This window comes from Psychroflexus halocasei, assembly GCF_900107595.1.
Lineage (GTDB): Bacteria > Bacteroidota > Bacteroidia > Flavobacteriales > Flavobacteriaceae > Psychroflexus > Psychroflexus halocasei.
The window spans coordinates 1-115,343 of sequence record NZ_FNQF01000002.1 but is presented as its reverse complement, the minus strand read 5'-3'; the positions used below and the strand labels follow the sequence as shown (position 1 = coordinate 115,343).

General features: G+C 32.7%; 113 protein-coding genes, 1 other RNA gene and 1 pseudogene (1 of these 115 running past the window's edge). 48 read left to right on the top strand and 67 right to left on the bottom strand.

The genetic code is table 11. The annotated features are described in order from the left end of the window. From BLV84_RS02610 to BLV84_RS02575, 8 genes are all read left to right on the top strand, one after another. Nucleotides 1-3,200, top strand: partial view of an SdrD B-like domain-containing protein gene (locus BLV84_RS02610; protein ID WP_143521312.1) — the 3' portion only. It extends 1,300 nt beyond the left edge of the window; 3,200 of the gene's 4,500 nt are visible here — the last part of the coding sequence; its start codon lies beyond the left edge, outside the window; its stop codon occupies nucleotides 3,198-3,200. Between the two features lie 7 nt (nucleotides 3,201-3,207). Beyond that, the gene (locus BLV84_RS02605) at nucleotides 3,208-4,164 is read left to right on the top strand and encodes a PorP/SprF family type IX secretion system membrane protein (RefSeq protein ID WP_234953078.1); all 957 of its coding nucleotides are present in this window, start codon (nucleotides 3,208-3,210) and stop codon (nucleotides 4,162-4,164) included. A 2-nt stretch (nucleotides 4,165-4,166) separates the two neighbouring features. Then, complete coding sequence (locus BLV84_RS02600) at nucleotides 4,167-6,473, top strand: OmpA family protein (RefSeq protein WP_093239112.1); 2,307 nt, start codon at nucleotides 4,167-4,169, stop codon at nucleotides 6,471-6,473. A gap of 77 nt (nucleotides 6,474-6,550) precedes the next feature. Next, the gene (idi, locus tag BLV84_RS02595; RefSeq protein ID WP_093239109.1) at nucleotides 6,551-7,087 is read left to right on the top strand and encodes an isopentenyl-diphosphate Delta-isomerase; all 537 of its coding nucleotides are present in this window, start codon (nucleotides 6,551-6,553) and stop codon (nucleotides 7,085-7,087) included. Then, a complete protein-coding gene (locus BLV84_RS02590; RefSeq protein ID WP_093239107.1) occupies nucleotides 7,088-7,498 on the top strand; it encodes a 6-pyruvoyl trahydropterin synthase family protein in 411 nt (136 codons plus the stop codon). A gap of 3 nt (nucleotides 7,499-7,501) precedes the next feature. Continuing rightward, nucleotides 7,502-7,954 (top strand): peroxiredoxin, encoded by a 453-nt coding sequence (locus BLV84_RS02585; RefSeq protein ID WP_093239104.1) that lies wholly within the window; start codon nucleotides 7,502-7,504, stop codon nucleotides 7,952-7,954. Further along, nucleotides 7,955-8,935 carry a type I phosphomannose isomerase catalytic subunit gene (locus BLV84_RS02580; RefSeq protein WP_093239101.1) on the top strand — a complete coding sequence of 327 codons (981 nt, stop codon included), beginning with the start codon at nucleotides 7,955-7,957 and terminating at the stop codon, nucleotides 8,933-8,935. A gap of 36 nt (nucleotides 8,936-8,971) precedes the next feature. Then, entirely contained in the window at nucleotides 8,972-9,238 is a 267-nt protein-coding gene (locus BLV84_RS02575) for a hypothetical protein (protein WP_093239098.1), read from the top strand. A gap of 90 nt (nucleotides 9,239-9,328) precedes the next feature. Here BLV84_RS02575 and BLV84_RS02570 read toward each other — a convergent pair whose 3' ends face one another. The 4 genes from BLV84_RS02570 to fahA form a co-directional block, all read right to left on the bottom strand. Further along, on the bottom strand, nucleotides 9,329-10,054 hold the full coding sequence (locus BLV84_RS02570; RefSeq protein ID WP_093239095.1) for a hypothetical protein: 726 nt from the start codon (nucleotides 10,052-10,054) through the stop codon (nucleotides 9,329-9,331). A 136-nt stretch (nucleotides 10,055-10,190) separates the two neighbouring features. Next, the gene (locus BLV84_RS02565; protein ID WP_234953089.1) at nucleotides 10,191-10,547 is read right to left on the bottom strand and encodes a hotdog fold thioesterase; all 357 of its coding nucleotides are present in this window, start codon (nucleotides 10,545-10,547) and stop codon (nucleotides 10,191-10,193) included. Between the two features lie 86 nt (nucleotides 10,548-10,633). Further along, a complete protein-coding gene (gene pheT, locus BLV84_RS02560; RefSeq protein ID WP_093239092.1) occupies nucleotides 10,634-13,054 on the bottom strand; it encodes a phenylalanine--tRNA ligase subunit beta in 2,421 nt (806 codons plus the stop codon). A 128-nt stretch (nucleotides 13,055-13,182) separates the two neighbouring features. Then, nucleotides 13,183-14,463 (bottom strand): fumarylacetoacetase, encoded by a 1,281-nt coding sequence (gene fahA, locus BLV84_RS02555; protein ID WP_093239089.1) that lies wholly within the window; start codon nucleotides 14,461-14,463, stop codon nucleotides 13,183-13,185. A gap of 113 nt (nucleotides 14,464-14,576) precedes the next feature. Between fahA and glyA the strand changes: the two genes are divergently transcribed. After that, on the top strand, nucleotides 14,577-15,848 hold the full coding sequence (gene glyA, locus BLV84_RS02550) for a serine hydroxymethyltransferase (RefSeq protein ID WP_093239086.1): 1,272 nt from the start codon (nucleotides 14,577-14,579) through the stop codon (nucleotides 15,846-15,848). A 7-nt stretch (nucleotides 15,849-15,855) separates the two neighbouring features. Further along, the gene (locus tag BLV84_RS02545) at nucleotides 15,856-16,260 is read left to right on the top strand and encodes a DUF2059 domain-containing protein (RefSeq protein ID WP_093239083.1); all 405 of its coding nucleotides are present in this window, start codon (nucleotides 15,856-15,858) and stop codon (nucleotides 16,258-16,260) included. A 60-nt stretch (nucleotides 16,261-16,320) separates the two neighbouring features. On the opposite strand, the gene BLV84_RS02540 is transcribed toward BLV84_RS02545, so the two are convergent. Then, nucleotides 16,321-17,052, bottom strand: coding sequence for a biotin--[acetyl-CoA-carboxylase] ligase (locus BLV84_RS02540; protein WP_093239080.1), 732 nt, complete (start codon nucleotides 17,050-17,052; stop codon nucleotides 16,321-16,323). A 96-nt stretch (nucleotides 17,053-17,148) separates the two neighbouring features. Here BLV84_RS02540 and rsfS point away from each other — a divergent pair, with 96 nt between their 5' ends. From rsfS to BLV84_RS02510, 6 genes are all read left to right on the top strand, one after another. Continuing rightward, on the top strand, nucleotides 17,149-17,514 hold the full coding sequence (gene rsfS, locus BLV84_RS02535; protein WP_093239077.1) for a ribosome silencing factor: 366 nt from the start codon (nucleotides 17,149-17,151) through the stop codon (nucleotides 17,512-17,514). A 21-nt stretch (nucleotides 17,515-17,535) separates the two neighbouring features. Beyond that, nucleotides 17,536-19,617, top strand: a complete 2,082-nt coding sequence (gene ftsH / locus BLV84_RS02530) for an ATP-dependent zinc metalloprotease FtsH (protein WP_093239074.1) — start codon at nucleotides 17,536-17,538, stop codon at nucleotides 19,615-19,617. A 116-nt stretch (nucleotides 19,618-19,733) separates the two neighbouring features. Further along, complete coding sequence (locus tag BLV84_RS02525) at nucleotides 19,734-20,333, top strand: LUD domain-containing protein (protein ID WP_093239071.1); 600 nt, start codon at nucleotides 19,734-19,736, stop codon at nucleotides 20,331-20,333. Between the two features lie 3 nt (nucleotides 20,334-20,336). After that, a complete protein-coding gene (locus BLV84_RS02520) occupies nucleotides 20,337-21,140 on the top strand; it encodes a phosphatidate cytidylyltransferase (protein WP_093239068.1) in 804 nt (267 codons plus the stop codon). Beyond that, nucleotides 21,130-21,780, top strand: coding sequence for a phosphatidylserine decarboxylase family protein (locus BLV84_RS02515; protein WP_093239065.1), 651 nt, complete (start codon nucleotides 21,130-21,132; stop codon nucleotides 21,778-21,780). Before BLV84_RS02520 ends, BLV84_RS02515 begins: the two co-directional genes overlap by 11 nt. A gap of 10 nt (nucleotides 21,781-21,790) precedes the next feature. Next, nucleotides 21,791-22,093: an acyl-CoA-binding protein gene (locus BLV84_RS02510; RefSeq protein WP_093239062.1), complete on the top strand. Its 303-nt coding sequence runs from the start codon at nucleotides 21,791-21,793 to the stop codon at nucleotides 22,091-22,093. A 3-nt stretch (nucleotides 22,094-22,096) separates the two neighbouring features. Here BLV84_RS02510 and BLV84_RS02505 read toward each other — a convergent pair whose 3' ends face one another. Further along, nucleotides 22,097-24,727 carry a valine--tRNA ligase gene (locus BLV84_RS02505; RefSeq protein ID WP_093239059.1) on the bottom strand — a complete coding sequence of 877 codons (2,631 nt, stop codon included), beginning with the start codon at nucleotides 24,725-24,727 and terminating at the stop codon, nucleotides 22,097-22,099. Nucleotides 24,728-24,853: 126 nt separating this feature from the next. On the opposite strand from BLV84_RS02505, the gene BLV84_RS02500 reads away from it, so the two are divergent. Next, complete coding sequence (locus BLV84_RS02500) at nucleotides 24,854-25,234, top strand: DUF1573 domain-containing protein (RefSeq protein ID WP_159429382.1); 381 nt, start codon at nucleotides 24,854-24,856, stop codon at nucleotides 25,232-25,234. A 127-nt stretch (nucleotides 25,235-25,361) separates the two neighbouring features. After that, the gene (locus tag BLV84_RS02495; protein WP_093239053.1) at nucleotides 25,362-25,910 is read left to right on the top strand and encodes a type 1 glutamine amidotransferase domain-containing protein; all 549 of its coding nucleotides are present in this window, start codon (nucleotides 25,362-25,364) and stop codon (nucleotides 25,908-25,910) included. 62 nt (nucleotides 25,911-25,972) lie between these two features. Here BLV84_RS02495 and BLV84_RS02490 read toward each other — a convergent pair whose 3' ends face one another. Genes BLV84_RS02490 through BLV84_RS02480 form a run of 3 tightly spaced genes read right to left on the bottom strand, consistent with a single transcriptional unit; the run spans nucleotide 25,973 to nucleotide 28,797 of the window. Beyond that, nucleotides 25,973-26,821, bottom strand: a complete 849-nt coding sequence (locus tag BLV84_RS02490) for a GIN domain-containing protein (RefSeq protein ID WP_093239050.1) — start codon at nucleotides 26,819-26,821, stop codon at nucleotides 25,973-25,975. A 25-nt stretch (nucleotides 26,822-26,846) separates the two neighbouring features. Further along, the gene (locus BLV84_RS02485) at nucleotides 26,847-28,460 is read right to left on the bottom strand and encodes a PspC domain-containing protein (RefSeq protein WP_159429381.1); all 1,614 of its coding nucleotides are present in this window, start codon (nucleotides 28,458-28,460) and stop codon (nucleotides 26,847-26,849) included. After that, the gene (locus BLV84_RS02480; RefSeq protein WP_093239043.1) at nucleotides 28,453-28,797 is read right to left on the bottom strand and encodes a PadR family transcriptional regulator; all 345 of its coding nucleotides are present in this window, start codon (nucleotides 28,795-28,797) and stop codon (nucleotides 28,453-28,455) included. The genes BLV84_RS02485 and BLV84_RS02480 overlap by 8 nt, the downstream gene beginning before the upstream one ends. A 154-nt stretch (nucleotides 28,798-28,951) precedes the next feature. On the opposite strand from BLV84_RS02480, the gene BLV84_RS02475 reads away from it, so the two are divergent. From BLV84_RS02475 to BLV84_RS02465, 3 genes are all read left to right on the top strand, one after another. Continuing rightward, a complete protein-coding gene (locus tag BLV84_RS02475; RefSeq protein ID WP_093239040.1) occupies nucleotides 28,952-29,407 on the top strand; it encodes a DUF4442 domain-containing protein in 456 nt (151 codons plus the stop codon). A 114-nt stretch (nucleotides 29,408-29,521) separates the two neighbouring features. Beyond that, nucleotides 29,522-29,716, top strand: coding sequence for a hypothetical protein (locus BLV84_RS02470; protein ID WP_093239037.1), 195 nt, complete (start codon nucleotides 29,522-29,524; stop codon nucleotides 29,714-29,716). 61 nt (nucleotides 29,717-29,777) lie between these two features. Next, nucleotides 29,778-31,070 (top strand): anthranilate synthase component I family protein, encoded by a 1,293-nt coding sequence (locus BLV84_RS02465; RefSeq protein ID WP_093239031.1) that lies wholly within the window; start codon nucleotides 29,778-29,780, stop codon nucleotides 31,068-31,070. A 17-nt stretch (nucleotides 31,071-31,087) separates the two neighbouring features. On the opposite strand, the gene BLV84_RS02460 is transcribed toward BLV84_RS02465, so the two are convergent. Then, nucleotides 31,088-31,480, bottom strand: a complete 393-nt coding sequence (locus BLV84_RS02460) for an orotate phosphoribosyltransferase (protein WP_093239028.1) — start codon at nucleotides 31,478-31,480, stop codon at nucleotides 31,088-31,090. Nucleotides 31,481-31,488: 8 nt separating this feature from the next. Then, entirely contained in the window at nucleotides 31,489-32,133 is a 645-nt protein-coding gene (gene pyrE / locus BLV84_RS02455; protein WP_093239025.1) for an orotate phosphoribosyltransferase, read from the bottom strand. A gap of 8 nt (nucleotides 32,134-32,141) precedes the next feature. Between pyrE and BLV84_RS02450 the strand changes: the two genes are divergently transcribed. Beyond that, on the top strand, nucleotides 32,142-32,756 hold the full coding sequence (locus BLV84_RS02450; protein ID WP_093239022.1) for an NUDIX hydrolase: 615 nt from the start codon (nucleotides 32,142-32,144) through the stop codon (nucleotides 32,754-32,756). Here the strand turns inward: BLV84_RS02450 and BLV84_RS02445 are convergent. The 5 genes from BLV84_RS02445 to BLV84_RS02425 all read right to left on the bottom strand — a co-directional run bounded on the left by BLV84_RS02445 (nucleotide 32,746) and on the right by BLV84_RS02425 (nucleotide 38,516). Continuing rightward, a complete protein-coding gene (locus tag BLV84_RS02445) occupies nucleotides 32,746-34,491 on the bottom strand; it encodes a M14 family metallopeptidase (protein WP_234953077.1) in 1,746 nt (581 codons plus the stop codon). The genes BLV84_RS02450 and BLV84_RS02445 overlap by 11 nt on opposite strands. Nucleotides 34,492-34,550: 59 nt before the next feature. Further along, complete coding sequence (gene coaD / locus BLV84_RS02440; RefSeq protein ID WP_093239019.1) at nucleotides 34,551-35,012, bottom strand: pantetheine-phosphate adenylyltransferase; 462 nt, start codon at nucleotides 35,010-35,012, stop codon at nucleotides 34,551-34,553. 40 nt (nucleotides 35,013-35,052) lie between these two features. Then, nucleotides 35,053-36,033, bottom strand: a complete 981-nt coding sequence (locus tag BLV84_RS02435) for a D-alanine--D-alanine ligase (RefSeq protein ID WP_093239016.1) — start codon at nucleotides 36,031-36,033, stop codon at nucleotides 35,053-35,055. 57 nt (nucleotides 36,034-36,090) lie between these two features. Beyond that, complete coding sequence (locus BLV84_RS02430; RefSeq protein WP_093239013.1) at nucleotides 36,091-36,780, bottom strand: RluA family pseudouridine synthase; 690 nt, start codon at nucleotides 36,778-36,780, stop codon at nucleotides 36,091-36,093. 107 nt (nucleotides 36,781-36,887) lie between these two features. Beyond that, nucleotides 36,888-38,516 carry an acyl-CoA carboxylase subunit beta gene (locus BLV84_RS02425; RefSeq protein WP_093239010.1) on the bottom strand — a complete coding sequence of 543 codons (1,629 nt, stop codon included), beginning with the start codon at nucleotides 38,514-38,516 and terminating at the stop codon, nucleotides 36,888-36,890. A gap of 148 nt (nucleotides 38,517-38,664) precedes the next feature. Between BLV84_RS02425 and BLV84_RS12550 the strand changes: the two genes are divergently transcribed. Continuing rightward, nucleotides 38,665-38,841, top strand: a complete 177-nt coding sequence (locus tag BLV84_RS12550) for a CAL67264 family membrane protein (RefSeq protein ID WP_093239007.1) — start codon at nucleotides 38,665-38,667, stop codon at nucleotides 38,839-38,841. Between the two features lie 11 nt (nucleotides 38,842-38,852). Continuing rightward, nucleotides 38,853-40,541, top strand: a complete 1,689-nt coding sequence (ettA, locus tag BLV84_RS02415) for an energy-dependent translational throttle protein EttA (RefSeq protein WP_093239005.1) — start codon at nucleotides 38,853-38,855, stop codon at nucleotides 40,539-40,541. Between the two features lie 58 nt (nucleotides 40,542-40,599). On the opposite strand, the gene BLV84_RS02410 is transcribed toward ettA, so the two are convergent. Continuing rightward, on the bottom strand, nucleotides 40,600-41,481 hold the full coding sequence (locus BLV84_RS02410) for a lysophospholipid acyltransferase family protein (RefSeq protein ID WP_093239002.1): 882 nt from the start codon (nucleotides 41,479-41,481) through the stop codon (nucleotides 40,600-40,602). 50 nt (nucleotides 41,482-41,531) lie between these two features. Here BLV84_RS02410 and BLV84_RS02405 point away from each other — a divergent pair, with 50 nt between their 5' ends. The 4 genes from BLV84_RS02405 to BLV84_RS02390 all read left to right on the top strand — a co-directional run bounded on the left by BLV84_RS02405 (nucleotide 41,532) and on the right by BLV84_RS02390 (nucleotide 45,201). Then, entirely contained in the window at nucleotides 41,532-42,179 is a 648-nt protein-coding gene (locus BLV84_RS02405) for a rhomboid family intramembrane serine protease (protein ID WP_093238999.1), read from the top strand. A 190-nt stretch (nucleotides 42,180-42,369) separates the two neighbouring features. Beyond that, complete coding sequence (locus tag BLV84_RS02400) at nucleotides 42,370-43,566, top strand: di-heme oxidoredictase family protein (RefSeq protein ID WP_093238996.1); 1,197 nt, start codon at nucleotides 42,370-42,372, stop codon at nucleotides 43,564-43,566. After that, entirely contained in the window at nucleotides 43,566-44,000 is a 435-nt protein-coding gene (locus tag BLV84_RS02395) for a QcrA and Rieske domain-containing protein (protein WP_093238993.1), read from the top strand. Before BLV84_RS02400 ends, BLV84_RS02395 begins: the two co-directional genes overlap by 1 nt. Further along, nucleotides 43,969-45,201, top strand: a complete 1,233-nt coding sequence (locus BLV84_RS02390) for a hypothetical protein (protein ID WP_234953075.1) — start codon at nucleotides 43,969-43,971, stop codon at nucleotides 45,199-45,201. The genes BLV84_RS02395 and BLV84_RS02390 overlap by 32 nt, the downstream gene beginning before the upstream one ends. 116 nt (nucleotides 45,202-45,317) lie before the next feature. Here BLV84_RS02390 and BLV84_RS02385 read toward each other — a convergent pair whose 3' ends face one another. The 8 genes from BLV84_RS02385 to BLV84_RS02350 all read right to left on the bottom strand — a co-directional run bounded on the left by BLV84_RS02385 (nucleotide 45,318) and on the right by BLV84_RS02350 (nucleotide 53,095). Further along, nucleotides 45,318-48,338: an AAA family ATPase gene (locus BLV84_RS02385; RefSeq protein WP_093238990.1), complete on the bottom strand. Its 3,021-nt coding sequence runs from the start codon at nucleotides 48,336-48,338 to the stop codon at nucleotides 45,318-45,320. A gap of 12 nt (nucleotides 48,339-48,350) precedes the next feature. Next, nucleotides 48,351-49,559 (bottom strand): exonuclease SbcCD subunit D C-terminal domain-containing protein, encoded by a 1,209-nt coding sequence (gene sbcD / locus BLV84_RS02380; protein WP_093238986.1) that lies wholly within the window; start codon nucleotides 49,557-49,559, stop codon nucleotides 48,351-48,353. A gap of 92 nt (nucleotides 49,560-49,651) precedes the next feature. After that, nucleotides 49,652-50,167 (bottom strand): NADPH-dependent FMN reductase, encoded by a 516-nt coding sequence (locus tag BLV84_RS02375; protein WP_093238980.1) that lies wholly within the window; start codon nucleotides 50,165-50,167, stop codon nucleotides 49,652-49,654. 12 nt (nucleotides 50,168-50,179) lie between these two features. After that, nucleotides 50,180-50,656, bottom strand: coding sequence for a nucleoside deaminase (locus tag BLV84_RS02370; RefSeq protein ID WP_093238977.1), 477 nt, complete (start codon nucleotides 50,654-50,656; stop codon nucleotides 50,180-50,182). An 11-nt stretch (nucleotides 50,657-50,667) separates the two neighbouring features. Continuing rightward, nucleotides 50,668-51,036, bottom strand: coding sequence for a methylglyoxal synthase (locus BLV84_RS02365; protein ID WP_093238974.1), 369 nt, complete (start codon nucleotides 51,034-51,036; stop codon nucleotides 50,668-50,670). 88 nt (nucleotides 51,037-51,124) lie between these two features. Further along, the gene (locus BLV84_RS02360; RefSeq protein ID WP_093238971.1) at nucleotides 51,125-51,655 is read right to left on the bottom strand and encodes a sigma-70 family RNA polymerase sigma factor; all 531 of its coding nucleotides are present in this window, start codon (nucleotides 51,653-51,655) and stop codon (nucleotides 51,125-51,127) included. 225 nt (nucleotides 51,656-51,880) lie between these two features. Next, nucleotides 51,881-52,093: a PLDc N-terminal domain-containing protein gene (locus BLV84_RS12675; protein WP_394330492.1), complete on the bottom strand. Its 213-nt coding sequence runs from the start codon at nucleotides 52,091-52,093 to the stop codon at nucleotides 51,881-51,883. Between the two features lie 72 nt (nucleotides 52,094-52,165). After that, a complete protein-coding gene (locus tag BLV84_RS02350; protein ID WP_200796249.1) occupies nucleotides 52,166-53,095 on the bottom strand; it encodes a DMT family transporter in 930 nt (309 codons plus the stop codon). 175 nt (nucleotides 53,096-53,270) lie between these two features. On the opposite strand from BLV84_RS02350, the gene BLV84_RS02345 reads away from it, so the two are divergent. From BLV84_RS02345 to BLV84_RS02325, 5 genes are read left to right on the top strand one after another with little or no spacing between them, the layout of a single operon-like run. Then, entirely contained in the window at nucleotides 53,271-53,936 is a 666-nt protein-coding gene (locus BLV84_RS02345; protein WP_093238962.1) for a metal-dependent transcriptional regulator, read from the top strand. 45 nt (nucleotides 53,937-53,981) lie between these two features. Beyond that, on the top strand, nucleotides 53,982-54,893 hold the full coding sequence (locus BLV84_RS02340) for a metal ABC transporter solute-binding protein, Zn/Mn family (protein WP_093238959.1): 912 nt from the start codon (nucleotides 53,982-53,984) through the stop codon (nucleotides 54,891-54,893). Between the two features lie 33 nt (nucleotides 54,894-54,926). Further along, a complete protein-coding gene (locus BLV84_RS02335; RefSeq protein WP_093238956.1) occupies nucleotides 54,927-55,667 on the top strand; it encodes a metal ABC transporter ATP-binding protein in 741 nt (246 codons plus the stop codon). A 27-nt stretch (nucleotides 55,668-55,694) separates the two neighbouring features. Then, nucleotides 55,695-56,822, top strand: coding sequence for a metal ABC transporter permease (locus BLV84_RS02330; RefSeq protein ID WP_093238953.1), 1,128 nt, complete (start codon nucleotides 55,695-55,697; stop codon nucleotides 56,820-56,822). After that, nucleotides 56,815-57,975 carry a metal ABC transporter permease gene (locus tag BLV84_RS02325; RefSeq protein WP_093238950.1) on the top strand — a complete coding sequence of 387 codons (1,161 nt, stop codon included), beginning with the start codon at nucleotides 56,815-56,817 and terminating at the stop codon, nucleotides 57,973-57,975. The genes BLV84_RS02330 and BLV84_RS02325 overlap by 8 nt, the downstream gene beginning before the upstream one ends. Nucleotides 57,976-58,000: 25 nt before the next feature. Here the strand turns inward: BLV84_RS02325 and BLV84_RS02320 are convergent, their stop codons facing one another. From BLV84_RS02320 to BLV84_RS02295, 6 genes are all read right to left on the bottom strand, one after another. Next, complete coding sequence (locus BLV84_RS02320; protein ID WP_093238947.1) at nucleotides 58,001-58,297, bottom strand: hypothetical protein; 297 nt, start codon at nucleotides 58,295-58,297, stop codon at nucleotides 58,001-58,003. Between the two features lie 120 nt (nucleotides 58,298-58,417). Further along, complete coding sequence (locus BLV84_RS02315) at nucleotides 58,418-59,863, bottom strand: leucyl aminopeptidase family protein (RefSeq protein ID WP_093238944.1); 1,446 nt, start codon at nucleotides 59,861-59,863, stop codon at nucleotides 58,418-58,420. A 106-nt stretch (nucleotides 59,864-59,969) separates the two neighbouring features. Further along, complete coding sequence (locus BLV84_RS02310; protein ID WP_093238941.1) at nucleotides 59,970-60,416, bottom strand: tetratricopeptide repeat protein; 447 nt, start codon at nucleotides 60,414-60,416, stop codon at nucleotides 59,970-59,972. Next, nucleotides 60,413-61,018 carry a superoxide dismutase gene (locus BLV84_RS02305; protein ID WP_093238938.1) on the bottom strand — a complete coding sequence of 202 codons (606 nt, stop codon included), beginning with the start codon at nucleotides 61,016-61,018 and terminating at the stop codon, nucleotides 60,413-60,415. The genes BLV84_RS02310 and BLV84_RS02305 overlap by 4 nt, the downstream gene beginning before the upstream one ends. Nucleotides 61,019-61,313: 295 nt before the next feature. Continuing rightward, nucleotides 61,314-62,009, bottom strand: coding sequence for a YiaD family glycine zipper/OmpA-like lipoprotein (locus BLV84_RS02300; protein WP_093238935.1), 696 nt, complete (start codon nucleotides 62,007-62,009; stop codon nucleotides 61,314-61,316). Nucleotides 62,010-62,021: 12 nt separating this feature from the next. After that, entirely contained in the window at nucleotides 62,022-62,498 is a 477-nt protein-coding gene (locus tag BLV84_RS02295; protein ID WP_159429380.1) for a lipocalin family protein, read from the bottom strand. 448 nt (nucleotides 62,499-62,946) lie between these two features. Between BLV84_RS02295 and BLV84_RS02290 the strand changes: the two genes are divergently transcribed. Both BLV84_RS02290 and BLV84_RS02285 read left to right on the top strand, forming a co-directional pair. Beyond that, nucleotides 62,947-63,567 carry a hypothetical protein gene (locus BLV84_RS02290; protein ID WP_093238929.1) on the top strand — a complete coding sequence of 207 codons (621 nt, stop codon included), beginning with the start codon at nucleotides 62,947-62,949 and terminating at the stop codon, nucleotides 63,565-63,567. Between the two features lie 124 nt (nucleotides 63,568-63,691). Continuing rightward, complete coding sequence (locus tag BLV84_RS02285; RefSeq protein ID WP_093238927.1) at nucleotides 63,692-65,746, top strand: dipeptidyl-peptidase 3 family protein; 2,055 nt, start codon at nucleotides 63,692-63,694, stop codon at nucleotides 65,744-65,746. A gap of 69 nt (nucleotides 65,747-65,815) precedes the next feature. Here BLV84_RS02285 and BLV84_RS02280 read toward each other — a convergent pair whose 3' ends face one another. From BLV84_RS02280 to BLV84_RS02240, 9 genes and pseudogenes are all read right to left on the bottom strand, one after another. Further along, the gene (locus BLV84_RS02280; protein WP_234953073.1) at nucleotides 65,816-66,589 is read right to left on the bottom strand and encodes a TIGR03915 family putative DNA repair protein; all 774 of its coding nucleotides are present in this window, start codon (nucleotides 66,587-66,589) and stop codon (nucleotides 65,816-65,818) included. Beyond that, entirely contained in the window at nucleotides 66,586-67,845 is a 1,260-nt protein-coding gene (locus tag BLV84_RS02275; protein ID WP_093238923.1) for a putative DNA modification/repair radical SAM protein, read from the bottom strand. Before BLV84_RS02275 ends, BLV84_RS02280 begins: the two co-directional genes overlap by 4 nt. A gap of 122 nt (nucleotides 67,846-67,967) precedes the next feature. Beyond that, on the bottom strand, nucleotides 67,968-68,975 hold the full coding sequence (gene asnA, locus BLV84_RS02270; protein ID WP_093238921.1) for an aspartate--ammonia ligase: 1,008 nt from the start codon (nucleotides 68,973-68,975) through the stop codon (nucleotides 67,968-67,970). A gap of 321 nt (nucleotides 68,976-69,296) precedes the next feature. Next, nucleotides 69,297-69,806: a tetratricopeptide repeat protein gene (locus BLV84_RS02265; RefSeq protein WP_093238918.1), complete on the bottom strand. Its 510-nt coding sequence runs from the start codon at nucleotides 69,804-69,806 to the stop codon at nucleotides 69,297-69,299. A gap of 549 nt (nucleotides 69,807-70,355) precedes the next feature. Next, a pseudogene (locus tag BLV84_RS02260) lies at nucleotides 70,356-70,486 on the bottom strand (DUF2256 domain-containing protein). 38 nt (nucleotides 70,487-70,524) lie between these two features. Further along, on the bottom strand, nucleotides 70,525-71,079 hold the full coding sequence (locus BLV84_RS02255) for a flavin reductase family protein (protein ID WP_234953072.1): 555 nt from the start codon (nucleotides 71,077-71,079) through the stop codon (nucleotides 70,525-70,527). A gap of 148 nt (nucleotides 71,080-71,227) precedes the next feature. After that, nucleotides 71,228-71,743 (bottom strand): GNAT family N-acetyltransferase, encoded by a 516-nt coding sequence (locus BLV84_RS02250; RefSeq protein WP_093238916.1) that lies wholly within the window; start codon nucleotides 71,741-71,743, stop codon nucleotides 71,228-71,230. A gap of 19 nt (nucleotides 71,744-71,762) precedes the next feature. Further along, nucleotides 71,763-73,136 carry an alanine/glycine:cation symporter family protein gene (locus BLV84_RS02245; RefSeq protein WP_093238914.1) on the bottom strand — a complete coding sequence of 458 codons (1,374 nt, stop codon included), beginning with the start codon at nucleotides 73,134-73,136 and terminating at the stop codon, nucleotides 71,763-71,765. Nucleotides 73,137-73,236: 100 nt separating this feature from the next. Next, nucleotides 73,237-73,716 carry a 3D domain-containing protein gene (locus tag BLV84_RS02240; protein ID WP_234953071.1) on the bottom strand — a complete coding sequence of 160 codons (480 nt, stop codon included), beginning with the start codon at nucleotides 73,714-73,716 and terminating at the stop codon, nucleotides 73,237-73,239. 185 nt (nucleotides 73,717-73,901) lie between these two features. Between BLV84_RS02240 and BLV84_RS12485 the strand changes: the two genes are divergently transcribed. Next, a complete protein-coding gene (locus BLV84_RS12485) occupies nucleotides 73,902-74,069 on the top strand; it encodes a hypothetical protein (RefSeq protein ID WP_159429379.1) in 168 nt (55 codons plus the stop codon). 158 nt (nucleotides 74,070-74,227) lie between these two features. On the opposite strand, the gene ssrA is transcribed toward BLV84_RS12485, so the two are convergent. From ssrA to dnaA, 14 genes are all read right to left on the bottom strand, one after another. After that, nucleotides 74,228-74,627, bottom strand: a transfer-messenger RNA (tmRNA) gene (gene ssrA, locus BLV84_RS02235). Nucleotides 74,628-74,709: 82 nt separating this feature from the next. Further along, complete coding sequence (gene trpA, locus BLV84_RS02230; protein ID WP_093238910.1) at nucleotides 74,710-75,477, bottom strand: tryptophan synthase subunit alpha; 768 nt, start codon at nucleotides 75,475-75,477, stop codon at nucleotides 74,710-74,712. Between the two features lie 2 nt (nucleotides 75,478-75,479). Further along, entirely contained in the window at nucleotides 75,480-76,673 is a 1,194-nt protein-coding gene (gene trpB / locus BLV84_RS02225; RefSeq protein WP_093238908.1) for a tryptophan synthase subunit beta, read from the bottom strand. After that, nucleotides 76,654-77,316 carry a phosphoribosylanthranilate isomerase gene (locus BLV84_RS02220; RefSeq protein WP_143521311.1) on the bottom strand — a complete coding sequence of 221 codons (663 nt, stop codon included), beginning with the start codon at nucleotides 77,314-77,316 and terminating at the stop codon, nucleotides 76,654-76,656. Before BLV84_RS02220 ends, trpB begins: the two co-directional genes overlap by 20 nt. Then, the gene (gene trpC / locus BLV84_RS02215) at nucleotides 77,316-78,107 is read right to left on the bottom strand and encodes an indole-3-glycerol phosphate synthase TrpC (RefSeq protein WP_093238903.1); all 792 of its coding nucleotides are present in this window, start codon (nucleotides 78,105-78,107) and stop codon (nucleotides 77,316-77,318) included. Before trpC ends, BLV84_RS02220 begins: the two co-directional genes overlap by 1 nt. Further along, on the bottom strand, nucleotides 78,094-79,095 hold the full coding sequence (trpD, locus tag BLV84_RS02210; RefSeq protein WP_093238901.1) for an anthranilate phosphoribosyltransferase: 1,002 nt from the start codon (nucleotides 79,093-79,095) through the stop codon (nucleotides 78,094-78,096). Before trpD ends, trpC begins: the two co-directional genes overlap by 14 nt. Nucleotides 79,096-79,104: 9 nt before the next feature. Then, nucleotides 79,105-79,674 (bottom strand): anthranilate synthase component II, encoded by a 570-nt coding sequence (locus BLV84_RS02205; RefSeq protein ID WP_093238899.1) that lies wholly within the window; start codon nucleotides 79,672-79,674, stop codon nucleotides 79,105-79,107. Nucleotides 79,675-79,676: 2 nt separating this feature from the next. Next, on the bottom strand, nucleotides 79,677-81,068 hold the full coding sequence (locus BLV84_RS02200) for an anthranilate synthase component I family protein (protein ID WP_093238896.1): 1,392 nt from the start codon (nucleotides 81,066-81,068) through the stop codon (nucleotides 79,677-79,679). A 186-nt stretch (nucleotides 81,069-81,254) separates the two neighbouring features. After that, the gene (locus tag BLV84_RS02195) at nucleotides 81,255-81,830 is read right to left on the bottom strand and encodes a YceI family protein (protein ID WP_234953069.1); all 576 of its coding nucleotides are present in this window, start codon (nucleotides 81,828-81,830) and stop codon (nucleotides 81,255-81,257) included. A gap of 23 nt (nucleotides 81,831-81,853) precedes the next feature. Then, nucleotides 81,854-82,492, bottom strand: coding sequence for an NAD(P)H-dependent oxidoreductase (locus BLV84_RS02190; protein ID WP_093238894.1), 639 nt, complete (start codon nucleotides 82,490-82,492; stop codon nucleotides 81,854-81,856). Beyond that, complete coding sequence (locus tag BLV84_RS02185) at nucleotides 82,485-82,943, bottom strand: MarR family winged helix-turn-helix transcriptional regulator (protein ID WP_093238892.1); 459 nt, start codon at nucleotides 82,941-82,943, stop codon at nucleotides 82,485-82,487. The genes BLV84_RS02190 and BLV84_RS02185 overlap by 8 nt, the downstream gene beginning before the upstream one ends. Before the next feature lie 82 nt (nucleotides 82,944-83,025). Beyond that, nucleotides 83,026-83,748 carry an SAM-dependent methyltransferase gene (locus tag BLV84_RS02180; protein WP_093238890.1) on the bottom strand — a complete coding sequence of 241 codons (723 nt, stop codon included), beginning with the start codon at nucleotides 83,746-83,748 and terminating at the stop codon, nucleotides 83,026-83,028. 3 nt (nucleotides 83,749-83,751) lie between these two features. After that, the gene (locus tag BLV84_RS02175; protein ID WP_093238888.1) at nucleotides 83,752-84,210 is read right to left on the bottom strand and encodes a low molecular weight protein-tyrosine-phosphatase; all 459 of its coding nucleotides are present in this window, start codon (nucleotides 84,208-84,210) and stop codon (nucleotides 83,752-83,754) included. 2 nt (nucleotides 84,211-84,212) lie between these two features. Beyond that, entirely contained in the window at nucleotides 84,213-85,643 is a 1,431-nt protein-coding gene (dnaA, locus tag BLV84_RS02170; RefSeq protein ID WP_093238885.1) for a chromosomal replication initiator protein DnaA, read from the bottom strand. Nucleotides 85,644-85,825: 182 nt separating this feature from the next. Between dnaA and BLV84_RS02165 the strand changes: the two genes are divergently transcribed. After that, nucleotides 85,826-86,227 (top strand): acyl-CoA thioesterase, encoded by a 402-nt coding sequence (locus BLV84_RS02165; RefSeq protein ID WP_093238883.1) that lies wholly within the window; start codon nucleotides 85,826-85,828, stop codon nucleotides 86,225-86,227. Here BLV84_RS02165 and BLV84_RS02160 read toward each other — a convergent pair. The 4 genes from BLV84_RS02160 to ribD are packed head-to-tail and all read right to left on the bottom strand — an operon-like array spanning nucleotide 86,224 to nucleotide 89,362. Further along, nucleotides 86,224-86,841 (bottom strand): IMPACT family protein, encoded by a 618-nt coding sequence (locus tag BLV84_RS02160; protein ID WP_093238881.1) that lies wholly within the window; start codon nucleotides 86,839-86,841, stop codon nucleotides 86,224-86,226. The genes BLV84_RS02165 and BLV84_RS02160 overlap by 4 nt on opposite strands. A 10-nt stretch (nucleotides 86,842-86,851) precedes the next feature. Beyond that, nucleotides 86,852-87,727, bottom strand: coding sequence for an EamA family transporter (locus BLV84_RS02155; protein ID WP_093238879.1), 876 nt, complete (start codon nucleotides 87,725-87,727; stop codon nucleotides 86,852-86,854). Next, nucleotides 87,724-88,332, bottom strand: a complete 609-nt coding sequence (locus BLV84_RS02150; protein WP_093238877.1) for an HAD family hydrolase — start codon at nucleotides 88,330-88,332, stop codon at nucleotides 87,724-87,726. Before BLV84_RS02150 ends, BLV84_RS02155 begins: the two co-directional genes overlap by 4 nt. Continuing rightward, nucleotides 88,325-89,362, bottom strand: coding sequence for a bifunctional diaminohydroxyphosphoribosylaminopyrimidine deaminase/5-amino-6-(5-phosphoribosylamino)uracil reductase RibD (ribD, locus tag BLV84_RS02145; protein WP_093238875.1), 1,038 nt, complete (start codon nucleotides 89,360-89,362; stop codon nucleotides 88,325-88,327). Before ribD ends, BLV84_RS02150 begins: the two co-directional genes overlap by 8 nt. Nucleotides 89,363-89,387: 25 nt before the next feature. On the opposite strand from ribD, the gene BLV84_RS02140 reads away from it, so the two are divergent. From BLV84_RS02140 to ligA, 3 genes are read left to right on the top strand one after another with little or no spacing between them, the layout of a single operon-like run. After that, entirely contained in the window at nucleotides 89,388-89,873 is a 486-nt protein-coding gene (locus tag BLV84_RS02140; RefSeq protein WP_093238873.1) for a GNAT family N-acetyltransferase, read from the top strand. Nucleotide 89,874: 1 nt separating this feature from the next. Further along, nucleotides 89,875-90,726 carry a peptide chain release factor N(5)-glutamine methyltransferase gene (prmC, locus tag BLV84_RS02135; protein WP_234953068.1) on the top strand — a complete coding sequence of 284 codons (852 nt, stop codon included), beginning with the start codon at nucleotides 89,875-89,877 and terminating at the stop codon, nucleotides 90,724-90,726. A 53-nt stretch (nucleotides 90,727-90,779) separates the two neighbouring features. Beyond that, nucleotides 90,780-92,777, top strand: coding sequence for an NAD-dependent DNA ligase LigA (ligA, locus tag BLV84_RS02130; RefSeq protein ID WP_093238870.1), 1,998 nt, complete (start codon nucleotides 90,780-90,782; stop codon nucleotides 92,775-92,777). Nucleotides 92,778-92,991: 214 nt separating this feature from the next. Here ligA and BLV84_RS02125 read toward each other — a convergent pair whose 3' ends face one another. After that, nucleotides 92,992-96,585, bottom strand: coding sequence for a ShlB/FhaC/HecB family hemolysin secretion/activation protein (locus BLV84_RS02125; RefSeq protein ID WP_093238864.1), 3,594 nt, complete (start codon nucleotides 96,583-96,585; stop codon nucleotides 92,992-92,994). Between the two features lie 216 nt (nucleotides 96,586-96,801). Beyond that, a complete protein-coding gene (locus tag BLV84_RS02120; protein WP_093238861.1) occupies nucleotides 96,802-98,688 on the bottom strand; it encodes a S9 family peptidase in 1,887 nt (628 codons plus the stop codon). A gap of 178 nt (nucleotides 98,689-98,866) precedes the next feature. On the opposite strand from BLV84_RS02120, the gene BLV84_RS02115 reads away from it, so the two are divergent. The 3 genes from BLV84_RS02115 (at nucleotide 98,867) to BLV84_RS02105 (ending at nucleotide 104,243) form a co-directional block, all read left to right on the top strand. Next, nucleotides 98,867-99,589 carry an SDR family NAD(P)-dependent oxidoreductase gene (locus BLV84_RS02115; RefSeq protein WP_093238858.1) on the top strand — a complete coding sequence of 241 codons (723 nt, stop codon included), beginning with the start codon at nucleotides 98,867-98,869 and terminating at the stop codon, nucleotides 99,587-99,589. Nucleotides 99,590-100,045: 456 nt separating this feature from the next. Beyond that, nucleotides 100,046-101,296 carry a hypothetical protein gene (locus BLV84_RS02110; protein WP_093238855.1) on the top strand — a complete coding sequence of 417 codons (1,251 nt, stop codon included), beginning with the start codon at nucleotides 100,046-100,048 and terminating at the stop codon, nucleotides 101,294-101,296. Between the two features lie 82 nt (nucleotides 101,297-101,378). Beyond that, nucleotides 101,379-104,243, top strand: a complete 2,865-nt coding sequence (locus tag BLV84_RS02105; RefSeq protein ID WP_093238852.1) for a TonB-dependent receptor — start codon at nucleotides 101,379-101,381, stop codon at nucleotides 104,241-104,243. 134 nt (nucleotides 104,244-104,377) lie between these two features. On the opposite strand, the gene BLV84_RS02100 is transcribed toward BLV84_RS02105, so the two are convergent. The 3 genes from BLV84_RS02100 to BLV84_RS02090 form a co-directional block, all read right to left on the bottom strand. Then, nucleotides 104,378-104,860: a hypothetical protein gene (locus BLV84_RS02100; protein ID WP_093238850.1), complete on the bottom strand. Its 483-nt coding sequence runs from the start codon at nucleotides 104,858-104,860 to the stop codon at nucleotides 104,378-104,380. Between the two features lie 81 nt (nucleotides 104,861-104,941). After that, nucleotides 104,942-105,313, bottom strand: a complete 372-nt coding sequence (locus BLV84_RS02095; protein WP_093238847.1) for a hypothetical protein — start codon at nucleotides 105,311-105,313, stop codon at nucleotides 104,942-104,944. 122 nt (nucleotides 105,314-105,435) lie between these two features. Next, on the bottom strand, nucleotides 105,436-106,131 hold the full coding sequence (locus BLV84_RS02090) for a uracil-DNA glycosylase family protein (protein ID WP_093238844.1): 696 nt from the start codon (nucleotides 106,129-106,131) through the stop codon (nucleotides 105,436-105,438). 297 nt (nucleotides 106,132-106,428) lie between these two features. Here BLV84_RS02090 and BLV84_RS02085 point away from each other — a divergent pair, with 297 nt between their 5' ends. The 4 genes from BLV84_RS02085 (at nucleotide 106,429) to BLV84_RS02070 (ending at nucleotide 111,645) form a co-directional block, all read left to right on the top strand. Next, nucleotides 106,429-107,688 (top strand): alginate export family protein, encoded by a 1,260-nt coding sequence (locus BLV84_RS02085; protein ID WP_093238841.1) that lies wholly within the window; start codon nucleotides 106,429-106,431, stop codon nucleotides 107,686-107,688. A 219-nt stretch (nucleotides 107,689-107,907) separates the two neighbouring features. After that, nucleotides 107,908-109,305 (top strand): glycosyltransferase family 2 protein, encoded by a 1,398-nt coding sequence (locus BLV84_RS02080; RefSeq protein WP_093239942.1) that lies wholly within the window; start codon nucleotides 107,908-107,910, stop codon nucleotides 109,303-109,305. A 283-nt stretch (nucleotides 109,306-109,588) separates the two neighbouring features. Then, nucleotides 109,589-110,335 carry an SDR family NAD(P)-dependent oxidoreductase gene (locus BLV84_RS02075; RefSeq protein WP_093238838.1) on the top strand — a complete coding sequence of 249 codons (747 nt, stop codon included), beginning with the start codon at nucleotides 109,589-109,591 and terminating at the stop codon, nucleotides 110,333-110,335. Nucleotides 110,336-110,346: 11 nt separating this feature from the next. After that, entirely contained in the window at nucleotides 110,347-111,645 is a 1,299-nt protein-coding gene (locus BLV84_RS02070) for an NAD(P)/FAD-dependent oxidoreductase (RefSeq protein WP_093238835.1), read from the top strand. A gap of 55 nt (nucleotides 111,646-111,700) precedes the next feature. On the opposite strand, the gene BLV84_RS02065 is transcribed toward BLV84_RS02070, so the two are convergent. From BLV84_RS02065 to BLV84_RS02050, 4 genes are all read right to left on the bottom strand, one after another. Further along, the gene (locus tag BLV84_RS02065) at nucleotides 111,701-112,144 is read right to left on the bottom strand and encodes a PepSY-like domain-containing protein (protein WP_093238832.1); all 444 of its coding nucleotides are present in this window, start codon (nucleotides 112,142-112,144) and stop codon (nucleotides 111,701-111,703) included. A 17-nt stretch (nucleotides 112,145-112,161) separates the two neighbouring features. Beyond that, the gene (locus tag BLV84_RS02060) at nucleotides 112,162-112,587 is read right to left on the bottom strand and encodes a PepSY-like domain-containing protein (RefSeq protein WP_093238829.1); all 426 of its coding nucleotides are present in this window, start codon (nucleotides 112,585-112,587) and stop codon (nucleotides 112,162-112,164) included. A 61-nt stretch (nucleotides 112,588-112,648) separates the two neighbouring features. Beyond that, nucleotides 112,649-113,935 (bottom strand): sensor histidine kinase, encoded by a 1,287-nt coding sequence (locus BLV84_RS02055; protein WP_093238826.1) that lies wholly within the window; start codon nucleotides 113,933-113,935, stop codon nucleotides 112,649-112,651. Beyond that, complete coding sequence (locus BLV84_RS02050; RefSeq protein ID WP_093238823.1) at nucleotides 113,932-114,609, bottom strand: response regulator transcription factor; 678 nt, start codon at nucleotides 114,607-114,609, stop codon at nucleotides 113,932-113,934. The genes BLV84_RS02055 and BLV84_RS02050 overlap by 4 nt, the downstream gene beginning before the upstream one ends. Nucleotides 114,610-114,723: 114 nt before the next feature. Here BLV84_RS02050 and BLV84_RS02045 point away from each other — a divergent pair, with 114 nt between their 5' ends. Beyond that, nucleotides 114,724-115,218 carry a YqiA/YcfP family alpha/beta fold hydrolase gene (locus BLV84_RS02045; RefSeq protein WP_093238820.1) on the top strand — a complete coding sequence of 165 codons (495 nt, stop codon included), beginning with the start codon at nucleotides 114,724-114,726 and terminating at the stop codon, nucleotides 115,216-115,218. Nucleotides 115,219-115,343: the final 125 nt, after the last annotated feature.

The following is a 115,343-nucleotide window of genomic DNA, read 5'->3' as shown; positions in this document are numbered from 1 at the left end:
ATCAAACAATTCAAGAGGTCGATGGTTTTTATGAATCAGGATTGATCGAAGGAATTTTATATAATGATTTAAATGGAAACGGTACACAAGATACAGGTGAGCCAGGAATTCCAGGAGTAGAGATTCAAGTTTTGACATCATTGGGTTATCAAGATAATAGAATTACGGGATTAAATGGACAATATGATATTCGAGTTCCAGAAGGGACAACGGTTGTAGAAGTTAACGAAGCTGATAATGACTTCCCAACAGGCGCTGTTCAAACAGAGGGAACAAACCCAACAACGATTCAAGTTGTTAATGGTGAAACTTATGAAGAGATTGATGGCTTTATACTTCAAGGAGAACTGAAAGGTCACGTGTATTATGACACAAACGGCAATGGGATTCAAGACGTTTTAGAAGCTGATATGCCAAATGTTGAAGTTGAAATAATTGATGCTTTAGGAATAACGCATTCAGTTGAGACTGATATAAATGGAAATTGGGTAGTTACTTTACCAATTGGACAAGCAACATCAACAATTAACGAGAATGATCCAGATTTTCCAATAGGTGCTTTTCAAACAGAAGGCACAAATCCAACAATATCAACGATTGAAGCGAATCAGACAATTCAAGAAAATGATGGTTTTTACGAATCAGGGATTATTGAAGGCATACTTTATAATGATGCAAATGGAAACGGCACTCAAGATTCAGGAGAAATAGGAATTGCTGGCGTTGAGATCCAGCTAACAACATCGCTAGGTGCTCAAGAAACTAGGATTACGGATTCTAATGGCGAATATAATATTCGAGTTCCAGAAGGCTCAACAAGCGTTGAGGTTAATGAGAATGATAATAATTTTCCTACTGGTGCAATACAAACTGAAGGCACAAATCCTACAACTATTCAGGTTGTGAATAGTCAAATATACAGTGAAATTGACGGATATTATTTGCTAACTGGTGATGAAACAGGTATTTTAACTGGACATTTATATAATGATGAAAATGGAAATGGAACGCAGGATTCTGGTGAACCAAATCTTCCAGATATTGATGTTGAAATCACAGATTTTGATGGTGTTGTTAGTATTGAGACAACAGATACAAATGGAAATTGGACGATAGAATTACCAATTGGAGGTGCGATTTCTGATATTGATCAAACGGATCCAGATTTTCCAGCATTAGCAATACAAACAGAAGGAACAGATCCAACAACAACGGAGGTACTATTTAATCAAACGACTTTATCAGATAATGATGGCTTCTTTGTTCCATATACTTCAAATTTAGCAGAAGTAGAAGGACGAATTTATCATGATGTTGATGGTAATGGGACTCAAGATGCAGGAGAACCAGGCCTAGGAAATATTGACGTGGTTTTGACTGACGATTTCGGTACGCAAACAATTGTTTCTACAGATGTCAATGGAGATTGGTTAGGAGAGGTTGTCGCAGGAAATATTGAATCTCAAATAGACCTAACGGATTCCGATTTCCCTACAGGCTATATTCAAACAGAAGGAACAAATCCAACATTGACATTTGCGCTGCCAAACCAAATGACATTTACGGAAAATAATGGATTTACAGATCCGAATTCTTCAACACAAACAGGTATTTTAACTGGACATTTATACAATGATGAAAATGGGAATGGAACGCAGGATTCTGGTGAACCAAATCTTCCAGATATTGATGTTGAAATCACAGATTTTGATGGTGTTGTTAGTATTGTGACAACAGATACAAATGGAAATTGGACGATAGAATTACCAATTGGAGCTGCGATTTCTGATATAGATGAAGCTGATCCTGATTTCCCAACATTAGCAATACAAACAGAAGGAACAGATCCGACAACGACAAATGTCTTACCAAATCAAACAGTATTATCTGATCTTGATGGTTTTTATATACCGGATCCATCCAAGCTAGCAGAAGTAGAAGGACGAATTTATCATGATGTTGATGGTAATGGGACTCAAGATGCAGGAGAACCAGGCCTAGGAAATATTGATGTGATTTTGACTGACGACTTCGGTACGCAAACAATCGTATCTACAGATGTCAATGGAGATTGGTTAGGAGAGGTTGTCGCAGGAAATATTGAATCTCAAATAGACCAAACGGATTCCGATTTCCCTACAGGCTATGTTCAAACAGAAGGGACAAATCCAACATTGACATTTGCGCCACCAAACCAAATGACATTTACAGAAAATGATGGATTTACTGATCCGAACTCCTCAACACAAACAGGCATATTGATAGGACATTTATACAATGATGAAAATGGGAATGGAACGCAGGATTCTGGCGAACCAAATCTTTCAGATATTGATGTTGAAATCACAGATTTTGATGGTGTTGTTAGTATTGTGACAACAGATTCAAATGGAAATTGGTCAATAGAATTACCAATTGGAGCTGCAATTTCTGATATTGATCAAACGGATCCTGATTTCCCAACATTAGCTATACAAACAGAAGGAACAGATCCAACAACAACAAATGTCTTACCAAATCAAACAGTGCTATCTGATCTTGATGGCTTTTATATACCAGATCCTTCCAAGCTAGCAGAAGTAGAAGGACGAATTTATCATGATGTTGATGGTAATGGGACTCAAGATGCAGGAGAACCAGGCCTAGAAAATATTAATGTGATTTTGACTGACGACTTCGGTACGCAAACAATTGTATCTACAGATGTCAATGGAGATTGGTTAGGAGAGGTTGTTGCAGGAAATATTGAATCACAAGTAGATCAAACGGATTCCGATTTCCCTACAGGCTATATTCAGACAGAAGGGACAAATCCAACATTGACATTTGCGCCACCAAACCAAATAACATTTACGGAAAATGATGGATTTACAGATCCAGAGACACCATCTGAAGATGAATTAATTATTTACAATGCAGTTTCGCCTGATGGTAATGGAAAAAATGATTTCTTTAAAATTAAAGGTATTGAAAATTTCCCTGATAATAGTGTTCGGATTTTTAACCGTCAAGGTGTTTTGATTTATAAAGCTCAATCTTATAACAATACATCAATCCGATTTGAGGGAATAAGTGAAGGGAATATGACAATTCAAAAATCAAAAGAACTTCCATCTGGAAATTATTTTTACATTCTTGAATATATAGATTCTGATGGTAAAGGACATAAATTAACGGGATATTTTTATTTGGCAAACTGATCAAACTATGACACATAAAAGACGACATATAAATTGCTTTTACCTTAGCCTTGTTTTTTTTATGGGATTATTGTTTAATCACGGCAACATCGCTTTTGCACAACAAGATCCCAATTTTACTCAATATATGTACAATACGATGAGTATTAATCCAGCTTATGCTGGATCTAGAGATGTATTGAGTGCTACAATTTTACATAGATCTCAATGGTTAGGTTTTGATGATGGACCCCAAACTCAAACTTTAACAGCGCATTCTCCATTAAAAAAGGAGAATATGGGACTAGGACTATCTGTAGTTCATGATAAAATTGGAATTGCTTCAGATACATACATCAATGGTGTGTATAGTTATTCGATTGATGTTTCTCGTTTTTCCAAAATTACTTTTGGTTTAAATGCTGGTATCAATATGCTTAATGTAGATTTTAATAAATTGAACATTGAAGATAACACAGATCCTATTTTTCAAAACAATATTGACAATAAACTCTCACCACAATTCGGCTTAGGTATTTTATTAAATAATGATCAGTATTATGTAGGAATTAGCTCTCCAGCTCTACTTGCAACTGATCATTTTGAAGGTTCTTCAGATTCAAAAGCAGAAATTAGAGATAGAGTTCATTATTACTTAACCTCGGGTGTTGTATTAGATTTATCAAATACGGTAAGATTTAAACCTTCAATTTTAATCAGACATGTCAGTGGTTCTCCTTTAATGGCTGAATTATCAACCAATTTTTTATTTAATAATAAATTTACAGTTGGTGCAGCTTATCGCTATGACAGTGCATTTAGTGGTTTATTTGCATTTCAAGCCTCAGATTCTATATTATTAGGTTTATCTTACGATTCTGATATTACCGAATTTTCAGCGCATAATAATGGATCTTTAGAAGTTTTCTTGCGCTTTGAATTGTTTAAACGTTATAAGAAAATGTACACGCCTAGATTCTTTTAGTTATGAAAAAAATATTTTTTTTACTTATTATAATTTCATTAGGAAGTTTCAACTCCTTTGCTCAAAAAGATAAATTAGATGAGGCTAATAAGATGTTTGAGCGTTATGCATTTATCGACGCCCAAAAAATATATCTTGAAGTTGCAAATGCTGGCTTTAAGTCGGAAAATTTATTTAAAAAATTAGGTGATTCCTATTATTTCAATAGTGACTTGCAGTCTTCTGAAAAATGGTATTCCGAGCTTTTTAAACTGAATTCAAATCAAGAAAAAGAATATATCTTTAGATATGCACAAGCCTTAAAATCTAAGAAGGAATATGATAAAGCAGATGAATTGATGCTTAAATATGATGATTTAGATGGTTCAGATTCAAGAGTCAAAAAGCTCAAAAAAGAGCCAAATTATCTACAATTAATTGAAATGCAATCAGGCAAATTCACAATAGATTCAATGCCTGTTAATTCCAGCCTTTCTGATTTTGCACCCAAGGTTATCAATGATTCACTCTTGGTTTTCGCATCAAACCGGAAGCAATCATCTTCTGTTCAAAGAATTCATGAATGGAATAATCAACCATATCTAGACTTATATCAAGTTGAAGTCGATGATTCATTAAATATTATTGGTGAAATCAAAGTTTTACCTGAAGTGATCAATTCTAAATTTCATGAATCTTCTGCAACATTTACACGCGATGGGCAAACAATTTATTTTACGAGGAATAATTATACCGATAAGAAATTTGGAAAAAGTTCTGGAGGAATTAATTTTTTAAAAATTTATAAAGCCGATAAAAAAGATGATGGGACGTGGTCAAAACCTAAAGAACTTCCATTTAATAATGATGAGTACTCTGTGGCTCACCCTTCATTAAACAAAGAGGAAGACCGTTTATATTTCGCTTCTGATATGCCAGGAACACATGGTATGTCTGACATATTTTACGTTGATATCAATTCAGACGGAACATATTCTCAACCTGTCAATCTCGGTGATAAAATTAATACAGAGGGAAAAGAAAGTTTCCCATATATAGATGATAACAACCTACTGTATTTTTCTTCAAACGGACATGTCGGTCTTGGAGGCCTAGATATTTTTGTTGTTGTACAGAAAAAAGATGGCACATTTGGAGATGTTTTTAATGTTGGTAGACCGATTAATAGTTCAAAAGATGATTTTAGCCTTTATATGAATACTGAAACTGGTCGTGGATTATTTTCCTCAAATCGCGATGGTGGCTTAGGCGAAGATGATATTTATTCTTTCAAACAACTAGATCAATTAATTACAGGTTGTGAGCAAACGCTTGCAGGTTATATCACAAAAGTTGATAGCGAAAAAGGACTTTCAGACATTAAAGTTGAACTTTTTGATGAAAATTTAAATTTACTCGATTCTGCACAAACAGATGCCAATGGTAATTATAAATTTGATGTTGAATGTGATAAACGTTATGTCGTTCGTGTTTCTAAAGATGGATTCGCAACCATTGAGGATTTGGTCAAAACAGGTCAAGATTACGAAGGTGAACTCAATAAAAACTTCGAAATTCAAGAAGGAAGTGAACTTGGTGTTACCAAAGCTGGAAAAGGTGATGACCTTAGAAATTTACTACAACTTGATCCTATTTACTTTGATTTAGACGACGCAACTATTAGAACTGATGCAGAAGTTGAATTGCAGAAAGTCATCGCTGTTTTAAAGCAATATCCTCAAATGAAAATCGATATTCGTTCGCATACGGATAGTCGTGCTGGAGATGCTTATAACAAAATTTTGTCAAACAAGAGAGCAAAAGCTACAATGAAGTATGTGACGGATAGAGGTGAAGTTGATCAGTCTAGAATTAGCGGAAAGGGCTACGGAGAAACGCAACTCGTTAACAGATGTTCTAATGGTGTTGATTGTACTGAAGCTGAACACGCGCTTAATCGTCGATCAGAATTTATTATTCTGAATGAAAACGAAACACCAGAATCAATCCGTGATGAAATGTATAGTAAGGTTTCTGAAGATATAGAATCAAATAAAAAAATAAATATAAATCAAAACGATTTATATGACTTTGAAGATACATCAAAAGAAGTTTATACAGTACAAATAGGAGCTTTCAGACCTGGATCAACACCAAAATTCAATCAATTCACCAATGTATTTTCACATATTTATCCAGATAATTATGAACGCTATTTTTCTGGTGTATTTGAGACAAGAGTAGAAGCTGATCGTTATAAATTAAAAGTAAGAAAGATGGGAGTTAAAGGCGCTTTTACAGTAGGCCTTAAAGGTGAATCACGTTTTTAAATTAAAATATTAAATAATTCATAATTGAGCGTCTTTATCACAAAGACGCTCTTTCTTTGTAGGAAAGCTTATAATAAATGCAAACTGACTTAGATTATTCAAAATACGTTATCTTGGTTGATGAAAATGACCAAGAATTAGGTTTGATGGAGAAAATAGAAGCGCATGAAAAAGCGCTGCTTCATCGTGCTTTTTCTGTTTTTATTTATAATGATAATGGTGAACTGATGCTTCAGCAACGCGCTTTAGGTAAATATCATACACCAGGTTTATGGACTAATACATGTTGTAGTCATCAAATAAAAGGTGAAACAAACATTGAAGCAGGAAAGCGTCGTTTGCAAGAAGAAATGGGCTTTACAACAAACCTAGAAGAAACGAGTTCTTTTATCTATAAAGCACCATTTGATAATGGTTTAACTGAGCATGAATACGATTACATGATGGTTGGTTATTATAATAACACGCCTGATGTTAACCCAGAAGAAGTCAATGATTGGAAATGGATTTCATTGGATGATTTGAAATTAGATATTGAAAAAAATCCGAATAATTATACAGCTTGGTTCAGAATTATTTTCGAAAAACATTATCAACACATGAATCTTAAATAAATGCCAAAAGTAACTGTACATCGTAAAGCACATTTTAATGCTGCGCATCGCTTGCATCGCGATGATTGGGATGATGCTAAAAATAAAGAAATTTTTGGAAAATGTAATAATCCAAATTTCCATGGTCATAACTACAAGTTAATTGTTTCTGTCACAGGAGAAATTGATCCTGAAACAGGCTACGTGATTGATTTAAAGATTTTAAAAGACATTATTAAGTCTAAAGTTGAAGATGATTTTGACCATAAAAATCTTAACATAGAAGTTGAAGATTTTAAAAATCTAAATCCAACAGTAGAAAATATATCAGTTGTTATTTATAATAGAATTAAAGCTCACCTTGATCCTAAACTAAAGTTGGAAATAACACTTTACGAAACACCGAGGAACTTTGTAACCTATAAAGCTTAAACTATGGCACTTAAAAGAGGAGATATCATTCCAAACTTTTCATTAAAAGATCAAAATAATGAAGAATTTGATAGTTCTTCTATCATTGGTCAAAAACCAGTTATTATTTATTTTTATCCTAAAAATTTCACTCCTGGTTGTACTAAAGAGGCATGTCAATTTAGAGATACTTATCAAGATTTTCAAGATTATGGAGCAGAAGTGATAGGTATAAGTAATGATAGTCAAAAATCTCATCAAAAATTTGCCCAAAAGCATGAGTTACCTTTCATACTTCTTTCTGATTCTCAAAATAAAGTTAGGAAGAAGTTTGGTGTCAAAAAATCACTTTTAGGAATGGTTCCTGGTCGTGAAACTTTTGTCGTTGATAAAAATGGTCAACTTATTTATAGGTTTAATAGTCTTGATGCTTCTAAACACATGAAAAAAGCTTTAAAAGTTATTAAAGATCTCTAAATGAATACATCTAAACTTGGTTTCATAAAATTTAAACCCATTTTAAAAGATAAAATTTGGGGCGGTCAAAAACTAATAAATCAACTTGGCAAGAAAAGCAGTTCTGATCAAGTTGGTGAAAGTTGGGAAATTAGCGAAGTCCCTGAAAGCGTTTCTGTCGTTGCAGAAGGAAATTTTAAAAATTCAAGTCTGTCGGAACTCATTAAGCGATTTCCTTTAGGTATGCTTGGTCAAAAATCGGTTGATAAATTCGGGTATCAATTTCCTATTCTTTTTAAGTTCATCGATGCAGCAGAGCGTCTTTCAGTTCAATTACATCCGGACGATGAGATTGCAAATAAAAGACATCAGTCTTTTGGAAAAACCGAAATGTGGTACATTATTGATGCAGATGAAGAGTCTTTTATTATTGCAGATTTCTCAGAAAAACTTACGCCTGAATCTTATCAAAAATATTTAAATGAAGGCACTTTAGTTGATCACCTTCAACATATTAAAGTTAAAAGCGGTGATGTTTTTTATATTAAACCAGGTCTTGTTCATGCAATAGGTGAAGGAGTTCTTTTGGCTGAAATCCAACAAACTTCAGATATTACTTATCGTATTTATGATTGGATGCGTCAAGATAAAAATGGAAATTACCGTGATTTACATACAGATTTAGCTATAGATGCAATTGATTTTAATGTTGATTATAGCTATCGAGTTGACTATCGAAAGGAGCAAAAAGGTGTTCAGGAATTGTTATACACAGATTATTTTAGAACAGATTATATCCACATTTCTAAAAATCAAAACTTACAGATCGAAACTCATCAAAAATTTATGGTCTTGATGTGTGTTGAAGGTCAAGTTGAGTTGAAAACCGATAATGAATCTTGTATTTTAAAAAAAGGAGAAACAATTTTTGTTCCTGCTATACTTGATGAAGTCATACTGACTACTCTTAAAGATTCTCGTTTACTCAAGGTAACGATTTAATCAAAAAAATGCCGTACTTTTGTCAAAAATGAAAATATGGCAAGTGTAAGAAACTTAAAAAAAGACTTGAATAATACTTACGGAGCAATCATTGATGGTGCTCTTATTCATCAGGTCTCAGCTCCAAAAGAAGATCAAAATAAATCAGAAGCTTTAATTGAAGATGTGATTACTGATTTCGATCAAATTATTTTAGAGATTAACAAGAAAGATGTTGAGAACAGATCTAAACATTTAAGATCAGTTAATCATAAAATGGAGGAAAATGCAAATCAATTTATTGAGCGTTTAAACTCTCTATAAAAAGATTAATTTTTTTGATGAAAGCTGTTTGATAAGCGAAATTAACCTGAACTATGTTTAGATGTTTTGTTTCTTAAACAGCTTTTTTAATTAAGCATTGTAATACCTGCTTGTCCAAATTGCCGAATTAAAGTTCTTTCCTTTTGCAAATCCGTAGTAAAGTGCAACGCCAAGAATCCACTTAAACATAAAGATAAAGAGAATAAAAGATTCTAAACCTGCATTTTCTTTATTCATAAAAAAACCTTGAGGTAATAAATATGTTACAAGTAGAGAAATTATAAATGCCGTAAAAATAAAATTTTCTAAATTTATTAATGGCCACATTTTGATTTTGCGAAAAGGACTTAAATCATTTCCCCATTTATGAATCAAGTAATAATAACCATTTCCAATTGGTGCAAATAATAAAGGATCATCAGCATTGGCTAGTTTGAATAATTTCGATGGAGCCATGATTTTAAATCCACTTAAAAGCGTTTCATGCGTTTTTTCTAAATCTTTGATATTTTGGATTGCTTTATAAGGTAAATCAGCCTTGAACAAGTGACTGTCTAAAAATCTTAATCTGTAAGAAACACATATTTTTTTGATGTCATCAATATGATAAATCCGATTTGTTTCTAAAGCATCAATATTAAAATTATTAGATGAATGCTTATTTGATGAAGAAGCAGTTCTTTTTAAAACCTTTTGATCTTGTTCATCAACATTTTTAAAAATCTCATTAATTTCAGATAGTAATTCCTTTTCTGTGACTGATTTGCTTCGCTGCTTATTGAGTACAGTTTCTAAATTTGTTGGCTTAAACTTCATATCTTCAATGCTATAACGAGCATAAATTTATAAAGTATCCTAGATATTATCAACCTGTATTTAGTTTTTAACATAAAATAACTTTAGTTGAACTGATAAATATCATTGTAACTTTCAAAATCAGTTTATCTAAAAATTACTTTTGAGGCTTCATTCTGACAAAATTATAAACAGCTTTTCCTTCAGCTAATAGAGTTTTTTGAGAATCGTTTTCAAGATAAGCCTTCATTTTAGTAACCAAAATACGACTTCCTAATCTCTGAGTTTCATCTTCAACAATGATGGCTTCAGCATGAGCAGGTCGTAAATAATCAACTCTGATGTCTATTGTAGACATTTTGTCTTCCAGAGATGTTAAATGTGTCACGCCAACAATACCGCCAACAGAATCCATAATTGTAGTGATAATTCCGCCGTGCCAACGTTGTGTACGAACATCTCCGACAACCTCTGGTCTAAAAGGAACTTTGACTTTTGCATAGTCTTTCTTGATTTCTAGCAGTTCCAGTCCTAGGAATTTATGAATAGGAATGAGTTTTCAATCATATTCTTGACAAAATCGTCGGTCAGATCTATAGCTTATCTTAAACTTGCATTTAATTGACTTTCAAATTGCTTTTGCAACTTGGTCATTATTTTATCAACTTGTTTGTCCGTCAAAGTTTTATGGTCATCTCTGAATTTAAAACTCACTGCATAACTCTTTTTACCATCTGGTAATTTATCGCCTTTGTAAACATCAAACAAATCAACATTTTTAAGTAATTTCTTATCGGTTTTTAAAGCGATTTTTTCAATTTCATTAAATGAAATATGTTCATCAACTAACAAAGCAAAATCTCTTTGTGTCGAAGGAAATTTTGATATCTTTTGACCTACAAAACTTGTATTTTTTATAAATTCTAGAACTAAATCCCAGTCAATATCTGCGTAAAGAACATTTTGGTCAATGTCAAACTCTGAAAGAATTTGAGAATTTACACGCCCAAATTCAGCGATTTTTTTCTTTTTGAAATTAATTGAGAGTCCTTCTGAAATGGTTTGAGTTTCTTTATCAGTAAACTTAATTTCAGATAAACCCAAACTTGTAAAAAGCGAAACTAAAATTCCTTTTAAATAAAAGAAATCAGCATTTTTTTCTGTGTTTAGCCAAGAATTGCTTGTTCGTTTTCCTGTGATTAAAAGACTTAAATGTTTTTTCTCAACAAAATCTTGGTTGTATTTATGATATGTTTTTCCGAATTCAAAAAACTTTAAATCTTGATTATTTCTGTTGATGTTGTATGCCAAAGATTCTAAACCTGAAAAAAGTAGAGATTGACGCATGACTGCTAAATCATGACTAAGTGGGTTGAGCATTTCTACGTTATTCTTAGCCTCAAGTTGGCTGTCTAATTCTGCATAATCTTTTTTGGTTAAAGAGTTTGCCATTGTTTCATAGAAACCCTGAGAAATCAGTTGATTAGCAATTCTATTTTGAATCTTGTAATCATCAAACTTAGATGATTTAGAAACTGACACATTAAATTTACTATCTATATCAATATTGTTGTAACCATAAACTCTCAATATTTCTTCAATGACATCTACTTCTCTTTGAACATCTACGCGATAAGCAGGAATCACCAAACCTAAACCGCTTTCAGTGACATTCTTGACTTTGATATCAAGAGAGGATAAGATTGATTTGATTTTATCAGTATCAATTTTTTCTCCTATCAATTTATTGATTCTTTCAAAACTTAGAAAAACTTGAAAATCTTCTATTTTTTTAGGATAAAAATCATCGGCATCACTACTTACTTTTCCACCAGATATTTCTTCAATTAAGATAGCAGCTCTTCTTAAGGCATATTTTGTAATATCAGGATCAATACCTCTTTCATATCTAAAAGAGGCATCAGTATTAAGTCCGTGACGTTTCGCTGTTTTTCTTATACTAACAGAATCAAAATATGCACTTTCTAAGAAAATCGATGTTGTGTTATCTTTAATACCAGAATTCAAGCCACCGAAAACACCAGCAATACATAGTGGTTTTTCAGCATCACAAATCATTAAATCTTCTTCATGAAGTTCTCTTTCAACTCCATCAAGTGTGATAAATTTCGTTCCTTTATCGGCAGTTTTGACATTTATCTTCTGGTCTTTTATAAAATCAGCATTAAAAGCATGTAAAGGTTGACCAAGTTCATGCATCACATAATTCGTTGCATCAACGATATTATTCATGGGTTTAATACCAATTGCTTTCAAACGATTTTGAAGCCATTCAGGTGAGCTTTTCACTGTAATATTAGAAATCGTTAGGCTGCAATATCTAGGTGCTAACTCAGGATTTTCAACATTAACACTTATTTTTTTACTTCTGTTTTCAACATGAAAATTACTGACGGATGGCGTAACAATAGCGTTTTTTTTGTCCTGCTGAATCAATCCAGCTCTTAAGTCTCTAGCAACTCCCCAATGGCTCATTGCATCAGCTCTGTTAGGTGTTAGGCCAATCTCGATTATTTTATCATTCTCAACTTCAAAAATATCTGATAGAGGTGTTCCTGCTTTTAAATCTTCGGCAAGAACCATTATTCCGTCACTTGCATCCCCGAGACCGATTTCGCTTTCGGAACAAATCATTCCAAAACTTGCTTCACCTCTAAGCTTTCCTTTTTTGATTTCCCATGCTTCACCATCATTATATAAAGTGGTTCCTACTGTTGCAACAGGCACGTTTTGGCCTTTTGCAATATTGGGAGCGCCACAAACGATCTGGACAACTTCATCACCAATATTGACTTTTGTCAATTTAAGTCTGTCAGCGTTAGGGTGTTGTTCACATGATTCTACATGGCCAACAACAATTCCTTTTAAACCACCTTTTATGGATTCAAAATCTGTAAGGCCTTCAACTTCAAGTCCTAAATCAGTTAAAATGACATTAACTTCTTCAACGTCAAGGTCAGTGTTTATAAATTGCTTAAGCCAATTGTAAGATATTTTCATAGTCTAAAGTCTAAAGAGGCGCAAAGATAAGAAACCCTTCAAGCCTTCGAAATATTAAGTTGAGTTTTATCAAAAAAAAATCGTCCTTATAAAGATAAAGACGATTCAGAAAATAAATGTCTTTTTATTTAGTCTTTAAAAACTGGTAATATTTTAGAAGAAACTTCTCCAAAACCAATTCTGACTTCATGATTTTGACAATGTGCTCGCATGATGACGGTATCATTGTCTTCTATGAATTTACGCTCTTCACCATTATTTAATTTTAGAGGTTTTGTTCCTCCCCAACTTAATTCTAGCATTGAGCCGTAAGAATCTGGCGTTGGACCTGAAATCGTTCCACTAGCCATCATATCTCCGCTGTTAACAGGGCAACCATTGACTGTGTGATGTGCTAATTGTTGACACATATTCCAATACATATATTTGAAATTAGAATTTGAAATAACCGTTTCCTCAGAATTCTCTGGTTTTAAAGCAACTTGAAGATTGATGTCATAACTCTTTTTTCCTGTAGTACGTAAGTATGGTAGAAGCTCTTTTTCAGGTTTAGGACCTTCTGCTTTAAAAGGTTCAAGTGCATCTAAAGTGACAATCCATGGTGAAATAGACGAGCCAAAACTTTTCCCTAAAAATGGACCTAGTGGCACGTATTCCCATTTTTGAATATCTCGAGCACTCCAATCATTAAAAATGACCATTCCGAAAATATATTCTTCAGCTTCCTCAATTTTAATAGGCTCACCCAAATGGTTGGCAGCTGTTGTTATAAAAGCCATTTCTAACTCAAAATCTAAACGTCTTGAAGGGCCAAATATAGGTGTATCAGCTCCTTTTGGGAGTTTTTGACCTTGTGGTCTATGTAAAGGAATTCCACTAGGAACAATTGAGGAGCTTCTTCCGTGGTACCCAACAGGAATGTGCATCCAGTTTGGCAGTAGAGCATTATCAGGATCTCTAAACATTTTCCCAATGTTGGTTGCATGCTCTTTACTTGAGTAAAAATCGGTGTAATCACCAACCTCTACTGGCATTTGCATTTCGATTTCGTCAAGTGTAAAAAGAATTGTCTTTCTATCTTTTTCGTTATTTTTTAATTTGTCATTATTTTTATCAAAAATCTCAGCAATTCTATTTCTGACACTGCGCCATGTTTTTCTTCCGTCAGCAATGAAATCATTTAATGTATCTTGTAAAAAGATATCGTCAGTTAGAGGAATACCTTCAAAATAGCCTAATTGATGTAATGCGCCTAAGTCGATGGCATAATCACCGATTCTTGTTCCTATTGTAATAATATCGTCTCTGGTTAAAAAAACGCCAAATGGAATATTCTGAATTGGAAAATCAGTGTTTTCTGGTATATCTAACCAAGTTTCCCGATTTGGATTATTCGCTTCTAATGACATATTGATATATTTTTAATGATTACTATTCAGTTAAGTTTTTTCAAATATATTCTTTTCTGTTTATTAAGAGAATGATTTTACTATTTTTGGAATAAATTAATGTTTATATAATTATGAAAGATAAAGAAATCTTCAATCTTATAGAGGATGAACGTCTACGTCAGCAAAATGGTCTTGAACTCATTGCAAGTGAAAATTTTGTATCAGATGATGTTTTAGCTGCTGCAGGATCAGTGTTAACAAATAAATATGCCGAAGGCTATCCGAACAAGCGTTATTATGGCGGTTGCGAGGTTGTTGATAAAGTAGAAAATTTAGCGATCGATCGTTTAAAAGAACTTTTCGGTGCTGCTTATGCTAATGTTCAGCCACATTCAGGTTCTCAGGCAAATACTGCTGTTTTTTCAGCATGTTTAAATCCTGGTGATAAAATTTTAGGCTTTGATTTGTCTCACGGTGGACATTTAACGCATGGCTCGCCAGTTAACTTCTCAGGAAAACTTTATAATCCTGTTTTTTATGGTGTTGATAAAGAAACAGGAAGAATCGATTATGATCACGTACGTGAAGTTGCTAAAAGAGAAAAACCAAAATTAATCATTGCAGGTGCTTCAGCGTATTCTAGAGAAATAGATTATAAAATTTTTAGATCTATCGCTGATGAAGTTGATGCGCTTTTAGTGGCTGATATGGCTCATCCAGCTGGTTTAATTGCTAAAGGTTTATTGCAAAGTCCAATTAAACATTGTCATATTGTGACTTCAACGACGCATAAAACCATTAGAGGTCCGAGAGGTGGCATCATATTGATGGGTGAAAATTTCGAGAATCCTTTTGGACAAAAATTCAAAAGTGGTAAGCTTAAGAAAATGTCAACAATTTTAGATAGCAGTGTTTTTCCAGGAAATCAAGGAGGGCCTTTAGAGCATATTATTGCTGCTAAAGCAGTCGCTTTTGGTGAGGCTTTAACTGACGATTTTTTAACCTACCAAAAACAGGTTGTCAAAAATGCTAAGAAAATGGCTAAACTCTTTTTTGCAAAAGATTATGGCGTTATTTCAGGAGGAACAGATAATCATATGATGTTGATCGATTTAAGAAATAAAAATATCACAGGTAAAGATGCTGAAAATGCTTTAAACAAAGCAGGAATAACTGTCAACAAAAACATGGTACCTTTTGATACAGAATCACCTTTTGTGACTTCAGGTATTCGTATTGGTACGCCAGCAATTACGACGCGTGGCTTAAAAGAAGAAGATATGTCGCCAATTGTTGATTTAATAGATGATGTGTTGATGAATTACTCTGATGAAAAACATTTAAAAGCTGTGAAAGAAAAAGTTCACACTATGATGACTAATAAACCATTATTCACTTTATAAATATCTTATGAAAAAAATCACTTTGATTTTATTTTTAATGGTCGCGAGCATTGCTTTTGCTCAAGATCAAAAAACTGAATACGAGAAAGATGCTATCGAACTTGTAAAATTGTCAAACAATTCTGTTGAAGTTGCATTAGAGCCAATCTATAGCACTTTGGAAGAGACAAAACGTGAAGAATTTAAAAAAGAAATTCAACCGGTTTTAGAGAATATGTATCAAAAATTTTCTAAAATGTATATGGAAGAGTTTTCTCATGAAGACATCAAAGGAATTTTGAAGTTTTATGACTCAGAACTCGGTAAGAAATTATTAGATGGTCAAGCTGAAGTTATGAAAAAGTCTATGGCTATAGGTCAAGAATTCTCAATGGAAGTCATGCCAATTTACCAAAAGTACATGCAAAATTAATTGAGCATCATCAAATTGATATGAAAGCTGTGTTGAAAGTCAAATTTTAGCACAGCTTTTTTAATAAACCTGTTTGATTTCTTTTAAATCAAATGATTGAGAAGTATGATCGTTAAATTTTACATTCAGGAAACCGTTATTTTCAATTGATTTAATCATTCCTTTTTTTTGTTGACCATTTTTAAATTCAAAAATTTGTTCTTCTCGATAACCATAAAGGTTCTTGTAATATTCATATAAAGAGCCTTCAAAATCTTTCTGAATAAGTTTTTTATAAAGAACTTCAATTTCGACATTTAAGCGCTGAAAAACTTCATCAATATCAAATTCTTTCTGGCAAATTAATGATAGGGAAGAGGCTTGAGGTAAATTATGAAAAGATTTTTGGTTAAGATTGAGTCCGATACCTATAATGCTACTCGATATTTTTTGAGCTGTGAAAGTATTTTCGATAAGTATGCCAGCGATTTTCTTTTGACATGACAAGATGTCGTTTGGCCATTTGATCTTTAAATCAGGAACTTTTAAATTTTCTAAACATTTTTTGAGAGCTAAAGAAACGAGCATACTCATCTTGAAGTTGTCTTTTGGCTCTAGGTTAATTTGAGGTAGTAAGTAACTGGTGATAAGGTTTTTATTATCCTCAGTTTGCCAAGAAGTTCCCATTTGTCCTCGCCCTTGTGTTTGACACAAAGCTCTAACAGCAATAATGCCTTTATCGTTAGTAGATTTACCAAGCGATTTTAAATACAAATTCGTTGATTCAGTGGCATTGATTTTGATTATTTTCATTGAAATAATTTAAGTTGAATAATCTTTTGTTAACAAGGATTATAAAACATTTAAAAAGGTTATTTTTGCTCACAAAATTAAAAAATATAGCAAGCATTGAATAATAATAACACAGATTTATTAATAACTAACATTATAGCTGGAATTGAAGATTTAAAAGGTCAAGATATCAGTATTATAGATTTAAGAGAGATTGAAAACACTGTTTGTGACTATTTCATCGTCTGTTCTGGAACTTCAAACACTCAGGTTGACGCCATCACAAATTCTATTCAGAAAAAAGTAAGTCGAGCGCTCAAAGACAAACCTTGGCACGTTGAGGGACAGGAAAACTCACAATGGGTTTTGATGGATTACGTTCATGTTGTCGTTCATATCTTTCAGCGTCAAACAAGAGAATATTACGATATTGAGAATCTTTGGGGAGATGCTAAAATCACCCAGATTGAAACAAATTATTAAAAAATATAGTTATTTCTTTATATGAAAAAACAAACTAAAAATACAAATGGCTCTCCAAAGGGAAACCCAAAAAAGCCAAAATTTAATTCGTATTGGATTTACATAGGAATTATACTTATTTTCCTAGGTGTTCAATTTTTTGGAGGCTCAAGTTTTTCAGAAGCAGCAAAAACAAGTCCAGCAGAATTTGAGGAGTTCTTAGCTAATGGAGATGTTGATAAGGTTGTCATTATTAAAAATTCTCGAATTGCAGAAGTTTATTTAACCGACGAGGCGAAAGCGAAAGCGGTTCATGAAAAGTCTGTAGGACAAAATGTTTTTCCAGGGCAAGAAGCGCCCAATTACACATTTGAGTTTGGAGATTTACAAAATTTTGAGAATACAATAGAGAAAGTCAAAAAAGAAAACAACCAGAATACAAAGGTCGTTTTTGATACAAGAACAAACTTCTGGGGTGATATTTTAATCGGATTGTTACCATTTATTTTAATCATAGGGATTTGGATATTCATTATGAAGCGTATGAGTGGCGGCGGCGCTGGCGGAGGCGGCGGCCAATTGTTCAATATCGGTAAATCAAAAGCTAAACTTTTCGATGAGAAAAAAGATATTAAAACATCTTTTAAAGATGTAGCTGGTTTAGAAGGAGCAAAAGAAGAAGTTCAAGAAATTGTTGATTTTCTAAAAAAACCAGAAAAATACACAAGTTTAGGAGGGAAGATTCCTAAGGGAGCTTTACTTGTTGGACCTCCTGGCACTGGTAAAACTTTGTTAGCAAAAGCTGTTGCTGGAGAGGCGAATGTTCCGTTTTTCTCTTTATCAGGATCAGATTTTGTTGAAATGTTTGTCGGTGTAGGTGCTTCAAGAGTTAGAGATCTTTTTAAGCAAGCGAAAGACAAATCGCCTTCAATTATTTTTATTGATGAAATTGATGCGATTGGACGTTCAAGAGGTAAAAATAATATGTCGGGTTCTAATGATGAACGAGAAAATACATTAAACCAACTCTTGACTGAAATGGATGGATTTGGAACAAATACAAATGTCATAGTTTTAGCAGCAACAAACAGAGCTGATGTTTTAGATAAGGCTTTAATGAGAGCGGGGCGTTTTGATAGACAAATCTATGTTGATTTACCTGATTTAAATGAAAGAAAAGAAATTTTCGAAGTCCATTTAAGACCACTTAAAAAGGTTGCAGATGAGTTAGACACAGACTTCTTAGCTAAACAAACACCAGGTTTTTCAGGAGCTGATATTGCTAATGTTTGTAATGAAGCAGCTTTAGTTGCAGCTAGAAAAGGGCACATAGCAGTTGGTCGTCAAGATTTCTTAGATGCTGTTGATAGAATTATCGGCGGTTTAGAAAAGAAAAATAAAATCATGACTCTTGAGGAGAAAAAAGCAATTGCTTATCATGAGGCTGGTCATGCTACAGTGAGCTGGATGTTAGAGCATGCAGCACCATTAGTTAAGGTAACAATTGTGCCTAGAGGTCAATCTTTAGGAGCTGCTTGGTATTTGCCGGAGGAGCGACTCATCGTACGTACAGAGCAAATGCTTGACGAGATGTGCGCAACTATGGGCGGAAGAGCTGCTGAAAAAGTTATTTTTGACAAAATTTCAACAGGTGCTTTAAGTGATTTGGAGAAAGTGACTAAGCAAGCTAGAGCAATGGTAACTATTTATGGCTTAAACGAGAAAGTTGGAAATTTAACCTATTATGATTCTTCAGGTCAAGAGTATAGTTTTACAAAACCATATTCAGAAAAAACGTCTGAAATTATAGATAAAGAAATTTCAAATATTATTGAAACGCAATATCAAAGAGCAATAAAATTACTTGAAGATAATAAAGATAAATTGATTGAATTAGCTGAAAAGCTTCTTGAAACAGAAGTTATCTTTAAAGATGATTTAGAAACGATTTTTGGTAAGCGTCCTTTCGAAAAGCCAGAGATGGCAAAACGTAATTTAAGTCAATCAAAAGATAAGAAAGAATCTGACAAATCAAATCTTGCTAAACCAGATGATGTTGAAAAGGAAGCTCCTTCACCGTCACCTACTTCAGATTCAGATACTGAAAAAAGTTCGAATTCATAATAAAAACTTAAAGTATCATTATTTGTGCTTTTATAGAAAAATCTTGACTGATAATAATTATTAAGTCAAGATTTTTTTTATATTTTCGTAAAAAAGCCCCATTACATGAGTATCCTATGAACTTTATCAAAAAGATTTTTGGTTTAGAAAGAAAAAAAGAATCTGAGGAAGAGGAGAGAGGTAAATTTATGCCTGAACCTGATTATCCTATAGATGAATTATTTGTGCATAATTTTAGAGATAATGGTGGCAAATTTATTTATTGTGAAAATGAAGATGAACTTCAACAGGCTTTTAATGATGTTTTAGGGGAGAATCATTGGGAAGAAAAATTAGCATATTATTATTGCTCTGAAACAGCTAAAAGATTTGAAGCCCATAATATTCGCTTTACGAATCAGCCTCAAGATGCCCAGTTTTTTATTACTAACTGTGAATATCTTATTGCAAACACAGGGGCAATTCTAATCAGTTCAAAGCAAATAGGTGATAAGAGACTTGAAGATATTCCTTACGATTTTATTGTTGTTGCTAAGACAAGTGAACTTTTAGAAACAATTGGTGAAGGTTTACAACAAATGAAATCTAAATATAAAAACAGCATTCCGAGTAATATTACAACCTTAAAAACTTTTGAAAATAAAAATCAATCTGATTTTTTAAGTTACGGAAGTACAACGAAAAACTTATATTTGCTGCTGCTAGAAGATTTGTAGTCAATGAATGAACTAATTAAGCGTTCCATTACAGGAATTTTATATGTCGCTGTTATTGTTTCCACAGCTTTTTTTAACCATTATGCCTTTATTGCTTTTTTTGCTTTAGTAGGTTTAATTTGTTTAAAGGAACTGCAGGAATTACTCGATTTTAAAAATTACCTTTCTTATTTTGTGTTAATTATACTTCTTGTTCTTTTTAACAGTGTTGAATACAATCAAGCAATTATTGTTGCTTTAATGGCTATTACATTAATTGTCAAATTTTTTCTTTTGAGAGACCTCTATAAATCCAATACGATTAACCTTTTTACAAGCAAAAAACATTTAATTACATTGTTTTATCTTGTTCCATCCATCGTTTTTATCACGCTAATTCCAGTGTTTAATGGAGATTACAAACCTCAGATTTTAATAGGAATGTTTATTATGATATGGTGTAATGATTCTTTCGCTTATCTGGTTGGTAAAAACTTCGGAAAGAATAAATTATTTGAAAGTATATCACCTAAGAAAACAATCGAAGGCTTCATTGGAGGTTTAGTTTTTTCCGTTGTTTCAGCTTTTTTTCTGGAGCATTATTTTGGAATTTTAGATATTTATACTTGGATTGTCATGTCTATTATTGTCTCAATTTTTGGAACGCTTGGTGACCTTGTTCAGTCAAAATTTAAACGTCGTGCAGATGTGAAAGATAGTGGGACAATTATGCCAGGTCACGGCGGAATTTTTGATCGAATGGATAGTATGCTTTTTTCGAGTACCTTTGTTTATTTATTTTTAATAATTGTTGATTATGTTTCATAAAGAAGGGCAAAAAATCCTTTTAGGTTCATTGATTGGTTTTATACTTATCATTTTATTAGCAAACAATTTTGTTACAAATGAAATTGTGCGTTACAGTATTTTCGGAGCTTGTTTAATTTTATTTATCCTAGTTGCACAATTTTTTAGAAATCCTAAAAGAGGTGGCAAGCATGACGAACACGCCATTGTTTCTCCTGTTGATGGTAAAGTTGTTGCAATTGAAGAAGTTTTTGAACCTGAGTTTTTTAATGATAAAAGATTGTTGATCTCTGTCTTTATGTCACCAATTAACGTGCATGTGACGCGATATCCTGTGAGTGGCGAAATCGTTTATAGTAAATATCATCCTGGTAAATATCTTGTCGCTTGGCATCCTAAATCTAGTGAGCTTAACGAAAGAACAACTGTCGTTGTAAAAACTCAGAAGTTTGGTGATATTATGTTTAGACAAATTGCAGGAGCTCTTGCGAGAAGAATTGTGAACTATGCTGAAAAAGGCCATGAGGCTAAGCAAGGGCGTGATAGTGGATTTATTAAATTTGGATCACGTGTTGATGTTTACCTACCTTTGCAAACCGATGTTAAAGTAAAAATAGGTGACAAGGTGAAAGGAGCTGAGAGCCTTATTGCAGAATTATAAATCGTTTTTTATGTCTTTAGACTTAGATTCCTTAAACGATAAATCTCTTGAAGATTTATTTCAGAAAGCTTATAAAATGGTAAGTGAAACCACTTATGTTTTTAAGCAAGACACGTTGTTATTATTTTACTCTTATTATAAGCAAGCGACACTTGAAAATCATACGATTCGTATTACAAATGTACCAGTTAGTGGAGATGAATTAGTTAATGCTTTTAAGGCAAACGCCTTATTTCAAGTCAGACATTTAAATAGAAAAGAAGCCAAAAAGCATTACATCCTTTTGGCTTCTGAATATCTAGATTTCGTTTAAAGTTTATAAACTTTCCAAACTTTTATTAATCGTCAAAATTTTAGCTTCTGCGTCAGCTTTCTTTTGTTTCTCAATATTGATAACTTTCTCTGGTGCATTTTCTACAAACCTTGTGTTAGAAAGTTTTTTATCAACTGATTTTAAGAAACCTTGTAAGTAATTCAGTTCTTCATTCAGTTTCTTCTTTTCAGCTTCAACATCAATTGAGCCCGCAACGGGGATAAAATATTCATTGGCTTTAACTCTAAAGCTTAAACAGCCTTCAACTTGACTTTGAACATAATCTAAATCATTAATATTTCCCATTTTTTTAATGAGAACATCATAGGCTTTACTAGCGTTTTCGTTATTATGGATATGTAAATCAATTGGATTCTTAAAAGCAATATTTTTCTGTTTACGAATGTTTCTGATACCAGAAATAACATCTTGAACGAAAGAAAATTCCTTTATTACCTTTTGATCAATTTGTTGTGATTTAGGCCATTGAGAAACAATCAAGGCCTCGCTTCCTGTTCGATCATCGATTTGGTGCCACAACTCTTCAGTGATAAATGGCATAAAAGGATGTAGAATCTTCAAATTATCTTCAAATAGTTTAATGGCTTGATCTCTTGTTTGTTGATCGACGGGTTTACCATACTCAGGTTTAATCATTTCTAAAAACCAAGAACAGAAATCATCCCATACGAGTTTGTAACTTGTCATTAAAGCATCAGAAATTCTGTACTTTTCAAAATGATCTTCAATATGGTTTAAAGCTTCCTGAAATTTATTTGAATACCATTGAATCGCAATTGAAGAGGAAAGAGGTTGATCAATTTCCTTATCAATCTTCAACGAGTTGATTAACTTGAAAGCATTCCAGATTTTATTACTAAAGCCTTTTCCTTGTTGACAAAGAGATTCATCGAACAGAAGATCATTTCCAGCAGCATTACTTAACAATAATCCAACGCGAACACCATCCGCACTATATTGATCAATTAGATTGAGTGCATCAGGTGAATTGCCCAATGATTTAGACATTTTCTGTCTGTTTTTATCTCTCACTAAACCTGTCAAGTATATGTTATCAAAAGGTTTTTGGCCTGTATATTCATAACCAGCCATTACCATTCTAGCAACCCAGAAAAATAAAATATCTGGACCGGTGACTAAGTCCTTGGTTGGATAGTAATAATTAAATTCTTTATTATCAGGTTTTCTGATGCCATCAAAAACACTCATTGGCCATAACCAAGATGAAAACCAAGTGTCAAGAACATCTTCATCTTGACGAAGGTCGTTTAACTTTAAGTTATTGTTATCGCTTTCTTTTTTAGCTTTTTCAAGTGCTTCTTCTTTTGTTTTTGCAACAACAAACTTGTCTTTTCCTTCTCCATAATAGAAAGCAGGAATACGATGTCCCCACCATAATTGTCTTGAGATATTCCAATCCCTTACATTCTCAAGCCAGTGTTTATAAGTGTTTTCAAATTTAGAAGGATAAAGTTTAATCTCTTTAGTTTCTAAAACTGATTTTAAAGCTGGTTGTGCAAGTTCTTTCATTTTTAAGAACCATTGATCTGATAATCTTGGTTCAATCACAGCTTTAGTTCTTTCAGATAAACCAACTTTATTTGTGTAGTTTTCTGTTTTCTCAAGGAAATTATTTTCTTTAAGAGCTTTCACAAATTGTTTGCGAGCTTCAAAACGGTCAAGCCCTTTGTAGTCTAGCCCATGATGATTAAGCGTAGCATCTTCATTGAAAATATCAATAATCTCCAAATTGTGTTTGTCGCCTAATACTTTATCGTTTTCATCATGAGCAGGTGTGATTTTTAAACAACCCGTCCCAAATTCCATGTCGACATAAGTATCTTCAATAATCGGAATCGTTCTGTTAACGATTGGTACAATGACTTCTTTTCCTTTTAAATGGCTGAAACGCTCATCTTCAGGGTTGATACAAATGGCTGTATCTCCAAAAATTGTTTCTGGACGTGTTGTTGCAATCGTTATTTTTTCATCAGAATCTTTAATGTTGTAGTTGACATAATAAAGTAATCCTTGTTTTTCTTCATAGACTACCTCTTCGTCAGAAAGTGTTGTTTTAGCCTCAGGATCCCAATTGACCATTCTGAAACCTCTATAAATTAGACCTTTTTCATGTAAATCGATAAAAGTGTCAATCACAGATTCATACATGTCATCGTCTAAAGTAAATTTCGTACGATCCCAATCACATGAAGCACCAAGTTTTTGTAGTTGATTTAAAATTCGACCACCATATTCTTCTGTCCAATCCCAAGCATGTTTCAGAAATTCATCTCTGCTTAAATCATTTTTAGATTTACCTTCAGCTTTTAATTTCGCGACAACTTTTGCTTCAGTAGCAATTGAAGCGTGATCTGTCCCTGGCACCCAACAAGCATTGTATCCCTTTAAACGCGCACGACGAATCAAAACATCTTGTATGGTGTTATTCATCATGTGTCCCATATGTAAAATTCCTGTGACATTTGGTGGAGGAATTACAATTGTGTATGATTCTCGCTCATCTGGCTCTGAATGGAAATAACCTTGGCTCAGCCAATATTTATACCATTTTTCTTCTGTTTCTTTGGGATTATATGTCAAACTCATGGAAATTTTATATTCAATTTTATGAAAGCCAAAAATAGAGAATACCTGATTAATCTTAAAGCCTTTTAGCAGTAAGATTATTTGATTTTTGTTTAGAACGGAATTTTTGTATTTTTATATAAATTTCCAATGATGAAAAAACAATTACTCTACGCATTTATTTTATTGAGTTCTTCGGCATTTATACAAGCACAAGATCTTGGTGAGTTAAGTTTTGAAACCAAAAGCATCTCATTAGGAGAAATTCCATTTAATAAAGATACTTTAGCAACTTACCGTTTTGAAAATACAGGGAATCGAGAAGTTGAAATTAAACATATCACAATTACAGGTGATTGCAAAATTGTATATAAGCCTACAAAAGCAATTCAACCTGGCGAAAAGTCAAAGATTGTTGTCAAGTATGACACATCAATTGCTGGACCTATTCGAAAGACAATCAGTATTCACTCTGACGCGTCTCAGCCTAATGTCGCTTTAAAACTTACTGGTAAAGTTCTTCCAAAGAATTGATTAAGAATATCTTAAATTAAGATTTATTAACTTAAGCAACTGACTCTTTATCATTTAATTAAAATAAAATCACTGATATCTTTTTATATTAGAGATAAATCAAATTTTAATTTTAAAAACTTATAAAATGGAAAAGAGAATAGCAATTTTAGCGACAGATGGATTTGAAGAAAGTGAATTGAGTTCACCTAAAAAAGCGATGGAAGATGAAGGTTTTAAAGTTGATATCGTTAGTATAAAATCTGGTGAAATTAAAAGTTGGAGTGACGGAAACTGGTCTACCTCGTACAAAGTTGATAAAACAATTGATAGTGTTAATGCAAAACAATATAATGCACTAATGTTACCTGGTGGTGTTATCAATCCTGATATCTTAAGAATTAATGAAGATGTTTTAATATTTATCAGAGATTTCTTCAAGCAAAGCAAACCAGTTGCGGCTATTTGTCATGGACCATGGACACTCATCAATGCAGATGTGGTAAAAAGAAGAACGATGACATCTTATGCTTCAATTAGAAAGGATTTAGAAAATGCTGGTGCGCTCTGGGTAGATAAAGAGGTTGTTGTTGATGAAGCACTTGTAACAAGCCGAACACCTAAAGATTTAAAAGCCTTTAACGCAAAATTAATTGAAGAAATTAAAGAAGGTAAGCATGATTTACAACATGCTTAAAACAATTTATAAATAAATTTTAAAGCCGATTTAAAAAATTAAATCGGCTTTTTTATGCTTTATTATTGAGATTTTACGCTACCTCCAGAGGACTTTGAAATCTTGATTTGATCAGGTGTGTTCAAATATTTAATAGAGCTTCCACTGCTAGCTTTAGCGTCTAAACTCTTTAAAGGAAAAAGCTTTTGACTCGATCCAGATGAAGCTGAGGCAATTATCTTTTTAACATTCAAGTCAGCTGCATTAATTTCTGATCCGCTTGAAGTTGATGATTTTAATATAGTTGCTGAACCATTTAATTTTATACTTGAACCGCTTGAAGCTTCAGCTGTAATTGATTTTCCATTTATTTTAGCTGTTACTCTTGAACCGCTAGAAGCATCAATTTCCAATTTGTTACTTTGTATTTGTAAGTCAGCTGTAGAACTAGATGAAGTCTCTATACTCAAAGATTTTGTTCTGACTTTAAGTTTGAGTTTTGAAGCGCTAGAAAGATCAATGTCTAATTGATCTAGACTCACTTCATCATCAGCACTTAAATTTGCAGTTGCACTTAAGTCAATGGACTCAAGATGCTGTGTATAGTGAATCTCAATTGTTTTTTGATCAACTTCTCCAATTTGTTCTTGAAAGCTAATCTTAAACATATTTTTATCAGTTGTGATCTCGCTTAAATCAATAATATTCTGATGAGTTTTGATAATAACTTTACTTGTCGAGCTTTTAATCAATTTAACTTCCCAAGAATTGCTGATATCAATTTCTTCGAGCTGATTAATCGCTATTTCTTTTGAAATAACAGGACCTGCACCATCTATTTTTTCGTTACCTGTTATTTTTGAAACAGTTTGACAGCTGAATAAACTGAATGCAAGAACTGCATATAAAGCATATTTTAAAATTTGAATCATAATTGAGCTATTTTAGGTTTAGGGTTTAGTTGATAGAATCTAAAGTTGTACGATTTTGTTTTTCTTCAGATTTTATGATGGGTTTAATAGATTGATAGGGACATGATAAACATTTTAAAGCTGAATTCTCTAATTTTAATAATTCGTTTTTATGGTTGATCTCTAGACTATTAATTGAATTATGATTGTTCAAAAATTCTGTAGTATTTTCATTAATTTTAAGATGAATCCCTTCAGGCAAAATAATGCTAATTTTTAATTTAATGCGCGCTTCTTGATACTTTGACTGAATCGTGTAAAAATTTGCTAAACTTATATCCTTATTTAATGTTTGAAACTGATATTCTAATTCATCATTAATTTTTTTCGCGCTTTCACGATTAATAGATTTGATGTTTGTTTCTAATCGAATTGAAACATGATCTTGTTGGCTATTTTTAAAATCTAATAAAATCATTGATCCCGTTGCAATGTCTTGATCATTTGCGTCATAAGTTAATTTAAGATGACGAGATCTGACCGAATTCTCATTGTATCTGAAATTTTCAATCATTTTAATTGAAATTGTATCCTGAGCAGTGATGTTAGTCTCTTCAATTCTGACAAACTGATATTCTTCAGGTTGATAAAACGATTTTCTGATGCCTAAAAAGATAATTGTAATTAATGAAGCAAACCACAGGGTTAAAATGATAATATGAAAAGCTTTTCCTAAACTTCTCAAATTTTTGATCATTAATTTTAATCCTAAAATTAATAAGTAAAACATTGGAATTGCACTTAAAATAAAAATGACACTCGCAAAAAACCAATGAGGCACGCCCATTTCTGCGTGAGGAAAGTCAAAAATATAAAAGTCTTCAAATAAACTTACAGAAGTATAGCTTAGCAAAGCAACAACTAATCCAAATAATGCTAATCCACCAATTAAAGCAAAGATAAACCCTAGGATTTTGAGAGTAATATTCAGCAGTTGTGATGAGAAATTAATGAAGCCTTGACCAGCTTTTCTTGCACCTTGTTGTGTTTGCTCTTTATATTTCTCATAGTCGATATCTCCAAATTTTTGAGTGAACTTTTCATAGTTTTCCTTCACTTTCTTTTCTATATTAGAAATATTAATTTCTTCACCTTTCATCGCTAGTTTTTCTGCAGTTGTTATAGCCGGCGGGATTAATATCCAGAGAATGATATAAACTAAAACAGTTGTTCCTAAAGTTGTGATACCAAGAATGATAAATAAAATTCGCGACCAGATAGGATTAATACTAAAATAGTGTGCTAAACCTGCACATACACCAGCTAAAGTAGAATTATCAACATCTCTATACAAACTGCGAGTCGATTTCCTTTTTGAATAAGTTTCATAGTCATCCTCAACTTGGTAATCTTCAGGATTACCCATAATCTTGATCATTTCATCAACATGATGCATATTGATCACTTGCGTTGCATCTTCTCTAAAATTGTTAAAAATTTCAGCAATTCGAGATTCAATATCATTGATAATTTCATCTCGACTTTCTTCATTTGCAAGGTATGATTCGATTTCTTTTAAGTAGCGATTCAATTTTTGAAAGGCGAATTCATCAACGTAAAAGTAAATGTTGCCTAAACTGATATTGATTGTTTTATTCATCATTCGAGGTTTTAGAATGGGTGATTTTATTGACTGCAAATTTTAGATCTTCCCAGGTTTGACCTAATTCGTTCAAAAATGAAAGGCCTTTGGGAGTAATTTGATAATATTTTCTAGGTGGACCTCCAGTAGATTCTTCCCAGCGGTAGGCAAGTAGTCCAGCATTTTTTAATCGAGTTAAAAGAGGGTAGATTGTTCCTTCAACAACAATTAGACGTGCATCTTTTAAGTTTTTTAATATTTCTGCAACGTATGCGTCATTTTTGGAGAGCACCGATAAAATGCAATACTCCAAAATTCCTTTTCGCATCTGTGCTTTGGTATTTTCTATTTTCATTTGGCAGAGCTTTCATTGTATTTGACAAATATATAAACTTCACAAGCTACTATGTATTACAAAGTAGTGTTTATTAACTTAATTTTAACTTTTGTAAGTTATTAGAGTGAAGCTAATAATTCATTTAAATCTGTATTTTTATAAAAAATGATAAATGGAACTCAGTCCTTCTAAACTCAATTTATTTCTTTTTTTAAAACTTCCAAACGCATGGTTTTCAGGAGTAAGGTTAAAAGAATTATCAAATAATCATGCTGTGTCTTCTGTTAAGCATCGTTGGATTAATCAAAACCCATTTAAAAGTATGTATTTTGCTGTTCAGGCGATGGCAGCTGAGCTTGTTACAGGGGTTTTGGTAATGCAAGCTATTCAGAAATCTAACCGAAAAATATCGATGTTGGTCGCTCAAAATACTTCTGAATTTACAAAAAAAGCAACAGGCAGAATTCATTTTACATGTCAGCAAGGGCATGAAATTGATGCTATTATAGAAAAGTGTATTTCGACAGGTGAAGGACAAAAAATCTGGTTAAAATCTGTTGGTAAAAATGAAAAAAATGAAGTTGTATCAACTTTCAATTTTGAATGGACTTTAAAAGTCAAAAATTAATAGCATCTGTTTTATTAACATTTCTTTAATAATCATCGAACTTATTAAAGTTATATTTATGACTTAAAACGATTTGCTTATTGATCAAAACTACTTCACCTATTTGTAAAAATTATGCAAACAAGTATGCTAGATTACACAAAAGAAATCTTGAAAAAGGTTAGTTTTGATGCTCAGTTATTTGCAAAAGAATTGGCTAAAGCTGTAAAACTTCTACAACCAGAGGAATTGGATGAATTGAAAAGATTTACACAAGCTTTATGTCAAAGCAAGCCTGAATTAGAAGCTTCATTAATTTATATTGAATAATATTTTATTGAAGCAACTCAATAGATTATTTTAATATCTTCGGAATTTTAAATTTTTTCTTTTGAGGCATCATATTCAACGTGAAATTATCAATCCTTTAGCTTTTAAGGAGAAGCTTTTTCATTGGGCTTCTAAATCTTCTAATTTTACTATTTTAGAAGGTCAACAAATGGGAGCCACTCATCACCAATACGATTGTATTATTGGTGTTGGAGAGCTTTCATCATTGACTTTTCACGACAAGGTTGACTTTGATGGTTTAGACGATTATCATCAAAAAACACAAGATTGGTTGTTGACTTACATTAGTTATGATGTTAAGAACTCCATTGAAAATTTAAAATCTCAAAATTCTGATGATCTCAAATTTCCACTTTTAAAATTTATTCAGCCTAAAAAGTTATTGTGTTTAAAAAATAATCTGCTTTCATTTCATTATTTAAATGATGATTTTCATGAGATTGATAAAGATTTTAAAAACATCAATGAAACTTTGGTTGAAGAATCTTCTCTTCCAAAAGTAGATTTTATCAATCGGATGTCAAAAAAAGAGTATTTTGAAAATGCTTCCCAATTGTTAAAGCACATTCAAAGAGGAGACATTTATGAAGTCAACTTTTGTCAAGAATTTTATGCCAATGATATCTCTTTTAATTGTTTACAAGCTTATAAAAGCTTAAGAGACATATCAAAAGCTCCTTTTTCAGTTTTTTCTAAAGTTGATACGCATTATGTTATTTCAGCAAGTCCAGAAAGATATATTTCGAAATCAGGAAATACATTAATCAGTCAACCAATCAAAGGAACTGCGAGAAGAGATTCAGATTCAAATATTGATCATAAAATTAAAGTTCAGCTCAAAAACGATCCTAAGGAAAGAGCTGAAAACATTATGATTGTTGATCTTGTTAGAAATGATCTATCTAAAATTGCTAAAAGTAAAAGTGTTGAAGTTCAAGAATTATGTAAAATTTATAGTTTTGAGCAAGTGCATCAAATGATTTCAACGATTACATGTCAATTGAAAGATAACGTGAAGTTAAGCGATATTCTGAAAGCAAGTTTTCCTATGGGAAGTATGACGGGAGCACCCAAATATAAAGCCATGGAACTTGCTGAAAAGTATGAAACAAAAAAACGTGGTCTTTACAGTGGCTCCGTGGGTTATATCACGCCAGATTTTGATTTTGACTTCAATGTTGTTATCCGAAGTTTGCTTTATAATGCAGATGCACGATACTTATCTTATATGGTTGGCGGCGCTTTGACGGCAAAATCCATTATCGAAAAGGAATACGAGGAATGTAAGTTAAAGGGGAAAGCGATGAAAAAAATATTTGGGCAATCTTCATGAAAATTACCCAAATAAAATTATAGTTGGCTGATATTCTCACTCAATGTCGTGATGAATTTGTTGATCGGATTTTTGATCATCATTCCCATCATTGCATTAAATTCACCAGCGAAAACAAGTTGAACTTCTGATTCATTTTCTGATATCTCTTCAATTAAACCAGTTAAAGTAAACTTTAATTTATCGCTTGTAGAGCCTAAAACAATCTCATTAAATTCTTTTGTCTCTTGCAATCTTAGTTTAATAACTGGCATTCCTTTGAGTTGAAAAATAAAACTTTCATCTTCTAATGTTTCAAATTTTTCAATGCTTTCTGGCATTATTTTTTCAAAGTTTTCTACGTGTTTTAAAAATTCAAAAACTTCTTTTTGAGATTTTGATACCTTTACTTTTGGGCTTTCTAAATTCATATTTATTTTTAATTATTCCAATTGGCGGGATCTTCGCGCCATGTTCTTAATAGTCTTAATTCTTCTTTATTAAGGTAATTTGTTTTATAGGCTTGCTCAAGCAAAGTGTCATAGCTTCCTAACGTATGAAGATCAAGATGTTCTTTTTCAAAATTTTCTTTAGCAATGTCAAAACCATAACTGAAAATAGCCATCATACCTTTAACATTTGCGTTAGCTTCGGATTTTAAAGCTTTAACTGCATTCAAACTGCTTTTTCCTGTACTGATTAAATCTTCGATGACAACAACATTTTGATGACTATCTAAATGGCCTTCAATTTGATTTTTTCTACCATGTTTTTTGGGTTCTGGTCGAACATATACAAAAGGTAAACCTAAATAATCAGCTACTAATGCGCCAACACCTATGGCTCCAGTTGCTACTCCAGCAATGACATCTGGCTTGCCATAAATTTGCTCTATAGGTTTTGCAAGTTCTGCAACAATATAATTGCGTATTTGTGGATAGGATAATATAATTCTATTATCACAGTAAATCGGAGATTTCCAACCGCTTGCCCACGTAAATGGTTTTTGCGGGTTTAATTTTATTGCATTAATTTGCAATAAAAGTTCTGCTGTTTTTTGAGCTGTGCTTTCACATAAAATCATAATTGCAAATGTATAAAGTTTTCATTAATGACGTTCCAATTATTTTATCTACAGATAAAAATATAGGTGCAAAATACACATCAATTTCTATAAAAAAAGCTAAAATTAAATCTTTAATTAAAAAAGTTTCTAAAGGTGAAATAGAACATTTACATCTATATCATAAAAAAGAACACAAACTTTTAAAACATCTTAAAAAGAAATTAAAAGTCATTGTTGCAGGTGGAGGTTTAGTAACAAATACGGAAGGTAAGATTCTTTTTATTTATAGAAATAAAAAATGGGATTTGCCTAAAGGAAAAGCTGAAAAAGACGAAACAATAGAGGAGACGTCAATTAGGGAAGTGGAAGAAGAAACTGGCGTTGAAAATTTAAAAATTGGCGAACTTATTAAAGTTACTTACCATATTTTAAAAAGGAAGGGAAAATACAGACTTAAAGAAACCTATTGGTTTGCGATGACTACAGATTACGCAGGTGATTTAATACCTCAAGAAAATGAAGGTATCACTAAAGTTAAGTGGAAAAATAAGAAAAAAGCAAAGAAAGCTCTCAAGAAATCTTATGAGAATATTCGTTTGCTTTTTCCTGATGATTTTTTTGAAGAAGAGGTTACTTCATAAGTCTATAGACTGGATACTTTAAGTGAGCATCTTCATAATGTTTTGATTGTTTATGAAGCCAACTTAATTGTGCATACCAATTTTCTGAAAAATTTCTATCCGCATTTTTCTTCTCATCAAATTTCTTTTGAAGATCTGGATTATTTTCTAAAATTTTTATAGCCATATCTTCAAAAATATATGTAGAAAAATGCTCTTTTTGTTGTAAAACACTATCAAAGAAATTCCAGTTAAAAAAAGAATCTACTGCTTCAGGCTCTAATGTTTCAAAAATATATTTGATTGCTCTTTGATCAGTTTCAACAACAATATCACCTTCTCTAAATTCTTGTTTAGCTTTAAAGGTTTTAACTTTTGTATTTGAATGTAAATAATGACCTTCAAATGGCGATTGGCTTGTCTCAAAATCCATGATTCTATAATAATCTACTTCCATAATAGAATCTTTGTCCAGACGATGATATGTCACAGAATTCCATTTTAAAAGTTCTATGATTTTTTCCCATTGTTGAGGAATGATATAAGATTTAGGGACTTGAATTGAATCTGTTGCAACATATTTATTATGATATTTAACATCTACCGTATAGGTTGAATCACGGTTGTACTTTATCCTGTCAAAACCCGTGATTTCACTTTTTAAAGTGTCAACTAGAAAAGCTTTAAAATTTAAAATTTGATAACTCGTGCTATCTAACTCATATTGAATAGGGTAGTAATCTAAATTTTGGAAGTATTGATGATTATTCTCTTTCTTTTCCTTAATTTCTTTAGCATTTTTCGCACTTACCTTTGCCATCGCTTGAAGAAATGCATGAGTTCCTTCTACACGTTTTTTGTAACTTTTGAGCATATGTGTTTCGATAACTAAACCGATACTATTCCATAAAGAACTGTAACCAGTTGAATATCTTGGCGAATCTAAAAACTGATTAAAACCTCCATCTGGTGGGCGATTGAAGACATTGACATAAGGTGTAGAATCCCAATTATTTGATTGTAATGAATCTTTCACTTCAGGGATAAATCGACCTGTCATGTATTGACTTAATTCTCCGCCTAACTGGTTTTGTTGTGTGAAAATATGTGTTAAAACGTAAGGATAATCAGCACCATTAGTCGCATGCGTGTCAATAAAAATGTGCGGTTTGACCTTATGATAAATTTCAAAAAAAGCTTTACTGTTTTTTGAGTCAGACTTGATGAAATCTCTATTCAAATCATAGTTTTTTGCGTTGCCTCTAAAACCATATTCAGATGGTCCATTTTGATTGGTTCGCCAAGTCGAATTTCTCTCGTGTGCACCGCCAACATTGTAAACAGGAATGCTATAAATTTTCATATTCTCCTTCAGCTTGATTTTACCTTCGGCCAAATCTTTAAAAAATAACATTGAGGCATCAATTCCACCAGGCTCACCAGGGTGAATACCGTTGTTAATTAAGATGTTTAAACTATTGAGACTTGCAGATTCTGAAGCATATTCAACAAGATGAAGCGGTTCGCCATGGTCAGTTTTATAATGTTCGGTTAGCGTGATACTTTCATGATTTTCTGCTAAGTTTTTGTAAAAATGAATCACTTCTGCATAAGTAGAAGTCGAGTCACCATTTGTTCTCATATAAGCAGTGTTGAATTCTTTTTTTTCTGTTTGTACGGTTTCGTTTTTATTTTCCTTTTCTTGACAACTCATCAATAAAAAACTAAAAACGATTAAAAAAATAAATTTAGACATGGCTTTAGCGTTAGGTGAACTTTTAGTAGAATATTTGATTTTATAATATAAAGTCAATATTAATCAGGTGTTTTACGGACAACATCAGGAACTAATCCCGTGTAATCACCATTATTTCTAATCACATCACGAACAATTGATGAAGAAATATAGCTTTTGCCACTTGAAGTTAGTAGAAAAACAGTTTCTATTTGTTCTAACTTTCTGTTGGTATGTGCGATAGCTTTTTCAAATTCAAAATCAGCAGGATTCCTTAATCCACGAAGTATGAATTGGGCTTTTTTATAATTACAATAATCAACAGTTAAACCTTTATAAGTGTCAACTTTTATTTTGGGTTCACCTTTAAAGGCTTCCTCTAAAAAATGTTTGCGTTCTTCTAAAGAGAACATATAATTTTTATCAGCATTGACGCCTATTGCTAAAATGATTTCATCGAAAAGTGTGAGTCCACGCATAATGATGTCATAATGACCTAAAGTCAAAGGATCAAAAGATCCTGGAAAGACTGCTTTTTTCATAATAGTTATTTTTCTAAAAATAGGAATTTCTTATATCATCTTAAAATGAATTCAATGCTGTTTCAACAGCTTCATCGAAAAGCTGTGTTAAACCAATGCCAGCTGCTTTAGCTTGTTGAGGTAAAATACTTGCTTCAGTAAGACCAGGACAGGTGTTGCATTCAATAAAATGAGGTTCTCCGTTATGAAAAATAAACTCTGATCTTGTTAAACCTTTTAATTTTAAAATTTTGAAAATCTTTTCTGCTTGTTTTTTCACTTTTGACGCGTCTTCATCTGAAATTCTTGCAGGTGTGATTTCTTGTGATTGCCCTAAATACTTAGCTTCATAATCAAAAAACTCGTTTTCAGTCACAATTTCTGTAACAGGTAAGGCGGTGATTTTTCCATTGTGGTTGATGACGCCCACACTCACTTCAATTCCATCAAGAAACGATTCAATAATCACCTCATCATCTTCTTTTAATGAATGCGCAATCGCTTCTTTCATTTCGCTTGCTTTTTTCACTTTTGAAATCCCAAAACTACTTCCAGCTCTATTTGCTTTAACAAAACATGGCAAACCTACTTTTGTGATAATGTCATCAACATTTATTGAATCACCTTTATTGACAAAAAAGTTATCAGCCGATTTGATACCGTATGCTTTTAAAACTGAAATACAATCACGTTTATTAAAGCTCAATGCTGATTGATAATAATCACTGGCTGTTTGCGGAATGCCAAGTGTTTGTAGATAAGCTTGTATTAAACCATCTTCACCTGGTGTTCCGTGAATTGTATTAAAAGCACAATCAAAATGAATATATTTATCATTGATTTGAACTGAAAAATTAGCAGGATCTATAACGTGTTTTTCATTGTCATCAGTCTTTACAAACCATTCATCTTTAGAAATATATGCACGGTAAACATTGTATTTCTCTTTTGGTAGATATTGATAGACAACTTCACCACTTTTAATCGAAATTTCAAATTCGCTCGTATAGCCGCCCATTAAAACAGCAATGTTTTTTTTCATATCAATTTTTTTCAAAGATAAGTTTTGAGTAGCTTATCTTTAATTTTTAAGTTAGAATTATTTGACACAGCTTTTCCATAAATTATCATCAGGAACCTCAGCTGTAAATTTCATTTTTTCTTTTTTAACAGGATGAATTATTTCAAGTGATCGCGCGTGTAAATGAATGCTTGCATCTTTATTGCTTCTGTCAAAACCATATTTTAAATCACCTTTAATCGGACACCCAATTGCAGAGAGTTGGCTCCTGATTTGATGATGTCTTCCTGTTTTTAAGGCAACTTCTAATAAATAATAATTCTGTAAAACTTGAATTGTTTTGAATGATAATTCAGCTTTTTTAGAATTTTCAACAGGATTTTTATGTGCGTAAGATTTATTCTGTTTTTGATTTCTTTTGAGATGATGCACTAAAATCATCTGCTCGTGAGGTGGTTCATCTTTTACCAAAGCCCAATAGGTTTTAATGGGTTCATGCGCTGCAAAAGATTTATTTAAACGCGTTAAAGCTTTTGATGTTTTTGCGAAAACCACAATTCCAGAAGTCGGTCTATCCAAGCGATGCACAACACCTAGATAAACATCACCTGGTTTGTTGTACTTTTCTTTAATATAAGATTTAACCACCTCACTCAAAGGCTTGTCTTTCGTTTTATCGCCTTGTACAATATCGCTTGCACGTTTATTAATGACAATAATATGGTTGTCTTCGTAAATGATTTGTAAATTATCTTTGTTGGAAAGCATAAAATATATAGGCTTAAATTAAAAAGAGATGAAATCAATATGTTTTTGAAATAGTTTCAGAAAAACAATTGATGATTTCATCTCGTTAAAAGTTTTTAAATCAAAAATTAAGTTTGAATCACACCTAAGTTGAAATCTTTTTCAATAGGCGCATGGTTTGCAGCTTCAATTCCTGTAGAAATCCATTTGCGAGTATCTAAAGGATTGATAACAGCATCAGTCCACAAACGTGCAGCCGCGTAGTAAGGACTTGTTTGCTCGTCGTAATTGTTTTTGATTTTATCGTAAAGTTCTTTCTCTTTTTCTTCAGTAATTTTTTCGCCTTTCGCTTTTAAACGTGAGGTCTCGATTTGTAATAAAACCTTTGCCGCTGAATTACCGCTCATCACAGCAAGTTCAGCACTTGGCCAAGCTGCAATTAATCTCGGATCATAAGCTTTGCCACACATTGCATAATTTCCTGCGCCGTACGAATTTCCAATCACGATTGTAAATTTAGGAACAACAGAATTACTCACAGCATTTACCATTTTGGCACCATCTTTAATAATTCCGCCGTGTTCGCTTTTACTACCCACCATAAAGCCTGTGACATCTTGTAAGAAAACGAGTGGGATTTTCTTTTGGTTACAATTTGCGATAAATCGTGTTGCTTTGTCAGCAGAGTCGCTGTAAATCACGCCGCCAAATTGCATTTCACCTTTTTTGGTTTTAACAATTTTACGTTGGTTGGCAACAATACCAACAGCCCAACCATCAATTCGGGCATAACCAGTAATTAATGTTTGGCCAAAACCTGCCTTATATTCTTCAAATTCAGAATTATCAACCAATCTTTCAATAATCGGCATCATATCATATTGGTCGCTTCTTTTTGCAGGAAGAAGGCCGAAAATATCATCTTGATTTTCTTTTGGTTTTTCAGATTTTTTGCGGTTAAAACCAGCCTGATCAAAGTCACCTATTTTATCAACGATGTTTTGAATTTTTGTCAAGGCATCTTTATCATTATCAGCTTTGTAGTCTGTCACGCCGCTAATTTCACAATGTGTTGTTGCGCCGCCAAGCGTTTCATTATCCACACTTTCACCGATAGCAGCTTTGACAAGATAGCTTCCTGCAAGAAAAATACTTCCAGTTTTGTCAACAATGAGAGCTTCATCGCTCATGATTGGAAGGTAAGCACCACCAGCAACACAACTTCCCATGACAGCTGCAATTTGGGTGATTCCCATGCTGCTCATCACGGCGTTATTTCTGAAAATGCGTCCGAAATGTTCTTTATCAGGGAAAATCTCATCTTGCATTGGTAAAAACACACCTGCACTATCTACAAGATAAATGATAGGGAGATTATTTTCAATAGAAATCTCTTGAGCTCTTAGGTTTTTCTTTCCTGTAATCGGGAACCAAGCGCCAGCTTTTACAGTGGCGTCATTAGCCACAACAATAACTTGTTTACCAGATACATGACCGATTTTTACAACAACGCCACCACTTGGGCAACCACCGTATTCCTCATACATATCTTCACCAGCAAAAGCACCGATTTCAATAGCTTTTTTGGGATTATCTAATAAAAAGTCAATACGTTCGCGGGCAGTCATTTTCCCTTTTGAATGATGTTTTTCAATCTTTTTCTTGCCACCGCCTAAACTTACCTTGACCAGCTTGTCTCTTAAAGAAGAGGCGAGAAGCTTATTATGGTCTTCGTTTTTATTAAATTTTATATTCATTATATTGAGTCTGATTTGTCGCTAAAATACAAAACCTTTGTTAACTCAAAGCTTTGCGCTACAATAAAAATACGATTTATAAGTTGATAACTTCAAAACAAAACCGCTTTGAATTCTCTATATTTGCGAGTTGATTAAAATTCAAATTATGAATAAAAATACAGTTTTAGCATGGGCAACATTTATTATGATTGTTGTTGGTCTTGCCTTAATAGCTCTTGGTGCATTTCGTTATAATGATGTAGCAGGTTGGGGATTTGCCGCTGTCGGAATCGGATTTTTTGCTATTGCGTGGGTCTTTAATGCTTTAAAAGGTAGAGTTTAAAAAATAATAATATGGAAGAAAAGAAAGTAATTTTTTCAATGTCTGGCGTGAGCAAAACCTATCCAGGTTCGTCAAAGCCAGTGCTTAAAAATATCTATCTCAGCTTTTTTTACGGAGCTAAGATAGGTATTTTAGGTCTTAATGGTTCAGGTAAATCGACTTTGATGAAAATCATTGCGGGTCTTGAAAAGAATTATCAAGGTGATGTCGTTTTCTCACAAGATTATTCTGTGGGTTACCTCGAGCAAGAACCAAAACTAGATCCTGAGAAAACAGTGATTGAAGTTGTTAAGGAAGGCGTTGCAGATGTTGTTGCTATTTTAGATGAATACAATAAAATTAATGATGATTTTGGTTTACCAGAAGTTTATGAGGATGCTGATAAAATGCAGAAACTCATGGATCGTCAGGCTGTTTTACAAGATAAAATCGATGCAACAAATGCATGGGAGCTTGATAACAAGCTAGAAATTGCAATGGACGCTTTGCGTACACCAGAAGCTGATAAGAAGATTGGCGTTCTTTCTGGTGGTGAAAAAAGACGTGTGGCACTTTGCCGTTTATTACTCAAAGAACCTGATGTTTTACTACTCGATGAGCCAACAAACCACTTGGATGCTGAGTCTGTACATTGGCTTGAGCATCATTTACAGCAATATAAAGGAACGGTTATCGCAGTAACGCACGACCGTTATTTCTTGGATAATGTTGCTGGTTGGATTCTTGAACTTGACCGTGGTGAAGGCATTCCTTGGAAAGGAAACTACTCGTCTTGGTTAGATCAAAAATCTAAACGTATGGCGCAAGAGCAGAAGCAGGCTTCTAAGCGTCAGAAAACTTTAGAGCGAGAACTCGAGTGGGTAAATATGGCTCCAAAAGGTCGACAGGCAAAGCAAAAAGCACGTTTGAAGAATTACGATAAATTGATGAGTCAAGATCAAGAGCAACTTGATAATAAGCTGGAAATTTTCATTCCTAACGGACCACGTTTAGGAACTAATGTTATTGATGCTAAAAATGTGAGTAAAGCTTATGGCGAAAAATTGCTTTATGATGACTTAAACTTTAATTTACCTCAAGCTGGAATTGTTGGCGTTATTGGTCCAAACGGTGCTGGTAAAACAACGATTTTTAAAATGATCATGGGAGAGGAGCAACCTGATAAAGGTGAATTTGTTGTTGGTGAAACTGCAAAAATCGCTTATGTTGATCAAAGTCATTCTAATATAGATTCGCAAAAATCAATTTGGGAAAATTTCAGTGATGGTCAAGATATGGTCATGATGGGCGGACGAAAAGTGAACTCAAGAGCTTATTTAAGTCGTTTTAATTTCTCAGGAAGTGAGCAAAACAAGAAAGTAGAAACTTTATCTGGAGGAGAAAGAAACCGTTTGCATTTAGCAATGACGCTGAAAGAAGAAGGTAATGTTCTTTTACTGGATGAGCCGACTAACGACCTTGATGTCAACACACTTCGAGCTTTAGAAGAAGGTTTAGAAAATTTTGCAGGTTGTGCAGTTGTAATATCGCACGACAGGTGGTTCTTAGATCGTATTTGTACGCATATTCTTGCTTTTGAAGGAGACTCGCAAGTTTATTTCTTTGAAGGAAGCTTCAGTGATTATGAAGAAAATAAGAAACAGCGTTTAGGCGGCGATATCATGCCAAAACGTATTAAATATAAAAAGTTAGTTCGTTAATTTCTATCACAGATCATAACTGAAAAAGCTGCCTTAATTTTATTTAAGGCAGCTTTTTTTATATTTCTCTTTTTTTGCGATGCTTCCATCTTTTATGTGTCCAGAGATAATATTCCGGCTTTTTCTTGATTTGATCTTCAGTGAGTTTTAAAAATTGATCAGTAATTTCATAATCATCAAACTCTGAAGGATCAGAAGCGAGTGTTTCAAATCTACAAACGTAATGACCGCGCTTTACTTTATCAATAGCCGCAAAAACAACAGTAGAATCAAATTTTTTGGCTAATAATTCAGCACCCGTATGCACAGGGACATAAACACCCATAAACTCATTCCAATGATATGCTTTTTGAGGTTTAGGAGATTGATCTGAGATAAATCCACTGATTGATAATTCATTATTTAATTTTGATTTTGTTAAAATCTCAATAGTTTCTTTTGTTGTAATTAAATCAGTATTAAACTTTGCTCGAATGTCTCTAACTAACTTATCAAAATGCTTATTTCTAAGGCGTTTATAAACACCGTAACCTCTTGATTTTATAAAAGATTGCATAATGAAAATCCATTCCCAATTACCATAATGAGAGAGCATGAGCACTATACTTTTGTTTTGGTTTTCAATATCTCTGATCATTTCTATGTTTTCAAACTTGAACCTTTTCTTAAGTTTTTCTTCAGAGATGTGTATGGATTTAATTGCCTCGAATATTAAATCACATAGGTGCCTGTAAAAAGCTCGCATTATTTTATTCCTTTCCTTAGTGGTTTTTTCGGGAAAAGCGAGTTTTAAATTAGCTCTAACAACTTTTTTTCGGTAACCAAAAATAGTATACATCAAAACAAAAACGATATCTGACAAGAGATAGAGTAACTTAAAAGGAAGGATTGAAATCAGCTTTAGAAGTGGATAAACAATATGAAAAGCTAGTCTTTGCATGTGTCAAAATTTGTGCAAAGATAAGTATATTTGTCCGCTAAACTAAGCTTATGTACAATTTAGATGTGATCACGATTTTGATTATTGTTGCCAATGTTTTGATGTCATTCAAAGGGTTTAAAGATTTATCTTTCTTTGAACAGTATAAGTTTCAAATAGCGAGATTACAATCTGGCGAAAAAATCAGAATGTTATCATCTGGTTTTCTGCACATCAATACAACACATCTTTTTGTAAATATGTTGACGTTGTATTTTTTTGCAGGAACAGTGATTGCTTATGTTGGACAAATAGGGTTTGTATTAATTTATTTTGGAAGTTTATTAATTGGTAATATGCTTTCTTATCTTTTCCATAAAAACGAAGCTTATTATTCCGCAGTTGGTGCAAGTGGTGCTGTTATTGGCGTACTTTATGCCGCAATATTATTGCAGCCTGATATGATGTTAGGTCTCTTTTTTATCATTCCAATTCCCGCTTATGTTTTTGGTATTGGATATTTACTTTACTCGATTTGGGGTATGAAAAACCGAAATGATTCAATTGGTCACGATGCGCATTTTGGTGGCGCAATGGGTGGATATATCTTCACAATTCTACTAGTGCCAAGTGTCTTAACCAATCATTTATTTATGGTTATTTTATTAGCAGCACCAATTTTACTTCTTTTTATTCTTAAGTTTTTTAAAAAAATATAGTAGTTGTTTTTTGATTTCTCACGATATCTAACACTTTGGATTTATCTAATAAGTAAACTATTTCTTTTGAAATGATTGATGTCATTTTATAACATCTATCCACATTTATATCTTTTGATTTAGACAAATCTTTGATATAAATTTTGTTATTCTTGTTTTTAAAATTAGTTTTGCCTAAAAATTAATTTCAATGAAAACTTATTTAAATTTTGTTATCCTAATTTTAGGAATTGTATTTTTCAGTTCTTGTGAGTTGACAGCAACTGGAGAGCCAGAAGAATATGAATTATTGGATGGCCCAACAGAAGGTTTATCAAAAGCCGAGTCAAGACGATTTGTTCTTGGTGATGTTGCTTTTAACGATCAGATTTTTACAACCGAAACAGGTTTAGGTCCAATCTTTACAGGAACCAGTTGTGTTAGCTGCCATGCAGGAGATGGTAAAGGACATCCTTTTAATGGTTTTACAAGATTTGGACAAAGTGATGAAACAGGTAATCACTTTTTAGATCAAGGTGGGCCTCAGCTGCAAAACAAAGCTTTACCAGGCTATGAACCTGAGAACTTACCATCTGGAGCACCTCACACAAAATTAGTCGCACCAATTGTTACTGGTTTAGGTTTTTTAGAGGCTGTAACCGACGATTATTTATTGAGTTTACAAGACCCAAATGATCTTGATGATGATGGTATTCGTGGTGTTGTGCATTGGAATCATATTCCTGATTATGTAAAACCTCATGTCGATGCTGTTACTCAAAATGGAATGTATATTACACGTTTTGGTAAAAAAGCATCGGTCTATAATTTGCTAGAACAAACCGCTGATGCTTATAATCAAGATATTGGAATCACATCTGTATATGAACCTTATGATACTTATAGTGGTGATATGCAAGAACCTGAAATTGATGAAAAAACAGTTAATGATGTTGTTTTTTATCTTAAAACCTTAAAAGCACCAATTCAAAGAAATCAAGATGATCCAAATGTTATAGCGGGACAACAAGTTTTTGAAACCATTGATTGTGCAAAATGTCATTTGCCAGAAATGCAAACGGGTTATTCGCCAATTGATGCCATTTCCAATAAAACTTTCCATCCTTACACAGATTTACTTTTACATGATATGGGACCTGAATTAGATGATGGTTACACTGAAGGAACTGCAACCTCAGCTCAATGGAGAACTGCACCACTTTGGGGATTAGGACTTTCTGGAGACTCACAAGGAAATGCATATTACTTGATGCATGATGGTCGAGCGCACAGCATCCAGCAAGCCATAATGCTTCATGGAGGTGAAGCTATAAATAGCAGAAATATGTATGAAAATCTTTCAGACGAAGAGAAGAATAAACTTCTTGCATTTTTAGAATCACTTTAATGATGGATAGAAAAAAATTTGTCAAAACATTAGGAATTTGTGTTGTGGGAATTCCGCTTGCTTCTCAAGTTCTGCAGTCATGTTCAAGTATTTATTATGCAGATACTTTAGAAAAAGGAGGGAAAATAATTGTGGAAAAATCAGAGTTTATTAATGACAAAAATAAAGAAAGAAAGTATGTTTTGGTCACACCTCAAGATACAGATTTTCCTATTTCGTTATACAAAATTGAAGAAGATAACTATGTGGCTTCTCTTTTAAAATGCACACACAGAGGTTGTGAACTCAACGTTGGCGGCAATATTTATTCTTGTCCTTGTCACGGAAGCGAATTTACAACAACAGGTGAAGTGCTTGAAGGCCCTGCAGAAGAACAATTAAAAACATTTAAAACAACAACAGATGATCAGAATATCTACATCTACCTTAATTAAACTCATATTTAGTTTTTTATTTATATTGAGCTTTGCATCTCATGCTCAAGACTCATTAAAAACAAAGAAAAATTCAGCTTCTCAAATGAATATGGATGCTGCTGTTAATAAACCTTCTTTAACTTCAGATAAATCTCCCGTTACGCTTGGCGGTTATTTAGAAGCCAATTCAATTTATAGTACAGAAGAAGGAATTTCTGATGGTTTATCCTTTCAAGCCAGAAGATTAACTCTTTTTATGTCAGCAAACATTGCTAAGCGTATCAGTTTTATGACAGAACTCGAAATTGAAGATGGAGGAGAAGAAATGGCTATCGAGTTTGCAGCAATTGATGTTACTTTGGATCCTTTACTGAATTTTAGAGGTGGTATTGTGATGAATCCTATTGGTGCCTTTAATCAAAATCACGATGGCCCAAAATGGGAATTTGTTGAGCGTCCTGATATGGCTGTGAATATGTTAGCAGCAACTTTATCCAATGCAGGTTTTGGTGCTTATGGTAAAACTTATGCTGGTAACTGGATTTTTGGTTATGAAGCTTATGTGACAAATGGTTTTGACAATACGATTATTTCAAATGAAGAAGATAAAACCTATTTGCCATCTGCAAAAGAAAACCCAGAACGCTTCATGGAAAATCACAGTGGAAAAGCAACTTTTACAGGAAAAGTATCTATCAAAAATAGAAATCTTGGAGAGCTTGGTATTTCATACATGGGTGGAACTTACAATAAATTTGAAGACGATGGTGAGGAAATTGAAGACAAAGCTCGGTTAGATGTTTTTGCACTCGATTTCAACACAACAATTAAAGCGACTAATACAACAATAATAGGAGAAGCCGCTTGGAGTTGGATTGATATTCCTTCAACTTATACGCAGCAATATGGCGAAAAACAATTCGGTGCTTTTGTTGATGTCGTTCAGCCTATTTACCAAAACAAAGTTTTGGAATGGGAGAATGCGAGCTTAAATTTCGCCGCCCGTTTTGATTATGTTGATTGGAATATAGGCAAGTTTAAAGAAACAAACACCAATATTGGTGATGAACGAATTGCCGTTACGCCAGCTATCAGTTTTAGGCCAACGCCAGGAACTGTTTTTAGGATTAATTACAGATACCAATGGGATACAGATGTAATTAATAATCCAGCTGAAGAAGCAGCAACTTGGTATTTCGGGTTTAGCACATATTTTTAAGTTAAATATATTGATAAAAGAGGTTCTGGTAAGTCAGAAGTTTGAGGCAGAAATAAATTCTACTGCTTTCATTGTTCATAAAGCCAAAAATGACTTCAACAGAGCCTCTTTTTTATTTAAATAACTTTTAAAGTGCTGTAACCTTGTCCATTTTGGGTTAATTGTATTTGTGTAGAAATACGTTCTTTTAAACTGCTGACATGACTAATAATACCAATTGTTTTAGAAGATTTTGCTTGTAAAACTTCTAAAGTGTCTAATGTTTGATCTAGAGTTTCTGGATCTAAAGTTCCGAAACCTTCATCGATAAAAAGGCTGTTAATTTCTACTTTGCGTGAAGCAAAATCTGATAAAGCTAATGCTAAAGCCAAACTCATAATGAAAGTTTCACCTCCTGAAAGCGTTTTGACTGATCTTCGTTGTCCACCCATATGAGCATCAATAGCGATTAAACTGTCATCTTCACCTTTTGCTGCTTTATCAATTTGATAGCGATCGGTTAATAATCTCAAGCGTTCATTTGCTAAAACAAGAAGTTGCGAAAGCGTTAAGTTTTGCGCATAGTCATTAAATTTTTTTCCTTTTGAATCACCAATTAAATCATTCATCATTTTCCAACGATGATTTATTTTAAGTTGCTCTCCAATTTTTTCCTTTATATCAGATATTGTTTGAAGTGTTTCTTTTTGATTTTTAATTAATCGGTTGAATTCATTGAGTTGATTTTCAGTATCTTGTAAACGATTTTGTTTGTTTTTATAATTTTCTTTTAAATCATCAATAGTTTCAGAGCCTACTTTTTCTTTGAGTTTATCGATTTGTTCACTTAAATCTTTTTGACTTGTGTTCAGACTGATTTTTTGGTTTTCATAAGTCTGTTTTTCATCTTGATATTTCTGAAAAATTTGATGAGGTAAAATATGCTTGATTGCTTCAGAAACATTTTCATAATTAAGAGGTTCTAGGCAATTTTTTAAATAGTCGTTTTGCTTTTGATATTGGTTATCAATGTTTTCATCTTCTTCTTCAATCTTTGATTTTAAACTGTCAAGCTGTTCTTTTTCTTTTGATAAACTCAGGTAATTTCTTTCTGATTGATTGATTTTATTTTCAAAGTTATCACCTTCAAACAGTTGTTCGATTTCTTCTTTTTTGGAACGTCCCTTATTGAGTAAGTCTTCTAAATTAACAATAGAATTTTTGCTTTTTTGAAGTTGCGATAAAGCTTGTTGATATTTATAAAAATCATTTAGAGCTTCACTTTTGTTTTCCAATCTTTCCTTTGATTCAGAAAGAGAATCTGTATCAACCTCTAAGTTTTCAAATTGTTTTTGATATGAAATTTTTAAAGAATCTAATTCTGAAGTCAAAGATTCTAACTGATTTTCAGTTTTAGAGTTTTGTTTATTGACAGTCTCCAACTTTGTTTCAAACTGTGTCAACTGTGTTTTGTTTTTATTTAAAATTTCAGTTAATTCCTGAATTTCTTTCTCTAACTGATCATCGGCTTTAGGATGATTTTCAGCAAGCGGATGATCTAAACTACCACAAAGCGGACAAGGCTCATTAGGTTTTAAATCTATTCTATAATCTTCAAGTTTCTTCTGAAGTTCAGCGTTTTTTAAATGACTTTCCTTAGCCTCAAGTTGCGAATCTTGAAGCTGAATTTTGCTTTTTAAATCTTTAATTTGAGCAGGATAATTCTCAATTTCTTTCAGACTCTCTTTCAGATCTTTCTCTAAATTTTTAACTGTTTCGTTTTTTCGAGATAGTTCTGAATGACATTTTTCAGCATTCCAAATTTGCTTTAATTTTTCTTTAATTTCTTTTTGTTCATATTCAATATCAGTCGTTTCAGAAAAAGAATATTGTTTTTCTAATTCTTCTTTTTTATTCAGAATTTCATTAGTTAAATCTTGAACTTCTTGTAAGCTTGAACTCGGATGTTTTTGATTTAATTTTAATTTAAAATCTGCCAAATTTTCATCAATCGAGTTTGCTAAAGTTTTATAAGCTGTAAGTATTTCTTCGCGTTCTTTTTTAAATTTCCTTACTGTTTCTTTGTATTTAACGAGCTTGTCCTCAAAGTTTTTATCATTTGTATTTAAACCAAAAAGAGAAGCAAATTCGTCTTTATTTTGCTCAAGATTTTGATTGACATTCTCAAGCTTTTGACGATTTTCTTCCTTTTGAGATTCAAGTTGTTGAAGCTGTTTGTTTAAATCTTTCCATTTTTGAATATTCTCAATATAGGCTTGTAATTCATTATGTTTTTTGAGCTGAACTCCTTTTTCTTTCTCAAAAACTGAAATTCTATCTTCGTTTTCTTTGATCTGATTTTTAAACTTTTCAAGATCATCTTGATGTTGAAGATATGTCCGCTTATCATTAATTTGAAGTTCTAAAGCTTTCAAAAGCTTGCTAATCTTTTCTTTTTCCTTGTGTGTTTCTTGAGCTAACTTTTCTTTTTCTTCAAACTCTTTTTCAGAAATAAGCACTTCCTTATGGGTGGAAATTTTATCTTTTTGTTTTTTAACCGCATTATCCAAGTCACGATATTTATAAAATGCCGTTTGACCTAATCTTCTATAAATACCTGTTCCAGTAATTTTTTCAAGCAATTCGCCACGCTCCTCTTTTTTTACTTTTAAAAATTTCGCAAATTCACCCTGAGCAAGTACAACGGACTTAATAAATTGATCGTAATTTAAGCCAATCAATTCTTCATTTTTTGCAGGAACATCTCCTTTTTTATAATCTAAACTTTTATCATTAGAAATATCTGTAATTGACATTTCGTAGTCTCTTAAATTCCCAGTTCTCGCTGTTGAAATGTTCCATTGTGAGCGATAAATACCAGATTGACAACTGTAAGTGACTTCAGCAGAGGCCTCTTTTTGATTACGCGTTAAGATGGCACCTTTATTAGAAATTTCAGATTTGCTCATTTTTCCTAATCGCGGAACTTGATTGAAAAGTGCTAATGAAATTACGTCCAACAATGTTGTTTTCCCGCTTCCTGTTGGTCCTGTGATGGCAAATAAATTATTCTCTGTAAAAGGTGTTTTTGTAAAATCAATTTCGTGGTCACCTTTTAAAGAATTGATGTTTTTAAACTTTATTTTTAAAATTTTCATGAGGATAAAAGCTTATAATTCAGTATTTAGAAGTTCTTCAAGTTCAATAAATGTTTGTCTCAGTTCAGTTTTTTCTTTTTCTGAATAAGATTCTTGTTCGATCAAATTGTCAAAAACTTCTTTGGGTTTGAGATCTTCTAAATTTTGATTGATTTTATAAATTTCACTGGTTTTTACCTGCTCATTTTTAAAACTGGCTCTGTGTTTAACAATTTCGAAATCTTTATGATTAAAATCACTCACTAATTGATCTAATAATGTCAATTTATTTTGACTAAAGTCCTTTTCAATCATTTCAATTTCTACTAAGCTTTTTAAATGTCCGATTGCATCTAGATGAGATAACTTATTTTCTATTTCTTCAAGTGTGCCACTTATTTTTAATAATTGTCTGAATTTCGGAATCTGAATATTTTCGACAGCTAAATTATTTGTTGTATCGAGTAATAAAACCCTCTTTTCATCACGTCTTTCACTGAAAGAAAGCATAAGAGGTGAACCGCTGTAATATGTTGGAACGTTAGAATTAACTTGCTGAGGTTGGTGAATATGTCCTAAAGCAACATAATTAAAATGTGAATTGAATTGCTCAGCGTGAAAAGCAGCCTGATTACCAATTTGTATATCTCTCTCACTTTCTGAAGTGCTGACGCCTGCTGCATATAAATGTCCCATCGCTATTGCGGGCAAGTCAGGATATTTGGTTTCACAAATTTCAGCAGCTTCATCAAAACGCATTTGTATTCCTTTCTGAATTGCTTGCAATCTATCTTCATAAGTTTGTCCTTCTTCTGATTTACGAACATCAGCATCGCGTAAATAGGGAAGGGCAGCGATTACAACTTCAGGTTGTTTTGAATTTGGTAAAGGAATGATGCAATCCTCCATGTTTTCAGGTAAACCACCAATGACATTGACTTTCAAAGCTGATAATAAATCTTTTGGCGCATCAAGCATACTTGGCGAATCGTGATTTCCACCAGTGATAATGACATGACAGTTAAGCTTATTTAAAGCAACCAAAGATTGATAATATTGCTTTCTAGCTTCGGCTGAAGGATTAGCTAAATCAAAAACATCACCTGAAATAAGAATAGCATCAATTTTTTTTTCAACAACTAAATCACTAAGCCAACCGATGTAAAGGTCAAAATCAGCGTATAAATAATGTTTGTGTAAGCGTTTGCCAATATGCCAATCGGCTGTGTGTAAAATTTTCATAATTACGGGAGTGAAATCGAATGTATGTCAATTGCAATTTATCATTTTCTGATTAAAAATGATAGGTTTAAAAGTGTTTAAACTTGAAGATTTTAATTCATGAGAAGAAAGAGAGCTTCATCTATCATATCTTGAATCTCATTAGGGAATTTGATCTCTTGGTTTTCAATAATGACATCGGTTTTATAAAGCGGAAATTCCATTACAATTTTGGCTTTCATGGTTTGTAAAGAATTCAATAATGATTGCATGGCAAACTCTCCTCGTGGTTCTTTTGGCGTAAAAGTGATTGGCAAAATTCTTTTTTCTGAAAACTCTCCAGAATGTGTACACCATTCAATCATGTTTTTAAGAACGGCAGGTATATTATGTGTGTATTCTGGCGTTGAAATGATAATTGCATCAGCTTCTAAAATACTCTCCTTAAAATTCTGAATATCTCCAGGAACACCTTTTTTTAATTTTTCAGGTGTAAACAACTCAAAAGCATGTATATCATCATACACCTGCATTTGATGTTTATCGGCAATGCTTTTCTGTATAGCTTTCAGCATGTAATAATTACTGCTTTTTTGACTTGCAGAACCTGAAATACCAAGAATTTTCATGAATTTTAAAATTTAATAAGCTGTTTTATCAGCTTTTACTTTCCATTGTTTAAAAACTTCAACGCCTTTTTCTCTTTCGATATTTATAAATTCAATTGAACGCGTAGAAATATCTTTGTCTATTTCATCATAAATAAATTGATCATCAAAGTCTATTTCTGCAGCATCTTCTTTGGTGCATGCATAATAAACAGCTTTGGGTCTCGACCAGTAAATCGCGCCTAAGCACATTGGACACGGCTCGCATGAGGTATAAATTATACAATTTTCTAACTGAAAATTCTGTAAGTTTTCACAAGCTTTTCTAATCGCCACAACTTCAGCATGCGCTGTTGGGTCATTATCAGTTGTGACTTGGTTAAAGCCTTCAGCAATGATTTCATCGTCCTTAACAACGACGCACCCAAAAGGACCGCCAGCGTTTTTATTCATACCTTTTTCGGCAAGTTCTATTGCCTTTTGGATAAAGTATTCATGATTTTTTTCCATAATATAAAAGATTATTGTTTGAGAGATTTGATGAGTAGTGCTGCAGTAGCAGGATTTGTAGCTAGAGGAATATCGTGGACATCACAAATTCTAAGTAACATTAATACATCAGGTTCGTGCGGATGTTTTTCTAAAGGATCTCTAAAAAATAAAACCAATTTGCATTGGCCAGTTGCAATTCGGGCAGCGATTTGTGCATCGCCACCAATAGGTCCAGAAAGAAATCGTGTGACTTTGAAGCCAGCTTTTTCAACCTTTAAACCTGTTGTTCCTGTTGAAACAAGAGAGATATCTTCTCTTGTAAAGAAATCTTGAAACTCATTGATAAATTGAACCATTTCGGCTTTTTTACCATCATGAGCAATAAGTGCTACTTCCATAAATTACATTTAGTTTTCACGTAAATATAATTGATTTTAAAGGGATAATGAGTCTTTATTATGAGGAAATCATTAAGAAAATGTAAGCTTAATCTTCGCAATGCGCACAATTAGATTCGCCGATGAGTTCGCCTTTATCATTAAATGAAAATTGGCAACATTCATTAAAACGTTTTTTTAAGATGTCTTTTGCTCGCCTGATGCGTGCTTTCATATTTGCGAGACTAATTCCGATGAGTTCAGCGGCTTCACTTTGTTTTTTACCTTTAATGTAAACTAAGGTAATTGCTGTTTTATAGTGTGGAGGTAATTCGTTGATAAATCTTTCAAAACAACAAAACTGATCTTTAAATTCATCACTTGATAGAGCGGATAAATCTTCATGATCATCTTGAGGTAAGCCTTCTCTATGATAATTGATGATCTCATTTCTTAAAATTTGAAAAGCCCATGATCTCGATTGAGACGGGCTTTTCAATTGATTTATGTTTTTATGAATTTTAAAAAAAGTATTTTGTAAAACCTCCTTGGCAATGTCTTCATTTTGTACTTTTTTTAAACAGAAAAAGTACATTTCACTGCTGTGGTCATTCCAAATGTCAGAGGTTTGAAAACTCATAGATGATTTAATTAATTACAGCAGCTACATTTTGAACATTCACAAACATCGCAAGGGCAATCGCTTGTTTTACAATTTACACAATTACACTTTGTGCATTCGCAGTTCGTACATTCGCAATTATTCATAAGATTTGATTTTTATAGGTTCATTAAGGAGACGAGACAAACTCAAAAAGGATACACTGTTTTTGAGATAATTTCACTTTTCATCATGTAAAACTGATTAACAGTGTTTTAATTCTTTATTGAAAATTCTTTTTTTCTGAATTATCAACTTTTCCTTCAACTGAAAGTAGAGTAGTGGTACTATAATAGGAAACATAAAAACACAAATTAAACTGATAGCTTTAGTCAATCTTGATTTAAATTGCCTTCGACTAATGTCTAAAACTGCCCAAATCCAAAGCGTCAGGCTTAGTAAGATTAATGCTAACATCATAAAATTTGGATTCATACTCTAATATTTATAATCGTAAATTTATGAATAATAAATAGCTTTCAAAAACTGTTACAGCTTTTGAACTTTCTTGATTGTTTTCTTTTTGATTTTTCCTAATAATTTTGTGAAATTGATGTTATCAAATATTAATCCACTGATGATAAAAACGAGTCCATAAAGTGTTGATTTTTGAATTTCTTCACCTAAAACGAAATATATAACAACTAAAGAAATAAACGGAACAAGATAAATTAGCTTACTTACACCAGCCGTTTGCTTAGATTTTTTAAGCGCTAAAGACCAAATGATAAAAGTGATTCCCATTTCAAATAAGCCCACATAAGCGGCACTTAAAAAGTGCTGACCTGAATATTCAGGAAACTCAGAAAAAACAAAAAGAGCGATTGTGATATAAATCATTCCAAAGAAAAAATTGAGAAAAAGTTTACTGATTTCATCTCTTTCATCTTTAATATTATAGACCCAAAATAATGCCCAGACCACAGCAGACGCTAAACCAAATGCTGCGCCTTCAGGATTGCTAAACGAAAAATCAGCCAGTTGACCTCTTGTTGAAATAATCATTACACCAAGGAAACTAATCAAAATCGCCGTAAAGTTTTTAAAACTGATTTTTTGTTTTAAAATTGGAATGGATAATAAAGTAATCATAATTGGCCAAGTGTAATTTAATGGCTGTGCTTCTTGAGCAGGCAATAATTCATAAGCTTTAAATAAAACGATGTAATAAACAAATGGATTGACCAATCCAAAAATAGCTGATTTTAAATAAGCCTTTACTGGCCATTTAAAAATGTTTTTTAACTTTTTTTGATAAGCAACAACACAAAAAAGTGTGATTAACGAAACAAAGACTGACAAAAAGAGCAACTGAAAAAAATCAAAATATTCCATTGACATTTTCATGGCCGTAGCCACAGTTCCCCATAATATAACAGCAATGATAGCATAAATATAGGCTGTTTTCTGGTTTTTCATGAGCAATTACTTTTGATTAAATAAGTCTAAAATATATCTGACAATCTTACAAAGTATTTATGAGTTGAAGAACCATAAATGAGCTGTTTTTTAATTCTTATTTATAAAAATTTAGGATGTGCTAATTTTTAATTTTTGATAAATTAAATGTAACTTTGAGCATTAATTAAATAATATGTTTAGTCAGTCTGAAGAAAACTATTTAAAAGCCATATTTCATTTACAACAAGAAAGTGAAAAAGGTGTTTCGACTAATGAGCTTGCTGAAAGTTTAGATACTAAAGCTGCCTCAGTCACTGAAATGATTAAAAGATTAGCTGATAAAAATCTAGTTGATTATCAAAAATATTACGGTGTTCACCTAACCAATTCTGGAGAGTTACAAGCCTTAAAAGTGATTCGTAAGCATCGATTGTGGGAAACATTTCTGGTTGATCGACTTAATTTTGCTTGGGATGAAGTCCATGATGTTGCGGAGCAATTAGAGCATATTCAATCTCAAAAATTAGTCGAAGAGTTGGATAGATTTTTAGGAAGACCCAAGTACGACCCGCATGGTGACCCGATTCCTGATGAAAAAGGAAATATTCCCGATGCACCAACAAAACGTTTGATTCAACTTCAAAAAGGACATAAAGGCATTTGTAAAGGTTTTAATGATACTTCTTCTTCTTTTTTACAGTTTTTAGAAAAAATAGATATTGGTTTAGGAACTGAAATAGAAGTTATCCACATCGAGTCTTTTGATGAAAGCATGACTGTCAAGTCTAATGGGAAAGAAATAGCCTTGTCTAAAATGGCTACAGACAATATTTATATAGAAGAAATTGAAGTGAATTAATTTTAAATAATAAAATTCTATTCGCAAAAGAAGAAAACACAAGTTATGAGAAACACTTTACTATTCATTTTTTGTTTGAGTCTGTTTTGGAGTTGTCAAAATTCCGGACATCAAAAAAGTGAAAAACTCAATGTTGTCACCACAACGACGATGATTACAGATTTAGTCAAAAATATCGGTCGAGATTCTGTTCAAGTCCAAGGTTTAATGGGAAGTGGTGTCGATCCGCATTTATACAAAGCAAGCGAAGGCGACGTGAGTAAACTGACTCAAGCAGATATCGTTTTTTACAGTGGTTTACATTTAGAAGGAAAACTGGTTGATGTTTTTGAAAAAATGGGACGTCGCGGTAACACAATCGCTTTGGCCGAAATTCTTGAAGAAAAAGATTTGATCAGCTCTACTGAGTTCTCAGGAAGTTACGATCCACATATTTGGTTTGATATTTCTTATTGGAAACGAATTACGAAAAACTTGACAAATCAGTTGAGCAAGCAAGATCCTGAAAGTGCAGATTATTATAAACAAAATGAAAAAGTTTACCTCAAGAAGCTTGATGCTTTAGAAAAAAAAGTCAAAGAAATTATTTCAGAATTACCAGAAGAAAAAAGAATCCTTGTGACTGCACATGATGCTTTTAGTTATTTCGGAAAAGCTTATGGCTTTAATGTCATCGGTTTGCAAGGTTTATCAACGGCAACTGAAGCAGGAGTTAAAGACGTCAGACGTTTATCGAAATTAATCATTGATAATGAAGTGAAAGCTATTTTTATAGAAAGCAGTGTGCCAAGAAGAACGATTGAAGCACTTCAAGAATCAGTTAAATCAAAAGGTTTTAATGTAGAAATAGGAGGGACACTTTACTCTGATGCTTTAGGAAATTCAGGAACTGAAGAAGGCACTTATATCGGAATGTTTAAATACAACGTGAGAACAATTATTGATGCTTTAAAATAATTTTTTAAAACTTCAACAACAAAAAATAACGCGATGACAAAAAAAACTTACGCTATACAAGTTGATGACTTAACAGTTGCTTACGATTATAAACCAGTGCTGTGGGACATTGATTTAAAAATACCTGAAGGTGTTTTGATGGCAATTGTCGGTCCAAATGGTGCAGGAAAATCAACTTTGATAAAGGCCATTTTAGGCATTATAAAACCCATTGCTGGAAGTGTCAAAATTTTTGGTAAGCCTTACAAAAAACAAGTTGATAAAGTTGCTTATGTTCCTCAAAAAGGTAGCGTGGATTGGGATTTTCCAACAACAGCGCTTGATGTTGTGATGATGGGAACTTATGGAACTTTGGGTTGGATAAAAAGACCTGGACAAAAAGAGAAAAAAACATCTTTAGAAGCTTTAGAAAAAGTAGGAATGTTGGAGTTTAAAAACAGACAAATCAGCCAACTAAGTGGAGGTCAACAACAACGAATTTTTTTAGCAAGAGCTTTAGTTCAGAATGCATCGATTTATTTGATGGACGAACCTTTTCAAGGTGTTGATGCAACAACTGAAAAAGCAATTATCAATATTTTAAAAGAATTACGGAATGCAGGAAAAACCTTAATTGTTGTTCATCACGATTTACAAACTGTTCCAGAGTACTTTAACTGGGTTACTTTTTTAAACGTGAAAGGAATCGCTTCTGGTCCAGTTCGAGATATATTTAATGATGGAAATCTGACAAAAACTTACGGAATTAACTATAAAGTAGCAGTTAATAAATAGTTCAAAACTTGCAAAAGATAAGCATAGATGTCAATAACAGAATATTTTAATTTAGTTTTTTCTGATTATACCTTAAGGACAATAACCTTAGGGACTGCAGTTTTGGGCGCAGTATGCGGAATGTTAGGAAGTTTTGCCGTTTTAAGAAAACAAAGCTTACTAGGCGATGCTATTTCACATGCAGCTTTACCTGGTATAGCTTTAGCTTTTATTTTAACTGGCGTTAAAGACTCAAACTTATTATTAATCGGTGCATTGATCAGCGGACTTATCGGAACTTTCTGGATTAAAAGCATTGTAAAAAAAACAAGATTAAAAAATGATACAGCTTTAGGTTTGATTCTGTCTTTATTTTTTGGTTTTGGAATGCTGTTATTGACTTTTATTCAAAAAATGCCAAATGCAAACCAAGCAGGTTTAGATAAGTATTTGTTTGGTCAAGCAGCAACTTTAGTTGAGTCTGATGTTTGGGTCATGACAGCTGTGACAAGTGTGAGTTTAATCGTTTTGCTTCTTTTTTGGAAAGAATTAAAAGTTCTATTATTTGACCCAGATTACACAGAGACCTTAGGGTTTAATACGCGCTTTTTAGATATCTTAATTACAGTTTTTATTGTCCTTGCAATTGTTTTAGGCTTGCAAACTGTTGGTGTTGTTTTAATGAGCGCAATGCTGTTAGCGCCTGCTGCAGCGGCAAGACAATGGACAGATAGTTTAGGTGTTATGATTTTTATCGCAGCTATTTTTGGTGCCTTATCAGGTGTTTTTGGTACAGCAATTAGTGCTAGTCAAGATAACCTTTCAACTGGGCCAGTCATCGTTTTAGTCGCAGCTGTTTTTGTTCTTTTTTCATTTATTTTTTCACCTGGACGTGGACTTCTTTTTAGACAAATACGTTTTCATCAAAACAGAAAAGAACTCAATCTTAAAAAAACCTTGACATTCATGTATCGCATCGTTAAAGATCATGATAATATTTCTCACCCACATGCCATTAAGATTTTGAATAACTTTCATGGATTTACAAAAAAGTCTTTAAAACAACTTGAAAAACAGCATTTTATTCAATTAAAAGGAAATGAATGGGCAATGACTGAAAAAGGCTTTCATGAAGCGGCTAAAATGTATAACGAAATAGGAAATACAAATGAGTAGCGCACAATTAGAAATACAATTAATAGCATCACTAGTCGCGGTGGCTTGTGCCATACCAGGAACTTTTTTAGTCTTGCGTAAAATGGCGATGATAAGTGACGCGATCAGTCATTCTATTTTACCAGGAATCGTTCTGGGCTTCTTTATCACACAAGATTTAAACTCTCCATTACTCATTTTATTTGCAGCCTTAACAGGTGTTGTCACTGTTGTTATGGTTGAGTTTATACAGAAAACGGGTTTGGTAAAAGAAGATACAGCCATTGGTTTGGTGTTTCCTGCGCTTTTTAGTATTGGTGTGATCCTTATCGCTAAAAATGCAAACGATGTTCATTTAGATATTGATGCAGTTTTGCTTGGGGAACTCGCTTTTGCACCTTTTGATCGATTGCTGATAGGAGATCTTGATCTTGGCCCAAAATCTCTTTGGGTCATTGGTTCAATCCTAGTGGTGACAGTAATTTTGTTATTATTGTTTTTTAAAGAGCTCAAGCTGAGCACTTTTGATAAAGGTCTCGCCGCCACTTTAGGGTTTTCACCAATTGTCTTACACTACGGCCTTATGACAATTTCCTCGGTGACTGTTGTGGGTGCTTTTGATGCTGTGGGAGCTGTGTTAGTTGTCGCTTTGATGATTGCGCCAGCAGCAACGGCTTACTTGCTGACCAATGACTTGAAGAAAATGCTTATTTTGAGTTGTATTTTTGGTGTCTTTTCAGCCGTTGGCGGTTACTGGATGGCCAATTATTTAGATGCTTCCATCGCTGGGTCAATGACAACAATTTTAGGAATCGTTTTTCTTTTGGTCTATTTATTCGCACCTAACCAAGGCGTGTTTTCTGTGATGTTTAAAGAAAGAAAACAACGCATTGAAGTTTCGCTCTTAGTCTTTTTACTTCACTTACAAAACCATCAAGAAATAGAAGAACGCCATGTCAGCCACTTAGAAGATCACATCAATTGGGAGAAAATACAAGCGAAAACTGTTCTAGATTTAGCCTTGAAAAATAACCTCATTACAATTACGGATTCTATTGTGTCCCTGACTGAAAAAGGAGAGGAGTTTACTGAAGAGGCTTTAAAATATATTACGACAAACAAAGAAACTGCAATAGAGGAATTAAAAAAGCGCTTCTTTCTGTTTAGAGCTTAAGTTTTTAAACCAGTTCAAAAGTCTTTTAATTTTCTCGAAATTTCAATTTTTGAAGCTGTCGTTCTATAATCAGTTTTGCTAAAGTTTCACCTGGCGTTTCTTGATTGGCTTGGGCTTTCAAAGTTGACATTGCTTTTTTTTGAGATACATCAATGCGGTACAAAATCGTTATCAGCTTATTGAAATCATGTGCGATCAATTCATTCAAGTAGGCCGCCAAAGCTTTCATTAATTGGTCAGTATTGCTATACGCATGGATCTCTAAGCCAATGATTTTATGGCTCCACAGCAAAGCTTTTGTGTATTGGTCTTTTGTTTTCATCGTGAAGTATTCAATTTTCTACCGTGTATACAAGTTAAATAATAGGATCAAAAAAAGCCAAGAATAGATTGAAAATCCACGCTTGGCTTTGGCAACTTAAAAAACTAAACCATCTATTCCTTAATTATTTTTTACTGATCTGTTTTGAATGAAATCATAGACGAGTCTCACGCCAACGCCTGTTGCACCAGCAGGAAGCGTTCCTGCTGGTTTATCTAAAAATGCAGCACCAGCAATGTCTAAATGCATCCAGTTGTAAGCCGTAAAATGTTTGAGGAATTGCGCTGCTGTACTCGCACCACCAATTGGGCCTCCAATATTTTTAAGGTCTGCAACATCACTTTTCAAAAGGTCTGCAAACTCCTCCCACAGCGGCAGTTGAAAAAGGCGTTCATAAGTTTTTTCTCCAGCTTGTTTTAATTCATCAATATCTTCTTGCTGATTGCCAGCAGAGGCAATTCCGAATGGTCCCGTAATTGCAGCGGCAGCTCCTGTCAAGGTTGCAATATCAATGACGAGTTGAGGTTTGTATTTTTTTGCATAAACTAAAGCGTCGGCTAAAACCAAACGGCCTTCAGCATCTGTATTTTGAATTTCAACATTTGTTCCGTCCATCATCGTGATGACATCATCAACTAAAAGTGCTTTTCCGTCAATTTTATTATCCGTCGCAGGGACAAGTCCGACGATATGATATGGTAATTTGTTTTTTGCCACTGCTGAGATAATTCCAAGAACAGTCGCGCCACCGCCCATATCAGCTTTCATACCTGACATACCGCCTTTAATTTTTAGAGAGTAACCACCAGTGTCAAACATGACACCTTTACCAACTAAAACCAAAGGTGCTGTGTTGACCGCATTTTCTGGCGCGTAAGTCATGATATTAAAAGTAGGAGGGACTTCAGAACCTTGATTGACACCGAGTAATCCACCCATTCCTAACTCAGTAATCTTTTGTTCATGTAAAATTTCTGTTTCAAAACCAAAGTGTTTCCCAGCCTCTTCAACCTGCTTTGAAAACATCAAAGCATTGAGTTTGTTTGGCGGCTCGTTGACTAAATTCCTTGTTAAAGCAACACTCTCGGCAAGGTTTTTAATTTGCCCAATGGCTATTTCTTCATAAATTGTTTGAGAGATATAAGCCGTTATTTTACTGGTATTTTCCTTTTTCTTGTAGGCTTTAAATTGATAGCTCCCGTAATAGAAACCCTCTAGAAAAGCCTGGTTTTGTTCTTTTGAAAGCTGTTGTAAACCATTCATAAAGACAGCGTTGACGTTCTCGTCTTTCAAATCTTTGTAAAGCGAAATGCCTAAAGATTTATTTTTATTAAACTCTCGAGAGCTGATGACGCAAATGAAGTATTCCCTATCAGCAATATGCGTGAAAATTTTATTTTCTTTTTTCTCAAAAACCTCTTTTATTTTAGAAGTCAAAAGCGCATTGAGCTTTTTATCCTCCAGTTGATCTTCGGCAGTGATGAGAAGAATTTGACTTGTGTTTTGCGAGAGTTTTTCTTGCGATTGAATCGGTCTAATCTCTAAGTTTAGGTGTGAAAAGTTCAAGATATATGTTTTAAGATTTAAAGGATTAAGATATGAAAATTTATTGTGCTTTCCCCAGTTTCAAAGAAGGACTTTATGCGGAACAAGAAATCATATCACGCTGGTATTATGCTATTTTTAATTGCTTTTGAATATCTTTAAAAACAAGCTTAACATTGTCCACATCCAAAGTGTTTCTGTTGGCAAATTCATTGTAATTCAGCATTGCTCTTTTGAGTTCACTTTGAATTTCTCTTGAATTGTGCTCGGTTTTTTCATGTTGGAATACTAAAAAGTAAACGACACGCTGAAGCATTTTTTCTCCTTTTTGTGACAAGCCCATTTTCTCATAAGTGAAAGCAATATTATTACATGAAATTGCAAATATTTGAATAAAAGGAATGCCAATTATCATTGCCTTTTTCAAATGCTGATTTAAAACTTCTGCACGGCAAAGCGCCTCTTCGTATCCCAGAAGAGACGCCTTGTACTTGCCAGCAGAAAAGAGCTTGTTGGAAGCATTTGTCTTCAGTTTCCAAGCTTCTTCTATATGTTGTAAGCAGGTATTACTCATAATGTTTTTAGGTTTTCGTTAGCAAAATCCCAGTTGACGATTTCCCAGAAACTCTCAACAAATTTTGGGCGTGCGTTGCGGTAATCAATATAATAGGCATGTTCCCACACATCCAAAGTTAGAATTGGCTTCTTGCCTTCAGTGATAGGTGTGTGCGCATTGCTCATCGGTAATATTTCTAACTTTCCAGATTCATCTTGTGCTAGCCATGCCCATCCGGCACCAAAAAGCTTGGTTGCCAATGTTGAAAATTCCTCTTTAAATTGCGCAACACTTTGAAAATCACGTTCGATTAATTCTTTAACTTGACCTTCTGGACCGCCACCGCCATTTGGTGAAAGACAATGCCAAAAGAAACTGTGGTTCCAGTGTTGTGCTGCATTATTAAATAAACCAGCTTCCTTTTTTTGATGCCCTTCTAAAATTAACTCTTTAACCGACTTTTCCTCACGTGGTGAATCTTTGATCAATCCGTTGAGATTTTTCACGTATGCTGCGTGGTGTTTGCCGTAGTGATAATCAAATGTTTCCTCTGTAATCAAAGGTGCTAATGCCTTTTTATCATAAGGAAGTTCAGGTAACTCTTTCTTGATGTCTAACATTTTAATTGTATTTAAAATTAAATTTCATTTTTCAAATATATAAAATTAATACACCTTTAAAAATTATTTAGGCTAAGCTAAATATATTTTATACAAATAATAACAATTTTAGCAGAACCCACATTAGGAATTCAGCCGAATCAAATCTTTATCAACTCATTTATAGATGTTGCATCATTTTGAGAGCAATTAGTTTTTAATAAAAAAACCGCAAGTTCATCATGAACTTGCGGTTTTGAATTTTGACTTCACACCTTCCAAAAACGGGAAGGCTTAAAAGCATATTTGCAGAAGATTAATTTGTATTTTTCTTCGCTTCTTCTTTTAAATCTTCATTGGCGATGATGGCAATTTCAACACGTCTATTTTGTGAGCGTCCTTGCACAGTCTCATTATCATACTTTGGTTGTTCTTCACCATACCATTTTATTGAGTATCGGCTAGAACTAATCCCGTTTTGTGTAAAATAACTAGCGACAGAATTTGCTCTTTTTTCAGAAAGTTGCATATTGTATTCAGCGCGACCTGTATTATCTGTATGGCCTTCAATCAGAATATTTGTGTTATCGTATTCTTTAAAAATCTTTAATAACTTACCTAAAGATTCTTGAGAAGCACTATTGAGGTCGTGTTTGTTTATTGCAAAATAAACACCACTATTTTCATCAAAAGTAATGTTGATTCCTTCCCCAACACGATTCACTTCAGCTCCTGGAACTTGATTTTCTATTTCTCGTGCTTGTTTGTCCATACGGTTTCCAATGTAGCCTCCAGCAGCACCACCAATAACGCCGCCAATAATAGCACCGATTGCAGTATTGTTGCCATCGCCAACATTGTTGCCAATAACGCCACCAATGACTGCGCCACCAGCAGCACCTCCAGCGGCACCACGCTGTGTTTTATTTGTGTTTTTTATCGCTTCACAGCTTGAGAATAGTAGGCTTCCAGTCATCACAAAGGTGATGATTTTCATTTTTGTTAATTTCATGTTATGTTAGATTTATCGGTTTTTAGAAAATTCCATTTGGACGATAAAAGGGGCACCATTGTATTGTACAGTTTGGCGCGTCGTCATATTATAATCATTGAGTTGTGTGATTTCCATGCCGAATCCTTGTTTGATTTTACGTGAATTATCACCCTTATCAACTGGTTTTAATGTAAAAGCATAGGTGTTGTTTTGCAGAGTTTCAATATTCCAAGCAAATTTTTGTTGTCCAGATGGGCAGTCAGAACCACTTAAAGTGTAGTGGCCAGTGTTGTTATTACTGACAAAATTCCAAGATGAATTTTTAAAGCAATTGACAGAGGCATCATTGAATAAATTGACATCGACAAAACCAGAACTTCCTGGATAGCTAATATCAGTTATAGTCCAATCTCCTTTTAATGTGCGCATTGATTGGCGTTCTATTTTTGATGTACTACAAGAAATAAAAAGCAAACTGATGCAAATGGATGCAATAAAATTCTTCATAATTTTGTTTTTTAATTGATTTGTACTGCAAATTAACAGCATCATTTTAAGTCTGCACGGCAATTTAACTTGATTTTGTTAACTTTTTCGCTATCTAACTGTTAATGAATGTCTTTATAATGGTGTATAATTTTGAAATCAAGTTGTTTTCTATTAATAAGATATTAAAATTGATTAAGTCTGATGAATCCTTTTTCAGCATTACATCGTATTAAAAAATGATTTTCATAACACAAGGTATCTGAATTTGTCACCGCAATTAGAATAAAAGTTTAAGAACCTGTGATAAAATGTAGAGTAAGATAAAGAGAAGATTATAAGGTTGAGAGAAGGTGTATCTCACTTTATGAATATCTTTTGGCGAGAGTATCAATTGATAAAACCTTAGTTATTTTATCAAATGTTGTTGTATTTTTATCATTCTACAAACCTTGTAAACCCTCAATAAATGAAAATCAGATCTTTCTTTTTATTATCTTTTGTTTTTATGCTGACACAATCTTGTCATGTTTTAGAGTCAAACAAGTCTGTTTCATCTAATCAATTTGATAAAATCAGTCTACATCAATACGGAGAAAAAATTATGGTAGAAGATGTCATAACAATTGCACCAGATGAATTTTCATTTCAATTTTATAATAAAATGTACAAGACTGAAACGCAAGAATTTTATGCGATTCAATTGGCAAGTTTTTTAGATGTCAAAGCATTAGAAAAGGTGAAGATTGGACAGACAACGGCAGAAGTGCCTTTTTTTGAACCAGGATCTGGCATGGCGCCACATGCAAGTGGACAGTATGATGCTTTATTTTTAGATCGTTTTGGGCACCATTATTTATTTTATGAAGATGCTGACAAGCGACGTTTAGATTTAATCCAAACGCAGGGTGAGCAGCTCCAACTTGAATTTGTGATTAATGCCCTTTCTAATGACGGAAAAGAAGAGCAGCTTTCAGAAACTGATGTGGAAAAATTTTACATTGTTATCTTTATTGATCGGAATTTAAATAAGACAATTGATGAAGGAGAGTTGTATAAACTGGCAATTCAACTTCAATCTGACAGTTGAATTAACATGAATAATTTCGCTTAAAAATTAGACTTTGATAAAAAGCTTATTCAACTCTTGTGAGGCACGCCCAATTTTAAAATGTGAATGTTTATATTTGCTGGAAATCCTATAATTTTTATTTATGAAATTGAAATACATTCCTATTGCCTTATTGGGCCTCATGACTTTTGTGTCTTGTGATGAAAATGGGAAAGAAAAAACAGAAAATGCTCAAAAAACTGAGCAAACTGACAAATTGAGTGATGCTGAATTTCATTACACTGTTGATGAGTTTGCTGACATCAAAATATTGCGTTATCAAATTCCAGGATGGGATGAGCTTTCTTTAAAAAAGCAAAAATTAGTTTATTACTTGACTCAAGCAGGTTTATCTGGTCGTGATATTATTTGGGATCAGAACTATAAACACAACCTGAAAATCAGAAAAGCCTTAGAAAATATCCATGCAAATTATGATGGTGATAAAAACGCTGATGACTGGAAGAATTTTGAAACTTACCTAAAAAGAGTTTGGTTTTCTAACGGAATTCACCACCATTATTCAAACGACAAGCTTAAACCTGAATTTAATCAAGCTTATTTAAAAGAATTATTAAGCGCGACAAATACTGAATTAAAAGGTGAAGCTTTTGAAGTTATTTTTAATGATAAAGACAACAAGAAAGTAAATCTTGATGAATCAAAAGGTTTAGTCAAAGGTTCTGCTGTTAACTTTTACGGTGATGACATCACAGCTGAAGATGTTGATGCTTTTTATGCAAATAAAAAATCTCCAAATCCTGATAAACCTCTTTCTTTTGGTTTAAATTCTAAATTGGTTAAAGAAAACGGACAAATTGTCGAGAAGGTTTGGAAGAGTGGCGGACTTTATGGAAGCGCTATTGATGAAATCATCAAATGGTTAGAAAAAGCAAAAGATGTTGCTGAAAATAAAGCTCAAGCTGATGCTTTAGGTTTATTAATTGAATATTACCAAACTGGTGATCTTCAGAAATGGGATGATTACAGCGTCGCATGGGTTGAAGCAACCGAAGGTGATATCGATTACATCAATAGTTTTATAGAAGTTTATAACGATCCAAAAGGTTACAAAGGTTCTTATGAAACGATTGTACAAATCAAAGATTTTGATATGTCTAAGAAAATGAAGGTTTTCGAAGATAACGTGCAATGGTTTGAAGATGAGTCTCCGATAATGGATGAGCATAAAAAGAAAAATGTTGTTGGTGTAACATACAAAACTGTAAATGTTGCAGGTGAAGCTGGTGACGCATCTCCGAGTACACCAATTGGTGTGAATTTGCCAAACTCTAACTGGATTAGAGAAGCACACGGAAGTAAATCAGTTTCTTTAGGAAATATCATTTACGCTTACAGTCATGCTGGTGGTTCTGAAAAATTAGAGGAGTTTGCTCATGATGAAGAAGAAATCAAGCTTTCTAAGAAATATGGCGAGCAAGCTGATAAATTACACACTGCATTACATGAAGTTGTTGGCCACGCTTCAGGTGTGATCAATAATGGTGTTGGCGAGACTAAGGAAACTTTAAAGAGTTATGCTTCAACACTTGAAGAAGGTCGCGCTGATTTAGTGGGTCTTTATTATTTAATGGATCCTAAATTAGAAGAATTAGGTTTAACTGATAACGCTGAAGCTCTAGGAAAAGCAGCTTATAATGATTATATCAGAAATGGTTTAATGACGCAATTAATCCGAATTGAAGAAGGTAAAGATATCGAAGAGTCTCACATGCGTAATCGTCAATGGGTAAGTGCTTGGGTTTATGAAAAAGGTAAAGAAGATAATGTGATCGTCAAAGAAACCAAAGACGGTAAAACATATTTTGATATCAAAGATTACGCTCAATTACGTGAACTTTTTGGTGAATTATTGCGAGAAACTCAACGCATCAAATCTGAAGGTGATTACGAAGCTGCAAAGAACTTAGTTGAAACTTATGGTGTTAAAGTTGACCAAGACATTCATAAAGAAGTCTTGAAAAGAAATGAAGCATTCAAATCAGCTGCTTATAGTGGTTTTGTGAATCCTGTTTTAGTTCCTGAAATTGATGATAATGGTGAAATCAAAACAATTAAAGTCACTCAGCCAAATCATTTTGCTGATCAGATGATGGAATATTCTAAGAAATATAATAATCTTCCTGAAGTCAATTAAGAAGATTAATTTTTAATATTTTAAAACCTCTTTTTTCGTTTGAAGAAAGAGGTTTTTTTATGAATAGTATTACCAGTTTAATAAGTTCTTTTCACTTAAGTATTTCCAATACCTGCGCGGTACATGCTGCTCGTGAAGTTTCTGATTTGCGCGAGCTTTAATATTTGTGCTTTCAAAATAATTCTTCCAGAGTTTCTGATATTGAATTTCTTCTTTTTGAAAAATTTCATCAGAAGTATTTAAAATATTTTCAGGTAAATCAAAATGTACAATTTTAACTGAATTCAAATCATAATATAGTCCGTAATTTCTGCAGATATCATAAATACACCACAATTGATCAGCATATCTTTTCTGAAAATGTTTTTCGAGCAAAGGCAAGACATTAAAATCTGGTGAAATGCTTGCAAAATAAATATTGTCTTTAGTCTTTCTAAATCTCACAAAAGCATCCATGCGATGTTTTTCTCGACCAATTTTTTTATTGACTTCAGCTAAATGAAAAACATCAGCTTGGCCATAATCTTTTGCAATACTTTGTTTTTTAGATATCAATATTTTGATGTAATTAAATAGGTTTTGCTCAATTCCATTAATTTCGCTTAAAAAACACCTATAAATTAAATGAGCATCAATGGGTTTACCGTATTTTATAACTGCTTTCCAAACGCGGTTTGCTTTTTCTTCATTCGTGATCACTTCGTGATATTCTTCAAAAAAAGAAGCTTCATAATAATGTTTAGCAACGATCCTTACATTTTTAATTTTTAGTTCATATATCTCAAATATTGCAGTGAGCAAGCCATTAAAACTTCCATCATAGATAAATGTGTTCTGCATCATCCAAAAAGGTTAAGTTGATTTGAAAGCGTTTTTTGATATTTGCTATGACCTTCAGACAAAATGCGTTGTTTGATTTGTTGAGGCGTATAATCTTTAGTCTCAAAATAACGTGAACTACAAGTGATGAAATATTTTGACCTATTAAGCGCAACACCCATTTTTTTAAGATGTTCCCAACCCAATTTTCTGTAGCGTCTGCCACTCAATATTTTATAAACCGATTTCATCCCTAATCCTGGTACTCTAGCTAAAAGTTGTTTATCAGCTTTGTTAATATCAATAGGGAAGAGGTGTAGATTTCTTAAAGCCCAACTCAATTTCGGATCGATGTCACTTTCTAAATTCGGATGTTCTTTATTGAGTAATTCTTCTATTGAAAAGCCATAAAACCTCAACAGCCAATCAGTTTGGTAAAGTCTATTTTCGCGCATCATTGGAACTTCAGTTCCAATGGCTGGCAATCTGCTGTCGTAAGAAATAGGAATGTAGCCAGAGTAATAAACACGTTTCATATTATATTTTTTGTATAAATAAGTTGCCGTGTACATCACTTCAGCATCCGTTTCCTGAGTGGCGCCAACAATCATTTGTGTACTTTGTCCAGCAGGTGCGTAGGTTGGCGTGCTTTTAATGATTTTCTTTTCTGATTTATATTTATCAATTTCATTTCGGACTTTCTTCATTGGCTTTAAAAAGTCTTTTCTGTCTTTATCTGGTGCTAAAAGTTTTAAACCTTCACGTGTCGGAATTTCAATATTTACTGAGAGTCTGTCGGCATATAAACCAGCCTCGTACATTAATTCATCACTAGCACCAGGAATTGATTTCAGATGAATGTAGCCATTAAAACTCTCTTCTTCTCTAAGTTTTTTAGCGACACGAATTAATCTTTCCATTGTGTGATCTGGACTTTTAAAAATACCAGAGCTTAAAAACAAACCCTCGATAAAGTTTCTTCTGTAAAAATTAATCGTCAAGTCAACAACTTCCTGAACTTTAAAAGCAGCACGTTTGATATCGTTACTTTTACGCGTGACACAATAAGCACAATCATAAATACAATGATTAGTCAATAAAATTTTAAGTAAAGAAATACAACGACCATCGGGTGTATAACTATGACAAATACCAGTTCCGCTAGAGTTCCCGAGTCCGTTTTTGTTCTTTCTGTTGCTGCCACTGCTCGAACATGAAACATCATATTTTGCAGCATCAGCGAGTATATTAAGCTTTTCTTTTATTCTATCGTAATCCATGTTTGGAGTTTAAACAAAAATAAGGATTATTTCCAATTATTATTTGATTTTTTAAAATGAAATTGAAACTTTATGTTTTGTTGAACATGTCTAAAAACTGATTGAACTTTTTGATTAATTCATTATAAAAGATGAATTCCGTTTTGGGCACATTCAGCTCTCATTTTATCGGGCCAAATGCCAACTTGTACCTCACCGATATGTCTTTTTCTGAGCAAAAACATACACATTCTCGACTGACCAATACCGCCGCCAATACTTTCTGGCAATTCATCACTGAGCAATAATTGATGGTAAAACAAACTTTGTTTATGCAGCTGATCAGTGACTTGAAGCTGTTTCATTAAAGTTGATTTATCAACGCGAATTCCCATCGATGAAATTTCAAAGCTGTTTTGCGTCATCGGGTTCCACAATAAAATATCACCGTTTAAACCGTAATAACCATCTTCGTTTTTTGTAATCCAATCGTCATAATCTGGCGCTCTGTGATCATGACTTTTTGTGTTGCTTAATGCTTTGCCAATTCCAATTAAAAATACAGCTTTAAACTTTTTTGTAATTTCATATTCACGTTGTTTAGGTGATAATGTAGGATACATTTGAAGCAATTCTTCTGAATGAATAAAAGTGATTTCTTCAGGTAAAATAGGAGATATGTCTGGGTAATGAAGATGTATTTTTTCTTCAGTGTTTTTTAGCGACGCATAGATTTTCTTGACTTCTGTTTTGAGATATTCTAAACTTCTTGAAGCGTCTGAAATTCTTTTTTCCCAGTCCCATTGATCAACATATATTGAATGGATATGGCTATAATCTTCATCTGGTCTGATGGCACGCATGTCTGTGAAGATTCCTTTGTTTTCGCTGACTTCGAGTTCTTTAAGCCTTATTTTTTTCCATTTAGCAAGTGAGTTAACAATCACAGCTTTTTTGTCTTTTAAAGATTTAACTGGGAATACAACAGATCTTTCTACGCCGCTTAAATCATCGTTTACGCCTGTATCGTTCATCACTGCAATAGGTGCAGATACTCTTGTTAACTCAAGTTGTTTTTTGAGTTCTGTTTCTAAAGTTTGTTTTGTGAAGCTAATCGCTTCTTCAATTTTTAATATTTCTGTTTTCATCATTTTTAATTTTAAATTTCTGACATAAAAAAAGCCTACACAACGGCAGGCTTAACACATAGGGAGATTTTCGCCTGCTTAAGGTGGAGAGTTATTATTATTTGTATTGATATTAATGTGAATCATTTGTTGAGTTTTAAGCAAAAAAAAAAAGATCTTCTGAAATGTAGAAGACCTTTTTTGAAATTTGAAAATATATTATTTCTAAAGCATGATCTTCCTGTTCTTGAATCGATTATTATTCAAGTTAAGATTGAAGATATGATTTAAAATATGTGTCATAGAACTACAAACTTATAAAAAAAAATGAATTAAATGATGAGCTTAGCTTTTATAATGAGAAATTAACTTTTTGAAAGAAGCATTATTCTGTAAATTCTCAAAATGACTTTCGTTGAGTAATTCATCTTCAAGTGTATCAGAAAGTTCAATTGCTTTTTTAATATCAGATAAAGCTTCAGCTTGTTTTTCTAATTTAGCATAAGCGCAAGCACGTTGCCAATAAGCAAGCGCGTAATTATTATCTAGTTCAATCGCTGTGTTTGAAAGATCTAAAGCCCAACGCACTTCACCGATTTCTAGCAAAGCATCGGCTTTATAAGTCATGGCTTCAATATCATTGGGGTTGATACTCAGGATTTCGTCGTAAACTGTAATTTTATCCTCTTCACTTTTTTCAAGTCCTGCGCGCATCCATAAAGAATGAATGGAGTTTGTATTCGTAATATTTTGTTGAGTTTCAATAATCACCTTAGAGCGCTCGGTCATTTTATTTTCAATTTGCTGTAAGCGTCTCTCATATTGAGCGATAATGTTTTCAGTTTTTTTAGACATATCAATTTTCAGACTTTTTTTAATGTCATTTAAAGATCGCCAACCTACAAGAAGTAATAGAGAGGCAGCAGCAGTGATGATATAAAAAATATTGTTGATGGTGCTAGTGGTATAGTTGACAGCTCTATCAGATGATTCAAGTTTAGCTTCGGCGATTTGCTTTGTGAGATTTGCTTTGTGAGATTTGCTTTTAGCTCCAGGTTTTCTTGTCTTAAACTCTTTATTTCATCAAGAATATATCTTTCTATAAAAGGCTTGAATAAAGGTTCCTGAAGACTATCAATTTTGTCAGGTTGTTTAGAGAATATAAGCTGATTGGCAAGATGAGAAGTAGAATGATCAGATGAAATTTTGACATGTTTGAAGAGCTGTTATTTTTTGCAAGATTTACGAAAAAAATTGACAAAACAAAGTTTTTATTTTAAATAAAAAATCCTACTTTTAGTTAAAAGGTCTTCTCTTAATATAAATTCAGATTATTGTTTTTGAATTAGCTATTCATCATAGTGTCTTTCATACTTTTTATTCTGAAATATTTCAAAATCATATTTAAGAGTTTTTATGTCGTCTGCACCTTTCACTGCAATACTTGACCTTGTCCCAATCTTTACGCCATTTTTTCGCCATGCAAAAGGTTTTCCACAAGTCGCACAAATTTTTGATTCTTTAGGCTTAGTCATTGAAATCAGGTATTTCGTTTGTTCTTACATAAGGGAAATCATCCATAAGGGAAATCATCAATTTTATTTAAACTGTAATACGTATTTAAACCAGAAATTCCTGTTGTTTTTGAAGCTGATAGATCAATTTGTCCTTTTTCATTTATTATTTTTTCTGCGACATCTAAAAGAACGACTTCACCAATCATAAAGATGCAATCGTTTGGCAAATGGATTTGATGAGTCAATTTCATTCCCATTTTAACTTGACTTTTTTTCACATAAGGCGCATGAAAATCCTTGATGTATATATTTTCAATATTCATGTGTTCAAATTCAGATTCTTCTTTTTTTAATTTAGCCGAAGTGTAATGTGCTTTTTCAACGAAAGATTCACCAACATGATTAATTGAGTAATAACCAGTTTCTTGAATATTAGCATAAGTATCTTTGATCTCATCGGTTTGTGGTCGCATGACAAAACCAAGCTGAGCTGGGCTTGAACCTAAATGAACAACAGATGAAAATATAGCTAAATTTTCTTGTCCCTCTTCTGATTTAGTTCCGATTAGATTTGCAGGTTTAACTCCCGAAATGGAATTGATGAGGTTCAATCTATGCTTGAGTTTTAAGCTGTAAAAATGATTTTATTAAATTAACTTTTAGAATTTTGCCTTAATAATCTTCACTTTTAATTTATGATTTATTTAATAGCTATTGAGGTTAGTCAATATAAGATTAAGCTTATTAATTTTACATGAGTCAACTGCTTTTTGTCACTTCCCTCTCATATAGATTGTAAATGGAGAGCGGTAATTCTTTTGCACCTACTTTTTGAAATCCTAAATTTTCATAGAAGGCACAAAGTTTTTGATTCTTTGAATCGCAATCTAATCTTAAGTATTTGCAAGCATTTTTATGTGCTAATATTTCAACTTCGTCAAGAATTTTTTCGGCTAAATTATTCCCTGCAAATTCATCTTTAACAATTAATGAATGCACATACTTTGATTTTTTATCTTGTTTTCCCCAATACAATAAATCTTCATCAAGAATTCGCAGCATTCCGATTTTGTTGTTTTTTTCATTTAAAACAAAAAAATATTCTTGGTTTTTGATGCCATCTTTAACCCATTCTACTTTTTCTTGAGGTGGATTTTTCCAGTATTGCCAATGATCAACATTCATTTTAGAAATGCGCTCTGCAGCAGTTTTAAACATCCCCAAAACTTCAGCTAAATCTGATTCTTGGATTGTTTGAAATATCAATTTTTTCATAAATATAAATTAGAACAACTTATTTATCAGAATATTTTTTAAAATATCGTCTTGCTTCTACCATCACTTTAGGCGCTAAAATAAGCGTCGCAATCATTGTCGGAATTGCCATCAAAGCGAAAAAACCGTCAATTAGATTAATCATCGCACTTAAAGATGTGGTTGCCCCAATTAAAATACTGATGATGTAAACATAATTGTAATAATGTTTATATGTCGCGCCTGCTAAATACGACAAGCATTTTGTGCCATAATAGGAAAATGAAAACAGAGAGGAAATACTAAATGCAGAAATACAGAGCAGAAGTAGATAATCGCCAACATACGGAATTGCGCTTTCAAAGGCAGCTGCAGTTAAACTAACGCCGTTGGCATCCGTAGTTTTCCAAATGCCTGTGACTAAAATAGAAAGTGCCGTGAGTGTACAAACCACCAAAGTATCAATTGCTGGACCCAACATTGCGACAAGACCCTCACGAACAGGCTCAGAGGTTTTACTTGCGCCATGCGCCATTGTTGCTGTTCCGATTCCTGCTTCATTTGAAAATGCGCCACGTCTGATTCCTAAAATAATTAATCCGCCTAAAAGTCCGCCAAACATCGGATCGCCTTTATAATTTTCTGCAGCAAAAGCATCTGTAAAAATCATTTTAAAATAGGTGGGAACCACCTCAAAGTTGATAGCAATAATAGCAAGGACTGAAATGAAATAGAGTGCAACCATTGCTGGAACAAGTTTAGAAACCGTTTTGCTAATGCGTTGTAAACCGCCAAGAATAACGACAGAAGTTAAAATGACAAACACAATTCCTATTGTCAGGTTTGTCATAAAACCTGTTTCAATGTTATTGGGTTCTAGCAAAATATAATTGATAGCTTGCGTAAGTTGATTGACATTAAAAACCGGTAAAGCGCCAATTAAACCAGCCAAACTAAAGATGACAGCTAAAAACTTCCATTTCTTTCCTAAACCAACTTCGATGAAATACATGACGCCACCTTGTATTTTTCCTTCGGAATCTTTACCGCGATACATGACGGCAAGCGTGTTTGTGAAAAACTTTGTTCCCATCCCGACAATCGCACTCAGCCAAAGCCAAAAGATTGCACCAGGACCGCCAAGCGTAATCGCTACAGCAACACCTGCAATATTTCCCATACCAACAGTAGAAGATAAGGCTGTAGAAAGCGCCTGAAAATGGTTGATTTCTCCTGGATCGTCAGGATTATTAAATTTACCACGAAGTAAATCAATGGAGTGACCTAAATATCTAAAGGGAAGAAACTTGGATAATATCAATAGATAAATTCCGCCACCAATCAATAGAATGATCAGAGGTAATCCCCACATTGCAGATGCAAAATCAGAGATTAACTCTTGAATAGAATCCATAAAATTTAATTTCTGTTGGAAATTACGAAATTAACGTAGAGTCATCATTTTAAACTGAGTATTTCATTAAATATAACCTAAAACTGAAATGGCAAAATCTCTATTTTGTTTTCTTAGCTTGTTTTGAAAATTTATCCTTGGGATCATCTTTTTTTTCGAATTTAATATCCACCTGTTTCTCTCCCCATTCACGTGCAGCTTTGGCATCTAATCCCATATAAATATCGATTTTTTTTGTCCAACGCTTATTCATTTTATCCTTCACCGTGTAAGTTCCTTCCAAACCTTCAATGTGAACTTCTTCATTATGACCAAGTCCTAAGTTGATAAGGTCACGAGAAACAGCAATCGTTTTCATGCCAGGTTTTAAAGTATCTCCCCATGCTGCAAGCCCAATGTTTCCTTTTTTTGTTTGGTTTTCAATTGAATTATAAGCAGTTGCTGTCACTGTCATCGTTGTGTCATTGACTTTTTTGATTTTCTTTTTTGAATCTTGTTGATTGTTATTACAACTCGTAAAAAATAAACTCATTGACAATAAAACCATTGATAATCTGTCGTTGTGTAATAAATGTTTCATAATTGCATGATATGAAATTTTTTAGAGAAAGATCAGCATGTCTCATTTTTCATTTAATTAAAGATTAAAGAAAGTTTCAAATTACTCATTAATAAAAGCTGTTTATCAAGTGTTAATTTATTATCAATAAATGTTTTAAAAATTAATAAAATTATTAAATATATCTAAATTTATAATAAAAAATTATGAATCCAAATAGTTTAAGAAAGAATGACAAAGATAAAGATGAATTTCTATTAGCAGATATGCATCAGGGTGACGGCGTGTATTTTGATAAAAGTGTGAGAGAGAAATACTTAAAAAAACTAAAATCTGATATAAATCAAAATTCTAAAGAAATAGATTTTAGCTAAGTTGATTGTTTAGGTTGATTAAATGTGAGTTATGAGCAAACTCACGAAAAAAGGAAATAATTTATTTTGTTTCCTTTTTTTTGATATTGACAAAAAATATCACCTCAATTGTCACCCGAAAAATGAAACCCCCGTAAACAGTGGCTTACGAGGGTTTTTTGTGGAGTCGGGGAGACTCGAACTCCCGTCCAAACAAGCAATTCAAAAACTTTCTACACGTTTAGTTTTCTCTTGAGTTTTCGAGATAACTCTGGCTGAAAACCACCTAAGTTATCCTTAACCTTTATAATTTCAGTTTCACTTAAAGGTGTCATGAAACCTAGATTTACTTTACCGGTGCCTCTTGATGGAACGCCATAAATCAGGGCTTTCCAGAGACATCTTAGCCCATTACCTTGTAATGGTGAAGCATTATCCTACTGTAATTCGGATTATGCAGCTAAGGCGTAATTATTATCGCCGTTTAAAAAGGTTGAAATATGATATTTACGAGCTATATCCCAGCGCTCGACGTGCTTACTATTCAATTGGTCTTGCTGTCAAAACCAAATCGACCCCTTTTATTATTCAAAGAACTTAACTAATTGCAAAAATAGAGCTTTTATTAGGAATGCAAGGTGTTTTACATTTTTTTTAAACTTTAATAATTGCGTATTTGATTTATAAATTCTGCTGTTTGATTAATCTTATTTTCTTTCAAAAAATTAATGTAGGCGCTTCCTATAATACATCCATCTGTATTGGCTGCAGCTTGCTCAAATGTTTTGTTATCTTTCACCCCAAAACCTGTGATAAGTTTACTTTTAAGTTGCATTTTTGAAATTCTATCAAAATACTTCAGTTCGTTATCACCGAAACCTTTTGTGCCTCCCGTTGTACTTGCTGAACTGACCATGTAAATAAAACTATGACTAATCTCATCAATTTGACGAATACGTTTTTCTGATGATTGTGGAGTGATTAGAAAAATAGGATGTATATTATGTTTTTCAAAAATCTTACGATAATCTTTTTCATAAATTTCTAATGGCAAATCAGGAATGATAACAGCTTCTATACCGATATTTTGGCATTGACTGCAAAATTTCTCTACTCCAAATTGTAAAATGACATTGAAGTATCCCATCAAAATTAACGGCACATCACATTGATTTTTGAGATCATGAAGTTGTTGAAATAATAATTGTGTTGTGAAACCATTTTCAAGTGCTTTTTTAGAGCTCTCTTGAATTGTTGGCCCATCAGCAAGCGGATCACTATAAGGTAATCCGACTTCGATGAAATCAACATGACTGGCTTCTAAAGCTTTTATGATAGAGCTTGTGTCATTTAATTCAGGAAAGCCTGCTGTAAAATAAATTGATAATTTTTTGTGATTTTGATTTAAAACTGTATTGAGCTTTTTCATTTTTATAAATTGAAATGGTTGATATAACTTTCTAAATCTTTATCGCCACGACCTGAAAGATTGATGACAACAACATCTGACTTTTTAAAGTTTAAGTGTTCTAAAACTGCAAAAGCATGTGCACTTTCAATCGCAGGGATAATGCCCTCAGTTTTACTGAGTAATAGTCCTGCCGACATAGCTTCATCGTCTGTCACACTCATAAATCTTGCACGTTTTGATGTCAATAAATGTGCATGCATCGGACCAATACCAGGATAATCTAAGCCAGCAGAAATAGAATAAGGTTCTGTAATTTGTCCATCTTTAGTTTGCATGAGTAAAGTTTTACTGCCATGAATGATACCCAAAGTTCCAAGCTTTGAAGTGGCTGCAGATTGTCCAGTATCAATTCCTTTTCCAGCGGCTTCTACAGCAATAATTTTGACTTCTGGTTGATTTAGAAATTCATAGTAAATTCCTGCTGCATTACTACCACCACCAACACATGCTATCACATAATCAGGATTTCTTTTCTGTGTTTTTTCATAAAGTTGCTCTTGAACTTCTTGAGATATAATCGCTTGTAATTTTGCAACTAAATCTGGATAAGGATGTGGACCAACGACTGAACCTATCAAATAATAAGTATCTTCAGGATTGTTTATCCAATCTCTGATGGCTTCATTTGTTGCATCTTTAAGCGTTTTGCTTCCTGACAAAGCTGGTTTTATTTTCGCGCCTAACATCCGCATTCTAGCTACATTTGGAGCTTGACGTTTCATGTCTATTTCTCCCATATAAATGATGCAATCTAAGTTCATTAATGCACAAACTGTTGCTGTTGCAACGCCATGTTGTCCTGCGCCAGTTTCTGCGATGATTCTTTTTTTACCTAGTTTTTTTGCTAATAAAATCTGACCAACAGTATTATTGATTTTGTGTGCTCCTGTATGGCAAAGATCTTCACGCTTGAGGTAAATGTTTGCTTTATATTTTTCACTCAATCTTTTGGCAAAATACAATGGAGTAGGACGACCAACATAGTCTTTTAAGAGTTGTAAATATTCTTCTCTAAATTCATCACTTTCAATGATTTCTAAATAATTTTCCTCTAGATTTTTGATGTTAGGATAAAGCATTTCTGGGATAAATGCACCACCAAACTCTCCATAGAATCCATTTTTATCAGGTGAATTATATTGTAAGTTTTTCATTTTGTTTAATACTTTTAGTGAATTCTTTAATCAGATTTATATTTTTTAATCCTGGCTTTACTTCAAACTGGCTATTGATATCGATTCCATGAAGTTTTGGATGCTTAATTTCCTTAATTGCTGAGACATCTTTGTTTGAAATACCTCCAGAGAGTAGGAAAGGAGGTGAATAGGAGTATTCATCTAAAATTTGCCAATCAAAATGTTGGCCATTTCCACCATAAAGTTTTCCTTTAGTATCAAAAAGGAATTTATCAATAATGTGTTGATAGGCGTCAGCCTTATGAATGTCAGATTCTTTTTTTATAGAAATGGCTTTCCAGATTTCTATAAATTTATGCAATGATAATTTCAAAATTTCACTTCTGATTTTTTTCACTTCTAAAGGTGATTCATCTCCATGCAATTGAACAACATCTAAGTTGTATTGAATTACTTTATCACATATATTTTGAATTGACGAATTGACAAAAATGCCAACACGTTTGAAGTTTTGTGAAGTTGTGATGAGTTGATTTTCTTCAACAAATCTTTTAGATTTTTCATAGAAGATAAAACCGACATAATCAAGATCACAATCTTCTATTTCGTTGATGTTCTGTTGGTTTTTTAAACCACAAACTTTGATTTTAAGTTCTTTCATTATTTTATGTTTTGAATAAAACTTGAGCAATTTTTGTCAAACGAATCTGGAGTTGATTTCATAAAATTTTCGCCGATGAGAAAGGCATCAAAGCCTTCAGATTGTAACATTTTAATCGTTTCAGGATTAGAAATTCCGCTTTCAGAAATTTTGATTTTATTATGTGGGATTTGATTCGCTAATTTGACGCTATTTTTAAGGTCAACTTCAAAGGTTTTAAGATTTCTATTGTTAATGCCAATGATTTCTGCATCAACTTCTAATGCTTTTTCTAATTCTTGCTGATTATGGATTTCAACCAAAACTTCTAAACCTAAATCTGTCGCTGTTTGGTACAGTGACTTTAATTTATTTGTAGATAAAATACTTGCAATGAGCAAAATAACATCAGCACCGTATGCTTTTGTTTCGTGAATTTGATAAGCATCAATGATGAATTCTTTTCTTAAAATGGGATTTTTAAATTTTGATCTTGCTAATACTAAATCTTCTAAAGAACCACCAAAGAAATGTTGATCTGTAAGAATTGACATTGCGCAGAAACTTAGTTTTTGATAAGATTCTGCCACATCAATGACATGAATTTTTTGATTGATAACTTCTCGGCTTGGCGACCTGCGCTTAAATTCAGCAATGACAGGAATGTTATTTGCGTTTTGAATACTTCTTTTTAGAGATTTACTTTCAGCTTTATAAAACTCAGTTTTCATGAAGCTTTCTAATGGAATCAGCTCTTTTTTGATTTTGATTTCCTTCTTTTTTTGCTGAATGATGTGGTCAAGAATATGCATGTGTTTCTTCTTTTAAATTCATTAAAACTTGATAGGCTTTAGCTCTCTTTAATTGGTTTTTGGCTAGATCAAAAGCTTCCTTATAACTGATGTCTTTTTTTAATTTTATGGCAGCCGCAGCATTTGCAGAAACAACATTTAATTGAGCTTCATCAGCTTTACCTTTTAAAACTTTTATGAAAATTTCTACAGCTTCATCAACTGTTTTTCCACCGTAAATAGATTGAGGCTTAATTTGAGAAGCTGAAAAATCTTGAGGGTTGATATACATATCTTCCGATGTTGAAATTAACCTAGATTTTCCTGTTAAGGAAATTTCATCATAACCATTTAAGTCATTAATTATACAGTAATTTTTATCAGTTTTTTGATATAGATAATGGTACAATCTTAAAAGCTCCAAATCAAAAACACCTACCAATTGATGTTTAGGTTGAGATGGGTTAACCATCGGTCCCAGCATGTTAAAAAATGTCTTTATTGCCAATGATTTCCTGATGCTGGCAACTGCTTTCATAGCTGGATGAAAAAGAGGCGCGTGTAAAATACAAATACCAGTTCGCTCCATTTGATTTTGTAATCGCTTTTCATCATTTGTAAATTTTACTCCAATTGATTCTAAAACATTCGAGCTACCACTTATTGAAGAGACGCCGTAGTTGCCGTGTTTGGCAACATTTATGCCAAGCGAAGCCACAACAAATGATGCTGCAGTTGAAATATTAAATGTGTTTTTACCATCGCCACCAGTTCCACACAAATCCATTGCATCGTAAGCTGATAAATCTATTTTGTGGCAAGTTTCGAGTAAGGCTTCTTTAAAGCCTTCTAACTCTTCAATTGTGATTTTTCTCATCATAAAAACAGTCAAAAAAGAAGCGATTTGAAGCGGATTAATTTCTTGTGATGAGATCTTTAATAAAGCCGATTTTGCTTCATCTTTATCAATAGTTTCATGCTGTATAAGTCGATTTAATAAATCTTTCATTTTTTTGTTTTAGTGTTCAACCCAGTTTTTAATAATCTTTTTTCCATAAGGTGTTAACACCGATTCAGGATGGAATTGTACTGCATTTATAGGAAGCTTTTTATGTCTAAGCGCCATGACTTCATTATTTTGATCTACGGCTGTTACTTCTAAAATGTCAGGAACCTTTTGATTGGAGCACCAAGAATGATATCGGCCAATTTCAAAGTTTTGAGGTATATCTTTAAAGATTATATCATCTTCAACTATTAATTTCGCAGGAGTTGAAATTCCATGATAAACTTGATCTAAGTTTTTGAGTGTTCCACCAAAAACTTCAACAATAGCTTGAAGCCCTAAACAAACACCTAAAATTGGTTTTTGACTCGCAAAGTCTTCGATGATTTTTTTAAGTAATCCGGCTTCATCAGGAATTCCTGGTCCTGGAGAAAGTAAGATTTTGTCAAAATCTTTTATGATTTCTAAATCAATTTCATCATTTCTATACACAGATACTTCAGCATCAAATTCTTCTAAATAATGAACCAAATTGTAAACAAATGAGTCGTAGTTATCAATGACTAAAATTTTCTTTTTCATAGCTATATTTTTTTGGCTAAAGCCATTGCTTTTTTTAATGCTTTTAATTTATTGTAAACTTCTTCAAGTTCAGAATTTGGATCAGAATCATTAACAATCCCTGCACCAGCTTGATAATATAAATGATGGTTTTTACTTAAAAAACTTCTAATAATAATGGCGTGGTTATAATTGCCTTCAAAATCTAAGATTCCGATTGCGCCACCATAATGATTTCTATTTAAAGTCTCATATTTTTCAATCAATTCAAGCGCTTTTGGTTTAGGCGCACCTGATAAAGTTCCTGCAGGAAAACAATCGGCTGCTAAATCTATGGCATCCTTATCATCCTTAATATCTGCTGTGACTTTGCTCACTAAATGAATCACATGTGAGAAAAACTGGACTTCTTTATCTGTTTCTAGCTTCACATTTCTTCCGTTTTTACTGAGGTCGTTTCTTGCTAAATCCACCAACATAACGTGCTCAGAGTTTTCTTTTGGGTCTTCGCTCAATTCTTTAGCTAACGCAACATCTTCTTCATCTTGTCCTGTTCTTTTAAATGTTCCGGCAATAGGGTGGATTTCGGCTTTCTTTCGGTTGACAACTAATTGAGCTTCTGGTGAACTTCCAAAAATTTTGAAATCCGTGTAATCAAAATAAAACAAATACGGACTTGGATTAATGCTTCTTAAAGTTCTGTAAACATTAAATTCGTCTCCTTTAAATTTCTGTTCAAACCTTCTTGATAATACCATTTGAAAAATATCACCTCTTTGACAGTGTTTTTTAGCTTCTGACACATTGAGTTTAAACTCATCATCTGTAAAATTTGAGGTAATATTTTCATCATAATCAAAATGAAAAATTGAATGTGTTTGAGAAGAAATAATATGATTTATTTCGGGGATTAAGTTAATGTCATCCGCTGAATGGTTAAAAATATAAGCTTCATTATTAAAGTGATTGATGACAATAATATTTTGATAAACAGCATAATATAAGTCTGGAATTTGAATGTTATCTTTTCTTTTTTTGATATCTACATTTTCAAAATACCGAATTGCATCATAAGCAGTGTAACCAAATAAGGCATTGGTTGTGAATTTAAAATCAAACTTTTCAATCTCAAAACTATCTCTAAATTTTTTTAATTCACGATTAAGATCTTCTTGATCTGTGAGCTTTATTTGCTGATCTTTTTGGTCTTGTTTTTCAATTGTGATGAGTTCATTTTCTAATTTAAAACTCGCAATCGGATTCATGCAGATGTAAGAAAATGAGTTGTTATTAGTGTGATAATCACTACTTTCTAGCAGTAAACTTCCAGGATATTGATCTCTAATTTTAAGATAAATACTAACCGGTGTAATGGTGTCTGAAAGTATTTTATGATAAGTTGATTTTAATTTCATGGTGATGTTTTTAAAAATTAGGCATAAAAAAAGGCTTGTCGTGAGACAAGCCTTTTTTGAATGTAAAATAATACAATAGGGATGTGGTTCACGACGTTTGACGTAAATGTAACCACCACCAAGTATTTATTGAATTATTAAACATACGTGCAAATATAAAATTGATTTTTAAAAATCAAAATTTATTTAGAATTTTAATTCGATATCTAATTCAAATTCATCGTAGATCGTTTTGTCACCTAAGTTGTCAAAAAAGCTACCTGAACCATATTTAACATCGTATTTTGTTCTATCGATAACCAACTCAGCTTCTGCTTCATTTTTACCCATTTCTAAATCAAAAGCGATAGGATTTGTTTTTCCTTTAATCGTTAAATCACCAGAAACACCGTAAACTGAATTAGATTTTTTTGCGACTGTTTTTAAAACCAATTTAGCCGTTGGATGTTCTTTAACACCAAAAAAGTCATCAGAACTTAAGTGACCTTCTAATTTTTGTTTATCTTCTCCTGTGAGGTCTACAACGTGAATTGACGTCATATCAACAGTAAATTCTCCACCGACTAATTCATCGTTTTCCATCATCAAGAAACCATCTTTCAATTGAATTGTTCCGTTGTGAGATCCTGTCAATTTTTCACCTTCCCATTCGATTTTACTATTCTTAACATCAATTTTTTTCTTTTGAATTGTGTTGTTTGTAAATGCAACGAATGCAAATAAAACTGTTAGTGCCGCTAAGGCTTTCATTGTTTTTTTCATGATAATTAATTTTAAGTTATTGTTTATGAAATATAATTAAAAAATTCTTCTTCTGTTTTTCTTACTTTTTTAGCATCTTTTGCATCATCAGATTCATCTCTATAGCCAAGTGTTGCGATAACAGCAGTACTCAAGTTTTTGTCTGATAACTTTAATATATCGTCAAATTTTTCAGCATTAAATCCTTCCATTGGGCAAGCGTCTATTTTTAATCTGCTCACATTACTCAATAAATTCCCTAAACCTAAATAAGCTTGATTTTTAGCCCAATTTTTTTTCCATTCTTCACTTTGCTGAATTACGGCGGTCGACATTAATTGGTGACGACTTTTAAGGTCTTCCTTTGGAATGCTTCGAGTTTCAGAAACTTTATCGATGAAATGGTTTAAATATTCTTCATTGATTTTGGTGTTATAAGCAAACACGATTAGGTGAGATGCGTCTTTGATTTGTGGTTGATTCATACCAGCTTTCTCACATAATTTCTTTCTAATTTTATCATTTTCTACAATAATAATTTCATAAGGTTGAAGTCCATAAGAGGAGGGAGCTAAACGCATCACTTCTTTTATCACTGACATCTCTTTGTCTGAGATTTTCTTGTCTGAATTAAATTTTTTTGTTGCATAACGCCACTTATATTCTTCTAAAATATTATTCATGTGTTCTTAATTTATTCAATAATTTATTTAGTTTTTCCAACTCTAAATTGGTAAGATTTTGTGATAATGACTTTTCAGTATCCTCTAAAACAGGGCTTACCTTGCCTAGGATATCTAAACCTGTTTGAGTAATATAAACTTCGATTTCTCTTCTGTTTTCTGGACAAATATGTCTTTCTACATAGCCTTTTTCAATCAACTTATCAATGAGTCTCGTTGTGTTACTCATTTTCGTCACCATTCTTTCCTGAATGCATTTGAGGTTTGCAGGTTTTCCTTTCTGACCTCTGAGAATACGTAAAACGTTGAATTGTTGCTGACTTAAATTAAATTCTTTTAAAACTTTGTTGTAAGAGTCATGTACAAGTTGTGAACTAATAATCAAATTAATCATTGTTTCTTTAGCAATCGGTAAAGCTTCATTGGATTGAATTATTTTTTTTACTTCCATGTATTAACAACATTTGTATATACAAATATCTAACAAAATAAATAATCATAAGCTTAAAAGGACGTTAATTAAAAGTGAATTTTTAGGAAGCTAGAATGAGATAAATAGCTGGACGTTTATGAATGTCAATTTTCTCTTGACACCATTGCTCAACTGTTTTGGTTTTCACCAGCTCATCTTCAGTTGTTAAATCAACGGCGATGCAGAGTTTTGTTAAGGGATGTAATGCTTTACACAAATCATCGATTAATTGATTGTTTCTGTAAGGTGTCTCTATAAAAATTTGGGTTTGGTTTTCTTGGCGACTTCTGTTCTCAAATTTCTTTAAACTTTTTTTGCGCTCATTCTTATCAATTGGTAAATAGCCATTAAAAGCAAAACTTTGACCGTTCAATCCGCTTGCCATCAATCCCAGAAGGATAGAGGAAGGACCAACAAGTGGGATAACGTCAATTTTACTTTTGTGAGCTAAATCTACAATCACGGCACCAGGATCGGCAACACCAGGACATCCAGCATCAGAGATAATGGCGACATCTTGACCTTCTAAGCAAGGATTTAGAAAGTCTGGTATTTCTAATTCAGAAGTAAATTTATTTAGTTTTTGAATATGTAATTTATCTTGTGATTTTTTGGGAGAAATCGTTTTGATAAATCGTCTTGCGACTTTTTCATTCTCGACAATATAATAATCAATTGATTCAATCACTTTACGTATTGAAAGCGGAAGCACTTCAAGAGGCGCTTGATCACCTAATAAATTAGGGATCAAAAACAATTTTCCTTTCGATTGATTATCGCTCATTTTTTAATTTTTCAATCTGTCAGCTATTTGATGACAAGCATCATCTAACATTTTATAAACATGGTTAAACCCGTTGATACTGTCGTAATAAGGATCCGGGACATCAACTGACGATTCTGGGTGAACTTCATCCATAATCATTTTAACTTTCTTTTTGTCTGCATCTGATTCAGCTAATTGACAAACATTGTCATAATTAGATTGATCCATGACATAAATATAGTCAAAATCTTCAAAATCAGATTTTAAGAAAGGTCTGCTGCGCTGATCTGTAATATCAAGTTTATTTTTTTGAGCTACATCAATTGATCTTTGATCAGGGAGTTCACCTTCATGTAAAGCTGAAGTTCCTGCAGAATCAACATAGAATTTTGAGGTGTCTAATTTAGATTTTAAAATACCTTCCGCTAATGGTGAGCGGCAAATATTACCTAAACATACCATTAATATTCGCGTCTTCATATTTATGTTTCTTTGAGTTTTCTATCAATATCGTCGTAAAACTTTTTAAATTCTTTATTTGTAAGCTTCAAGTTATCGACTGTTTTACATGCATGTAGGACAGTTGCGTGATCTCTTTTTCCTATTTGTTTCCCAATACTTGTTAAGGAATTATTTGTCAATCTTTTAGAAAAAGACATCGCTAACTGTCTTGCCTGTACAATATTTCTTTTTCTTGTTTTGGATTGAATCAATTCTAAATCAAGCTGAAAGTATTCGCTAACAACTTGTTGTATGCGATCAATAGAAATTTGTTGACTTGTTTTCTTGACGTAATTTTTGACAATTTGTTGTGCCAAATCAATAGAGACCTCTGTTCTGCTGAAAGATGAATGTGCAATCAATGAAATAATTGCGCCTTCAAGTTCTCGTATATTCGATTTGATATTTTCTGCGAGATAATGAATGACATCTTCAGGCATTTCAACTCCATCGCGATAAAGTTTATTTTCGATAATCGATAAACGCGTTTGATAATCTGGCGACATCAATTCAGCTGATAAGCCCCATTTAAAACGCGATAACAAACGATTTTCAATTTCTTGCATATCTACAGGCGCTTTGTCACTTGTCAAAATAACCTGTTTTCCATTTTGGTGTAGATGGTTAAAAATATGGAAGAAAACATCTTGTGTTCCTTTTTTACCAGATAACAATTGAATGTCATCAACAATAAGTACATCGATGATTTGATAAAAATGAATAAAATCATTTCTATTATTTTTACGAACAGACTCTATATGTTGTTGCGTAAATTTTTCAGCAGATATGTATAAGACAGTTTTATCAGGAAATTTCTCTTTAACCTCTAAACCAATGGCATGCGCTAAATGCGTTTTGCCTAAACCAACACCTCCAAAAATAAGCAGTGGATTGAATGATGTTCCGCCAGGTTTATTTGAAACTGCTAAACTTGCAGAACGTGCTAATCTATTGGCATCTCCTTCTATAAAACTTTCAAAACCATAATTTGAATTGAGTTGAGAATCTATCTTAAGATTGCGAACACCAGGAATCACAAAAGGATTCTTAAATTCAGGATTTTTTTGAGACGATTTAAATTCGACTGATTGTGCACTGACATTTGAGCGTTGTGTACTTGGAATACTCTCGGTATGCGACTTTTTCTTGCCTTGCGTATTTTCCATTTTAATGCTATACACAAGTTTTGCACCTTTACCAAGTTCTTTGGTTAATGCTGATTTTAATAACTCAACATAATGTTCTTCAAGCCACTCGTAAAAAAACTTTGACGGCACTTTTATGCTTAAAGAGTTTTCAGTTAAATTGACTGCCTCAATAGGTTCAAACCATGTCTTATATGCTTGATTAGAAATGTTATCCTCAATAAATGAGAGACAATTTTTCCAGACTGAATGAGCAGTATGTTGCATTGAATTAAACTTGAATTTAAAGGTTATTAAATCGACCTCAATAAACTAATTTTGAGATGACAAATATGTAAACAAAATACTTAATAAAAAAATGAATTTTACGTGTTTAAATTAGAAAAAATCCTTATACTATAAACGAATTATTTATCGTAAAATTATTTTAAAATTGACAAGCCCTTGAAATGTTAAAAGAAACACAAACTCCAATAGAAGTCCGCTATGCTGAAACGGATCAAATGCAAATTGTACATCATTCAAACTATGCTATTTATTTTGAACAAGCCAGAGTTGATTGGCTCCGAAAGCAAGGTATGCACTACGATAAGCTTGAAAAAGAAGGTGTTATGCTGCCGCTGGTAAGTTTAGAAGTTAAATATAAAAAACCAGCAACTTTTGGTGATCAACTTCTGGTAAAAACTTTTTTAAAAGAATTACCAAATGTTAAAATTTCATTTGATTATTATATTTATAATGCAAAAAATGAACTCTTGACTGAAGGTAAAACCGTACACGCTTTTGTTAGTTCTGAGTCAAGAAGGCCAATGCGTTGTCCGCAATCAATTTTAGACTTGCTTTCTGATTAACTTTTAGGTGGTTTTTGGCTGACTTTTAACCCATAAATTTGATTGAATTTTTCGTAATATTCATCATATTTATTTTTGCGAATTTCAATTTCAAAATTGCAATCTAATTCTAAGTTTTGTGAAACTATTTTAAGATTTAAGTCATTTGTTAATCGCATCACTTGGTCCATCATATCATAATTACAATTCACGAAAATAGATTTTGTAATCAGTTTTTTGATGATTTTACTTTCATCCAAAGCCATTTGAGCCGCAGTTTTATATGCGGAAATTAATCCGCCAACACCTAATTTTGTTCCACCAAAATAACGCACAACCACAACTAATATATTTGTCACGTCATAAGCTTGTAATTGTCCATATATTGGCATTCCTGCTGAGTTAGAAGGTTCGCCATCATCATTGGCACGATAATGTTCATAATTTTGACCAAGTTGCCAAGCATAGCAGAAATGACGCGCTTTGTGATGTTTTTTTCTTAATTTTTGAATAGCACTTTCGACATCTTCTTCTGTTTTGACAGGAAAAGCTGTTGCAAAAAATTTGCTTGATTTTATTTTGTAAAGAATTTCAGGACTTTCTTCATCAATCGTGTTAAAAGCATCTGCTTCCATAAATTTTTCTTTAATTATATAAACTAATCAGTACTAAACTTACAATCGCTGTGGCAATTCCAATCCAATTTTTAGGAATTAATTTTTCACCAAATATAAAAATGCCGATTAATGTTGAGAGCAAAACGATGCTAACACTGTTTAAAATAAATACTGCGGAATCGCTTAAAGACTCTATGCGCAATGCATTGATGAAAAAATAGATGGAAAAATAATTGGGTATTCCTAAACAAAATCCGCCTATAACAGCTTTAAGTTTAATCGGTGTCGTTCTGTTCTTTCTAGTCATTGTTAATGCGATCAAACCAGTTGTCATGGCACATAAAAAAAGGCTTGCTGAAAAAATAGCGATATCACTTTCTTTGATATAATCATTTTCAAAAAACTTGATGCCGCTTTCAATAATTCCGCTTCCAATAAAGACAATGGCTGGATAAATCAAATTCTTTTTATCAATTTTGATGCCTTTTTTTGTTTTTATAGAAACAAGATAAACAGACACTAAGGCTAACAAAATACCAAAGATTTTCATTGTATTTAATGACTCATCATAATAAAATATTACAAAAATGACAGGTATTGCTAAACTCATTTTGCTGGCAACCGAAACGACAGATAAACCGCTTTTTTGTGTTGTAATCACCATGAAGTTAAAAATTGTTATAAACATGATACCCAATCCAACTGCTCCGTAAAACCAATCATTGCTCGGAATTTCTAAAATATCTGAAAATTGTAAATCACTTTGCATGCTAATGCCTAAAACAAAAGCAATAAGATAGTTAAATATGAGTGCGTGAAGCCTGTAAATATTATGTTTTTCAAGTAATTTAAAAACCACATAAATTAAAGTAGAGGAGAGGATGCTGAGTAAAAGATATATCAAAATAAGTCTGATTTTTTGTTGAATAATTCAATGATGTCGTCTTTATTTGGATCTAAATGCCAGACTTTTAAGCCCAATTTTGAGGCAGAAATTGTATGTTCTTCTGTATCATCTACAAAAAATGTTTCTTCCGCTATCAAGTTATTTTCTTCTAAAACAAATTGAAAAATTTCAGTATCTGGTTTTCTGTAATTGATTTCATGTGATAAATAAAACTGATCAAAACAAGCTTTAAATTCAGGATATTCAGGAATGTTTTCTTCAACCCATTTAATGTGTAAATCGTTTGTATTGCTAAGTAAAATGAGTTTATATTCTTGTTTTTTCTTGAGATTCTGAATAAAATCTAAACGATGCTCTGGGAAATTGATTAAAATCGAATTCCAGGCATTAACAAAGCTTTCCTCTGTTAGATCTTCTTTTTCTTCTATATAAAAATCGATAAAGCTTTCAGTTGAAATTAAGCCTTTTTCATACTTTTTATTGATCTCCCACATTTCAGGAGTAAAATTTAAAAGATCGAATTTAGCTAAATTCAAAGCTGTTGCTTTTTTATCAAGATTTAAAAAGACGTCACCAAAATCAAAAACTAAGGTTTTAATCATTTCTATATGTTTTAAAAATGTCAGTTGAAATTTTTTCAGTTAAGATTGGTGTAAAGTCAAATTTCGGTGCTTTTATGCCATTATTTAATTTGTTTTGACCCGTAAACACGCGTGCTTCATCCCATAAGTTTTGATCAATAAAGCTTTGTAAAGTTTGTGAGCCACCTTCTATAATAACAGACTGAATTTTAAGTTGATACAATTTTTCCATCAATTGATTTAAAACGTTCTTACTAAAATCAATACCGATATAATTCAGATTTTTTTTGTCTTTAGCATTTAATTCAAGATGATGAAAAATATAGGTTTGAACAGAAGCATCAAATAAATGTAAGTCTTCAGTTAATTTCAAATTTTTGTCAATCACTATTCTTATTGGCGATTTTCCTGACCAACTCCTTGTGTTGAGTTGTGGATTATCCTTTAAGGCTGTATTTGTGCCAACTATAATGGCAACCTCTTCGCTACGCCATTTATGAACCATCTGTTTTGAATAAGGATTGCTGATCCAAAAAATTCCATCTTGCGTTTTGGGCGCGACAAAGCTATCAGGTGTTTCTGCCCACTTTAGAATAATATAAGGTCTTTTTTTCTGATGAAAAGTATTGAAACGTTTATTTAAATCAAGACATTCTTTTTCTAAAACGCCAACTCTGACTTTTCTGCCAGCTTCAAAAAGTTTTTTAATCCCATTTCCTGAAACTTCAGCAAAAGGATCAACAGCGCCGATAATGATTTCAGGTATTTTTTTATCGATAATTAAATTTGCACAAGGCGGTGTTTTGCCATAATGGCTACAAGGTTCAAGACTCACATATATTTGAGATTCTTTGAGTAGCTCATGGTTTTTAACAGATGCAATTGCACGAACTTCTGCATGCGCTTCACCAGCTTTTTCGTGCCAGCCTTCACCAATAATCTTATTTTTGTGCACAATAACGCAGCCAACAAGCGGATTTGGATAGGTAGAACCTAAGCCTTTTTTTGCAAGTTGTATGCAACGCGACATGTATTTTTCATGTATATTCACATCACAAAAATAGAATTATATTTGAATGAATTCCATAGAAATTAGACCAATTCAGAAAAAGGACAATCCTGATGTTGCTAAGATGATCCGTGAGGTTTTAATCGAGCAAAATGCACCACAAGAAGGTACAGCTTATGCCGACAAAAGCTTAGACGAAATGTTTGAAACTTACGATAAAAAGCGAAGCGAATATTTCGTTTTACTTGAAAATAATCAAATTAAAGGTTCAGTCGGTATTTCGACATTAGAAGGTGGTGAAGATGATGTTTGCGAATTACAGAAAATGTATTTTAAGCCAGAGGTGAGAGGTCGTGGTTTAGGCGCTCAAATGATGCAAACATGTTTGGATTTTGCTAAAGAAAATGATTTTAAGTTTTGCTACATCGAAACTTTACCATGGATGAAAGCAGCTCAAAAACTATATCAACGCTCAGGGTTTGAATACATCGATTATCGTTTGGGAAGTACTGGACATCATGCTTGCACTGTATGGATGCTCAAAAAATTATAGGATGAAGAAAATCATTTTAAAAGATTTTAAACAAGAGAAAATAAGCCAGTTATCATCTATTTACGAAAGCGATGAAGCTGAATCGCTCTATCATTGGTTGGCTGAAGATGTTTTAGAAATTTCAAAAATTGATCATTACTTAAAGAATGAAATTGAAGTTTCTGAAGAAATATCAAGTGATTTTGAACAGAAATTTGAACAATTATTAAAACAAGTTCCAATTCAACATATTTTAGGTTATGCTGAGTTTTTTGGTGAAAAATTTCAGGTGAATTCAGATGTGTTAATTCCGCGTCCTGAAACTGAAGAACTCATCGAATGGATGATTGCTGATCTTCATCAAGCTGATGGAATCAATATTTTAGATATTGGAACGGGAAGTGGTTGTATTCCGATTATTTTATCAAAACACTTAACAAAAGCAAAGGTTTTTTCTCTTGATATTTCTCAAGAAGCCTTGTCAGTAGCTAAACATAATGCGATGATGTTAGATGCATCAATCACTTTTTATCAGCAAGATATTTTAAACGCAAAACAATTACCGACAGAAGTTGATGTGATTGTTTCTAACCCGCCTTATGTAAGAAATTTAGAAAAGGTTGAGATGCAAAATAATGTTTTGGATAATGAACCGCATTTAGCACTTTTCGTCAATGATAATCATCCGCTTCTATTTTATCAGAAAATCGCTGAACTAGCTTTAGAAGAGAAAAATAATCCGGTGATTTATTTTGAAATCAATCAGTATTTAGCAAAAGAAACAGAGGAAATGTTGAGAGTAATAGGCTTTTCACAAATTGAATTAAAAAAAGATTTCAGAGGAAATGATCGCTTTATGAAAGTGCAGAAATAAGCTAAAAAGTCATCAATATTTTTAAATTTACATGCCGTTAAAGACGTTTAAACATGGATATCAAAACAAAGATTGAGCAGCTAAGGGAGGAGTTACACAAGCATAATTATTTGTATTATGTTCAGGATCAGCCTGAATTATCAGATTATGAATTTGATATGAAGCTGAAAGAACTTCAAGATTTAGAAGAAAAGCATCCTGAGTTTTATGATGCCAATTCGCCAACATTAAGAGTGGGAGGCGAAGTGACTAAAAATTTTCCGACAGTTGTTCATGATTATCGTATGTATTCACTTTCAAACTCATATTCAAAAGAGGATTTGTTAGAGTGGGAGACACGTTTGAAAAAACAAATTGAAGGTGAGATTTCATACGTCTGTGAACTCAAATATGACGGAGCTTCAATCAGTTTAACTTATGAAAATGGCAAGTTATTAAGAGCTGTCACAAGAGGTGATGGCCAACAAGGTGATGAAGTGACAGCAAATGTGAAAACAATTCCGTCTGTTCCATTGCAATTAAGAGGTGATGATTATCCAGAAAGATTTGATATCCGCGGAGAAATTGTTTTGCCTTATGAAGGCTTTGCAAAACTCAACGCTGAACGTGTTGAAAATGGGGAAGAACCTTATGCAAACCCGAGAAATACAGCCTCTGGAAGTTTGAAATTACAAGATAGTGGTGAAGTTGCAAAGCGACCGCTTTTATGTTTATTATATAATTTAACAGGCGATCGTTTAGGGATAAATTCTCAATACGAAAGCTTAGAAAAAGCGAGAAAATGGGGTTTTAATGTGCCTAAGCAGGCTGAGTTGGTGCATTCAATCGATGATGTTTTAAAGTTTATTAATTATTGGGATTCACACAGACATGATTTGCCTTACGAAACAGATGGTGTTGTGATTAAAGTGAACAACTTGCAGCAACAAGCCGAATTAGGTTTTACTGCGAAATCGCCGCGTTGGGCAATGGCATATAAATTTAAGGCAGAGCAAGTCAGTACAAAACTTGAAAAAATCACATACCAAGTTGGTCGAACTGGAGCAATTACGCCAGTGGCAAATTTAGAGCCAGTACAATTAGCAGGGACAACTGTGAAAAGAGCTTCTTTACACAATGCCGATCAAATTGAAAAATTAGATGTGCGTGAGAAAGATATTGTTTTTGTTGAGAAGGGCGGCGAAATTATTCCTAAAATCGTAGGTGTTGATTTTACTAAACGCAACCAAGATTCGCAAGAAACAGTTTACATTAAAAATTGTCCAGAGTGCGGTACTGAACTTGTGAGAGAAGAAGGCGAAGCTTTGCATTATTGCTTAAATGCCGCAGGCTGTCCGCCGCAAATCGTTGGCCGTATTCAACATTTCATTTCTCGTAAAGCAATGGATATTGAAGGTCTAGGAGGTGAAACTGTGGCACTTCTAGTGCGTGAAGGTTTGATAGAAAATTATGCCGATTTGTACGATTTGAAAAAAGAGCAAATTTTACCTTTAGAACGTATGGCAGAAAAATCTGCTGAAAATTTAATCAATGGTATTGAGGCTTCAAAACAAATTCCTTTTGAACGTGTGTTATTTGCTCTAGGAATTCGTTTTGTGGGCGAAACTGTTGCTAAAACTATAGCAAAACACTTTAAAAGCATAAATGCAATTGAAAATGCAAGCCAAGAAGACTTAGAGAAGGTTGATGAAATTGGTGTGCGCATTGCTGAAAGTGTTGTGGATTTTTTCAAAATCGAAAAGAATAAAAAACTGATTGAAAGATTGAAAAATTATGGTTTGCAGTTAGAGCTTTCAGAAGAGGCCTTAGCTGAGCAAAGTAATAAACTTGAAGGTTTAAACATTGTGATTTCTGGGGTTTTTACACGTTTCACAAGAAATGAAATCAAAGAATTGATCGAGAAAAATTCTGGAAAAAACACAAGCTCAATTTCTAAAAAAACAGATTATCTAGTGGCTGGAGATAAAATGGGGCCAAGTAAACTTCAAAAAGCTGAAAAGCTAGGTGTTAAAATAATTTCTGAAGATGAGTTTGCAGATTTGGTGAAATAAAAAACCTTCGATCATTCAATTGAATGACGAAGGTTTTAACTAAAACTAAATTGAGTTATTATGGTTGGGTTAAGCTAAATCAAAGTTTAATAAAACTCACAATACTAAACTTCTCACTTGAATAAACTAAAGTATCAAATTATTATCAATTTTCATAATATTTTAGCTTAAATGCAAAATTATTTCTTAATTAATTAAATTAAGTTGATTAACCTTAGAATTTAAACCCAAATGAGAATAGAAGTCTGTTGTCTTCTTTACTTTTATAAAATCCGACATTAGCTGTCAGAGCATTGAATCCGTTGACAAAAACAGATCCCCCGTAAGAGTTATGCCATTTATCTGATTGATCAAAATCTGACCATACGCGACCATAATCAAAACCTGCAGAGACACCAATACGCAATGGTATAAAATTCGTTTTGAACTTTGTAACACCAATTCTTAAATCTGTTGTTTGATAGAAGGAGCTTTTTCCCATAAAACGTTCATTTCTAAAACCTCTTAAACTCTCATTACCACCTATAGTAGCTGCGTGATAATACTCATATTGGTCTCCAATTATAAATTTACCTTCTGCTTTTGTTGCCAAGTTAGCAACCCCACTTTCGTGAATTGGGTAAACAAACGAAATTTTTGGATTTAAGTAAGTAAACTCATTGTTATATTGGTTGTCAATAGTTCTTAAATACCCAGCTCTTAAACCCAAATCAAAGCCTCTACGAGGCAAAGCTATCATCATGCTTTTGGTGTTATAATTGACACCAACTTCGGCACCCGCATAAAGTTGATTATCATAAATATCGTCTGTTGATGAAAAATAGTTTTCAGAAAAACTGTTTGCTTTTTCTATAAGTTCGTTCGATTCAAATAAGAACTTTACATGACTTTTAAAGTGATCGTTTTTTCTATAAATCAGTGAAGGAGAGAGTAACCATTTTTTAAGTTTAGTACGGTTGAAATCTCGGTCAACATTATCTTTGTTATAAACTGTGTTGTTCCCGATTCCGAAGAAGTTAGTTAGATAATTTCCACTAGAATAATATGCATCGATACCAAAATTCCAATTGTAGAACAGATGAGCAAATTCACCACTATATTCTAACTCTAAACCATCACTCAAGAACATGTAATTAGCGGTGATTTCATGATAATTTTTAAATGGATTTTTAACTAAACCATCATGCGTGATTTGAGTTTGAAGGCCAAGTTGAACTCCTTGGTCACCACTATAATCAACCGAAGGTAATAGAATAAAACTTGTCTGTTTACGCTTATTAGGGTTGTAATTATTGATGTCGTAAGAATCGCTTACAAATTTGGATGACACATTTTTATAAGTGTTGTCTTTCGATTTATAGTCGTAAACTTTTGCTTTTTTAGGATTTTCAAAATTGTAAACGTCATGCTCTTCACCCCCCATGATTTTTAGCGGAATTAATTTATTTCCTTTTCCTGAAATGGTGATTTCATCATCACCATCTAAACTGTAAAGCCAAATTTCTTTGGTTTCTTTTTTATTGTATTTTTTATCAAAAATCAATTCATCATCTTCAAAAATTTTGATTTGCGTTATACCATCTTTCTGTCTTTCAATTTCAATGATATTGTCTTCATTCGTAGCAGTGATAATATCATGTTTTCTGAAGAATTTATAGTAGTCTTTAGCGATATGCATCAAATTTTCTCGGCGTTGTTTTAAAACACTTTTTATGTGCTCAATGCTCTCGTCTTGTGTATCTGGGTGAAGATTGTTGAAAGCTTTTTCAATAGCTTCATCGCTGATTTTATTTTGTATTAACTTAGCTTGTTCTTCCCAATTTTTCCAAGTTGAATGCGTGATTAAACTTTGGTCAAGTATATGACCTGAATAATTTAACCATTTAATATTTTTGATTTCAGGTTTATAAGTTTGCATTTTACGCAACAATGGAATGCCTAATTTTAAAACACTAATCAGTGGACCATCGTATTTTGGGAAAGTTTGATCTCTATCTCTTGGGATTGGTTTGTATAGTTTTGTGCCATCATTTTGTTCGTGTAAAGCCCAGCGCCATTGGTCTGAATGTCTGTCCCAATCACCGATTAGCATATCAAAAAGTCGTGCTCTAATAAATAAGTCTTCATCTACCTTAACATCTTTATCATCTTGTATTTCAAGATACAGGTCTTTTGTACTGATGATATCATCTGCATTTCCAAATGTGTCAAAAGATTTGTTTTCATCACCAACATGTTCTTCAAACATGTAAAGTTTGTCACCATAAGTGTCATTAAATCTACCTAATTTCTTTTGTTTTGGTACATAGAATATTTCCGGGTTTGCATGCGAAATATTGATCTCATCAAGTAAACTTCCCACTGCAAAAGGTGCATATGGATGCGCAGTTGTGTAAAAGTCTTGAATAATGTCTTCAGCAATGGTGTTCCTCATGTAATTGACAACATAGTGATCTTTGATTGATGTTTGAATAAAACGCAATGCACTTTTTTTAAGTTCACGAATATTGTATTCATGTTCATCATCATTAATAAGTCTTAAAGTACGAGATTGGCTACCGCCTCCAGCTCTGTAAGCTCTTAAACTCGGATCGATATCATCGAGAAATAAAACTGGAGCATTGATTTTTCTGCTATAAATCTGCCTATAATGATCGCCCCAAAACCATTTGTAAATTTTTGATTTATCGGTTTCTTCTTCTGTATAAATTGAAGCTTCTTGATGAGAACCAAATTCTGATTTATCGTGATAATTTAATTCATTAGGGTCTTTCTTTTTTAATCCAATTTGCTTAGTAAAAACAAGTTCAGAATCATTATTTTGATTTAATTCATAAATTAAAACTTCTGAACTTCCGTCTTTAAAAACATTGAGTTTGACAAAACCATAATTATCAGATCCGAAATGGCCATCTTCTTCATCAGGTCTTGTTTTTTTTGTTTTGGCTGTGGCACCACTAATGATTTGTGGGATACCATCGTCGCTCAAATATTGTAGGTTTCTGTGATTTCCAGATACAAATATAACATCTTCAAATTGGCTAGCTAAAGTTTCTAATCGTCCATTTAAGAAATCTAAATCTGGCGCATAGAAATTTTGTTTTGAAAAACCGCCCATTCGTCCAAAAAAACCTTTTCGGCTGGCGCTTAAAACAGGGTGGTGAATAGCGACAATAATCGTTTTGTTTTGTTCATCTTTCATCTCATCTTTAAACTTTGCAAAGAAATCTTCTCTTGTTTTAATATCACAATCGTTATTGACATAGGGGTGATCATCCCAGTTTTCGAGATACCATTGCGAATCAACCATTACGAGTTCAACTTCGTCACTTAAAGTTTCTCTCTCAATTGGACATCCATCATTAGGCCAAAATTCACTATTTGAATTATCTTGAATAAAAGACTCTAAATCATCAAGTGCTTGATGTCCTTTTTTGTTCCATTCATGTTTTCCTGGAATATAAATGCGTCGACCATTAAAATCTTTTAATACCGAAATGAGGTTTTCTTTTAAGAATTTTTCTTCAGCATTTCTACCCTTTTTATTATCAGGGTAACCATGCTTTCTGGTTTGATTACCTAAAGCAACAAAAACAGCATTTTCATCTTCTTGAGAAGCTTTTACAATAGCTTCAAGAATTTCATTTGCTTTGGATTTTTTGGTAATTCCTGTATTTCCTGTTAGATAAAGCGAAGTCGAAACTTCTTTAGATTTATCTTGTGCATAAGTGTTGCTGACCAAACAAGCAATAAAAATATAAAAGAAGAAACTCTTGTTTGTTGGTAATCGAAATATCTTTATGTTCATGTGTTATTGTTGTTAAAATAGGTTCGTCTAAAGTCTTAAAAATATCTTTAACATTTAATGTTTTTAACGCATTATAACATTTACTTTTTCAATAATTAATTAAAATTTATGAAACAAGATTAATAATTTTAAAAATGAGTTCTCTTTGTAAACAAAAAAGCCTTTGAATTATAGTTTAAAATCCAAAGGCTTATAAATCAAAATATGATAACTAAACTATAAAGTTTCTTTTAACCATTTATAAAATTCGCGTTGCCAGACCAATGAGTTTTGGCCATTTAGAACCCAGTGATTTTCTTCAGGAAAATAAAGTAATTTACTTTTAATGCCTTGCAATTGTGCTGCCTGAAATGCTTCTAATCCTTGACCAATAGGAACTCTGAAATCTAAGCCACCTTGAATAATTAAAATAGGCGTATTCCAGTTTTGAACATAATTGATCGGGTTAAATTCATTGTAAGCCTTTTGTGCAGCTTCATTATTTTTTTCCCAGTAAGCACCGCCTAAATCCCAATTAACAAAGAACATTTCTTCAGTGGTTCCGTACATACTATTCCAGTTAAAAATTCCATCATGAGCGATAAAACTTTTAAATCTGTTATCATGATTTCCAGCTAAATAAAATGCAGAATAACCTCCGTAACTGGCGCCAATACAGGCTAAACGCTCATTATCAACATAGCTTTCTTGAGCAATGTAATCAATTGCAGCTAAATAATCCTCCATGTTTTGTCCGCCGTAATCCTTACTGATTTGTTCATTCCATTCAACACCATATCCCGGCATTCCTCTTCGGTTTGGCGCAATAACAATATAACCTTGTGCTGCCATTAATTGAAAATTCCAACGGAATGAATAAAATTGACTTAAAGCGCCTTGTGGTCCACCTTGGCAATATAAAATTGTTGGATATTTTTTATTTTTATCAAAATTTGGCGGATAAGCTACCCAACTCAACATTTCTTTTCCATCAGTTGTTGTAGTCATGCGTTTTTCAATTTTACCCAACTTGATGTTGTCATAAACATCTTTATTTTGATGTGTTAATTGACGCATTTTTCCATTTTTAGAATTGACAACATACAACTCAGTAGCATGATTCATATCTTGACGAGCAACAACTAAATCACGTTTATTTTGCCCAACAACACTTTGAATATCAAATTGTCCTTCAGTGATTTGTTTAGGCTTTTGATTAGCTTTCGCCTTAATTTCAAATAACTGTACTGTTCCTTTTACTGGTGCAACAAAGTAAATTGTTTTTCCGTTTTCTGACCATTTGAAATTATTGACCGTGCCATCCCAATTTGTAGTTAAGTTGATGTGTTTTCCATCTCGAGAAATGATGATATCATTTTTATCAGACTCGTATCCGTCACGTTTCATTTGTAACCAAGCTAATTCACCTTTATTTGAAAAAGCAGGGCTTGTGTCATAACCTTTATTTTCAGGGGTTAAGTTACGTGTTTTCTGAGTTTTAAGATTGTAAGCATAAATATCAGTATTTGTACTCACAGCATAATCAGTACCACTTAATTTTTTACTCACGTAAAGAATTTCAGTTCCATCAGGATTCCAGATATAATCTTCTGGGCCACCAAATGGTTTAGTTGGTGAATCAAAAGCTTCATTTGGCATAATGTCTATAGCATTTTCTTCACCAACTTTTTTATAAAAAACATGATTAAATTGTCCTTCTTGCCATTCATCCCAATGACGATAATTTAAACTTGTGTAAATTTTGACATCAGATTCAGGGACATCACTATAAAAATCCTGACCTGTTACTTTCTGAAGTTTCACGGGTTTTGTAAATAACTCATATTTTCCGTTTGGTGAAATCTGCGATTGCTGAAGAAGTTTTTCTAAAGAAGAAATTTCTTCAGCTTCACCACCCTTTAAAGGTATTTTATAATACTTAGTTTCTGATGAGTTATTTTCTAAATTGTATTGAGATGAGCTAAAAACGACAAACTTACCATCTTTACTAATCCCTTTACCACTCACTTTTTTGAGTTGAATTAATTGCTCAGGTGTCATGACATCTTGAGCTGTTACTATGCTGGCAACGAATGCAAGCAAAAAAACAAAAATTTGTTTCATGAATATATAATTTGAATTTCTCACAAATTTAAAATTAAAATAAGATTGCCTGCCAAAAGCTATCATCATTTATTCTTAATTATTTTATCATGTTTTAAAACATGTTAATATCTTGTCAAGCTTTTTATTAAACATAAGCTTACTGAAATAAAATATTATATTTCATCAAAAAATAAAAATGAATATTGTTATTATTACAGGAGGGAGTAAAGGAATTGGTCGTGCTTTAGTTGATCATTATGTCGCTCAAAACTATAAGGTTTATTCTTTATCAAGAAGTCATGAAAAACATGAGAAGTTTACTCAAGTTTCAGTCGACTTAACCGATATATCTGCAGCTGAGCATATTTTTGAATCTGTTTTAGCTGAAATAAGAGATTTAGAAGTCTCTTCACTAAGCTTAATCAATAATGCTGGTAGATTAGGTGATATTAAACATTTAGAAAATTTAAAACCTGAAGACATCTCTAAAAGCATTCAATTAAATGTAACATCAGCTTTCTTGTTGTCTAGTTTATTTATTGAGTTTGGTGAAAAATACTCTTGTACTAAGAAAATTTTAAATATTTCTTCGGGAGCTGCCTCATCAGCTTATGCGGGCTGGAGTGTTTATTGTGCTTCAAAAGCAGCAATTGATATGCTAACATCAACCATTGCAATTGAGCAAAAAAATAAAGAAAACCCTGTTTACTCATACGGTATTCGTCCTGGTGTTGTTGACACTGAAATGCAAACACAAATAAGAAATACCGACGCTGAGGATTTTGAAAATGTTGAAAAGTTTAAAGAATTGAAAGAAAATGATCAGCTTTACAAGCCTGAATATGTTGCTCAGCGTATTTTTGATATCCTAAATTCTGATCAAATGAAATCTGGCGAAACGATTGATTTGAGAGAATAATAATCAAATAACTAAGCGTATCTATTCATCATTAATCATAGATACGCTTTTACTATATTCCGAATTTCTGTTTATTTCAAGATAAATTCTTTAGAAATAAATTTCATCCTGTACTTCTTAATTAAATATAATTAATTATCCAAATATTAGTATTTTGAGATATTTTTGACTACAAATCCAATACTTCACCTCATAAACTTGTCACAAAACTTTCTGTTTTAAAATGTTGTATTCTAGAGTATTAGTTTGTTTTGATGATTAGTTATTTTAAATAAATGTAATCTGTTAATGAAGCTTAAGTTATTTATGCTTTCTGAGAAAAGCCTTGTATTAATTTAACTTAAACAAGCTTTTGATTTCATAAACTTACATTAATACTCGGTAACATTAGATTAACAAGATAAAAGACCAACTCAGGTAGTTTTGCCCTGAACATTTAATTTAAATATAACTAAAATGAAAAAATTAATTTATTCGGTCTTATTTTTTAATCTATTGATCCTTTCTTCATGTAGTGATGATGATTCAATTGCAATTGAAACGGAACAGCCAGACAATGAAGTGGTTTCAGGTAACATTACTGAAAACACAGTTTGGACAAAAGATAATGTGTATACCTTAGAAGGTAAAGTTATTGTTGATGGTGGCGCAACTTTAACGATTGAAGCGGGAACACTTATTAAAGGTGCTGAAGGTGTTGAAACGCAAGCCTCAGCCTTAATTATTGATAGAAATGCAAAATTAATTGCAAACGGTACTGCCGATGAGCCAATTATTTTCACTTCTGTGTTAGATGAAATCGAACCAGGTGATCTTGAAAGTCCTAACTTAACAGTTGATGATAGAGGGCTTTGGGGAGGTCTTATTATTTTGGGTAACGCTCCTGTTTCTTTAGAAGGAGATGTTACTGAACAGCTTATAGAAGGGATTCCTCCAGGATCAGGTTATGGTTTATATGGGGGTAATAATCCAGATGATAGCTCAGGTTCTATGCAATATATTTCAATACGCCATGGTGGAGCTAATATTGGCGAAGGAAATGAAATTAATGGTTTTACTACAGGAGGTGTTGGCTCAGGAACATATATCAATCACATTGAAGTGATTGCAAATTTAGATGATGGCGTTGAGTTTTTTGGAGGAACTCATGATGCTTCAAATATAGTTGTATGGGGAGTTGGCGATGATTCAGTTGATCTTGATCAAGCTTATTCAGGAAACATCACTAACGTTGCTATTGTTCAAACAAATGTATCTGATCATGGACTTGAAATTGACGGTCCTGAAGGGGAAGCCTTAACAGGTGAGTTCACACTTAATAATGTTACAATTTTTAGCGATAATTCAGTTTCAAATGCAAATTCAGGAAATAGAGAATATGCTCAATTTCGTTCAAATGCGATGGGTTCAATTAATAATATTCTTCTTATAGGTGGTACGCAAGGGACGGATTTTACTTTACAAGATGATGAAAATGTTACTGAGAATTATAATAATGCTAAGTTAACATTCTCTAATATAGAAGTCGTTTTACCTTCAAGTGCATCAGGATTAGAAGATGTGTTTATTGACTCTTCAGGTTTAACAAGCTTTACTTCAGATGCAAATGACTTTGCAAACATTATTAATAATATAGATGATGCAAGTGTAGGTTCTGATCTTAGTGTTTTTGAATGGAGCTGGACTTATCAAGCTGCAGAATTTTAAAAATATTGAATAATCAATTTTTAAACATTGCTCGGTCAATTTATGATCGGGCAATACTTACAATTATATAACAATTACGTCTATGAAATTTACTCATTATTTCATCATTATATTTTCCTTTGCTTTCATGCCAAACCTACTTGCTCAAGACAATAAAATAATTGGATTTGTAAAAGATAGTGAGCTTAATGATGCTTTACCTTTTGCAAATGTCTATCTAAAAGGAACTGATGTAGGAACGACAACTGATTTTGATGGTCAATATACTATTGGGGTAGAACCAGGAAAATACACCCTTGTTTTTTCATTTGTTGGTTATCAAACAAAAGAAATTACAGATGTTATAGTTGAAAAAGAAAAAGACGTCGTTGTAAATATTTCTTTAGCTTCTTCAGCTGCTTCTTTAGATGAAGTTGTGATTACAACAACAGCTCGTAAAAACACAGAATCTGCTGTTCTTAATTTACAAAAGAAATCAATTAAAGTCATGGATGGCCTTTCTTCTGAAGGAATCAAAAGAGTAGGCGCTAGTGATGTTGCTTCAGCTGTTAAGCGAATACCAGGTGTTTCTGTGCAAGGTGGTAAATATGTTTTTGTTCGTGGTTTGGGTGATCGTTATACGAAATCTATACTTAATGGTATGGATATTCCGGGTTTAGATCCTGATAGAAATACATTACAAATGGACATCATTCCTTCTCATATTCTTGATAACATTATCGTTTCAAAAACAGCCAGTGCAGAAATGCCTGCTGATTTTACGGGTGGCGTTGTTAATATTGTGACAAAGGATTTTCCATCTCGTCAAGAGTATAGCTTGAGTGTTGGAATGTCATACAATCCTGATATGCATTTTAATTCAAATTATTTAAAAAGTGAGAATTCAGGTACAGATTTTCTTGGTTTTGATGATGGCAAAAGGGATTTGCCTTTCTCAAAGAATATGAAAATTCCTTCTCCTGTTGGTGATGGTTTGAATGATAAAGGAGTAAGCCTGACGGATATAACGAATCGTTTTGATAAAAAAATGTCGACTGATCGAGCAAACTCTTTAGGTGATTTAAACTTTAGTTTTTCTACAGGAAACAGTTTTAATATCGGTGAAAACAATAATAAAATAGGCTATTTAGCTAATGTTTCATACAGGAATACAACCGAATTTTTTGAGAATACAAAGCAAAACTTTTATTTTAAACCAATCAGTAAATCAGATACTGAGTTAATTCCAAATAGAACCCAAACTGGAGATATTGGTTTACAGAAAGCACTTTTAAGCGGTTTGGCCGGAATTTCTTTTAAAACAGATTATTCTAAGTATAAATTAAATATCCTGCATCTTCAAAATGGGGTTTCGCGTGCAGGGAAATTCAGAACCTTCACATACATTCAAGATGATATTGAAGTTGTTAGAGATAATGTTGAGTACACTCAGAAATCAATTACAAATTTAGGTTTAACAGGAAATCATGCTTTTGAAGATTCTGAATGGGAAATTGATTGGGGCTTGTCAACAAGTTTTTCGAGTATTAAGGATAAAGATATCAGAGTTACGCCGTTTGAAGTTATTAGTGAAAATGAATACTCAATAAGACCAAGCACAGCTGGATCTCCGCAAAGAATTTGGAGAGATTTAGAAGAATTAAATCTTACAGGAAAAATAGACTTTAAAAAGAAGCATGAAATCTTTGATAGAAAAGCGAATTTAAAATTTGGTGCTTCTGCAACGTATAAAGATAGGGATTTTGCAATAAATAACTATAATATCCTTATTAAAGGAGGGAGTGTAACACCAATTGAAGGAAATCCTAATCACTTGTTATTGACAGAAAATATCTGGAATTCAGATTCAAACCAAGGAACCTATTTACAAGGAAATTATCAACCTGCAAATACTTATCAGTCTAATTCAACCGTTCTTGCAACGTATATATCTGAAGAATTCAATATAACAGATCAACTTAAAAGTGTTTTAGGCGTAAGATTTGAAAATTATAAGCTGAATTATTCAGGTGAAAATAATCAAGGAACTATTCAATTAAATAATACTAATATTTTGGATGAATCTGATTTTTTCCCATCAGCTAACTTGATTTATGCTTGGAATGATGAAATAAACATTAGATCTTCATATTACAAAACTACAGCAAGACCTTCTTTTAAAGAAGCTTCTATTGCTCAAATCTTTGACCCATTAAGTGATATCACTTTCATTGGAGGGATTGATATTGACAGTGACGGAAACTTTAAAAATATAGTGAAACCTTCCTATATCAATAATTTTGATTTAAGGATTGAGAAATTTGAAGAAAATAGTCAAATGTATGCCTTTAGTGCCTTTTATAAATCATTTACAAATCCTATTGAACTTGTTGCCTTTGAAACCGCTCCGAATAATCTACAACCAAGAAATGTAAACTCTGCAGATGTTTATGGTCTTGAATTTGAATTGAGAAAGAACTTTGGTTTTTTACTAGAAAGCTTAAAGAAATTTAGTATCAACGCCAATATTTCTTTAATAGAATCTAACGTTAAAATGGATGAAAGTGAATTCAAATCTAGAAAACTAGCAGCAAGAGAAGGAGAGAGCATTGATCAAGAAAGAGATTTACAAGGACAATCACCATACTTAATCAATATCGGGATAAATTATGATGATCCTGAGAAAGCTTGGCAAGCTGGTTTATTTTATAACACACAAGGTGAAACTCTTGAGGTTGTAGGTATTAGAAATGTACCTGATGCATATACACAATCCTTCCATAATGTCTCATTTAGACTCACTAAAGCATTTGGTGAAGATCAAAAACAATCCATCAATATTGGAGTAAGCAATTTATTAAATGATGATGTAGAAACTTTATATAAATCTTATCAATCATCAGATAAAGTGTTTTCTAAGCGAACACCTGGTCAATCATTTTCAATAGGTTATACCTATAAGTTTTAATTTAAACTTGAATTAGCCAACACTCCGATCAATGTATTTATATTGGTCGGTTTTATATTTAAATTTTTTTGAGAAGAAATCAAATACAAAAAAATAAATCCAGAAGTTGGAATGAACTTCTGGATTTATGCTTATTATGCTTTATTAACGTGTTTTTGAAGAATATTAACCCACTTTTCAGCCATTTGTATTTCTCCAAAAACTTGCGGGTTTTTATCATCATTAAAAAACTCAAAAAATTCAGTTTTATAATCCTTGTTCTGAGGGATGAATTTTAAACCGACGCGTTTGATTTTTTGAGAATCCTTCTTATTCTCTTTATCTTTTATGAGATTGACTTGTTTGATTTTAGATAAATCAACAGCATTTTCTATTGAAACCTCATCTTGTGTATCACAGAAAAACACATAATGATTATCTGTATCTAAACCAATTGCAAGATGTTGTAATGCTTGATAATTATTGATTTTCGAACTTTTTTGTAAAGCTAAATCAACTAGTTTCTGATGAAGTTTTTTCTCTTTTTTAGTTTTACTTCTGCTCATCATCACAAAAGGTAATGTTGCGATAATAACGATAATCACGCCAATAATAGCGCTCCCTAAATCTATAGTCATTGTTTTGTTTTTTAATAATTTTTAAATATTTTCTTGAGACTCATGATATCGAGTCAATCTGTTTTTTAAGAAAATAAATGATTACCAAAAACAATGAAATGGATAGGTGATGTTAGATTTCCGTTGCTGTATGAGTAAATTAACTGCTCTTGATTCGTAATCAAGAAAATTAGCGTTAAGATGATTTTCATAAGCAATGAAATCTGAGGTGAAATCTTGAGATAACTCAAAATAATTCTCATTTAAGCTTTCGTTAGAAAAACTTAATGTAGAATCAAACTCAGCGATGTGAAAGAAGTTGTTTCCAGATATTGCAGAAACTCGATCTTCTTGTTTTTTATCTTTAAAATGAGAATAATCAGCCGTTTGATTTACTGGACTTGAGATCGTAACTGCTAAGCAGTAGACGAGAACTAACAATAAACTATATTTTGAGCCGACTTTTGATTTCATGCTGCAAAGTTAAAACATAATCATTTCTATAAAAGCATAACAGAATCATAAAATTTCATAAGTCACCATTAATGATAATTATTAAATCTATTTTAGTTTTCAAAGATTACCTATTCTTAAATTTAGTTAGCTTTTTGTTGAAGCGCTAACGCATAATTTTCAGCAAAAAAATCACTTTGTTTTGATTTGTATTGCACAATGTATCGTGGATGATTAAAAACAATGATTTTATCAAATAACTTTTCTTTTGCATTGATGCGTTCGAGATATTTTGCATTTTTTTTGCCTAAAACAAAACAGGTACTTCTATCAATTCCAAAAGCAATTTGCTCTTTGAGTTGTGTGACGATGAAGTTCTCTAATTTTTCAAATAGCCAATCAAAATCATAATAGTTGCAATTCACCCAATTCTCTTTTTTATTTTTTCTGATGAAACCAACTGGACAAACTGAATTGACATAAAAATCTTGGTAGAATTTTTTAGCACCTCCATATTTCTCAATCATTTGATAAACAAAAATTGAAGATGGCTCGTGAGATTTAATGTTAGGAATTTTAATACCACAATCTTCTTCTAATCTTTTTGTGTCAGTAAAGGGTATGCCTGTAACGCCAACGCCTAGTCTGCCAGGATTAATACCAATAATGAGTTGACGTTTACGATTGTCATTAAAGTATTTTGTGTAAAATTTCTTGACAGTTTTTTCAATAAGAGGATTGTTTTGATATGGGTTTATTTGCTGTATATCATTTCCTAAATCTTCTTCTAACTGAAGTTGCTTGTAATAATTAATGATGTTTTCAGCAAAGGTCTTCATGTTTTATAAATTTAAAAATATCATTGACATAAATTATTTTGATTAGATTTCTTGATTAAAGGTTATTGAACAGGTGCTTGATCTGCAAAATTATTGGTTGAAAGTTATGTCATTGATATAAAATTCAGTCAAAGTTAAACTTCTATTTGTCTTTATTTGAAGTTATCAAGAGTGAAGATACACTAATTACATTTTTCACAAACTTAAACACAGTCAATATTATTAGGAGCAAACTGATAATAGTCATTAAATATTAAATGTGTATGGCTGAATTTTGTTAGACTAAAACCTAAAACTATGAAGAATATAAATTTATTATTTAGCCTGATTTGTTTTGTTTCAATCAGTGTTTCTTATGCGCAATTAACTGTAGATGCAGAGCTAAGACCGAGATACGAGTATAGGCATGGTTATAAAACCTTGTTTTCGGATGATGTAGATGCTAGTTCTTTTGTATCGCAACGTACGCGTTTGAATATTGATTACCAATCTGAAAAACTTCGTATTTTTTTAAGTCCACAAGACATTAGAGTTTGGGGAGATGTCCCACAATTAAATACTAAAGATAATAACGGCTTTTCATTACATCAAGCTTGGGCCGAGGTCTTTATTGATTCAAGCTTTACTTTAAAAGTTGGAAGACAAGAAATAGTTTATGATGACCAAAGAATGTTTGGAAGCGTTGGCTGGGCTCAGCAAAGCAGAAGCCACGATGCTGCAATGGTAAAATTTAAGGAAAAAAACACAAAACTACATTTGGCAGCAGCATTCAACCAAGAAAGAGAAAGTTTAACAGGAAATATTTTGACATTAAATACTTATAAAAGTTTTCAGTATATCTGGGCTAACCAGACATGGAATAATTTTTCAGGAAGTTTTTTATTTTTAAATAACGGAATGCAAAACATAGAGGCTAATCAGTATATAGAAGGCGTTAGTTATAGCCAAACTGCAGGTTTTCATTTAAATTTTAAAAACAATAATTTGAAATTAAGTTCAAACTTTTATTATCAATTTGGAGAAGATGCTTTTAAAAATGATATAAAAGCTTATTTGGTTTCCTTAGAAGCAAAATATAAAACAAATGATGAGTTCAGTTTCAGGTTAGGAGGTGAGTTACAAAGTGGAAATGATAATACTTTAATCAATGATGGAGAGAATAATGCTTTTCAGCCATTTTATGGAACAAATCATAAATTCAATGGTTTCATGGATTATTATTATGTTGGGAATCATGCTAATAGTGTTGGTCTTTTGGACCTTTATGCTAATGTAAATTATGCTTTTCAGCCTCTAACAAATTTTGACCTGACTGCGCATCAATTTTTTTCAGCAGCTGAATTGGACGATGATAGCTCAAAAGATTTAGGTCTCGAAATTGATTTTGTATTTTCTCATCAACTTAATAAAGATGTCGGTTTAAAATTAGGGTACTCGCATTATTTAGAATCCACAGGAACTCAAGTTTTAAAAAATAACTTTGATGGAAACACAAATAATTGGGGATGGGTGATGCTCACCGTAAATCCTGAAATCTTTAAATTTTCTTTTGATTAAATAGATTTTTGTAGATTTTCACATAATTATAAGCTTAAGGTCTAAAATCCTTAAGCTTTTTCATTTTAAACTTTACTCAACAGTTTTCGACAAGAGTGTAGTATTTATTCTACACTCTTTTTTATTTTAATTATATAAAACTCTGATATTCAATGGTTTTTCTGATGGCATTGATGTTGAATCAATAGAGACAACATGCTAACAACAAAATCAAAAAAAATGAACCAGCTTGATCATAGAGAATTTAAAGATAAAAATCTTCAACCAGAAAAATCAACATCTTATAATCCATTAATTTTAATAGGTTCGCTATTAATTTTAGTCACTGCGGCATTCACGACCTATTTTTTCTATCCTTATTTTCAAGAAATTCATTTAGATCGCATGCAAGGTATTTGGGGAAGCATTTTAACATACGGTGGCATTGCATTATTGGCTGCCCATATTTGTTTTATGGTTTACCTTCTTATCAAGTATGTTCAGTACAAAGCTGTTAACCCTGTTGATGATGAAAATTTACCATATTTAACTGTTATTGTTCCTGCTTATAATGAAGGTGAATTGGTATGGAAAACATTGACAAGTCTAGATGAAAGTGATTATCCTGCTGATAAAGTGCAATTGATTTCTATAGACGATGGAAGTCAAGATGATACTTGGGAATGGATGAAGAAAGCGAAAGAAGAGTTAGGAGATCGTTTATCAATATATCAACAACCTGAAAACAAAGGAAAAAGACACGCGCTATACAGAGGTTTTCATTTAGCTACTGGCGATGTTTTTATCACGGTAGACAGTGATTCAATTGTGAAAATAGATACTTTACGCCACATGGCAAGTCCTTTTGTAGGCAATGAAAAATGTGGAGCTGTTGCTGGGAACGTTCGTGTACTTAACAGAAAAAAGGCATTAATTCCGAGAATGCTAAATGTGAGTTTTGCTTTTAGTTTTGAGTTTGTTCGTTCCGCTCAAAGTGCTTTAGGTACAGTGCTGTGTACGCCAGGCGCATTGGCTGCTTACCGCAAAGAAGCTGTCATGAATTGTTTGCCAGAGTGGATTAACCAAACATTTAATGGTCAACCTTCAGATATTGGAGAAGATAGAGCAATGACAAACATGATTTTAAAGCAAGGATACCATGTTTTGTTTCAGCGTAAGGCTTACGTTTATACTAATATTCCTGAACGTTATAAGAATCTGTATAAGATGTTTATCCGTTGGGAAAGAAGTAACGTCAGAGAAAACATCGCGATGACAAAGTTTGCTTTTTCAAACTTTAGAGAAGGATCAAAAGTTGGTGCAAGAGTATTACTTTTAAATCAGTGGATAAAAATATTAATGGCCTACCCGTTAATTTTACTAATGATTTCATTTATCGTAATGTATCCATTATTGTTCTTGACATCTTCATTAATTGGCATTTTGATTTTCTCAAGTGTTCAAGCTTTGTTTTATGCAAAGAAACATGATATAGCTGAATCATTTTGGGCTTATCCTTATAGTATATTTTATACATTTACTTTGTTTTGGATTACACCTTATGCAATTGCAACCGCAAGTAGAAGCGGATGGTTAACCAGAGAATTACCAACAGAAAAATTTAAAAAGATTGTATAAACATTAAATATTTTCCGACTAGAGTTTTTACCCTTTTGAGAGCTCAACATTAATTTGTTGGGCTTTCATGTTTTATGATACCGACGTATTATTTTCTCAGTTTAGCTAAGTTAAGTTTAGTTAAATCAAGTTAAAGACGACTTAAATCCTTCATTTCGACATGTATATAATTGTTTTTGACATTTAGTTGGGTGTGCGATTTATTATATTTGATTCAATCATTTTTTAAAAAAATAAAAACAACTGTAATTATTTAACCAAAAAAAAGTTTTAAAAAAATAATATGAAAAATTTAGAAAATCAAGTCATTATAGTCACAGGTGGAGCTGCGGGAATAGGTGGCGCTTTAACAAGAGTATTTGTAAAGCGCGGCGCAAGTGTTCTTGCTGTCGATATTGATGAAGATGCTGGTGAAGAAATCCAAAAAGTCAACACAGAAAAAATTGCTTTTTTAAAAGGTGATGTTTCAAAAAAAGAAGTTGCGCAAGAAGCCGTTGATATGGCGGTTTCAAAATTTGGAAAACTAACAGGACTCGTCAATAATGCGCATGCATCAAGGCAAAAGCCATTGATGGAACTCACTTCTGAAGATTGGGACTTATCATTTAATACAGGGTTTAAAGCAACTCTTAACTTTATGAAAGCCGCTTATGCTGAATTAAAGAAAAACAAAGGTGCCATTGTCAATTTTGGTTCTGGTGCTGCAATCAGCGGACAAGATAATCAAGCGAGTTATGCCGCAGCAAAAGAAGCAATAAGAGGCTTGAGTCGTGTTGCAGCCAATGAGTGGGCAAAAGATAACATCAGAGTCAATATTGTTTGCCCATTAGCACTGACTGAAGGTGTTGCGCAATGGAAAGAAAATCAGCCAGAACAGTATAAACAAGTTGCAAGCAAGATTCCTTTAAAACATTTTGGAGATCCTCAGAAAGATATCGCTCCTGTAGTTGCGTTTTTATTAAGTAAAGATAGTCAATACATGACAGGGCAGACTTTGATGGCCGATGGAGGAGACATTAAATTAAGATAGAAAAAATTAATATGGATAAGAAAATAGTCATTATAGGCGGAGGTTTTGCAGGTATTAATTTGGCCAAAAGTTTGGGAAATGTCAAAGGTTTTGATGTGACTTTAGTTGATAAAAACAATTATAACTTCTTTACACCTCTTTTATATCAAGTCAGTACAGGAATGTTAGATGTGTCAAGTATCACAATTCCATTTAGAACACTTTTTAAAGGAAAGGAAAATTTAAATTATCGTTTAGGAAAACTCAAAGAAGTAAACACTGAAGCCAAGAAAGTTATATTGAGTTCTTGCGAACTTGATTACGATTATTTGGTGATGGCAAATGGGACGAAAAGTAATTTTTTTGGTATGAAAAATATTGAAGAAAATGCTTTACCCATGAAGTCGATCAATCAAGCTGTTAAACTCAGGAATTATTTATTAAGAGAAGCTGAAAGATTTATCAATAGTAATGATGAAGTTGAAAAGCGTAAAATGAGTAATATCGTTATATCTGGTGCTGGTCCTTCAGGTGTTGAGGTTGCAGGTATGCTTGCCGAAATGAGAAATACAATTCTCAATGATATATATCCAGAATTTAAAGATCAAAAGATGGATATTTATCTTGTTGATGGATCGCCAAGCGTTTTGCCACCTATGCGTGAAAAATCTCAGAAATATTCTAAAAAGAGTTTAGAGGAAATGGGAATCCATGTCAAGCTCAACAAACTTGTGTCTGACTATAAAGATGATAAAGTGATATTTGATGATGGTGACACCATAGAAACAAAAACGTTAATATGGACTGCCGGCGTCGTTGGAACTCAGTTTAAAGGTTTACCAGAAGATAGTTATGACAAGGGAAACCGCTTGATGGTTGATGAATTTTTTAAAGTTAAAAATACCGAGAATATTTTTGCAATTGGTGATGCTTCTGTTATGAAAAGCGATCCAAATTTTCCAGAAGGTCATCCTCAATTAGCAAGCGTAGCAACTCAACAAGGTAAATTATTGGCTAAAAACTTTAAGTCAATTGCTAATCATGAAAAACCGAAAGCTTTTATTTATAATGATAAAGGAACTATGGCAATTATTGGTAAAAGTAAAGCGGTGGCAGACTTAACAACTCCTGAGAAAACGATAACGGGTTGGTTTGCATGGTTTACATGGTTATTTATTCACCTGTTTTTATTAATTAATTACAGAAACAGAATTAGCACCATGTGGAACTGGACAACAGCTTATTTCAGTAAAGGTCAAGCCAATGGACTCATCATCGGAAAAACTGCGGAAGGAAGCATGCCAGAACTTAAAAAACAAACTGAAGTTTAATAAATTAAAAAACGGCTTGTTGAATCCAAGCCGTTTTTTTGATTTAAGCATTAATTTAATCTATTCTGATAAACTCACCAGTCATGGTAAACTCAAGTTCGATGTTGTTATTGAGTTCAACTTGTTGGTAATCCATTTCTAACTCCCAACCTCTGATAAATTGTTGTGGATAATTTTCGTTAACGTATATTAAAATTGCTGGAGGAATAACTGAGTCTGGTAAAGCAGTAACGCCATCGATATCAATTATTTCATAATCAGCGTTAAACTCTAACGTGAAATTTCCGCTTAAATAGATATCATATTCTATTGTATTATTGTCCATGTCTTTAACAGCGCGGTCAATTGTATTGTCAGCGAAATACGTATTAACGTAAGTCGTTATCGCAGTCGGAATTTCAGATTCTGTCAATAAAACCTGGTTGGTGTTGTCGTCGTCATCGCTACAAGAAGTAAATGTAACCAGAATCGCGCAAAGTAATAATGTGATCTTTTTCATAATTTTAGTGTTTGAGGTTATTTTATTTGTCCGTTTTCATTAATGATAATATTGATTTCTTCTCTTCCTTTTTCAAGTTCAATGGCATAAGAAATTTCACCTTTTTTATTGATTTTCTTGACGTCATCAATACGATAAGCATCATATTTTTGTTGTACTGTGTTTTTAACAGCTTCAGGTAATTTGCGTTTAGAAATCTCTTCTTCATAATAAAGCATTTCTCCAGTTGCCTTAAACCAAGCTTCATAATCTGAGAAATAACCGATTTCAAATTCGACTTGAAATTGATCACCTTTCATTTCCCATTCAACATCACTTGCCTTAGGAAATTCTGTTTTAAAAGTGTTTAAAACAACTGATGGCACCTGATTTTCATTAATGTCTTGTGCTTGTACAAAAGTTGTTGCAAATAATAAAATTGCAATAAATTGAATCGTTTTCATAAGATGTGTTTTTTAAATTATAAGACAAATAAAGAACACAAAACTGGAAAGAATTTGGAATTTATGCTTCAGCAAGATTTTTTTTGAAATTAATTTTAAAAGTATGTTGACTCTCAAAAAAATCGTAAACAATAGGAACTTGATAAAGTTCACAAATTGCCTTACTGATTGATAAACCAAGTCCTGTGTTTTTAGAATCTTGATTTTCTTTATGAAAACGCTCATAAATATTTTCCTTAATTAAAGCTTTATTGTTACCTGTATTTGAAATAATCAAGCTGTTTTCTTTGAGTAATATTTGAAGCTGTCCATTTTCGATATTATGAAAAATAGCGTTATTAATTATATTAGAAATTAATATTTCTGCTAGTGCCGAATTCATTTCAACAATGATGTCTTTTTCATAAACGAACTCAATATTTATATTTTTGAAATTAATAAAATCTTCTACTCTTGATAGGTGGTTTTTAACTATTTTTTGAATTGAAATTTGCTCAGTTTCTATAAACTGTTTGTTTTCAATTTTTGCCAACAGTAACAATGATTTATTAAGTTGTTTAATGCGATTTGTCATGGCAATAACTTCGGCAATACTGTTTGCATTATTGTGAGTTAAATCTTTAGATTCCAGTAATAGTTCAAGCTTTGTGGAGATGACTGCTAAAGGTGTCTGTAGCTCATGAGATGCATTTTCAGTAAATTGTTTTTGAGAATGATAAGCTTCTTTTGCGTGTTTAATTAAAGCATTTGAGGCTTTCTGAAGTTCTTTAAACTCTTTTGTGTTTGACGAGATTTTAATAGGTTTTTCATTTTGGTCTAATCGATACTTTTTTAATGCATCTAAAATTTGATAAAAAGGCGTCCACACTTTTTTAAGCACAAAGTTATTGATGATTATTACGCTTGATATTAAAATAATAAATAGCCAAACGATGCTCCAGAATGAATCTTCGATTAAATCATCTTCTTCTACCAGTGACGAAATTATTTTTAATCTGTAATACTTACCATCATTTTCAAAAGCACTGTGCAAAATTCTAACAGGTTCTAAATCATCTTCATTAATGCGGTACATTAAAGTGTCTTTATAAACATCTTTAGTAGATAAAGCTTTTTGTCTTGATGTTGGGTGAATTTCAAAATTATTCCCTCCAAATTCGTTTTGATTTAATAATTCAGGATTGAATTTTAACTTTTCAATAATCAGTATTTTGTTGTTTTCAAGGCCATCATCAATACTGTCTCTAATTTCATCTTTAAGATTATAGTAGAATAAAATTGACCAGACACCAATAATCACGAAAAAGGCAAAAGTTAGGTAGAGTAGAGATCGATTGAAAAGTTTCATACTTCAATGAGTTTATATCCAACACCATAAATTGATTCTAAATCAATTTCAGCTTTTGATTGCTTTAATTTTTTGCGCAAGTTTTTGATTTGATAATAAATAAAATCAAAATTATCGGCTTGATCAATTTGATCTCCCCATACATATTCGGCCAAGGCTGTTTTGGTAATAAGTCGGTTTTTATTTTGTAAAAAGTAGAATAAAATGTCGTATTCTTTTCTATTGAGATGAATAGATTGTTTATTAACCTTAAAATCTCTTTCTTCAATATTTAAAATCGTATTTGCTGTCGTGATAGTATTCTGTCCATCATGATTTTTACGCCTTAAAACCGCTTTGATTCTAGCGTTTAATTCAGCAATATGAAAAGGTTTAGTAAGATAATCATCAGCACCAAGGCTTAAGCCTTTTAGTTTATCATCAAGGGCATCTTTTGCAGAAATAATAATGACATTTTCTGATTTACCTTCAGATTTTAATTGCTCAAGAAGATCAAAACCACTGCCATCTGGTAACATGATGTCTAGTAAAATACAATCATAATGATAGAGAGCAATTTTTTCTGAAGCACTGACAACATCAGCAACAGCTTCAACAACGTAGGCTTCTTTTTTCAGTGAGGAAACGAGTGTTTCTCTCAAGTCTTTTTCATCTTCTACAATCAAAATTTTCATAGAATAAAAATACGTTTAAACTTTGGAAAGAAATGGGAATTTTTTTGAAATTGAATAAACTCATGAAATCATAAAAGATTGAAATGACTATATTTGGATAAAGATGAAATCATTATGGAAATTTTATATCTACATGGATTAAAGGGAAATCTGACACGCGAAAAAAGAGAGATTTTAGAATCTTATGGACATGTGCATGCGCCAACAATTTTTTACAGGGATAATCATAAGGTTGTGAATGATCTTAAAAACGAATACATCAATAAAGATATAGACTTCGTTATAGGCACTAGTATTGGTGGATTTGCAGCGTTTTACTTGGCAAATGCTTTTCAAAAATCAGCATTGCTTTTTAACCCAGCTTTGGTTACGCAATCAGTAAAACAAGAAATTCCGACCTATAAAAGTAGTAAACGAAATTTAAAACACGTGATACTTGGCGCAAAAGACGATGTCGTTGATCCAGCTGAAACCCTTAATTTTTTATCTAACCAATTGAAGACAAATACTGCTTTTACAATCAATTACAGATTAGACTTAGCACATCGCATTCCTGTTGAAATTTTTCAGGAAGAGGTAGAGTCATTTTTTAAACACTTGTATTTTTAAAATTACATGAATTTAATTTATAAAAAAAGGTTAAGTACACGACAAAAATTGAATTAGATTAAGGTCATATTTATTAGTTCCTGATAACAAGCATTTTGAGATATAGTCTAATCCATATCTGAAGA

Excerpts from the sequence above, each read along its gene's own strand:
- BLV84_RS02605 (WP_234953078.1), top strand. The coding sequence starts at position 3,208 with ATGACACATAAAAGACGACATATAAATTGCTTTTACCTTAGCCTTGTT.
- BLV84_RS02600 (WP_093239112.1), top strand. The coding sequence starts at position 4,167 with ATGAAAAAAATATTTTTTTTACTTATTATAATTTCATTAGGAAGTTTC.
- idi (WP_093239109.1), top strand. The coding sequence starts at position 6,551 with ATGCAAACTGACTTAGATTATTCAAAATACGTTATCTTGGTTGATGAA.
- BLV84_RS02590 (WP_093239107.1), top strand. The coding sequence starts at position 7,088 with ATGCCAAAAGTAACTGTACATCGTAAAGCACATTTTAATGCTGCGCAT.
- BLV84_RS02585 (WP_093239104.1), top strand. The coding sequence starts at position 7,502 with ATGGCACTTAAAAGAGGAGATATCATTCCAAACTTTTCATTAAAAGAT.
- BLV84_RS02580 (WP_093239101.1), top strand. The coding sequence starts at position 7,955 with ATGAATACATCTAAACTTGGTTTCATAAAATTTAAACCCATTTTAAAA.
- BLV84_RS02575 (WP_093239098.1), top strand. The coding sequence starts at position 8,972 with ATGGCAAGTGTAAGAAACTTAAAAAAAGACTTGAATAATACTTACGGA.
- BLV84_RS02570 (WP_093239095.1), bottom strand. The coding sequence starts at position 10,054 with ATGAAGTTTAAGCCAACAAATTTAGAAACTGTACTCAATAAGCAGCGA.
- pheT (WP_093239092.1), bottom strand. The coding sequence starts at position 13,054 with ATGAAAATATCTTACAATTGGCTTAAGCAATTTATAAACACTGACCTT.
- fahA (WP_093239089.1), bottom strand. The coding sequence starts at position 14,463 with ATGTCATTAGAAGCGAATAATCCAAATCGGGAAACTTGGTTAGATATA.
- glyA (WP_093239086.1), top strand. The coding sequence starts at position 14,577 with ATGAAAGATAAAGAAATCTTCAATCTTATAGAGGATGAACGTCTACGT.
- BLV84_RS02545 (WP_093239083.1), top strand. The coding sequence starts at position 15,856 with ATGAAAAAAATCACTTTGATTTTATTTTTAATGGTCGCGAGCATTGCT.
- BLV84_RS02540 (WP_093239080.1), bottom strand. The coding sequence starts at position 17,052 with ATGAAAATAATCAAAATCAATGCCACTGAATCAACGAATTTGTATTTA.
- ftsH (WP_093239074.1), top strand. The coding sequence starts at position 17,536 with ATGAAAAAACAAACTAAAAATACAAATGGCTCTCCAAAGGGAAACCCA.
- BLV84_RS02525 (WP_093239071.1), top strand. The coding sequence starts at position 19,734 with ATGAACTTTATCAAAAAGATTTTTGGTTTAGAAAGAAAAAAAGAATCT.
- BLV84_RS02520 (WP_093239068.1), top strand. The coding sequence starts at position 20,337 with ATGAATGAACTAATTAAGCGTTCCATTACAGGAATTTTATATGTCGCT.
- BLV84_RS02515 (WP_093239065.1), top strand. The coding sequence starts at position 21,130 with ATGTTTCATAAAGAAGGGCAAAAAATCCTTTTAGGTTCATTGATTGGT.
- BLV84_RS02510 (WP_093239062.1), top strand. The coding sequence starts at position 21,791 with ATGTCTTTAGACTTAGATTCCTTAAACGATAAATCTCTTGAAGATTTA.
- BLV84_RS02500 (WP_159429382.1), top strand. The coding sequence starts at position 24,854 with ATGAAAAAACAATTACTCTACGCATTTATTTTATTGAGTTCTTCGGCA.
- BLV84_RS02495 (WP_093239053.1), top strand. The coding sequence starts at position 25,362 with ATGGAAAAGAGAATAGCAATTTTAGCGACAGATGGATTTGAAGAAAGT.
- BLV84_RS02490 (WP_093239050.1), bottom strand. The coding sequence starts at position 26,821 with ATGATTCAAATTTTAAAATATGCTTTATATGCAGTTCTTGCATTCAGT.
- BLV84_RS02485 (WP_159429381.1), bottom strand. The coding sequence starts at position 28,460 with ATGAATAAAACAATCAATATCAGTTTAGGCAACATTTACTTTTACGTT.
- BLV84_RS02480 (WP_093239043.1), bottom strand. The coding sequence starts at position 28,797 with ATGAAAATAGAAAATACCAAAGCACAGATGCGAAAAGGAATTTTGGAG.
- BLV84_RS02475 (WP_093239040.1), top strand. The coding sequence starts at position 28,952 with ATGGAACTCAGTCCTTCTAAACTCAATTTATTTCTTTTTTTAAAACTT.
- BLV84_RS02470 (WP_093239037.1), top strand. The coding sequence starts at position 29,522 with ATGCAAACAAGTATGCTAGATTACACAAAAGAAATCTTGAAAAAGGTT.
- BLV84_RS02460 (WP_093239028.1), bottom strand. The coding sequence starts at position 31,480 with ATGAATTTAGAAAGCCCAAAAGTAAAGGTATCAAAATCTCAAAAAGAA.
- pyrE (WP_093239025.1), bottom strand. The coding sequence starts at position 32,133 with ATGATTTTATGTGAAAGCACAGCTCAAAAAACAGCAGAACTTTTATTG.
- BLV84_RS02450 (WP_093239022.1), top strand. The coding sequence starts at position 32,142 with ATGTATAAAGTTTTCATTAATGACGTTCCAATTATTTTATCTACAGAT.
- BLV84_RS02445 (WP_234953077.1), bottom strand. The coding sequence starts at position 34,491 with ATGTCTAAATTTATTTTTTTAATCGTTTTTAGTTTTTTATTGATGAGT.
- coaD (WP_093239019.1), bottom strand. The coding sequence starts at position 35,012 with ATGAAAAAAGCAGTCTTTCCAGGATCTTTTGATCCTTTGACTTTAGGT.
- BLV84_RS02435 (WP_093239016.1), bottom strand. The coding sequence starts at position 36,033 with ATGAAAAAAAACATTGCTGTTTTAATGGGCGGCTATACGAGCGAATTT.
- BLV84_RS02430 (WP_093239013.1), bottom strand. The coding sequence starts at position 36,780 with ATGCTTTCCAACAAAGATAATTTACAAATCATTTACGAAGACAACCAT.
- BLV84_RS02425 (WP_093239010.1), bottom strand. The coding sequence starts at position 38,516 with ATGAATATAAAATTTAATAAAAACGAAGACCATAATAAGCTTCTCGCC.
- BLV84_RS12550 (WP_093239007.1), top strand. The coding sequence starts at position 38,665 with ATGAATAAAAATACAGTTTTAGCATGGGCAACATTTATTATGATTGTT.
- ettA (WP_093239005.1), top strand. The coding sequence starts at position 38,853 with ATGGAAGAAAAGAAAGTAATTTTTTCAATGTCTGGCGTGAGCAAAACC.
- BLV84_RS02410 (WP_093239002.1), bottom strand. The coding sequence starts at position 41,481 with ATGCAAAGACTAGCTTTTCATATTGTTTATCCACTTCTAAAGCTGATT.
- BLV84_RS02405 (WP_093238999.1), top strand. The coding sequence starts at position 41,532 with ATGTACAATTTAGATGTGATCACGATTTTGATTATTGTTGCCAATGTT.
- BLV84_RS02400 (WP_093238996.1), top strand. The coding sequence starts at position 42,370 with ATGAAAACTTATTTAAATTTTGTTATCCTAATTTTAGGAATTGTATTT.
- BLV84_RS02395 (WP_093238993.1), top strand. The coding sequence starts at position 43,566 with ATGATGGATAGAAAAAAATTTGTCAAAACATTAGGAATTTGTGTTGTG.
- BLV84_RS02390 (WP_234953075.1), top strand. The coding sequence starts at position 43,969 with ATGATCAGAATATCTACATCTACCTTAATTAAACTCATATTTAGTTTT.
- BLV84_RS02385 (WP_093238990.1), bottom strand. The coding sequence starts at position 48,338 with ATGAAAATTTTAAAAATAAAGTTTAAAAACATCAATTCTTTAAAAGGT.
- sbcD (WP_093238986.1), bottom strand. The coding sequence starts at position 49,559 with ATGAAAATTTTACACACAGCCGATTGGCATATTGGCAAACGCTTACAC.
- BLV84_RS02375 (WP_093238980.1), bottom strand. The coding sequence starts at position 50,167 with ATGAAAATTCTTGGTATTTCAGGTTCTGCAAGTCAAAAAAGCAGTAAT.
- BLV84_RS02370 (WP_093238977.1), bottom strand. The coding sequence starts at position 50,656 with ATGGAAAAAAATCATGAATACTTTATCCAAAAGGCAATAGAACTTGCC.
- BLV84_RS02365 (WP_093238974.1), bottom strand. The coding sequence starts at position 51,036 with ATGGAAGTAGCACTTATTGCTCATGATGGTAAAAAAGCCGAAATGGTT.
- BLV84_RS02360 (WP_093238971.1), bottom strand. The coding sequence starts at position 51,655 with ATGAGTTTTCAAACCTCTGACATTTGGAATGACCACAGCAGTGAAATG.
- BLV84_RS12675 (WP_394330492.1), bottom strand. The coding sequence starts at position 52,093 with ATGTTAGCATTAATCTTACTAAGCCTGACGCTTTGGATTTGGGCAGTT.
- BLV84_RS02350 (WP_200796249.1), bottom strand. The coding sequence starts at position 53,095 with ATGAAAAACCAGAAAACAGCCTATATTTATGCTATCATTGCTGTTATA.
- BLV84_RS02345 (WP_093238962.1), top strand. The coding sequence starts at position 53,271 with ATGTTTAGTCAGTCTGAAGAAAACTATTTAAAAGCCATATTTCATTTA.
- BLV84_RS02340 (WP_093238959.1), top strand. The coding sequence starts at position 53,982 with ATGAGAAACACTTTACTATTCATTTTTTGTTTGAGTCTGTTTTGGAGT.
- BLV84_RS02335 (WP_093238956.1), top strand. The coding sequence starts at position 54,927 with ATGACAAAAAAAACTTACGCTATACAAGTTGATGACTTAACAGTTGCT.
- BLV84_RS02330 (WP_093238953.1), top strand. The coding sequence starts at position 55,695 with ATGTCAATAACAGAATATTTTAATTTAGTTTTTTCTGATTATACCTTA.
- BLV84_RS02325 (WP_093238950.1), top strand. The coding sequence starts at position 56,815 with ATGAGTAGCGCACAATTAGAAATACAATTAATAGCATCACTAGTCGCG.
- BLV84_RS02320 (WP_093238947.1), bottom strand. The coding sequence starts at position 58,297 with ATGAAAACAAAAGACCAATACACAAAAGCTTTGCTGTGGAGCCATAAA.
- BLV84_RS02310 (WP_093238941.1), bottom strand. The coding sequence starts at position 60,416 with ATGAGTAATACCTGCTTACAACATATAGAAGAAGCTTGGAAACTGAAG.
- BLV84_RS02305 (WP_093238938.1), bottom strand. The coding sequence starts at position 61,018 with ATGTTAGACATCAAGAAAGAGTTACCTGAACTTCCTTATGATAAAAAG.
- BLV84_RS02300 (WP_093238935.1), bottom strand. The coding sequence starts at position 62,009 with ATGAAATTAACAAAAATGAAAATCATCACCTTTGTGATGACTGGAAGC.
- BLV84_RS02295 (WP_159429380.1), bottom strand. The coding sequence starts at position 62,498 with ATGAAGAATTTTATTGCATCCATTTGCATCAGTTTGCTTTTTATTTCT.
- BLV84_RS02290 (WP_093238929.1), top strand. The coding sequence starts at position 62,947 with ATGAAAATCAGATCTTTCTTTTTATTATCTTTTGTTTTTATGCTGACA.
- BLV84_RS02285 (WP_093238927.1), top strand. The coding sequence starts at position 63,692 with ATGAAATTGAAATACATTCCTATTGCCTTATTGGGCCTCATGACTTTT.
- BLV84_RS02280 (WP_234953073.1), bottom strand. The coding sequence starts at position 66,589 with ATGATGCAGAACACATTTATCTATGATGGAAGTTTTAATGGCTTGCTC.
- BLV84_RS02275 (WP_093238923.1), bottom strand. The coding sequence starts at position 67,845 with ATGGATTACGATAGAATAAAAGAAAAGCTTAATATACTCGCTGATGCT.
- asnA (WP_093238921.1), bottom strand. The coding sequence starts at position 68,975 with ATGATGAAAACAGAAATATTAAAAATTGAAGAAGCGATTAGCTTCACA.
- BLV84_RS02265 (WP_093238918.1), bottom strand. The coding sequence starts at position 69,806 with ATGTCTAAAAAAACTGAAAACATTATCGCTCAATATGAGAGACGCTTA.
- BLV84_RS02250 (WP_093238916.1), bottom strand. The coding sequence starts at position 71,743 with ATGAAAAAATTGATATTTCAAACAATCCAAGAATCAGATTTAGCTGAA.
- BLV84_RS02245 (WP_093238914.1), bottom strand. The coding sequence starts at position 73,136 with ATGGATTCTATTCAAGAGTTAATCTCTGATTTTGCATCTGCAATGTGG.
- BLV84_RS02240 (WP_234953071.1), bottom strand. The coding sequence starts at position 73,716 with ATGAAACATTTATTACACAACGACAGATTATCAATGGTTTTATTGTCA.
- BLV84_RS12485 (WP_159429379.1), top strand. The coding sequence starts at position 73,902 with ATGAATCCAAATAGTTTAAGAAAGAATGACAAAGATAAAGATGAATTT.
- trpA (WP_093238910.1), bottom strand. The coding sequence starts at position 75,477 with ATGAAAAAGCTCAATACAGTTTTAAATCAAAATCACAAAAAATTATCA.
- trpB (WP_093238908.1), bottom strand. The coding sequence starts at position 76,673 with ATGAAAAACTTACAATATAATTCACCTGATAAAAATGGATTCTATGGA.
- BLV84_RS02220 (WP_143521311.1), bottom strand. The coding sequence starts at position 77,316 with ATGAAAGAACTTAAAATCAAAGTTTGTGGTTTAAAAAACCAACAGAAC.
- trpC (WP_093238903.1), bottom strand. The coding sequence starts at position 78,107 with ATGCATATTCTTGACCACATCATTCAGCAAAAAAAGAAGGAAATCAAA.
- trpD (WP_093238901.1), bottom strand. The coding sequence starts at position 79,095 with ATGAAAGATTTATTAAATCGACTTATACAGCATGAAACTATTGATAAA.
- BLV84_RS02205 (WP_093238899.1), bottom strand. The coding sequence starts at position 79,674 with ATGAAAAAGAAAATTTTAGTCATTGATAACTACGACTCATTTGTTTAC.
- BLV84_RS02200 (WP_093238896.1), bottom strand. The coding sequence starts at position 81,068 with ATGAAATTAAAATCAACTTATCATAAAATACTTTCAGACACCATTACA.
- BLV84_RS02195 (WP_234953069.1), bottom strand. The coding sequence starts at position 81,830 with ATGAAAAAAACAATGAAAGCCTTAGCGGCACTAACAGTTTTATTTGCA.
- BLV84_RS02190 (WP_093238894.1), bottom strand. The coding sequence starts at position 82,492 with ATGAATAATATTTTAGAAGAATATAAGTGGCGTTATGCAACAAAAAAA.
- BLV84_RS02185 (WP_093238892.1), bottom strand. The coding sequence starts at position 82,943 with ATGGAAGTAAAAAAAATAATTCAATCCAATGAAGCTTTACCGATTGCT.
- BLV84_RS02180 (WP_093238890.1), bottom strand. The coding sequence starts at position 83,748 with ATGAGCGATAATCAATCGAAAGGAAAATTGTTTTTGATCCCTAATTTA.
- BLV84_RS02175 (WP_093238888.1), bottom strand. The coding sequence starts at position 84,210 with ATGAAGACGCGAATATTAATGGTATGTTTAGGTAATATTTGCCGCTCA.
- dnaA (WP_093238885.1), bottom strand. The coding sequence starts at position 85,643 with ATGCAACATACTGCTCATTCAGTCTGGAAAAATTGTCTCTCATTTATT.
- BLV84_RS02165 (WP_093238883.1), top strand. The coding sequence starts at position 85,826 with ATGTTAAAAGAAACACAAACTCCAATAGAAGTCCGCTATGCTGAAACG.
- BLV84_RS02160 (WP_093238881.1), bottom strand. The coding sequence starts at position 86,841 with ATGGAAGCAGATGCTTTTAACACGATTGATGAAGAAAGTCCTGAAATT.
- BLV84_RS02150 (WP_093238877.1), bottom strand. The coding sequence starts at position 88,332 with ATGATTAAAACCTTAGTTTTTGATTTTGGTGACGTCTTTTTAAATCTT.
- BLV84_RS02140 (WP_093238873.1), top strand. The coding sequence starts at position 89,388 with ATGAATTCCATAGAAATTAGACCAATTCAGAAAAAGGACAATCCTGAT.
- prmC (WP_234953068.1), top strand. The coding sequence starts at position 89,875 with ATGAAGAAAATCATTTTAAAAGATTTTAAACAAGAGAAAATAAGCCAG.
- ligA (WP_093238870.1), top strand. The coding sequence starts at position 90,780 with ATGGATATCAAAACAAAGATTGAGCAGCTAAGGGAGGAGTTACACAAG.
- BLV84_RS02125 (WP_093238864.1), bottom strand. The coding sequence starts at position 96,585 with ATGAACATAAAGATATTTCGATTACCAACAAACAAGAGTTTCTTCTTT.
- BLV84_RS02120 (WP_093238861.1), bottom strand. The coding sequence starts at position 98,688 with ATGAAACAAATTTTTGTTTTTTTGCTTGCATTCGTTGCCAGCATAGTA.
- BLV84_RS02115 (WP_093238858.1), top strand. The coding sequence starts at position 98,867 with ATGAATATTGTTATTATTACAGGAGGGAGTAAAGGAATTGGTCGTGCT.
- BLV84_RS02110 (WP_093238855.1), top strand. The coding sequence starts at position 100,046 with ATGAAAAAATTAATTTATTCGGTCTTATTTTTTAATCTATTGATCCTT.
- BLV84_RS02105 (WP_093238852.1), top strand. The coding sequence starts at position 101,379 with ATGAAATTTACTCATTATTTCATCATTATATTTTCCTTTGCTTTCATG.
- BLV84_RS02100 (WP_093238850.1), bottom strand. The coding sequence starts at position 104,860 with ATGACTATAGATTTAGGGAGCGCTATTATTGGCGTGATTATCGTTATT.
- BLV84_RS02095 (WP_093238847.1), bottom strand. The coding sequence starts at position 105,313 with ATGAAATCAAAAGTCGGCTCAAAATATAGTTTATTGTTAGTTCTCGTC.
- BLV84_RS02090 (WP_093238844.1), bottom strand. The coding sequence starts at position 106,131 with ATGAAGACCTTTGCTGAAAACATCATTAATTATTACAAGCAACTTCAG.
- BLV84_RS02085 (WP_093238841.1), top strand. The coding sequence starts at position 106,429 with ATGAAGAATATAAATTTATTATTTAGCCTGATTTGTTTTGTTTCAATC.
- BLV84_RS02080 (WP_093239942.1), top strand. The coding sequence starts at position 107,908 with ATGAACCAGCTTGATCATAGAGAATTTAAAGATAAAAATCTTCAACCA.
- BLV84_RS02075 (WP_093238838.1), top strand. The coding sequence starts at position 109,589 with ATGAAAAATTTAGAAAATCAAGTCATTATAGTCACAGGTGGAGCTGCG.
- BLV84_RS02070 (WP_093238835.1), top strand. The coding sequence starts at position 110,347 with ATGGATAAGAAAATAGTCATTATAGGCGGAGGTTTTGCAGGTATTAAT.
- BLV84_RS02065 (WP_093238832.1), bottom strand. The coding sequence starts at position 112,144 with ATGAAAAAGATCACATTATTACTTTGCGCGATTCTGGTTACATTTACT.
- BLV84_RS02060 (WP_093238829.1), bottom strand. The coding sequence starts at position 112,587 with ATGAAAACGATTCAATTTATTGCAATTTTATTATTTGCAACAACTTTT.
- BLV84_RS02055 (WP_093238826.1), bottom strand. The coding sequence starts at position 113,935 with ATGAAACTTTTCAATCGATCTCTACTCTACCTAACTTTTGCCTTTTTC.
- BLV84_RS02050 (WP_093238823.1), bottom strand. The coding sequence starts at position 114,609 with ATGAAAATTTTGATTGTAGAAGATGAAAAAGACTTGAGAGAAACACTC.
- BLV84_RS02045 (WP_093238820.1), top strand. The coding sequence starts at position 114,724 with ATGGAAATTTTATATCTACATGGATTAAAGGGAAATCTGACACGCGAA.